Genomic DNA, 111990 nt, shown 5'->3' on the forward strand with positions numbered 1-111990 from the left:
GTGGGCGGCACTGAATCATAATCGTTTCTTTTTCTGCGTCCCAATACCAATATCCGCCCCATGACGGAAGTTTCACTTTTGCTCCCTGTTTCATAAGTTTTAATGCTTCTGAAAATTTCATATTTTTTCTTCCTCTCTTTCTTAAAAAAGTGTATAAAAATACCAGAGCATAAGCTCCGGCAAGTAAACCATCTAAATATTTCTAAAATACTCCTGCTCTGTTATACTGAGTTCAGGAGGTGATATGATGCTCGATAAAACATCAAAAAAAGTTCTACAGTACATTTTGAATTGTCCAAACTGTACTTTTTCTGTCAATAAAGAATTTCCGGATTTTTTATCTCGTGATGCAATGCTTGCGTGCATTGATTATCTCGAAGAAAAAGGCTATGTAACTACGCGCCGAGTTTCTGGAAATATACTGCTTTCTGCTACTCTTACTCACACCGGCAGACATCAGAAAGAGTTTAATTCTATTAGCATCAAACGATATCTGCTGGACAAATGGGTAGATATTTTAGCTCTTATTATCTCAATTCTGGCATTTTTAGGTGCCTACCGTCATGAAATCAGTGCAGTATTACAGCTATTAACGAAAGCACTGATAAAATAAGGGATATCCTTGAAATCAGCAAAAAATCAGACCATTTATCCCATACTTTTTCTTTTCTCATTGAAAATGCTCCTTTCTGAGTATAAAAATACCACCGGCCATTTCTGACTGGTGGTATTAGTCCATGTTTAATCTTGTCCCACAATTATCGCATCGGAAACATTTTGTTGTTTTGCAATCGCCTACAGGGATCATTACTCCCTTTTTGCAATGGTTGCACATTACTTCTTCACCATTTCTCATTTTTTTAATTCTTTGAAACAATTCCTCTACTTCGTTCATATAGCTACCTCCATTTATAATCCGGATAATCCCTCTTCACTGATTTAATTATATCACGCAGCTCTTCACCGGTCAATTTGTCAACACCTTTTCGGTGCTTTATTTCCTGTGCCCTACAAACGCATTCAGACCATTGGTTTCCGCCAATATCATATCTGTGATGCGTAACTTCATGTACAAGAGTTTTTGCCGTCTTTTGGACTGTAGCAGTTTTAGTTGCATAGATATAAATATTATCTTTGATTTGCATTCCAAATGTATTTTCGGGCGTGTCAACTTTGTAACACATTTTGATTTTCAGTTCTGGATGTTCTGAAATGTACTTTACAGTCTCTCGTCCAACATTAGACTTATTCAGATTGTTCATCAGCCTTCTTGTAGTAATAACATCTTTTTGTCCATTGTTAAACTCAGTAAAATGTTCTGAAAACCTCGATTTATGTGCTTGCCTTTCCTGTTCTGCTATTTTCTCCTGTGTTATTTGTTCTGCCTTTGCGTTTTCAGCTTTTGTCGGCATAAACCTGCCTCTCAGGCCATCCTGCATAATGCGTTGTTTCTGTTCCGGAAGCTTCATTTTCTCAGAAAAATCTTTATAAGTCTGCATCTGTCCCCGATACTTTGCTTTTGCGAGAATGATATCTTCCGGATCTGCGTCGCCTTCCTGAAGAAGTTTTATCTTCTGGCGCTGCGCACGCATATTGCGTTCCATCTTCCGTTGCTGTTGCAGTGCTTCATATGTGGTGTACTGCTTTCCGTTGTATTCTTTCGGTGTGTTCTCCTCTTTTAGCATCCGTGTAAGCTGTTCGTCTGTATAAGTTCTTATTGATCCCGGAGGAAATGGTTTATAGTCATGGTAACAGTTAATTCCCTTCAGTCCTGTTATTTCTCCGAGTCCACATACTGTGATTAACTGCTGCATCGTCCATACGCGTCCCTGCCACGGCTGATGTGTAGGTCTCGCTCCAACGTGATAACTGACTTCATACTGATCTGTATTGAGATCTGCAGCCACCTGTTCATTAATCTTTCCCTGCACCTGCCTGAATCCAGTGAGGACTGCCCTTCTGACTGCCACATTTACTCTATCCCGGTGTCCCGAATCATATTCTATGTACCGGATGCCCGATCTTGTCATCTCCGTAATCGTCCGGTTCAGAACTGCATTATAGTCAAACGCTCCAGACTGGATATCCATCACTGCATTGTCCAATGTGGATCTATAATAATCCAATAACGGAGATGACCTTATCTTTCCGGTTGCCGGATTCTTGATTGCAAAGCCCATAGAGCCGGTTATATTTTGATACTCACTCATCAGCTGCTGCTTTGTTGTTTCTATCAAGCTCTGCAAAAACGTGTTCTGGTCAAATGGTATCTGTTGAAAGTCCGCTATACGGTATGCCCGAGCATGTCCGTAATATTCTTTATACGTTTCGTCCGAAAAGATGCGGTCCATCTCTTTGTCTGATGCTTCCAACGCTTTCTGAATCCATGCTGTAACCTCCTCTTTCGCCATTCCAAGCTGTTGTAATCTGCTGATCTGCCAGTCTGCAGTAGCTGTAGACACTCCGTTTTCTTTTATTCGCCGAACAATGTCAGACATGATCCTCACTTCCAGCTCAGAAAAGATATTTTCCGTTTTGACTGTCAGCTTTTCAATTTCTCCCTGTGTCATTCAATCACCGTGTTATCTTCCACCTGTTGAACTGCTGCCTTTGCCTGTTCCTCGGTTTCCCCGTACCACTTCTTCCGATATTCCCAAAGCGGCATTACTCCCATGGAAACGTCCTGTCTGTCTGACTGTCGTTCAGATTCCACATCTGTCACAATAGAATCATCCCAGTCGAAGGAAGTCTGATATGTTCCAGACGGGCACAAATGGTAGATATCGCACCAGAATGCAATTGCATCTACTAAATCCTCCAGGGCATGTTGCAACGCCGTCTGGCAGCTCTGTACAAAAGAATAGGACCGTTGTTTGCTTGCCTTTATCTCTTCCGCAGTCTTATCCGTGTTATTCGGATCCGAAATCGTTCCATAAGCCAGATTGCATTCAAATTCAATCATCCTCATTAGATGGTTCCACCCATTGAAATACGATTCATCTCTGATGTCTGGCGAAAAGATATCCATGAGAGGCTTGTCAACAGCACCGGCATTATATTCAACTGCCCGGTACAGTCTCTTTTTGCCAGCTGGGTAGATCGGTTCGCCCGTGCTCTGATTTGTTCCCAGTAAGCTTCGTGCAATATGAACTGCAGATTCTTTGCTTCCATATTCCCAGTTGATTTGAGAATATCTTCTGTCAGCTTCCTGTATATGTTCCACAGCTCGTGAAAACACTGATGCTCCAAGCGGACTTTCTGAATCCTGGTTGTTTCCAAGTGGTACTCTGAAATATCCAAACGGTAGCTTTTCCACCCCGGAAAATGTTATTTCCTGTGCGAGATCCGACCATTTCGGCACCGAATTAACCGGTATCTCTGTTCCGATCATTCCATCTGTTCTGGAAACAAAAGCTTTATTACGAATATTTAGAAGTCCATCTTTTAATGTATGTACTTCTATTCTGCTGTATATTTCATTATTCCGACGGAACTGATCCAAAAACGCGCATCTTGTGATTGTTTCGGTATCAAATTCTAACGGAAAGAAATTGTCTGCCTGTATGTACTGGATAGAAATACCATTCATAGTTACGTAAGGCTTAAAGATCAGGCCGCCTTTTGCATCTGCATATTCAGCCTGAATCCTTAGTTTTTCAATTACTTTCTGATACACCCTATCAATGTATGAGGCTTTCGCGCTTCCGGATACCTCGCTTTTTACTTCCAGTACAGTCAATCGTGCAATCTCGCCTGCCACTGCTGCTGCAACTCCCGCGCTCTGTGTATTTTCGTTGAGCCATGGTGCTTTGTCTTTATATAGTGCAGACCACATTTCAATATGTTCTGCTGTTCTCCCACTCATTGCATAATCAATCTGCTCATCCTTGTCCAGGATTTTACGCAATGCCTGATACATATTTGTATAATTCATATTAATCACCCGTACCTGATGAGCTGACTGATCAGCCGCTCAAACGTATATTCATAACTATCTAGTGAGTCAATGTCACTGGTTCCATCATCGAGTCTTACATTCTTTGTCAGTTCTTTCGGATCCCAGACTGCTGTGCACAGTGCTGTTACAAGGCTATCGCACTCACCGTCCATATAAGCGAAACGGCCTTGTGCCATAAGGATTGAAGTTGCGTTAATACGATCGTTAATTTCCGTTTTTAACGCATTTTCCACTCTTATCCATCCAAGGCCATTTTTTCTAAGACTACTACGTATTCCTGCGATCAAAGTCTGCTCTGCACTATCTGCATAAACTACAGTCACATATCCGTACCGGCCTAGTATCTTCTGTACAAAATTACAGAACATCTTTCCCAACATATCCGGATCTATCTCCAAAGGATTGCCATTCTCATCTTTACAGTTGATCCACTCAGATGCCAAAGGCACAACCATCTGAAATCCCCTCGTAATTGCTGTGGCAGTAAAAGAATGTCCTGATCCAGAACCACCGAAGTCAATGCCGAGATTGATCTCCATGATATCTTTTGGTTTCTCTTTTAATGCAAAGCCAAATTTCTTGGTACTGATATCATCTGCAAATCTGCGAAAAATCAGACCATTTGCCACAACACGCATTCCTTTGATGTCGCGCATATACCAGATAGAGTTGACATCATATCTGCTTTCTATTTCTTTCAGACGTTCCGAGGTGATGTTAATGTTGTCATAGATAGTACAGTGCATGTAATTATAGCCGCCAGGGAAGTTCCCTTCTTCCTGCTGCCGCTGGTATCTGTCAATGTATTCTGAGTAAATAGCAGCTCTCGGATTATCCGGGTTAAGATCCCAGAATACTTTCAAGTGCTTAGCTGCCAGTTGTCGGTTAAATGCTTCTTTGATGGTATTGTCGTGGTGAAGATTGATCTCGGTAGCAATCCACATGCCATAAGAGTTACCACGGATTTTCTTGTAACTGTCCTCTTTAGCTCCTCCGGCAAAGATCACAATCTTCTGTTTGTTGTGCGTTGCTGGCCCTTTGATGAATAGTGCTTCATTGTCCTTGTATTTTCCCCAATGGCTCTGACCGCGGAATATCCATTCAAGTCCCATTCCATTGCAATCACCAATGTTCATTTTTGCGTTCGCCATCGTAGACCCTGTTGCAAGGTGGATCTTGTCTGGTGTAGTCTTTAACTCATGCGCAAAAGCAAATACATTATCAACTGTCTTACCAGCTCGAACTGCGCCTTCTGCCACGTTATAGGAACACTCCTTGCATCTGCGGATATATTCCTTATGTTTCTCAGAAAAGCGATATAAAATAGTTTTCTTTTTGGTAAATCTATTCGCTGCTGCCATAGATCTCGCCCTCTATGTCATCCAAATTTTCAATCTCCTGATTGTTTCCGGTAATTTTGTCCGTCTGTGCTCTCATCTGTGCAATCCGGGCGCGCTGTTCCTCTGTTCCCATGTCCATATGGTCAGATAGCCACTGTAAAGCTTTCATCCGATCGGCAAGTTTAATGCTTGATCCGTTCTTTCCATGCTTTACCTCAGCTATGATAGTTCCGTCCACTTCTGTCGAATCCTTGAAGTGGATTATATTTACAGTTTCCATGAGTGTCTTCTTTTTTCCTGTCTTTGGATCTTGTACCTGTACAGGTCCGTACATAGCCATCACGGGAACTTTCTCCGTTCCGAATTTCACGTAATCTGTAATATCGGAAAATGCAATATCCATGTATTTTTGGAAGATATCTGCTTCAGAAAGAAATTCTCTGTTAAGACGATTTTGCTTTAAGCGAATGATTTCTTCTTTTACCTTGTCATTTCTCAGCATCCTGCTGCCATTCTGCATTGCGTTTTCGTAGCTACATCCATATGCTTTTTGATATGCTTTTGTCGCGTTAAAACAGCGTGTGTAATATATGCAAAAAAGCCGCTGTTTATCGTTCAGATCCGGATTTTCTATCACGGACTCAACTTCGTCTTCAGCAGTCTTTTTCTTTTCAGATTTTTGTGTGCACACTTTTTCATTTTTTGTGTGCACACTTTTTTTGTCATCTTTCGACCATTTGTATCTGGTTTTCCAGGACTTTACTGTATTTATTGTTACACCGTATTTCTCGGCAATTTCTTTATATTTCATTCCCTTGCAGTAATCTACATATGCGAGATCACTATTGGGGGCTCTTACCTTTTCATTCAACCCTCACCACCTCTCATTCATTTCGTTTTTGATAATTGTTAAAATACAGTCCTGCCAGTACCATACACGACAGCCGATTGCTACCGTGACGAAAGGAGGTGCTAACACATACAGTGAGTCCATGCCTAAAGTATGTATGCGCTGGTGCTGTGCACGCTGTACGAAAATTGGCATTAGAAAAGCACCCCGAAGGGTGCCTCTCTTGTTTCAATATGTTTTTTACGCTTTCTGTGTTTTTGCTAAAATAGCCTCCTGTAATACCTGCGAAAAATTAATCTTTCTTTTTTCGGCAAAAGTATTTAACCATGCCGGAATAGTTACATTTTTTCTCACTGCTTTTTCACCATACTGCTCTGCATATTTGTCCATATCAAGCAATACGATATTTACCTGCCCGTTTTCACGTGGTTTTACATCTGCATATGCAGATGCTTTAGGAATCTCATTACCTTCTTCTAACTCGTCAAGTACCCATCCGCTTGCCGCATCAATGGCCATTTCAAAAGCCTCTTCAAGGTCATTCCCCTCCGTGACGCATCCGGGTAGATCTGGAAATTCTACAGTGTAGCCTCCTGATCCGTCTGAAAACGGATAAAAGACCGCCGGATAAATAAGTTTCATTGTTGCTCCTCCTCTTCTCATTTAGGATCATGTTAAGATATATTATTAGCGCGGCTGGATTTTATATTCCAGCCTGACGCTTAATTGATTTTACTGTATCCATATGTATATCACCGCCATGTTCGGGTATCGTTACCTTCCCTGGCTTAGTCGGATGTTTGTATTGATGGTGCGAACCCTTCTGAGCTACTTGATACCATCCATCCGCCAGTAAAATCTTTTCGAGTTCTCTGAACCGCATCTTAACAGTGCTCCTTTCTGTTGTTCTATGTTTATATTATAATACGCACTATGCGCACTGTCAAGTTTTTTATACGCATTATACACATTTTATAAAAAGGTGTCCGAATTGGACACCTGAATATTCAAAAGCGGAACTGCTGCCAGCTCCGCTTCTTTAAGGAGATACTATTATGAAAACCTGCATTCACGCGCTTCCCTCACGTGATCGGAACAGATGGGCTTGAACCACCGACACGAGTGCTGAAATGCCTCTGCTCTACGCTGCTGAGCTATGTTCCGGTATGCTTTTCGGACCAGCCTCTAGTCATCAGGATAAGCAATAACCTTTTCCCTCAGGGATAATTGGTACTCATATGGGAAAGTACGTATGGAACGCATTGGTTATCTCCAATTCGTTCAGGATATACTATAGCATCTTTCATCGTGACATGTGTGACATTCGTGACAAACTTTAATTTTTTTCGAAAAATCTTTGAAATTCTTTCTTCAAACCTGTCTCTGTTGTCTTCCGTCCCATCCGATCTGCTACCTGCTGCCACGTCATATCCTCGAAGATCTTATACTTGATGATACGCTGCATCCGGAAGGGGATTGATATCATCCATACTTCCACCTGCAGTTTCAGTTCTTCGGCTTTCGCTTTCTTCTTTCTCAGGATCTCTTTCTTTGCCCTGAGCCTGCTGTCATCTGCATAAGAGTATGTCGTTCCCTGTACCTTGAAATGCTGTGGGTTATAGGGAAATTCTGGATTACTTCCAGATACTGTCTCATTTGCAGTGATACTCTTTTTGTCTTCCAGCTTCCTGATCTCTGCCTCTGTCTCTTTGATCACCTCACATGCATCTATGTATTCTTCCAGAATTCTCTTATCCACGATGTCAGCCTCCCCGTTTCCATTCCTTTTTTGTTTTCTTATCTCTGATCCCTGTTATCTCCAGACCTAAAAGACCAGCAGTATTGTTCAGGACTGTAAAAGCATTATAAATATGCGTTGGCATGTGTCCTGCTGCCTTGATGGCCTTTCCCTGCGTTGGATCCGGATAACCTTCATGGTTCTTGTATGTCATCACTATTCACCTTCATCCTTTACACACATGTCCCAATACCTGCATGTCATACAGCAATGTCTGCATTGTTTCTTTCGTGACTTAAATATCCAGTGTATCAAACGTTTCATCCTGTTCCACCGCCTTCCGCGATTTTGATTGCCTCTTCTAATTTTATCACTTCTTCTACATGTTCTCCGTTTTGCGGATTAGAATAAAATTCTTTGCTTGTAGCGACCATAAAAGCGTTCTCTTTAAGTTGTTCTACAATCCTATCTGTATCGAATACTGTCGGCTGTTCGTCAATGACTTCGCAAAATAAACATGCTGGAAAACTCTCCCTTCCCATATTCAATGTTGCCTGAATAGATTCGATTAATAAATCAGCATCAATCAGTTTCATATTCCTCACACTCCTCCGCATATTCATAACGGTCCATCATGTCGCACCGGTTATCGCAACCTTCCTGTCTCTCACAGTGGATACAGCACTCTGTTTTTCCGTCCGGGCATTCGATTTTGCAATATCCCATATTCAGTCCTCCTTAAAACTAGGCCACACCGTCATATTATCTACTTCACAATCACAGTTATTGTAATTAATGTCTTTTGGCGCTTGTACTTTAGTGATTTCTTTAGCTTTTTCCTCAATGTCCGCTTCTCAGCATGCAAAATAACAGCTCTATCATCGATTTCTTCCGTAATCCATAATGACACGGCATCACGACTGCAAGTTTCCACTTCTTGTCTGTATTAATCGGAGTAGGTGATTCAAATTCATCTGCTGCCGTTGTATATTCCGGGACCGCGACCATCACTCCGACGTGTGTAGCTGATTCTGGAAAGTTCTCGTGTATATGTTTCCAGAACTTCCCGTTCCGCATGTCTTCCAGAAGTTCTTTATAGCACTGCATCGTAGTTACTATGTAATTCTTTTCACCAAGAAAATTCAGCCCGTTCCCACTATAGAAGTCTTCTTTACAGCTTTTAATTTCATAGCAAACGAAAATCCCCTTTTCTATTTCTGATACAGAACATTGATTTGCCGGAATGAACTGCATGTAATCTACTCTTTTGGGCTTTCCTTTTGCCGCCCATGGATCAATGCTCACTTCTTTCGCCCAGTATTTCCCCATGCCGGAGAAATACTGTCTTTCTAAAAGTTCGCATAACATCTTTGTCGTCTCTCTTCTATTCATATCTATTCTCACTTAAGGTCTGTGCATAAACGTGTCAAAATCCAGATTCTGTTCTCTGATTCTTCCCTTCTCTAACGGGTAGGTTTCGTTCATCATTGCTTTTACATCCTGTAGTTCTGCTATAAGAGCATCAATACTCTCTGTCCTTGAAAATGTCAAGATAACTTCTGCCTGAACCGGATCCCATTCATCTTCTACTGGAACTTTCTCGCCTATTTCATGTGGTGGCTGTGTAATGCAGCACAAAGCTCCGATGTTGTTGCTAAGAGCTCCCGTCATTCTGATATCGCCTGTTCCGAACTCCATTTTAGCTTTTCCTTTAATCATTCACTTCCACCTCGCTGTCTTCTGGCATTTGGAAAATGGTTTTCTCTTGAAGTTTCTTTTTCAGTTCATTGATAGCTACTTTTTCATAGTATGTGACTTTAATGCCGCCCATGCCCGCTGGCATCAGCCGAAGCATTTCATATTCTGCGTGGGCTTTCTGGAGCATATCCAGTACCTTTACAGCTTTTTGCTTGTTACTGTATTCTCCAAGCAGATAACTGCATCCAGTGATATATGATGTTATAACTGTTTTTACAAGTCCTTCTGCAATCTCAATGCCTGCCAAAGCATTAAGATTTGTCAATACTTCTTTATTCTGGCTTCTGATCAGCATCTTTCTTCCTCCTTGTCTTCTTTGGTTCCCACAGTTCGCATTTCAGGCATCTGGCTTTACTGACTACCAGCTGTCCGCGGATCATGGTTGCCTGTTTGCAGGTGGGTTTTGTGTATACTGCAAAGTTTCCGGTTCTTTTTGCATGTTTGCAGGTATCAAACTTTTCTTTTTCCACTTCTTCTTCCTCTCTTTCCCTTTTCGTATTTCGAACAGATTTCTTCCGGTTGTCCCATGTTCCGGGTGTGACCGGTCTTTGAGTAATAATCACATTCGTACGGCAGTTCTTTGTTGCGTGCCCGGTAGATACAAGTTTTACACTCCGTAACCTTCTTCTTGCGTGGTGTTCTCGGTGTTGGCGGGATATCCAGATTGTATTTCTTCTTCCATCTGGAAACCGTGGTGCTGATCACACCAAATGCCTGTGCTATTTCTTTTGCGGTCATTCCCTGCTGCAGGCACCGTTTCATCTTCTCTTCGTCGTATTTCCCAGTATCGTGGTTATAAGCCGGTTTCAGGTCATATCGCTTTAGCAAGCGGCGGATGGTTTCAAACGATGTATCTAGGCTGACCGCCATCTCTGTCTGCGTCATGCCCTGATCTATACATTTCTGCATAATTTCTTTTGTGATCGTGTCTTTGTACATAAGCTACCTCAGTCCTATTACACATGTGATCCAGAGCGTGCACCGCACGATTGTAGCCGCGATATCTTTTCGTCTTGCAGCTCCGCACGCGGCAAGGATTGCATATATAATTATCAACAGTAAGATAATTAGTTTTAGTGTCTCCAGTACTGTCGTTATCATCTCGTTCCGCTCCTTTCATCGTTCCGGAAGAACTGTTTCAGCATCACATCTTTCCAGTTCTTCCTGTGGTGATCACAGGTATCATCATCCTCTATCAGGATGCCTTTTCGGTCGCAGAGACCATCATCGTTATCCCTGCAGGTTTTACATGTTTTATTTTCCATTCTCTACCTCCTGACTATAAATAACTCTTTCCGAAGATCTCCCGGAACTGCTGCCGGGTATGTTCCTTTTCGAATTGTCTCTGTGCTGTTCTTTTCAGATACAGATCAGCTTCACGGTATCTGTGCACTGCTTCTGGTCCTTCACGGTGACATTCTGCACACAGATGTACTTTCATGCCATATTCTTCCGATTTTGTCCGGCTGCCAGTGCCGAAGAAGATATGATGATCTTCTATTCGTTGCCTGCTGCCGCAGAGATAACAGATACCGGGCTGATCTCCGGGAAGAATGCTTTTCATATGTTTCTTTCTTTTTTTCTTTGTTGTTGATTTCGGAAACAGCAAGCCTTCCTGATCCATTGTGTTTCCTTTCTTTGGGAGAGGTATACAGGTACCTCCCCCGGTGTGTTGTATATGGATTTTAGATTGCACCCGTTATTTTGATGTGTCCGATTCGGACACCTTTGCTCCTCTGCTGCATCCGTCAGTTTCTTTTAATGTTCCGTCCATCCCTATTCCTGACCTGCAATATGATAGATCTGTTACTGGGTGGGATGCCTTGTACTCGCACTCTTTACAGAGGACGATCTCCTGGTATTTGGTCATTATTTTACGCAGTTCGCTTTCTTCAAAATCGTTGATCTTATTGTACTGGTTCAGGATATTACAGAAATGTTGTCTCATCTCACATTCTTCCGCGCAGTAATCTTCCAGTTTCTCCTGATCTGTGATCTCTTTTGGCCTCTGACATATGTGATCGCAGATGTAACCCGCCATATTCTCAACAATTTCGTCCATTTTTGTTCTTCTCATTTCTTTTTTCTTTCTTCGGACACCACCGGGGAGCTGTTTTTATTGTTGGTCTGGTTTCTCGTTCATTTGTTCCAAAACATACAAAGCATCTTGCTTTGCTTCCGAAAGCTTTTGCTGGAAGTCTTTCGGAGACCGGATGCTCGCAGTAATATTCGCCCCGTCCGTACGAAGAATAAATTCCTCCTGATCTGTGATGCATTATCAGATACTCACATTCCGTACATTTAGTCTTCATTTCTGTACTCCTTTCAGAAACTCTACAAGTTCTGTTTCGCTATTCGGGTACTTGTTGTATTTTGAATGATACGTCCATTTCGGTATTCCATTATTTCTTTCCGGTTCAGGTCCGCCTACAAGATGCATGTAGTACGGTTCGTTCGGTGCCCACGGACTATTGTGAACCGGTTCCGGATCATATTCTTCTACGATCAGACGCGTGCCGTTTTCAAAATCATATTTGTAGTACCTCGCTCCGATATGTTCATCTGTGTACCACAGTCCCCATTCTTTATATTTTCTCAGCCATTCTTTTCGCTGATCATTATTTTTCATAACTGGCAATGGTGGCTGTATCGATATTTCAAAACTATCTGCTGATGCCATCTCGGTAATATCGCCGGCATGGTCAGACATTTTGTTATTCTCAACAATATGTTCCTCGATTTTGGTGGCTTCAACAAAATCGTCCTGCTGCAGATTGTCCGGTACTCCTGCTGCTGATTGATCTTCCGGATCATCAAATTCAGGAGAGAATGGATCGTACATGAATCTTGCCTGTTCAACCAGATATCTGTAACTTGTATTCAAAGTTCTTCCCTTGCATTCGAATTTTGCACCTGCTGACATTCCGCGGAATTCATAATTCATTACACTGCTTCCGCTCAGCGAACTAAACCCACAAGGAGCAAGTACTTTCTGTGCCATGACTGCTGATTCATGATTGTTTTTTGCCGGTCTGATTGCTCTCATCATACGGGCAAACTTATTAGGAAATTCATCATGAAACGTTGTGATTGCTTCTTTTATCGTCAGTTCTTCAGGTTCGTCCACTGCTGCCATTTTGACCGGTTTCTGTTTCTTTCCGTATTTCTCGATCAATTTCTTCGAGAAGTCTGTCCAGCTTATCAGTTCTTCCTGATCAGAGCCAGTATTGAAGATGATTCCTTCCTTGCTTCCCTGATAGTTCAGGTGTCCGTTTCGGACACGTACTGTTCCGTACAGGGCGCTGAGCATGTATGTAGTCATATTCAGGTCTGATTTCCTGACATAGGTCTCTATGTTCTTCCGTAAGGATTCGTAGAACCGGTCAATCTGGATATCTACCGGAATGACTGTGTTGACTTCTTCCGGTTTATGCGGATGCAGCACCTGCTCTATTGTTAATTGGCCAGGAATGTTTCTTTCCTGTTCCTGCTGTGCTTTCAGGAGTTTTGCATCGTTCAGAGCAAGCTGTCCGGCATTTTCTAACAGTTCGCAGGCTTGCGTCTGGTATTTCTCATTTAAGCCAGAAAGCTCTGCTGCCGTGGAAATATTCAGCTTGTTCTGCTTAAATGCGTTCATAAGGCTTTCAGACAGATTAGAGTTGATGCTGTGATACCTTCCGATCTGGGTAGACGAGACTCCTATCAGGTCAGATACAATCTCTCTTGTCTTGCCCTCAAGATCTGTTTTTTCGCGGAGTTCCTTGACCAGTTCTTCCATCTGCAGTGCTTCCGTCATTTTCTCCCAGTCGGATTTTTCACGGTAGGTATTGGACTGGATGATTATGATCTTCCGGATGATCTCGTCTTCTTCAGATGCTGTGCTCAGCTCGATCTTAGGCTTATACACGCACGGGATCTTCCGGAAGCGGTCCATCCCCTCCTCAATCAGCTCAAGACAGCATTTTCTTCTGGAATGTCCGGCCAAAATATAATCTTTGCCATCCCTTTCCTCGATCAGGAGTGGTTGCAGGATCCCCAGTGCCTTAATGGACTGTTTTAGCTTTTCGGTGTCTTCGGTGCTATAGAAGTTATCCTTTGACGGGATCAGATCTTCCGGATTACGGTATACCGTCTTCTGCTCTGGAATAGTCATTTCCTGTGAAGAACGTTCTGAGAGCATTCCCTTAAGGTCAAATTTCGCCATCCTGTGCACCTCCGATCATATCCAGATACTCAGTAACAAGTAACTCATAGTCTTCTGCTGCTGCCGATCGCGAGCTGTGGAGGGCAACCGGTGCACGCATGAAGGTGCTTCTTGCAACTACACCAGAGAAACGAATTATTGTTTTCATCGTCGGATAACGATCTCTGATGATCTCTGCTCCCTGGACGTGTGCCGGATTGCCTTTCTGATACTTGCTTATGAAGCAGCGTACGTTCTGCAAATCCGGATTCAGTTCTTCCTTAACTTCCTGAATCTGTTCTAGGAGCTCGTTCATGCCTTCCAGTGTGTTATCATCCACCTCAACCGGAATCAGCACATCATTAGCGGCTGTCAGTGCATTAATAACCGAAATGTTGATATCCGGAGCATTATCCACTACGCAAAAATCATACCTGTCTGCTACCTGCTGCAATGCCTTTCTTAATCTGTTCTGCTGCGGTCTCACGCGGTCCATGGTCACTTCCATGTTTGCGGTCAAGAGTCCGAGATTCGCCGTGATGATATCCAGTTCCTCATAATCTGTGTTGTGGATCAGACTCTGCATATCCGGATGCCGGTCTGTCATAATCCGATCAATGCCGTCCCCATCTGAGGTGCGGCGGTTTAATCCCCTGCTGCAGTCTCCCTGCTTGTCGTTATCCACCAGAAGCACCTTATATCCCCGTGTAGTAAGGATATAAGCGATGTTGATGCTTGATGTGGTCTTCGCCACACCGCCTTTTAAGTTGATAATTGCAATTGTTCTCATACATATTTCCCCTTTTTTCTTAGTTGTAGATACCGCGTCGTCTTCTTGCCGCTTTGTCAGCGCGAATCATCCACTCCGGTTTTCCTTCCTCTGGTTCGCTATCATACAATATTGCACCTCCTTCATCTCTGTAGTATCTATATCTCACTCCATTACGGACAGACATTCCCAGAAACTCCATTGTTGCCGGATTCTGGTCTGGTCTCAGGCTCCAGGCCTGTTCCGATAATTCTTTTGCATTCATCTTTCTTCATCATCTCCTGTAACCACATGGAACTATTGTGTTTTCCTGATATTGCTGATACTTTGTGTGGTTCTGAAAATTTATGGACGTTTCGGTATACCTGCTGCCATTCCTGTGCGTTTTTGATCAGATTCCCTTTTGCATCGCACCAACCATCCTCTACCATCTTTTCTAGCTTAGAAAGGTGGCTTGCTGCGTAAATATCCTGTGTATGCACGCAGACCTCGACCGGGAAGTTCATTCTGGATAACGCTTCATCTATGATCCGGAGTACAGTCTGGTGGTATGTGCCGGTATAATTGCCAAAATATTGCCTAGTCCATTCATCCCCGCTACGCAGAAACGTAGAGAGGACATATCCGCATTTTCTGTATGTTTTTCCCTGATATACACTGTCTGTTTCCAGATATACATCTACTTTCTGCATGCTTTATTCCTTCTTCTTGATTTTCACTAATGTGTAATGCCGGTACGCATAGCCGGTTACTGGGTTCTTCCCTGTCTCGATGCTTTCCGGATCCACGTAATAACCTTTTGGTGCTTTTGGCGGACGTGGTTTACCGTCGCGATCAACAAGGCTCCTTCTTTTAATTTCTTCTGTCTCAGGATCCTTGCGGATGAGGTTTCTGGACGGGTGGTATCTCTTAAGCTCTTCTGACTCCCACTTCTCCAGAGGTTTTGTGATATAGATGGCAAGCTGTCTGTATCCGCCTTCGCTGTAGAGTGTGCGGAAATTGACATGTCCGTGTCCCCACTGCTGTTCCCAAAGATCTGTAATTATCAGATCTGTAGCCGTTTTTTCATTGGCTTCACGGTTGATCAGGATGTGGATGTGTCGGCCACCTCTGGATCCGATTGCAAGACGGTATATGTATTTCAGGATCCATCCCTGTTTTTTATATTTTTCCCTGATCTTTCTCACCAGTTTACCGGCATGGTCCTTCATTTCTTCCCATGTGGGTTTATAATCTCTGGGATAAGTGAGGGTGATCCAGTAATCCCTTTCGCGGAAGTTCCACTTGATCAGCCTTCGAACATCACGTTCGCGTTTCCACTGGTTATGCTTCGCAATCTCTTCCGGAGTGGCTTTCCTTCTTTTCTGTCTGGTCTGTCCTCTTGCTCCATACTTTCCGGTATGCTTTTCTTCGATCTCTACTGTGTCCCCACAGTCCCATCTCTGTCTGATATATCCGCATAGTGTCTTATATCTCATATGCACCTCTGTCGTAACTCTAATACGCTTAATCGAGCCCCCAAGAGGTACTCGATACCTCCGTGGATCTCAAAAAAGGTCAAAAATATAGCAGGTGGTTTCTGCCTGCATCTTGACATTCAGGCGCTGTATGATATACTAACTATAGTTGTTATTTCATACAGCACCATTTAATTACCGAACCTTTACAGTTGCCGCTGTGGGGTTCTTTTTCTTTGTCTTCTTATCCTCCAGCCACAGGATTATTCCGCATACAATTCCCGCGATCGTAAAAATTCCGACCACGCATCCTGTTCTGGTATCCCACTGCCATATCGGGAGATTTCCTACAATAATCCCCGTGATCAAAGAAATGTTAAGTTCTCTCACCATCGTTTCTACCTCCTTCTATTGTGTAAGATCCTCCATAGTCTTCTTTCCGGAGTTCTGCTATCTCCGTGGCTCCTGATCGGGTGCCGTAGCAGGAGCCGATCGTTCCATCAGAGAATCTTATGATCCATATCTTTCTCATGCTGTTTCTCCTTGTGGTTCTGCTGGTTTCTGGGTTTCAATGAATCTTTCCAGATCGCTTCCCCGAATCTTTCTGGTCCCATTACCCTTTCCTAAAATCAGGTATGGAAGCTGTCCGGTATTCATTAACTCATAGACTGTAGATACATTGATGAGCAGAATTTGTGCTGCCTGCTTTGCCGTGTATAATGGTTTGTATGGTTCTACCATATCTCTCACCTCGCTTTTTGTCATATTTTGTCGTTCTTCTTTTCTTGCCACCGCGTCCTCTGATTGTTATCATTGAGGTGTAAGTAAGGTAAGTAGGAAAGGAGAAACGTTATGTTACGTATGGATATCTACATCAATGGTGAGCTTCTGGAGTTTCAAAAGCCTGTTGTTCTAACTCCATATCAGCTCTATCTTTTGTATTTGGGATTGCAGGGTAAGTAATTATCCTGCTTTCTTTTTGTCGTGCTCAAGGCTCTTTACCGCTTCCAGCATCATTCCAAACACGCGATCCTGACTTTTTTCATCCAGAAACGGTGCCATTTTGATGATGTTATCCAGTGTGTTGTCTGTGAGATTAATCTCTGGTACTTTTGTTGCTGTCATGGTGTCCACCTCTTTCCTGTTTTTTCGATTTCTGTCTATTCCAGTTGTGCATATTGTGTTTTATGTGATGTCCTCCTATACTGTAATTGCAGGCGCTGCCATGCCTAGCATTGTAAAAAAGGAGAAATGTGATATGTCACCTATCCCGCCGCCATTTCATAACGATTTTCCAAATGTAAACCCTGAAACATTACAAAAGCTCTCTCCTGAACATTAATTCTCAACACAATATTTGCTGGTATCTCTGCTATTTGTGCAATAATATCGTTGCTAAAATAGCCAGCAATATGCATATCTTTGCAATCGACGTTATCAGCAGGAGTGAATGCATATTATTAATTTCCTTGTGAATGCATTGCAACATTCCTGCTGCATAAGCTATAATTTCGTTTTTTTCTCCTTTGGTCATATTTTGATAATCTATATCTTCCAATTTCATTTAGTTCACCTCTTTCCTTTATTCTAAAAATGTAATTGGTTTCAATTGACTTCTGGTGTATTTTCACTTATCCTTTAAATGTAGTCTTGGAAAATTTCTCGATGCTCAAAGGAGGCTATCTATGAATTTATTGCTCTTCGTTCATATCCGTCACTTTATTACAAGGGCAAACATCACTCTTTTGCTTTCCATTATTGGCTCTCTTGGAACTTGTATTACCTTCTTATCTTCTTACAGAAATAAACGCAAAAACTTAAAAATTAAACTTTCCAATGCCGAATACAAAAAGGATCAAAAGCAACTATTATTAGATGTTTCTTTTGAAAATCGTTCACAACTTCCTATTGCCATAACTTCCGTAGATATATATTTAAACGGGCATCAAGTAACCGCCGAAAGTTATCCTTTGTGTGTAGAGGAATATGCTCACTATCACGGAAAAGAAGTTATTGACCGAAAATTCAAGTACAATCTTGATTTTCCTGTTTGTGTCCAGCCTCTATATGCAGTTGCCGGGCAAATGGTTCTTGATATTTCTCCAAAAGATTTTGAAAATCCGTCCACTCCTTTGACTTTTCAAGTTCATTCCACACGTGGGAAGGTACAGCAAATAGAATTGCCGTGTGGTCAGATAAAATATTCCTGATAGTTACATATCCTTCTATTGGTATCCTTTTGATCGGAGTTCTTAAATACATGCATTTCTCTTGCTGACTTTGAGTTTTCATTTCGGAGTCAGCTTTTTTATCGGACTTATGAATGCCTCTTCTAAAATTCGGCATCTCTTTCGCCTCCTATCCTGCTTTCTTTTCAATTGAAATTCCTTTCAAGAAATATTTGATTGCCATCTGCAAGTTCAAAAACATGCATATCACCAACACTATGTATAACGTATGTGTTAATGCTCCGATAAACATAATCAAAAATGATACTGTGCTTGAAACAGCACTTATCAGTGTTTCTTTTTGAATCATAATTTTAATCGTCTTTCTCACTCCTCTCTGTTATCTGTTCCGTGTTATAATGGTTTTTGCGGGTCACGAATCACCTCTGTGGAAGGAGGTGATAGTCATTAAGAAGAAATACGTTCATTCTGTCCAAGAGATGAAAGCTCTTGAGCGTAAGGGATATACTTTGTGGGCCATGGCTTACTTCGTAGACGGCGATGGCTCTGCCCTGTATATCATGGCTAAATAAATAGCCGGTAACTATTAATCACGTTCCAACGTGACCCGCGTTTTCCTCACCTCGTTTTCTGTTCCACAGTCTCTTTCATAGCGCTCATGCCTTCTGCTACTCCCAAAATTCTTTCCTGCTTAGTCTCTGGAAGTTTTGGAATAATCTGTGCGAGACGTGTCAAAATATCATTTTCTCTTTTTGTCATGACGTTCCCCTCTTTCTTATTTTTTTCGATTTCTGTCTATTTCGATTGTGCATATTGTGTTTTATGTGTTGCTCTCCTATACTGTATTTACAGGGTACTGGCATACCCGAGTATAGGCAGAAAGGAGCTTGCACATGTTAAGTACCGCCGCAATGTCTTTTATGAAGAACCTTGCCGATATATACAAACAGACCGGCGTCAATTCTTTCGCTTATCACGACTATATGGATTTTCCTGATTATTCCGTGATTATCGAAGAATTGATGAATGCAGGATATCTATTATGGAAGAACAACCATAAAGATGTCCTTGGCAACATAGTTATTAACTTTGATGCATTAAAGAAAGATAATTAACACTATTTTTTCGGTTCCAGCGGTTCTTTTTTCGGATTGGGCTGCTGGAACATATTTTTGATTTCTGTGCTTCTCCCCAGAAATTCCTCGATGCTCATTCCTTTTTCAAATGAAAATCCATTAACATCAATTTTCATATCCAAAGTTGGGCGAAGTTCTCCTTTTTCATCTAATGCCGAATATTTTAAATCTGATACGCCCTCACTAATGCATCTCCCATCCAAAAACACATATGTGCTTTTTCCTACTGCTGCAATTACTAATTTAGGTAATATTGTTTTCACTTCACTTTGCTCCTTTCTTAGGTTCATTGAGGTTATCTATTACCTCGCTTTCTATTGTGCTTTTTCTTAACTCAGTTTAATCATACAGCTTCTAAGTTGTTATGTCAATATGTTTTTTCACAACTCAGTTAATTTTTTTGATTGACTTTAGCTTGTGTATGATGTAATATATGAATCAGAAAAGAGGTGATTTAAATGAATGAGATAACCGGTAGAATCAGAGAAATTTTTAAAAATTCACATAAATCTCAAGCTGATTTAGCCAGATGCTTAGAAGTTACTCCCGCATATATATGGAAATTGTTAAACAAAGATGATGCAGTACCAAGCGAGCGTTTAATTAATGATATTTGTGAAAAATTTCATATAAGAAAAGAATGGCTACTAAACGGAACCGGTGATCCAGAGCAGCCGCTTGATCGTCAAGACGAAATCGCAAAACTTACGGCTGATTTATTTAAAGGTCAGAAAAATTCCTTTAAAGAAAGGCTGATACTTGCCCTTTCAAGACTAGATGAAAGTGAATGGGAAGTATTAGAAGAAATTGTAGAGGAAATTGTAAAAGAAAAGGACTGAGTTTCCTCAGTCCAGTAGATTCCTGATTATTTTGTAGATGAACGTAAGCGTTTCTTCATCTGTGATTTTATCAAGAAGTTTTATAATTTTTTCTTTCATATGTACGCACCTCCGTTCTGGGTTTTATCGAACGTATGTTTGTATTTAATATACACCAAACATTTGTTCGTTTCAAGTACTTTGAGCATTTTCTTCATTTTGTTCACTCCTTCGTATTGATTTGAGTTTTTGGTCTCACTATTTATACGGATGAGAAAAGAGAAAATCACTCTAACGGAGGCAATCGTCCGAGATCTCGGACACTTATTGGCTTTTGGTTGATTGGTTTGGTTTTGTTAAGGTTATTTGTATGGTGATTCATACAGATCTGATATTCTGGTGCGAAGTCCTTTTGCCAGCAGTTCCATTGTGTCCATGCGTGGCACGCTTCTTTCGTTCATGATATCAGATATTGTCGAGGCAGGAATCCCCGTCATTCTAGAGACCTGTCTGACAGATAGATTTCGTTTTGCCATTTCAATATCAAGTATAATCTTCATACAAATTATTATACGTAGCTCCAGTATTTCTATACTGGAAATAAAAACCATTCAGGAGGGTTAAGAAAATGAAAAGGAAATTAGTTGTATTAGTTATGTGTAGTTTAATGGCATTTGCCCCTGTTACAGCATCTGCTGCTGAATCTACTGTTGATAGTGATGCCAAAGAAGAACACTTTGAAGTAGATCTTAGCGCCGGCAATTACACTGCAGGGAAAGATATTCCTGCAGGAAAATATAATTTTACTGCCATATCTGGAAACGGCAATGTGTCATCCTCTAATTTATTTTCAGGAGGCTTGAATACAATAATGGGGTATCCTGTGAATGATAATTACACTGATGAAACTTACAATGGTGTATCTCTTGATAAAGGAATCGTCCTCTCTCTTTCTGGCAATGTGGTGATACATGCTGTTTCTGAAAATGCAGATACTACTAAAATTGAGGCTCGTGTTGTGCCAGATGATGCTCAGACAATAGATTTAAGTTCTGGTAATTACACTGCGGGTACAGATGTTCCTGTCGGTATTTACAATGTAATCGCCACTGGTAGTGCCGGAAATGTTTCCTCGGATAACGTATTTGATGGTGGAATAAATGAAATCATGGGGAATGATGGAAGTGATTATTCTATCAGTTCTTTCAGTAATTTGGTATTAGACGAAAATACCGTATTGTCAATTTCCGGAACTTCCGTTCAGCTCGTACCAGTTGGTGAATAAATAATTTTATAAATAAAATCGCCCCAGTGTTGGCGCACCAGGACGATTCTGATCTCCGAAGAGATACCGCATTTTGCAAGAATATTGTATCATCTTCGGAGCAGGCGCACAACCCAAACATTTGTGTGGCTGTTATTTTTGTACCCAAAATCAAAAGGAAGGTGATATTGTGGGAGAATTACGAACAAGAAAACGTGGAAAAAGCTGGGAATACAGCTTTGAAGGCGCGCGGATCAAGGGAAAACGCAAATCAATTTCCAAGGCAGGATTCCGGACGAAAGCAGAAGCGCTTGCTGCAGGTATTAAAGCAAAAGCCGAGTATGATCAGGCCGGTATTATATTCAAAGCATCGGAGATGTCTCTCTCTGATTATCTGGATTTCTGGCTGGATGGTAACGTCAAGACTAATATGACATACAACACATACGATGCTTATGCATCTGCCGTTAAGTTACATATTAAACCGGCATTAGGGAACTATAAGCTTTCTGCACTTTCTCCTGCTGCCATCCAGCAATGGATTGATTCGCTAAAAGCAAAAGGATTATCCGAGCAGAGCATTGCCAATTATCGTGGTGTGCTCTCCGGAGCATTGAAGTATGCAGTATATCCATGTCAGTATCTTCGCCAAAATCCCTGCTCTTACACTCGTGTCCCCAGTGTTCCGGTCACTCAGGATCAGCGAGAGCACAGGGAGTATGTATGCAGTAGTGAGGCATGGTCAGATATCGTCGACTATTTCAACGGTACCTGCTACTATCTGCCTCTTATGATCTGCTACCACACCGGTATGCGTATTGGAGAGTGTTTTGGGCTGGATCTGCAGCGTGATGTGGATTTCCGCCGGCACACAATTTCTGTCAATCGTCAGCTGCAGAAAGAGGACAAACAATGGATCTATAAGAATCCGAAATATGATTCTTTCCGGAAGCTAAAAATAGGTCCCACTCTCGAAGCATTGTTGAAGTCAGAGATTACCGTTATGAAAATGAATCGGTTAAGATATGGGGAATACTACACAAGAACTTATGTTGATAATTCTTTGCATCTGCACTGTGTTCCTGCAAATCAGGACGTTCCTCCAGACTACAGAGAAGTGTGGCCTCTGACAAAAGAGAATGGCGAAATGCTGACTACCGAAAGCATTAAGTACTGTACCAGAATTATCAAACACAAACTGGGGTATACCGCTTTTCATCCTCATAGTCTACGTCACACTCACGGAACGATCCTTGCAGAAAACGGAGCTTCCCCGAAGACCATTATGGAACGTCTCGGACACAAAAATATTAAAGTCACAATGGAACGTTATGTCTACAATACAGAAAAAATGCAGGATGAAGCTGTAGCACTTTTTGAGGCTGCCATAAAGTAAAATTGCCTACCATCTGAAAAAATGGTAGGCAAACGGTAGGCAAAACCGTATTTTTCACTTTAAGAAATGCCGGAAAGTCGCATAAATACTGGATTAATACTCTAAGGTTTCCATATACTTCATATATCTTACAACCATAAGTGCGATCTTGAAGGTGATCGCGTCTTCAAACACACGAAGATCCAGTCCTGTACTCTTCTGAAGCTTGTCCAGACGATAAACCAGTGTGTTTCTGTGTATATAAAGCTGTCTGGATGTCTCAGAAACATTCAGACTGTTCTCGAAGAACTTATCAATCGTGACAAGTGTCTCCTCGTCGAAATCATCCGGTGATTTATTCTCAAAGATTTCTTTGATAAACATTTTGCACAGCGGAATCGGCAGCTGATAGATCAGACGTCCGATACCAAGTGAGCTGTATGCAATGACATCCTTCTCACCAAAAAAGATCTTACCGACATCGAGTGCCATACGTGCTTCTTTATAAGAACGGGAAACTTCTTTCAGTTCGTTGACGATCGTACCATATGCAATATGTGTCTCTTCTGTCTGATTTAATCCAAGTGAATCAAGGATTGCATGTGCAAGCCTGTCCATCTCCGGATAGCCTTCACCTTCCTCGAGTTCTTTTACAATAATGATGCTCTTCTCATCTACTGCAGTAATAAAATCTTTGCTCTTACCGCCGAAAAAGCTCTTAACGCTTTCCATTGCACTGTGATCCTTCTCCTGCTGAAGTTCAAGAATCATAACTACACGACGGACATCCGCATCGATATGAAGTTTCTTCGCACGGTTATAAATATCAACCAGAAGCAGGTTATCAAGAAGAAGATTCTTGATAAAGCTGTCTTTGTCGAATCTTTCTTTATAGGCTACAATGAGGTTCTGAATCTGGAATGCAGCAAGTTTGCCAACCATGTAAGTATCCTCATCATCTCCATGCGCAACCAGCACATATTCCAGCTGATAATCATCGCAAACTTTAAAATACTGGAATCCCTTTACAAGCTGACTGTCTGCCTGGGATTCTACAAAAGCCTGTATATCTCCCGGCTGAATTGAAAAATCTGCAAACGTTGTTGCGAGTACCTTTCCCTCTGTGTCAATGATGCAAAATTCTGTTCTGGAAATTTCTTTAAGTCCTTCCAGCGTATTCTGAAGTACCTGATTTGATATCATCTGCTTACATCCCTTCTCGCTTACTGCGCGTTTTTCTCCTTTTTCCCCATAGGCTTGCTATACTAAATGTTATTTTAATACAAAATGACCAAAAATAAAAGACCAAAACTTAAATTTTTTACATTTTTTTGTGAATAATTCCTATTTTTCTATGAAACCTTCCCCATGAACCTCTCTTGCATCACCTACGATCACAAATGCATTCTCATCAATTTCGTCAATTTTTTCTTTTAAATGAACCAGCTCTTTCTTTCCGACTACGCAGAACAGCATCAGTTTATCCGTTCCGGAGTACATTCCCTTTGCTGAAATCCCTGTGATTCCACGATCAAGATCTTCCATGACCATCTTTGCCACTTCATCCGGCTTATCCGTAATAATGTAAACAGCTTTTGAGAATTTCAGTCCTTCAATAATTCCATCAGAAACTTTCGTCACAAGGAATACTGCAATAATTGCATACAGCGCACGCTCTACCCCAAATACATACATGCCGACTACAACTACTGCTCCATCTATAAACTGCATGATCTGCGCGATGGAATAATGATTCAGATATTTCTGGATGATAGCTGCCAGAAGATCCGTGCCCCCGGTCGTTCCGCCTCCGAGAAACACACATCCGATTCCGATCCCCTGCAGAAGTCCTCCATATAAGGCAACCAGAAGAAAATCGCCGGACAGCTTCCATGCCGGAAGGATTGCCAGCCAGATCGTCAGCGAAAGATCTCCCAGAAGTGCTTTTTTTACAAATTTGAAACCTTTTATTTTAGCGGCGAGAAGAAACAACGGAACGTTCAATACAAGGTTGGTGACCCAGAGCGGAATTCCATCTCCGTACAGCCCTTTTGTCCAGGCTTTGACAAGAATCGCAATACCGGAAAATCCTCCTGTAACCATTCCTGCTGCATCAAAACAGGATGTGATTGCAGTTGCCATAAGTCCGGTTCCGACAATGATCAGAATATATTCCAGATACCACACTTTTTTTCCAGCAATTTTCATAAGTACTCCTTTCTCTGTTGCTATATCTCAGTAAAGTAACCCTCAACCTAAAAGAACGGGATACAGCGAAATGCTGTTTCCCGTTCTTAGTGTGCCCTACTTGGAAGGCTTATTTGCAAATTTAATAAAATGATAGCTCTCAACAATCTCGAAATATTTGATAATTCTCGGATACAGAGGTTCGGCTGCTTCTCCGAATTCACTCTTCACCAGTGCTGCGATATCGGATACGGTACGCTTTCCATCGATCAGCGGCCAGATAAAAGTGCCCTGTGCGTCAAGATGGACTTTTGTGTACTGAGGTTTGTTGAATACCTTCTGTGCAATTTTATTGAACAGTCCCGTATTCTCCACATCCAGTATCACACGTCCTTTTATGTCCTTATGCCAGTGAAGTTCTTCGGATCTTACCGGAATTAGATCAAGATAATTGATATCCATATTTTGTTTTTTGCTTTTTTTATTCTGTTTTCTCATCAGGCTTTTTTCTTTTTCCATAAGGAGAATTTCAGCAGTGTCAGGATCATGATGATCATGAGAACAACACCACCGATGTTACCAAAGTTAACAACTCCGGATACATCCAGGCTGATACCTGCAACTGCAAGGATAGCAAGTGCGATACCTACAAGACCTTCGCCGGCGATCATACCTGCACAGTATAATGTACCGTCTGTAACCTGGTCGTTCTTTGTTTTTTCATCAACGTTCTTTCTGCCATCCATAAACATACGAACAACACCACCGATCATGATGGTTGCGTTCAGATAGATTGGAAGGTAAAGACCGATTGCAAAAGGCATTACCGGAATTCTTAAGATTTCCATACCAAGTGCAAGGAATACACCGATGAATACAAGTGCCCATGGAAGGTTTCCTCCCATGATACCCTCAACGATCATCTTCATAAGACCTGCCTGAGGAGCCGGAACTTCTGCTCCGCCATATCCCCATGCTGCATCCAGAAGATACAGAACACCACCGATTGCAAGACCGGAAGCAACAACACCGATCAGCTCACCGATCTGCTGTGTCTTAGGAGTTGCTCCAAGAAGGTATCCTGTCTTAAGGTCCTGAGAAGTATCACCAGCGATCGCTGCGATGACACAGATTACAGAACCGATTGCGATTGCTGCTTTCATACCATCGATTCCAGTCTGTCCGCTGCTCTTGATTACCATTGTGGAAATCAGAAGTGTAGCGATTGCCATACCTGAAACCGGGTTGTTGGAGCTACCGATCATACCTACCATACGGGAAGATACAGTTGCAAAGAAGAATCCGAAGATTACGATAAGAAGTGCTCCAAGCGGATTAACCGGAATAGCCGGCACTGCCCAGATAATAACTACCATTGCAACGATACCGATCAGAATGAAATTCATCGGAAGATCTCTGTCTGTTCTTGCAGTTCCTTTTACGGATCCGCCCTTCATGCTCTTCATGGAATCACGGAATGTGCTGATGATCAGTGGCATGGATTTGATCAGGGAAATGATACCACCTGTAGCGATGGCACCTGCTCCGATATATTTAACATATTTGCTCCAGATTGCTGCCGCACCGCCAGCCGCATACAGCTGTGAAATAGTCACACCCGGATCAGCCGGATACAGCCATGTGTCTGGTCCGAACAGGCAGATCATCGGAATGATAACAAGCCATCCGACAATGGAACCTACGAACATGAAAGATGCTACACGTGGTCCTACGATATAACCAACACCAAGAAGTGCCGGATATACTTCCATACCAATCTCACCCTTAAGGGATGTAAATGCTGCAGAAACGTCTGCCGGGATAACCTTCAGACCGTCAACAACAAATTTGAAGACTGCTGCAAGTCCCATACCGGAAAATACAGTAGAAGCGTTTGCGCCGCCCTCTTCACCTGCAAGAAGTACGTCTGCACATGCAGTTCCTTCCGGATAAAGAAGTGTCGCATGCTCTTTAACAATAAGAGCGTTACGAAGCGGTACCATGAAAAGTACACCAAGGACACCACCGCAAAGTGCGATCAGAGTGATCTCAACCAGACTCGGTTTATCACAGAGACCTTCTTCTGCCCATAAGAAAAGAGCAGGCATTGTAAAAATAGCACCTGCTGCAAGTGACTCACCGGCAGAACCGATTGTCTGCACCAGGTTGCTCTCCAGAATGGAGTTTTTCTTCATGATGACACGGATAACACCCATAGAAATAACTGCTGCCGGAATGGATGCGGAAACAGTCATACCGACACGAAGTCCGAGGTATGCGTTAGCTGCACCGAATACGATAGCAAGGATGACACCCATGAGCACAGATGTTACCGTCATTTCTGCGGTTACTTTTTCAGCAGGAATATACGGTTTGAACTCTTTGTTCTCGTTCATTGATTTCCTCTCCCTTGTTTTTTTGTTATGAACCTCTTATTATTATAACTGACTTTGTCAGTATTCGCAAGGACGATTTTATGAACTTTTTATACTTTTGTTCGTTTTATTTAACATTTTTTGGAAATATTGCGCATTTTTGTCTATCATTCATCAATCTCAAGCTGTTTTGTCAGATATTTCCCGACAATTCTCGAAAATTTCGTAATATCGCGGATATACGCAAAGTCTTTACCGAAAATCTTTTTCTCCGTATCCAGATCTTTTTCTTCCCCCGCAAAAACACCAAGAACGCTGACATCAAGATTTCGGAGACGCCGCACTTCCATCCCCGTGTCCATTACTGCTACTTTGCCACGATATGGCTGCGAATTTTTTGCATTCGGACGGTTTACGATCACATCATATGGTCTGCCATCACTTAAGATGATCATGATTTTCTTTTCTTCTTCCCGCTGGAGGAGATCATATCCGGCAGTCCGGATTGCAAGTCCGTCACGGTTATTGGAAGAAGTTACATAATTAAAGATGTTTTCATTTTCTGAACGCGGATCATCATATTTACGGAATCTGTGCAGTATCGTGTAATCCCAGAAAGTGCAGAAGCTCATCACTCTGTGCGGAATATCGACATTACTGAGGGCTTCGCTGATGATATAAGCCTGAATTGCCACTTCACCCTGACGGCTCATCTGCGAACCGCTTGCATCGATCAGCACATCCACAACAAAATCCGATGCATCTCCCTTCAGCTCCTGTTCAAAAATTCTTGCTTCTCTGCTTCGTCCCACCCTCCACAATCGAGACGGAACAACTTTTCCTCTGTCCGAAAAAACAGTCTGGCTCTCACTTCTGAGTACCAGTGATTTACGTAATGTCGCCGTCAGCTCTGATATATTCTGTTTCACAATCCTGTGCTTGTCATGATACAGCCAGATATTTTTGTTGCGGAGCCGTTTCGCATATTCATACTGATAATTTATTTTTGCAGGATTTTTCAGGATTCCCTCTGTGAAATACAGGCTGCAGTCACTGTGAATATCTCTGCACATCAGATAATTCATGCGTTTTTCTTCTGCTTCCGTCAGATACGTGATGCCATAGTTCAGTTCCACATATGTGTGTGCTTTTTCCTGCATCTCCGGTGTGACCACCGTTACCTTGCGTCTTTTCTCACGTTTTTCTTCCAATTCTTCGGTCACGGCAGCATTCTCAAGCCCGGCAACATTTGTTGTCAGCTTATCTACATATGTTTCCAGAGCTTCCTCATACATTTCCTCCGAAAGATAATCCTCCCAGGAAAATTCAGTCAGGTCTTCCAAGGTAACCGCAAGTACCTGTTCCAGAGTCCCATGAGCACGCTCAAAATTCGGATCGATCAGTGAATTATACAGCCGGTCAATGATCCGAATCAGTTCCATCGTATCCTTCGTATTTCCAGCTTCCCTCACCAGATCCATAAATGGCTGCATTTTCTGTTCGGTATGATACTCTCCTTCTGAAAGTCTGCGTCTTAGGACATTCACTTTAAGTCTGCCGGCAAGATCCGCCTGTGATGGCATCTTTTCGAATTCCTGATCCAGAATATCTTCAAAACACTGTCTCTGCATAGAGCGGATTCCCGGTCGTTCTTTACAGACTTTCTCACCGATTGCTTCCTCTATGCAAAGCTGTGCCACAAAAGTCAGCTCGTTTTCTCCTGCTTCCATAAATATCTTTTTGACAAGATAAAGCCCGAGCATATCCTTATCATAATATCTGGCAAGCGCTCCCTGTTTGATTCCATCATAGAGTGCAATTGCCTTTGATCTCAGAAAAAGTGACACGTCAGGCTTCATATCCAGTCCGTAATCACCGCTGACTGTCCACAAAAGATTTCGAATCCTGTTTTCCAGTTCCAGACGGTAATCATCAATTTCAACTGGTTCTGTATTATTCATAGACATCCTCTCTGGTCCATTCCAAAGGAATTCTGGTGTTTACGACATCTTCTACGATTTCTTTTTCAAAGATATCAAACGTTTTGTTGATCACTCCCATACGGATCGCTTTTGCCGGAGAAAGCCCCACTTCCACGATCTTCATTGCAGCAAGGAGTCCTCGAAGATCCAGTGCTTTCGTAGAGATTTCACTGTTTTGTGCTTTGAGCTGCAGATCAAGAAACACACCGATAAACTGATCGATTGCATGTTCTTTTGCCGTCGGAAACATCTGATGAAAAATAAACTGCAATGTCTCTTCTGTCTGTGCCGGCATATCAATTACCATAAATCTGGAAACCAGAGCTTCATTCAGCTCCTTTGTTCCGGCATATCCATAGTTCATCGTGCCGATAAAACGTGCCGCCGGATGCAGATCAATCTTATCATACCCGGGTACATCAATGGAACGGCGATGATCCAACGTTGCATGCAGTACTGAAACAGCATCATTCTTTGCCATATTGATCTCATCCAGCACTCCGAATCCGCCACATTCTGCACAACGATAAATACTTCCCTTACGAAGCTTAACCTGATCATCTTCAAAGGTATCGGTGCCGATCAGGTCACCGCTGTTTGTATTTACATGAAAAGATACATTATATGTCGGTCTGTTAAAAATATATGCCAGATTTTCTGCCAGAATATTTTTGCCGGTTGCCTTCGGACCTGCAAGAAGCAGATTCTGTCCCTGAAGCAGACCCGCAATCGCCATTTCCAGAATTTCTTTCCCATAAAAAGGGATGGCAGGCTTTGTGATCCTGCCTGCCGCTTCATCCGGAACCGGGTACATTTCCCGAAACTCCAGTACTTTTTTTATTAAACCGGAGGAGACATTCTGCTCCTCTAGAAATTTCAGTTCTTCCAATTCAATTCTCCCTGAAAATATAATCCCTTATTTTTAAACCTCAAAAATCAAATCTCCATAAGAAGGCATTGGCCACATGGACTTATCAACAAGCATTTCCAGCTCATCAACCGGAGTACGGAGTTCTGTCATTGCCTTGCAGACTATGTCTTTACAATATACTGCACGTTCTCTGCCTTCCGGAATCTTAGAAACTTTTGCAACAACATCTGAAAGATTCTTCATTGCACTGTTTGTCGTCTTCAGAAGTTCAGAACACTTTTTCAGAAGTTCGAGCTGCACGCTGACATCGATATCTCCGACTGCGCGGACAGTATTTACAGAGTCCGCAAGAACAGTTGTGTAACGGACAACAGCCGGAATGATCTGCTTCGTAGCAAGATCGATCATAGTCTTCGCTTCGATATTGACTGCTTTTGCATAGATTTCATACTGAATCTCTGCACGGGATTCCAGCTCAGTCTTTGTGAATACATGGAATTCTTCAAACAGTTTAACCGCCTTGTCTGTTGTTAGTGCCGGAATCGCATCCACCATAGACGGAAGATTCGGAAGGCCACGACGTTTTGCTTCTTCTGCCCATTCCGGTGCATAGCCGTTTCCATTAAAAACAATTCGCTGGTGATCAATTGCATATTCTTTGATCAGGTCATGAACTGCCATCTCGAAGTCATCTGCTTTTTCCAGACGGTCGCAGGCTTCTTTAAAAGCCTCGGCAGCGATCGTATTCAGTACGACATTACACTCAGAAATAGAATCTCTGGAACCGACCATACGGAATTCGAATTTGTTGCCGGTGAATGCAAACGGTGAAGTACGGTTACGGTCTGTCGCATCTTTCATGAAATCCGGAAGTGTCTTTACACCAGTCTCAAGAATCGTACCCTTTTTGCTGTGTGTCGCAGTTCCTGTGCTGATCAGCTGATCAAGAACATCCCCCAGCTGCTCACCGAGGAATACAGAAATAACAGCCGGCGGTGCTTCGTTACCACCAAGTCTCTGGTCGTTTCCTACATCTGCTGCGGACTCGCGAAGAAGATCTGCATGAGTATCTACAGCTTTCAGGATACAGGTCAGTACAAGGAGGAACTGAATATTTTCATGTGGTGTCTTTCCCGGATCCAGAAGATTGATTCCATCATCCGTTGTCAGAGACCAGTTGTTATGCTTACCGGAACCATTTACTCCTGCAAACGGTTTCTCGTGAAGCAGACAGCGCATACCATGACGACTTGCTACCTTCTTGAGAATACGCATCATGATCTGGTTGTGGTCTGCAGCGATATTTACCGGTGCATAGATCGGTGCCAGCTCATGCTGTGCCGGAGCAACTTCATTGTGCTGTGTCTTTGCCGTTACTCCCAGTTTCCAGCACTCTTCATTTACTTCTTTCATGTAGGCGGAAATTCTCTGACGGATCGTGCCAAGATAGTGGTCGTCCATCTCCTGTCCTTTCGGAGGCATTGCTCCAAAAAGAGTTCTGCCGGTATAGATCAGATCTTTTCTCTGAAGCCATTTTTCTTTATCTACAAGGAAGTATTCCTGTTCTGCACCTACAGACGGTGTTACTTTCTTAGATGTCGTATTTCCAAAAAGTCGGAGAAGTCGTAAAGACTGTGTATTAATAGCTTCCATAGAACGCAGAAGCGGTGTTTTCTGATCAAGTGCTTCTCCTGTATAAGAACAGAATGCGGTAGGAATGCAAAGCGTTCCGCCGGCCGCATCATGACGTACAAAAGCCGGTGACGTACAGTCCCACGCTGTATATCCTCTTGCCTCAAAAGTTGCTCGAAGCCCACCTGACGGGAATGAAGACGCATCGGATTCTCCCTTGATCAGTTCTTTACCTGAAAAGCTCATCAGAACCTTGCCGTTCTCTTTTGGTGCGGTGATAAACGCATCATGCTTTTCCGCAGTTACACCTGTCAGCGGCTGAAACCAGTGACTGTAATGAGTTGCACCCTTTTCAATTGCCCATTCTTTCATTTCATGAGCAACTACATCTGCCACTTCCAAAGAGAGTTCCTTTCCCTCTTCGATGGTTTTTTTCAGCTCTTTGTATACTTTTTTCGGAAGACGTTCTTCCATGACCGCGTCATTAAATACGTCACATCCGAAAATCTCTGTTACATTTACGTAATCTGACATTCTCTTTCTCCTTTTGGTTCTCGTTTGCATTATATGTCGTTTTTACTTTTTGCTGCTCTGAAGATAAAGATTCAGTGCCTTGTGTCTGTTTTCGATTTCTACATAACTGTGATTTCCGCCAAACTCTCCGTCCAGGGTCCACGGCACTTCCTCATCTGTTTCTATAGTAAGTTGTCTGGTTTTGAAGGAATAAATCATGTCCGTATTGTCTTCTGCCATCACAAGTGCTGTCATGATTTCCTGAAGCTGCAATGGATTCTTCGGATGAACAATCAGTGTCACCTCAAAAAATCCATCATTCATATCTACGTTCTTGCCCGTAAGATTCTTAAACCCTCCTACAGATCTGGAATTGGTGATCATTCCGACAATAAAATCATCTTCCACCTGAACTTCCTCAGAGCTCACTTTCATATGATAAGATTTGATATCAAAGAGGCGTTTTACCCCTTCCAGAACATAGGCAACATGTCCCAGAACGTTTTTCAGATCCTGGTCTGTCTCATAAGACACATCTGTAAATAAGCCAAATGCAGCTACATAAGCAAAAGTCTTCTGATTGAATCTTCCGATATCACAATGATACAATTCTTCCGCCATAATCATCTCTGCTACTCTGATCATATTTTTCGGCATAAAAAGACTGTTTGCAAAATCATTCGTACTTCCTGCCGGAATATATCCAATCGGAACACTGCTGTCCACCTCCATAATGCCGGTAACAACTTCATCCAGCGTACCGTCGCCACCGCTGCATACAATCAGATCAACGGAATCAGCATACTCCTTAGCTTTCTCATATGCATCTCTGGGAGCCTGCGTGGAACGGATAATAATCTCATAATTATGGCTGCTGAATATATCTACAATGTCCAGCAAATGCGTCTTGATCTTTCCTTTTCCTGCTTTTGGATTAAACACAAAAAGCATTTTTTTTGCCACGGTCTGATTTCCCCTTTCTTTTTTACTGACAGTGTATATCATACAACAAATCACGTCAAATTCCTAGATGCAAATTTTTTGTGTTAGTCCCCTCAAAAAATTTTGAAATCATTTCCCGTCAAAACAAAAATTTATCTACGTACAACAAAAAATCCTCTGAAATAAATCAGAGGACTTCATTCAATAGCGAGAGGGGGATTCGAACCCTCGACACCACGGGTATGAACCGTGTGCTCTAGCCAACTGAGCTATCTCGCCATATTCAGTTAGAGGCATAAAAAAGTAGCGAGAGGGGGATTCGAACCCTCGACACCACGGGTATGAACCGTGTGCTCTAGCCAACTGAGCTATCTCGCCATATTTAATGGGACCTATAGGGCTCGAACCTATGACCCTCTGCTTGTAAGGCAGATGCTCTCCCAGCTGAGCTAAGATCCCATTTGTATGCCTGTCATTATGCTTTCGCTTAACCGACTTCGTTAGTATACTATTTCCGAATCAATGTGTCAACACTTTTTTTATTTTTTTTAAATTTTATTTTTTTCATAAATTTCCGACAATTTTATCTTTCAGAATCGCAAGTATCTCCCTGGGAATATAAATGAGCAATCTCCAGGAACAATACCTTGACGGAAGCGGATAAATTTTCTGACATCCACATTTCTTTCCAATCGCAACACCGCGAAATACATGAAAGTTATTTGTCACGATTCCAATGCTGTAGTCCGTACTGCCGATCAGACGCAGACTGAAATCCAGATTTTCTTTTGTATTGGTTGACCGTTCTTCTTTAATGAGACGTTCCGGTGAAACACCATGCTCTGTAAGATATCTGTACATAGCCTCTGCTTCGCTGATCCGCTCCCCGTCGCCCCGTCCTCCGGAAAGCACAGCCTTCGTACCCGGATTTTCTTCCAGATACAGCAAAGCCCTTCTGACTCGTTCCAGAAGGGCTAATGTAAGCTTTGTGCCATTTACATGTGCTCCAAGCACAATTATATAATCCAGATCAGATCTGGTTTTCATTATCTGCCGCAGCAGTGTTTGTATTTCTTGCCGCTTCCACACGGGCATGGATCGTTACGGCCGATTTTGTGCGGTTTTACAACTGTACCGGACTTTTTCTGCTCTTTGTAAAGTTCTTTACGTTTTTCTTCAGTAAAGATGTCGTTCCACTGTGGCAGTTCATACAGCCAGTCAGCCTTTGCATCTACCATGTTCTTATAAAGAAGTTCTTTATCAAAAGCAAGTGTAACTTTGGTATTTTCATCCATGGTCTCGATCGGATTCGGGATCTTAAGGCTGTCGTTGATACCGTCAAGGAAACCAACCATAGTCATAACATCCTGTCCATATTTCTCAGCCAGTTCTTTAACTGTACCGCTTACCACTTCATCCGGATTGGAAAGAAGCTGCTCATAAATGCCTTTTTCGATATTAAAATAGTTTGCCCAGAATCTCTGGAGCTGATTGCGGTCTGCCTGCTGATTGTAGGCAATCTCACGCCACTGCTCTAAGATTGTTTTATCGCTCATTTGTTTATCCTCTTTTCAAAAATTTTGCCTGTGGTTCATTATATCATCTTTTTCACTAAAAGACAAATCATATTGTAATAATTTTTGTGAAAATTCTGTATAAATACTCATATAACGGTCATACTATAAGTGTTCCAATAAGATTTCTTTGAAGAACACTGCAAAAGATAACATAAGAAATACTTATTTATATCCTCCCCTTACGAAAGGTCTCAGGACTGACGCCCATGCCGCGGTTTTGGGGCTTTTCTTTTGTTCTTGTACGAAAAAACGTCTTTTTTTATTTCACGCCGAGTGCTTCCAGTTCTGCTGCTGCCTGCTTGAAACTCTTGAAACAGATTGTATGGATTCCTGCTTTCTGTGCTCCCTCACAGTTCACCGGACGGTCGTCAATAAACACACACTCCTCTGCTTTCAGTCCAAACCGGTCAAGCAGTGTCTGATAAATGTCAGCTTCCGGCTTTAACTGCTTCACATCACAGGAAAATACGGTACCGTCCATGTATTTGAGAAACGGCATTTCTTTTTTCGTACGATCCAGCATATATCTGCTATAATTAGACAGTACATATAACTGATAACCCTGGCTTTTCAGATATTTGGTCCAGGTTTCTGCATATGGCATTCTGCGCACGGTCTTTGGTGTATCTCTCATCACTGCCGCAATATCTTTGGCATACTCCGGTGCCAGTTCCTGACACTGGCGCACATAATTCTCCTCGTCATAAAGACCTCTGTCTCTTTCATCCCAGACCGGGCTCTGGAATGTTGCCCTCGCGATACGCTCACGCTTTTCTTCGTCAAAACCAAAGCTGTCGAGATAATCCTGCCAGTTAAATTCCACAAGCACAAGACCTACATCAAAAATCACATTTTTAATCATACTGCTTTTCTCCTGACCATCTTTCTTTTTATTTAGATATTTGAACAACATCAGAATCACATAACACATGACCGCAACAAACATCACCGTAAAAAGTGATGCCATAAATTCCTTCTGGGAAAAGTCGCCCTTCAGTGCAAAATACATCGGAAGGCAGAAAATTACCAGCAGAGCGATTGCTGCGATGATCGCCGCATATTTTTTCCAGTTTTTCATATTTACCTCTTTATTAAACAAATGCGCCGGAGAGTTCCCCGGCGCGTTCTATGTTGCTGATTACTTATTTCTGTAAATAATGTCGTTTCTTCCTGGTCCGTTGGAAATCATAGTGATCGGGAAGCCAATCTGTTTCTCAACGAATTCTACATATTTACGGCAGTTTTCCGGAAGATCTTCATAATTCTTGATTCCACGGATGTCTGTTTTCCATCCCGGCAATACTTCAAGAACAGGTTTTGCCTTCTCGAGAAGAGTTGTGGTCGGGAAATCTGTAGTAACCTTTCCGTCGATCTCGTAACCTGTGCATACCGGTATCTCATCCAGATAACCAAGCACATCAAGTACTGTAAAGGCAACATCGGTTGCTCCCTGCATACGGCATCCGTACTTTGAAGCAACACAGTCAAACCATCCCATACGTCTCGGACGTCCGGTTGTTGCGCCGTATTCTCCACCGTCTCCACCGCGTCTTCTAAGCTCATCAGCTTCTTCACCAAAGATTTCGGAAACAAAAGCACCTGCTCCTACTGCACTGGAGTAAGCTTTGCATACTGTGATGATTTTTTTGATTTCGTATGGTGGAACACCTGCTCCTATTGCACCGTAAGCTGCAAGTGTAGAGGAAGAGGTAACCATCGGATAAATTCCGTGATCCGGATCCTTCAGAGAACCAAGCTGTCCCTCAAGCAGGATCTCTTTACCTTCTTTTAATGCATTCCACAGGAAAAGGGAAACATCTCCTACATATGGAGCAACCATTTCTTTGTATTTCATGAGTTCTTCATAGATCTCGTTCGGATCAAGAAGTGGTTTGTGATACAGATGCTCCAGCATAATATTCTTTGTCTCGACAACATGTGCGATTTTTTCTTTGAGTGCATCATCATCGAACAGCTCATGTACCTGGAAACCGATCTTTGCATATTTGTCTGAATAGAACGGAGCGATACCGGATTTGGTAGATCCGAAGGATTTACCACCCAGACGTTCTTCTTCGTACTGGTCAAACAGAATGTGATATGGCATAACGATCTGTGCTCTGTCGGAGATCATGATCTTCGGAGCCGGAACGCCTCTTTCAACTACTTCATTATATTCTTTGAAGAATACCGGAATGTTCAGTGCAACACCGTTTCCGATCACACTTGTTGTATGGTTATAAAATACACCGGACGGAAGTGTATGCAGTGCAAATTTACCGTAGTCATTTACGATTGTATGACCTGCATTTGCTCCTCCCTGAAATCTTACAATGATATCTGCTTCCTGAGCAAGCATATCGGTAATTTTACCTTTACCTTCATCTCCCCAGTTTGCGCCAACTACTGCTTTGATCATAACACTTTATCCTCCTCGTGTTTTAGACGTTTATTTCCGCGGTCATGCCGAGCATTTCTTTATGTGCATCCAGAACCGGCTGTACAGTCTTTGTAATAAATGCAGTTGTCTGTTCTTTCGCTCTGCCAACATATCTGGACGGATCCATAGATTTCTGAAGCTCTTCGATTGTCAGGTTGAATGCAGGGTCTGCTGCAATTCTCTCAAGAAGGTCATTGTCTTTACCTTCTACCTTAACGGTACGTCCTGCTTCCATGGAAAGCTCACGGATACGCTCATGCAGTTCCTGACGGTCTCCGCCGGCTTTTACTGCATCCATCATGATGTTCTCGGTAGCCATAAACGGAAGTTCTGCCATCATGTGCTTCTCGATAACTTTCGGATAAACAACCAGTCCGTCTACAACGTTCAGGCACAGATCCAGAATACCATCAATTGCAAGGAATCCTTCCGGAATGCTGAGACGTTTGTTTGCAGAGTCATCCAGTGTTCTCTCAAACCACTGTGTAGCGGAAGTGATTGCCGGATTCAGTGCATCTACCATTACGTATCTGGACAGAGATGCGATACGCTCGCTTCTCATCGGGTTACGCTTGTATGCCATCGCAGAAGAACCAATCTGTGATTTTTCGAATGGCTCTTCCACTTCTTTCAAGTGCTGCAGAAGGCGGATATCATTTGACATCTTGTGTGCACTTGCTGCGATTCCTGCCAGAATATTCAAAACTCTTGTGTCAACTTTACGGGAATAGGTCTGTCCGGATACCGGATAGCAGTTCTTGAATCCCATCTTCTCTGCGATCATCGGATCAATCTTATCGATGGTCTCCTGATCTCCTTCAAACAGTTCAAGGAAGCTTGCCTGTGTACCGGTCGTTCCCTTGGAACCGAGAAGTTTCAGAGTGCTCATCACATATTCCAGATCCTCGAGATCCATCAGGAATTCCTGTGTCCAGAGTGTCGCACGTTTACCAACAGTCGTCGGCTGTGCTGGCTGGAAATGTGTAAATGCCAGTGTCGGCTGTTCTTTGTATTTATCTGCAAATTTTGACAGTTCTGCAATGACGTTTACCAGTTTTTTCTGAACCAGTTTTAAAGCTTCGGACATCACAATAATGTCGGTATTGTCGCCTACATAGCAGGAAGTTGCACCCAGATGGATGATTCCTTTTGCTTTCGGGCACTGTACACCGTACGCGTACACATGGGACATAACGTCATGGCGTACCTGACGTTCTCTTTCCTTTGCCACATCATAGTTGATATCATCTTTGTGAGCTTTCAGTTCATCGATCTGCTCCTGAGTGATGTTCAGGCCAAGCTCTTTTTCTGTCTCAGCCAGAGCGATCCACAATCTTCTCCATGTGCGAAACTTCATATCCGGAGAAAAAATGTACTGCATTTCCTTACTGGCATAACGCTCCGAAAGGGGACTTACGTATCTGTCTGTACTCATGTAATTTACTCCTATCATCTCACTCGATTAACCGCAGGAGAAGTATCGCTGCGGTTAATCAGATTTCCTATCATTACGCAGAAATTATATAACATCGCATCATTAAAAGCAATCCCTTTATTCCTCTCCCTGATGAAATTTGCCAAGGAATTCTTTGATTCGTGTATTATTTGAAGAAAATACCTCCTGCGGAGTACCTTCCACAGCGATCACGCCTTTATCCATAAAGATAACGCGGTCAGAAATATCTCGTGCAAAATTCATCTCATGAGTGACGATCACCATTGTAATGTGGAGATCTGCGAGGGAACGGATCACGCGCAGCACCTCACCGGTCAGTTCCGGATCGAGTGCAGATGTCGGCTCATCAAAAAACAAAATCTTAGGATTCAGTGCAAGCGCTCTTGCTATTGCCACTCGCTGGCACTGGCCGCCGGAAAGCTGATATGGATAAGCGTTTTCTTTATCGGATAATCCCATCTTTGCAAGAAGCTCTCTTGCTTCTTTGTAAACCTCATCTTTATTTCTTTTCTGCACATGTATCGGTGCATCAGTAATATTTTTCATTACTGTATAATGTGGGAACAGGTTAAAATTCTGAAACACCAGACCAAAACAGGACTGAATTTCTTTTAACTGTGCTTTGTTCGGCAGACAGACTTTTCCGTTTTCTGTCCAGGCTGTTTTCTTTCCCATGTAGCTGATCTCACCATCATCGAGCAGAGTCAGCAGTGTAGCGCAGCGAAGAAGTGTGGATTTACCGGAACCGGAGGAACCGATGATAGAAACGACCTCGCCTTCGTTTACATGAATTGACACGTCTTTCAAAACCTGAAGACCGTCAAATTCTTTTTTGATATGATTCATTTCCAGAAGACTTGTACTCAAAGCATTTCCTCCTAACGATAGTAATTCAGTTTCTTTTCAAACCATTCCATAACCCATGCAACTACAAAGTTGAAGATGTAGTAGAATACACCGGCGATCACAAACGGAATAACGGTGGTCTGTGCTGCCGCAATCTGTTTGGCAAGGGCAAACATTTCGATATAAGATACGGAATAAACAAGGGATGTGTCTTTTACAAGAGTAATAACCTCGTTTGTCACTGACGGAAGTACGATCTTAACCACCTGCGGAAGTACGATCTTGAAAAAAGTCTGGCTCTTGTTATAGCCAAGGAGCTGTGCGGCCTCATACTGACCTACCGGAATAGACTCGATTCCGGAACGGTAGATTTCTGCAAAGTATGCCGCATAGTTCAGAGAACATCCCAGAATGATCGCAGTAAACTTGTAGTTACCGATATTCATTCCCCAGAGGTAAAACGGTCCAAAATACCACAGCAGCAGCTGCAGCATCAAAGGTGTTCCACGCATAATAGAAATATAAGCTTTAATAATCCAACTCAGTGGCTTGAACTTGCTCACACGTCCGAAATATACCACCATACCAAGCGGCAGGGAAAATAACAGGGTCAGACAAAAGATCAGCAGTGTCTGCCCGAACCCTACGGTAAGCTGTTGTAACATTACCTGAAAACTCATGTACTCTCCTCCAAAAACCTACAAGAGGGATGCCACCCGGAACCCGGGAAGCACCCCATTCTGTATTCTTATTGTTATTGCAACTGTTCAGTACCTTCACGGTTACGAGCCAAAACGCCTCGCGGGATACTACCTACTGAATAGTCACTTTTTATTAATTATTTCTCTTCTGCTGTATCATCTTTTGATGTGTCATCAGATGCTTTCAACGTTACCATATCAGAAATCTCATATTTCTCTGCAAGCTCTGCAACTGTACCGTCATCTGCAAGTTTCTGAAGGTCTGCATTTACGATATTGCAAAGTTCATCGTTGCCTTTCTTGAAGCCGATTGCATACTGTTCGGTATTCAATGTCTCATCAAGAATCTTGAATCCCTCTCCACGGGAATTCAGCTGATATTTTGCAACTCCGATATCAATTGCCAGTGCATCCAGTGCTCCGGCCTGCAGTTCTGTAAATGCTGTGTTGTAATCAGCAAATTCATTCAGAGAACCAAAGGTATCAGCCAATTCTTTCTGTCCGCCTTCTTCTTCACTCTGAAGAAGATCCAGTGCTGCAGAAGCTGCCTGTACACCAACAGTCTTTCCTGCAAGATCTGTCAGTTTGTCGATTCCTGAATCCTCTGCAACAACGATTACCTGACTGTTGTCTACGTATGGATCTGAGAATGTATAATCATCTTCTCTTCCGTTCATGGTAAATCCATTCCAGATGCAGTCGATAGATCCAGAATTTAGTTCCATATCCTTAGAATCCCAGTTGATTGGTTTTTTCTCAAGTTCCCATCCTTCAAGATCACATACTGCCTGTGCCAGTTCAAGGTCAAATCCCGTATATTCCCCGTCATCGTCCATATAGCCATATGGCGGATATTCTGCATCAAATCCGACGATCAGTGTCTTGTCCTCGATTCCTGCCTGTACACTGACTGCGGATACCATTCCCATTGCCATTACTGCTGTCATCAAAACTGCAACTGTTTTTTTCTTCATATCTCTATCTCCTCTTAACATATTTTCATGTTTTAGCACATGGTCACTCTACCTCGTGAAAGTATTGATATCGTACCATACCGCCTGTGCCATGTCAATAGAATTTCATATTTTTAGACAGTAAAAAAGACAGCGGGATAAGCTGTCTTTTTTGGAGAAGGTATTTCTTCTTATGGGGTGTAGCAAAAACTATATAATGTATTGGGGGGTTTTTACGGTTATTATAGTACCACGCGTCCCCCGAAAAGTGTGCACAAACTTCACAAATTTCACCATTACTTTTTGTCTATTTTGTACACTTTCTTTTTAATCTTCTGCATTTTCCAATGTAAAAAGTGCCTCAAACTCATCACGCTGGATCTTTTCCTTCTCTAAAAGAAGTGCTGCACACTTATGCAGTACATCCATATGCTGGGAAACAATCTCTCTTGCTTTTGCATGGCATTCATCAATAATACCATGAACTTCCTGATCGATCTCTTTTGCAACTTCCTCGCTGTAGCTTCTTGTATGAGCCAGATCACGTCCGATAAATACTTCATCCCCGTCATCACCGTATGTGATCAGACCGAGTTTATCAGACATACCATACTGCATCACCATTGCACGCGCAGTACTTGTCGCACGCTTGATATCATTTGATGCACCGGTTGTGATATCGCCAAAGATGATCTCTTCAGCGACACGTCCTCCCAGAAGTGTCGTGATATCCTGAAGCATCTTGCCTTTTGTGTTGAATATTTCATCATTTTCCGGAAGCGGCATGGTATATCCGGCTGCTCCCATTCCTGTCGGGATAATGGAAATCGTATATACCGGATCCATATCCGGAAGTACATGAAACAGGATTGCATGACCAGCTTCATGATAAGCAGTGATCTTCTTTTCTTTTTCGGAGATGACTTTGCTGCGTTTCTCGGCTCCGATACCAACCTTGATAAAGGCATGCTTGATATCCGGCTGCGTAATATAGCTCCGTCCGGATCTTGCTGCCATGATTGCAGCTTCATTCAGAAGATTCTCAAGATCTGCTCCGGTAAATCCGGCTGTTGTCTGTGCGATCTGTGCAAGATTCACATCCTCGCCAAGTGGTTTGTCTTTCGCATGGACTTTAAGAATTTCTTCTCTGCCCTTTACATCCGGTCTGCCGACTGCAACCTTACGGTCAAAACGGCCAGGACGCAGGATTGCAGGATCAAGAATATCCACACGGTTAGTCGCTGCCATTACGATGATTCCTTCATTGACACCAAATCCATCCATCTCAACAAGGAGCTGGTTCAATGTCTGTTCTCTCTCATCGTGGCCACCGCCCATACCGGTACCACGCTGTCTTGCAACCGCATCGATCTCATCGATAAAAATGATACACGGTGCATGTTTCTTGCCTTCTTCAAAAAGATCGCGGACACGGGATGCACCTACACCGACAAACATTTCCACGAAATCAGAACCGGAAATGGAGAAGAATGGAACACCTGCCTCTCCGGCTACTGCTTTTGCAAGAAGTGTCTTGCCCGTTCCGGGAGGGCCTACAAGGATCACTCCCTTCGGGATTCTCGCACCCACATTTGTGTATTTCTGCGGTGCCTTAAGGAAATCCACCACTTCTACCAAATCTTCCTTTTCTTCCTGAAGTCCGGCAACATTCTGGAAGGTAACTTTCTTGTCATCCGGAAGCATCATTCTTGCACGGCTCTTACCGAAATTCATCATCTTGGCATTTCCACCGCCGCCTGACATCTGACGGTTCATCATAAGAAAAAGAAAAATTACAAGTGCACCGGTAAGAAGTGTCGGAAGAAGTGTCGTCATAAATACACTCTCCTGCGGAACATCTGCAATCTCAGGATGAATATCATAACTCTCCAGAGTATCTTCCGCATCCTTTACATCAGTTACATATACACGTTTCTGGCCTTCACCCTCGATATCCGCAACAACAGATCCTGTCGGAACCTCTCTGTTCTGGTATATCTTCGCGGATGTGACCTTTCCGTCCTTGGCAGCCTGTTTCATGCTCTCCATGGAATAGCTGCTCTGTGATGTCACCTGATTATTCAGATAAAAATAACCGGCTACAAGCATCACGATCAATACAAGATACAGGCCAATTCTGCCTGACTGTCTGTTCACCTGCTGTTTTCTCCTTTCAAATCTGGTCTGTCACTGTGAACGTATTCACTAGTCTTCCTGGTCTAATTCAACCACTCCGATAAACGGAAGGTTTCTGTATTTCTGTGCATAATCCAGGCCATATCCGACAACAAACTCATCCGGAATGTTGAAGCAGCAATAATCTACTTTAACGTCTTTGACTCTGCGTTCCGGTTTGTCCAGAAGTGTGCACAGATGGATGCTGTTTGGATTTCTGCCTTTCAGGATATCGATCAGATAGCTTAAAGTTCTTCCTGAGTCAATAATATCCTCCACGATCAGAACGTCCTTGCCGATCAGCGGCTGATCCAGATCCTTTACGATCTTTACGACGCCGCTTGATTTGGTATCATCACCATAACTGGAAACAGACATAAAATCAAGAGACACCGGAACGGTAATTCTCTTTGCCAGTTCACAGGTAAAAAATACGCCACCCTTCAGGACACAGATCATATGGATCTCTTTTCCTGCATAATCCTTGCTGATCTTTGCTGCAATCTGTCTGATTCTTGCATCCACTTCTTCTTCACTAAGTAAAACCCTGATTTTTTCGCTCATTCTATGCTTCCTCCTTGGTATGTAATTTCCAGCACCTTCTCTGTCTGAGAAGTAATCTTATACCGTTCGCTGATCCTGCCCCCTACGATCCAGAGTATTTCATCCTTTGCAGCCACAAGAGGGATTTCCTGCCGTATCTCGCCCGGAATCTTATCGTCGATCATACAGCGTGTCAGCTTTTTGCGTCCGCCCGACTGATTAACGATCATATAATCTCCGCTTCTTCGCGTCCGGACAGACAGTTCGCAATTTATTTTATCACAATCTAACCATTTCGTATACTTTTTTTCTAAAATCTTCTCTCCCGAATATGGAAAAATACAGGTTCTGAAAGTTTCATTCTCCCAGATTGTATCTCCTTCCATGTTCAGTACCTGTGCTTCTTCCGTTCTCTCCAAAATTTCTTCTGTTTTCTTTTGAAGTTTTACTCCTCCATAACATCGCAGAGCCTCCACACCATAAGGAAGACTGATTTTTCTTCCGCTCTGATTTTCATAAAGCTTCTGCACCTGTCGAATATGTCCCGCTGTAAGATCATTCCTGTGCCCGCTTAACCGCTCCAGAATTTCTCTTACCGCATAATTCTGGAGAATTGTTTCTTTTGTAAAAAACTCTTTGTCCAGAAGATACGTCCCGTCTTTTCCTGCACAGTTATCTGCCATTTCTTCCGCTTTTGTTTTAAAATACTCTTCTGCCTGCCGGAACAGCTCGGATGCTTCAGCCATATGTGAAACAGCTTTTGCATTTATTTCCTGCGTCATCAGCGGCAGAATATGATGCCGGATACGATTTCTCGTATAATCATCCTCAAAATTGCTGCTGTCCATTACTGACGGAATTCCTGTCTCTTTTATATAATCGACAATTTCATCCCGTTCTAAACAGATAACCGGACGGATAAATTCACCATTAACCGGTTTCAGAGCAGCCATTCCACGGATTCCGCTCCCTCTCGCAAGATGATGGAGCATTGTCTCGGCAACATCGTTTTTGTTATGTGCAAGTGCAATCCGTATGTCACCATCAGAAGATGTACATTTCTTTTTTTCCTCTTCGAATGCTGCCCTTCGGACCTTCCTGCCTGCTTCTTCGGTTCCCATCTTCCATTCTGCTGACAGACAGGGCACATCATAACTATATACGCAGCACGGGATTTTCCATTCTCTGCAGATCTTCTGCACCGTTTTCTGATCCCGCAGTGCTTCCTTTCCACGAATGCCGTGATTTACGTGCACTACACGCAGAAAAAAATTATATTCTTTCTGAATTCTCCGAAGGATATCCAGCATTACCATTGAATCGGGTCCACCAGAAACTCCTGCTATCACAGTGCATCCCTGCTTTATCATTTCTGTTTCTGCAATATACTGTTTTACTTTCTGTAGCACCTGTTCCTGCATTTACTCTTTTCTCCCGTGCTTTTATTTTCGAACTACACTGGCAACCAGAACCGTCATATCATCTCTTGCCCGGTAATCGCTGTATCCCAGCACACGTTCAAGTATCCCTCGGCTCACTTCGCGCGGTGTCTCATCCTGAATATCCATGATGATTTCTTTCATTGTTTCTTCTTCTCGCTCTGTCGGAAGAGCATCCAGTACCCCGTCCGTCATCATGATCAGATAATCTCCATGATAAAGTTTCCGCGAAGCCATATCAAAATCCATCCGCTGTACCAGTCCTGCCGCAAGGCTTTCTGATGAAATTGCCTCTACCCAGTGGTCACGTTTGATAAATGTGGATGCCGCTCCTGCTTTAAGGAACTCACAGATTCCCGTATAAAGATCGACTGCACAGATATCTACCGTAGAAAACATTCCCTCCTGCCCTTTCAACACAAGCGCCGAATTTACCATGCGGGCTGCCGCTTCCTGTGTAAAGCCGGATTCCAGAAACTGTTCCAGAAGCTCCACGACGATTTCACTTTCCCGGCAGGCATCCATGCCGGATCCCATCCCGTCAGAAAGGCACATCACAAACTTTCCGCCATCTTCCTGTCGGCAGATATAGTTGTCACCTGATACTTTTTCTTCTTCTCTTGTCAGTCTGGATATTCCATACAGCATCTGATAACTGACATCTTCCACAAAATGGACTGTGTGAAATTCACCATTTACAATACAACGGCTGCCGGCAGATGACGTCATCGGTGACTCACATATCTCAGAAAGCACCTGTGAAACATCCGTCACGGAAACACACTGACCGCTTCTGGCACGCATATTAAGAAAAATCTGCCGCCGTCCCTCTGCCTTATCCATCACCCATGCCTGTTTCAGGATCACGTGACGCCTGCGAAGCATCCTGCGCAGTTCTTCCTGAAATTCCGGCTCCGCAGGTGAAATATCATAAAGATCACTTGCCACCATCTCCATGATCCCGGCTATTTCTGTCAACTGCTGTGCGACGGCAAGTCTGCTCTCGATCATACGGTTTGTCCACACCAGATTCTGTTTTTCATTTCGAAAATTACGTCGTATTACATCCAGATACTGGTAGGTTTTCCCACATAGTTCCGACCACTGTGTACGGAGTTCGTCAAGTTTTTCTTCATTACCAGCTTCCATTGCCCGTACAATACTCTCCACACCTTTACACAATTCGGTCGAGCGGTTTCCCCAGCACAATTCCCGATGATAACAGTTCGCACATACCTGAGCGTTCGTCTCCACCAGAATATTATCGATCTGACCACTGCTTAAAAATTCTTTTTTATATGGCATTCCATAAAACGTATCTGCAAGCTTCTGAAACGAGGCTGCATAACGCTCCACCTTTTCTTTCTGGGGATGCTCTTCACACAAAGAAAACGCTTCTTCTTTTTTTGACATTCTCCCCGTCAAAATAGTTTTTGCCATGTCCCGCAATATCAAAAGTACACTGATCACGAGCATGGCAATTATCCATTCCTGCATATATTCCCCTCCCCTAATACTTTCCTAGAAAAATATTATAAGAAGGTTTCTTTAAAATATCTGTCAAACAAAGGCGGCTGTCAAGAAAAACTTTTCTGCAAAATCTGCTTTATTTCTTAGGTTACTTTTCTTCTTCAAAAACGATCTCGTTTCCCTTGACGAGACCAAGCTTATCTCTCGCAACTTCTGCGATGTATTCATCAGTCTGCATGTATTCCTTCTGCTCGTCGATTTCTTTCGTCCGGTCCTGCTCATCCTCAATGGATTGCTGCAGCGCTGCTGCCTTCGCATCATACACTGCAATACGGGCTTTCAGATTATTACTCTGCATCGTCAGCCCGACCAGAAGAATCAGAACAACGATAGCGATTGCAGCCATACCTAAATAGTTATTCGCTATTTTTTGATTGCTTCTTCTCTTTTTGGATTTTTTCAAAACGCCTGCCCCTTCTAAATTTCCTATTACGCTTCTTTAAATGCCTATGTATTAAAATACTACATCTTTTTACCGGAAATAGCAACCGATTTAACAAATAATTTGCAAAAAAAGCACCAATTAGCGCACCGGGCAATAAAAACAGTCGAAGTTCCCCGTAATTGCATCGAAACAACGCAAAAAACAGTAGAAATCCTGCTGCCAGCCAGTATAAAAAGTCTGTCACCGATCTGATTCCGCGTCTCCCGAAAAAGTGATATAAAAGGCCACAGAATATCCGATACGCGGCGCACAGCATCATGCCGCTCATAATCGCGCGAAGAAAAAGAGCAGTCTCAAATTTCATATAACTGCTCATTTCAACGGAACATCCTTTTCAAAATAGATTCGTCTTTTTTGTGTGCATTCCTGGTAAGGTACGAAAGACTGTCCACACGTCCCTCCACCTCGGCATCACCCTTTTCCAAGTTCAGTTTTCGTACGTGAAGCTGTTCGCCTTTCAGAAGTATTTTACCCGCTTCCGAAAGAAGAAGTACCTCATTTTCATTAAATGAATGAATTTCCTGTACTCCGGTGATCACTGCCTTCTTTCGGTTTTCCAGCAAAACGCGATGTACCCCGGCTGACTGTTTCTCTTCCATCATGATCATCCATTCAGAATTTCCTTACTGAAAATGTATGCACACTTCATGACAAATAGACGTCTTACGTATAAATCGTATCCTTTAGAGATAACGGAAAAGATTTTCTGCATCTTCTTTGCGCACGGTGTCTTTCACATCAAGAACTTCCACTTTTACATTTTTACTTCCAAACTGAATTTCAACTGTATCTCCTGCCTTCACCTGTACAGATGCCTTCGCCGGCTTATCATTGACCAGCACACGTCCTGCATCACAGGCTTCGTTGGCAACAGTTCTTCTCTTGATCAGTCTCGAAACCTTCAGATATTTATCAAGTCTCATGTCTGCCTCCCAAATATATTTATATATAAAAGAAAAAGGGGAACTGTACGTTCCCCCAAGATACATCTTTAATTATGCATTTACCATGTCTTTCAGAGCTTTACCAGCTTTGAATTTCGGTGCTTTAGAAGCAGCGATTGTCATAGTCTCGCCTGTCTGTGGGTTTCTTCCTTCTCTTGCAGCTCTTTCGCTTACTTCAAATGTGCCAAAGCCTACAAGCTGAATTTTTCCACCTTTTTTTAATTCATCTGCTACAACATCAGTAAAAGATTTTAATACAGCCTCTACGTCTTTCTTGGAAAGGTTTGTTTCTTTCGCCATAGCTGCTACTAATTCTGTTTTATTCATGGTGTTCCTCCTCTAAAAACCTCATTCTTATTTATTGCGTAATGCTACCCGGCATAAGCACGCTATCTACTATATATATACTCTTTTCGTCAAATTGTCAAGGCTTTTCCTATCACATCTGATTCTCATGTGCTCTTTTATTATTGTTGCTGTTGCTTTTTGCGGATTGTTCTTTTGCTTTCAGTGCTTCCCAGGAAAGGGAACACAGTTCGCTGTCCTCCGGTGCAAAAATCTTCGGATGCCGAAATTTCATCTTATCGGTGACTCCGGAAATAACATCCCCGACCGTAAAAAGCCCCTCTTCCTGAGCAATCAGGCTGTGAAGCGCAACCTGAAATAATACATCTCCAAGTTCCTCACAGAGATTGTCACTGTCTCCGGTTCTGTTCAGCCGGTCAATTCCATCCAGCACTTCCTGCGATTCTTCTACAAGATATTTCTTCAGGCTCTCATGCGTCTGTACGCTGTCCCACGGACATTTCTCACGTATCGTGCGGACGACTTCCATAAATCTGTCAAATTCCTGCATATACCTGTGTCCTGATTATTTCATGGAGTCAACCATGTCAAGAACTGCCTTACCCATAATTTCGGATTTTTTATCTGCATCAGCAAGAGAAGTTCCTTTAACACCATAGTAGAATTTTACCTTCGGCTCTGTTCCGGACGGACGAACGCATACCCATGCATCATCTGTCAGTTCATAATACAGAACATTGGAATTCGGAAGTCCTGTCGCTTTTACTTCACCTGTCGCAAGATCTTTGATGGTGTCTGCCTTGTAATCTCTTACAGCAACTACTTTGTGTCCTGCAAATTCTGCCGGCGGATTCTGACGCAGAGAATTCATGATCTCCTGAATCTTCTGAAGTCCTTCGATTCCCTTCATTGTTACAGACTGGATCGCATCTTTATAATAGCCAAACTGCTCATACATCTCGATCATTGCATCCCAAAGAGTCTTGCCCTGTGTTTTGTAGTATGCTGCTGCCTCGCAAAGTGCCATAGTCGCTACGATTGCGTCCTTGTCTCTTGCATATGTACCGATCAGGCAGCCATAGCTTTCCTCAAAGCCAAACAGGTAGGAACCTCTTCCACTCTTCTCAAAGCCGAGGATCTGCTGTCCGATAAACTTGAATCCGGTCAGTACTTCGATCAGTTTTACACCGTAGCCTTTTGCGATTGCATCGGCAAGGTTTGTAGTTACGATTGTCTTGATCAGCGCACCATCTTCCGGAAGGCTTCCGTTTACTGCCTTTCTCTGGCTGAGTTCATAGTTAGCAAGGAGACATCCTGACATGTTACCTGTCAGATCATGATATTCGCCATTTTTATCTTTGACACGTACACCAAGACGGTCTGCATCCGGGTCAGTTGCAAGAACGAGGTCTGCATCTACTTCTTTTGCAAGTTTCAGACCAAGCTCAAAAGCTTCTGCCGCTTCCGGATTCGGATAGCTGACAGTCGGGAAATCTCCGTCAGGAAGTTCCTGCTCTTTTACTACATAAACGTTCTCAAATCCGAGTTCTTTAAGGATTCTTCTTGCAGGGATATTTCCTGTTCCGTGAAGAGGTGTATAAACGATTTTGAGGTTCTTACCCTCTTTCTCGATTGCATCCATATGGATGACCTGTTTCTTAAGTTCTGACATGTAAGCATCGTCAACTTCTTTGCCGATTACCTGGAACAGACCTGCTTTTTCTGCTTCTGCCTTGTCCATGGTCTTAACGGTATTCCAGTCGGAGATAGACTTAACTTCTCCCATGATACCACTGTCATGCGGTGGTGTGATCTGTGCACCATCTTCCCAGTATACTTTATATCCGTTGTATTCCGGTGGGTTGTGGCTGGCTGTTACGTTGATACCTGCCACGCAGCCCAGATGACGTACTGCAAAAGAAAGTTCCGGTGTCGGTCTTAAAGATTCAAAGATATAAGCTTTGATTCCGTTTGCTGCCAGACAGAGTGCTGCTTCCTCGGCAAATTCCGGAGACATATGGCGGGAATCGTATGCGATTGCAACGCCCTGTGCTTTCTTGTCTACTTTTGCAATGTAGTTTGCAAGTCCCTGTGTAGCTCTTCTGACTACATAGATGTTCATGCGGTTGGTTCCTGCACCGATGATTCCACGCAGACCTGCGGTACCAAATTCCAGATCCATATAAAAACGTTCTTTTATTTCATTTTCGTCTTCTGAAATCCCTTTTAATTCCTCTTTTATTGCTTCATCGAAGTATGGGTTTGCAAGCCACTGTTCATAAATTTCTCTGTATTCCATACGGAAAATACCTCCCTGTACATTGTATTTCCGGTCATCTCTGACCGTTATTTATGATTTCTCATTATACACCTGTTGCCCTGAAAAAGGAAGTATAATTCACTTAAAACGGATAGCTTCCAAAGCATTTCCTGATAAAATATTCCCAGTTTTCTTTCTGTCTGACAAGATTCTGCAATTTCTCTGTATTTTTTCTGGAAACCAGTGTTTTTTTGTGTACATAATAATAGTTCGCAAGCTTCCAGTATTTCTCCGGATAGCTGAAACGAATGCGCAGATTTTCCCATTCAGATGTTGTGATCGGCTTCTTCTGGTGATAGGCACGCAGCATCTCCATTCCGATACGCACATCCCAGCTGTATTTTTCGAGAATTTTTCTCATAAAGCGATACAGATCCGAAATCTGCACATCAAATCCCCAATGTTCAAAGTTTGTAACGGCAGTCCCCGGTTTCAGCATCAGCACATTATGCTGATTATACTCTCCATGACAGACTTTTCCCTGTTCAATTGCTTCTTTTCGAAGGCCGGCATAATCCGATTCTCTCAATTCCATAAGCGCCCTCTCTCCTGCTGTCAGAAAGCTTTCCACCGTAGCCAGATACAATTTTTCAAAAGAACAGACTGCACCTTTTTTACGGATAAAGCTGCGTATTTTTTTTAATTCCTGATTATGTCTCTGATATTCGTCCTCAAGGGAAGGTTCTACATAAAATTCTACCACGGGCATCTGCATTTTCGCATGAATCTGCGCAAGCATACGAATACTGCGAAAAATATCTTCTCTGGAACGTGTATCACACTCCCGTCCCTCGTACCACTGCTGAATAGTATACGGAATTCCGTCACGATCCTTCGCAACAAGCGCACCTTCCTGATTTGAAATATAACAGTCTACCAAACATTCCTGTTCCGACAATTTTTCAAGAAGTTCCTGCTGCTTCTGAAGTTTTTTCTCTGTCCCGCCAAATTCCCTTATGATGACCAGACCTTTTTCCGTCCTGCAAAGAAGCGCACCTCTCGTACGCGCGGAAGACTCTGCATTCAGTCCGTACTGCTCCAGTATGCTCAGTCCATAATCATACAAATAAAAATCCCCCTCCTGATTTGATACCTTCGTAACTGTTCAGTACCCTCGCGGAATACTACCTACTGAATAGTTACATTTTTTCTATCTTATGTCCCGGTCAGAGAAGAAATGCAAAAAGGAATTTCCTGAGGCAAAAAGCCTCTCGGAAATCCCTTCGCTATTGTTTCTATAAAATTATCGTTCTTTCAGAAGTGCCAGAAGTTTTTCTCTGTCATTGTCCTGTGGATATTCCAGAACGTGATCCAGCATTTTTTTCAGAATCTCACCCAGTTCCGGCCCCGGCTTATAACCTGCACTTATCAGATCACGTCCGGTCACTGCCAGTGTTTTCAGAGAAACACACTGCTTCTGCTCCAGAACCCTGTGATAACATTCTGTCACCCCTTGCAGACGGGCCGCTTTTTCTTCACGGTGATACTCACTCTGCGCAAGCATATCCGCCTCCTGCACCTCAAGATACAATGGAAAAAGTTCCTCCCCGATCCGGTTTACCGCGTGCCTTACTGAACGCATTTCCGGCATCGGACGATCATCATGATACCTGATCAGTCTGGTTACTTTACTGATCGTATCGTTATCAAATTTCAGGCGGCGCAGGATGGTTTTGGCCATCTTTTCACCTTCCGTTGCGTGCATCTTGAAATGATCGCGTCCATTTTCATCCGTCTTTCGCATGACTGGTTTCGCAATATCATGAAGCAGCATCGTCAGGCGAAGTACCTTATCAGGACGGATCAGCATCATACTGTTCAGAATATGCTCGCCCACCGTATAACAGTGATGCGGTGTATTCTGTTCCGTCTCCATACACCGGTCAAACTCCGGCAGAAACTCTTTCGTGATTCCGGTCTCATATGCCACCCGCAGATAATCCGGATGAGGCGAAGCCAGAAGTTTCACAAGTTCAGTCTGGATTCTTTCTGCGCTGACACACTTCAGATTTGGTGCCAGTGCACGAATACCGCTCTTTGTTTCTTTTTCAATCGTAAATCCCAACTGTGCAGAAAAACGTACCGCACGGAGAATGCGAAGCGCATCTTCATGGAAGCGTTCCATCGGATCTCCGACGCAGCGGATGATCTTCGCCTGCATGTCTTCCATTCCGTGAAAAAGATCGACCAGACCTCTTACCGGATGATACGCCATCGCATTGATCGTAAAATCACGTCGTTTCAGGTCTTCTTCAAGGCTCGAAGTAAACATCACCTGCTTCGGATGGCGGCCGTCTTCATAGTCACCATCCACGCGGTAAGTCGTCACTTCATAGCCTTCTTTGTCCATCAGTACAGTTACGGTGCCATGCTGCAGCCCGGTATCCACTGTGCGGTGAAAAAGCTCTTTTACCTGCTCCGGCGATGCCGAAGTCGTAATATCCCAGTCATCTGGTGTACGTCCCAGGATAGAATCCCGCACACAGCCGCCGACCACATAGGCTTCATAACCGTTTTCCTCTAAAATGTGCAGTATTTTTTCCGCATTGGAAGGAATCGTTAATTTCATATTAGTATGCTCTTCCCCAGTAAACCATCTTCTTCGCCGGTTTTCCGCAGCATACGCAGACATCACTTAAATGTTCCTGCTCAAATGGCATACATCTGGATGTTGCCTGTACATCTTCTTTGATCTTGTCTTCGCATTCGCGATTTCCACACCACATAGCTTTGACAAATCCCGGTTTGTTATTGATGGTGTCTTTGAATTCTTCGTAATTTGTTGCAACATAAGTATGAGCGTCACGATGCGCACGTGCACGTTCCAGCATTTCTTTCTGCATGAGATCAAGAACTTCCTGAACTTTGGAAGCCAGCTCATCGAAGGACACCACATATTTTTCTCTTGTATCACGACGGCAGATTACAGCCTGTCCGTTCTCGATATCCTTCGGTCCACATTCGATACGAATCGGAATACCACGCATTTCCTGCTCTGCAAATTTGAATCCCGGACTTCTGTCGGTATCGTCCACTTTAACACGGATGCCTGCTGCTTTCAGTGCTGCAAACAGTTCGTCTGCTTTTTCCAGGACTCCTTCTTTACGCTGCTGGATTGGGATGATCACTGCCTGTGTCGGAGCAATTCTCGGAGGCAGGACAAGTCCGCTGTTGTCACCATGAACCATGATGATCGCACCGATCATACGTGTTGTCATTCCCCATGATGTCTGGTGTACATATTTCAGAGTGTTATCCTTATCTGTGTACTGAATACCAAATGCTTTTGCAAATCCGTCACCGAAGTTATGGCTGGTACCGGACTGAAGTGCCTTACCGTCATGCATCAGGGATTCGATCGTATACGTAGCTACCGCACCTGCAAATTTCTCTTTGTCTGTTTTCTGGCCTTTGATAACCGGAATTGCAAGAACTTCTTCACAGAAATCGGCATACAGATTCAGCATCTGGATTGTTCTCTCTTCCGCTTCTTCTGCCGTTGCATGAGCAGTATGTCCTTCCTGCCACAGGAACTCTCTGGAACGAAGGAACGGACGTGTTGTTTTTTCCCAGCGCACTACGGAACACCACTGATTGTATACTTTCGGCAGATCTCTGTGGGACTGGATATCTTTCTGATAGAAATCACAGAACAGAGTTTCAGAAGTCGGACGTACACAGAGACGTTCCTGAAGTTCATTCAGTCCACCATGCGTTACCCATGCTACTTCCGGTGCAAAACCTTCTACGTGGTCTTTTTCTTTCTGCAGAAGAGATTCCGGAATAAACATCGGCATGTATACATTCTGTACACCTGTCTCTTTGAATCTGCGGTCAAGTTCATGCTGGATGTTTTCCCAGATTGCATAACCTGCCGGTTTAATTGCCATGCATCCTTTTACACTTGTGTAGCCGCACAGCTCTGCTTTTTTTACAACATCCGTATACCACTGTGCAAAATCTTCCTCCATGGAAGTGATGGCTTCTACTAATTTCTTTGCCATAGTTCTTTCTCCTTTTCTGAATGGTTCTTTTGTCAGATCAGAGGCAATAAAAAAAGTCCTCTGATCCCGGTAAAGGGACCGAAGGACTTCGGCGGTACCACCCTAATTAGCAATTAAAATAACAATTACTCTCTCAATATCCTTTAACGCCGGATCTACGCTGTACTTCAGTTGTACAGAGCTCCGAGGCCGGTTCCATGATTCACGCACAGGATCCTTCCACCATGCAGATCCCTCTCTGAGATTGCTCCTCATGTACTATTCTCATCATCGCCGGGTATGTGTGCCGAAACCTTAAGCCTGGCACATTTGCTATATATTTTATGCGAAATATCCGTCGATGTCAAGGGGCTGATTCGCAGAATCCTGCCGAAATGTTTTCAGACAGTAATATCAATCTTTCTTCCGCTTCTTTTGTATTTGTAATAGCGCACACCTGCTGCGTCCATCATCCGCTTGGATGCGATCACAGACGGCGTATGTTCGTATTTGTCACAGTCATAGATCACAGTCTTGATTCCTGCCTGAATGATCGCTTTTGCACATTCGTTACATGGAAACAGGGAAACATAAAGCTTCGCACCTTCCAGACTTCCCCCACGATAATTCAGGATTGCATTGAGTTCACTGTGTGTCACATACAGATATTTGGTATCCAGTGGCTCGCCTTCTCTCGCCCATGGGAATTCATCATCAGAACATCCCTTCGGAAATCCGTTGTACCCCATGGAAAGGATCTTATTGTCCTCACTGACAATGCACGCTCCTACCTGTGAATTCGGATCTTTGGAGCGCATCCCGGAAAGCATTGCCACACCCATAAAGTATTCATCCCAGGAAATGTAATCCTGTCTTTTCTGTATATGTACTGCCATTACAAAATCCCCCTTACAGATACCGGCTTCCCACAAAATGCAGGAGGCCGGTATTTAAAATTCATATGTTTATTTAAATTTCCGGATATGCATCCGTAATGTCTGTATCTTCCTCGATCTGACTGATGCGACGGATATGACGCTCGTCCTCCGAGAACGGAGTGTTCAAGAATGTATCCACGATCTTAACTGCAAGCCCCGGTCCTACAACTCTTCCGCCCATTGCAAGAATATTGGCATTGTTGTGAAGACGTGTTGCCTCTGCACTGAAGCAGTCTGAACAGAGTGCTGCACGGATTCCTTTGAATTTATTGGCAGTGATAGAAATACCAATACCGGTTCCGCATACCAGGATCCCCTTTTCGCAGTCTCCATTCTGAATTGCAATTGCAACTCTCTTAGCATAGATCGGATAATCTGTGGAGTCTGTGCTGTCACATCCAAAGTCCTGATATTCTATATGGTTCTCCTCCAAATATTTGATAATTTCCTGTTTCAGTTCATAACCACCATGGTCACATCCTAATGCTATCATTTCTTTTCCTCCTGTGCATTTATAATTTTATGTCCTGCTGCCTTTAAAAGGCGGTTCATAATAGCCTGTCCCATTCTCGGCGTATAAAATGCCTCAGAATAGATCAGATCTACCCGGTCATCATCAAAGTTTCGAAGGACTTCATAAAGATGATGTGCGATCGTTTCTTCTTCTTCTCTGCTTCCAATACTGAATACATCAGCGTGTGCATAACGGTCTTTTGTTTCATTAGTTGCAATCACGCCGACTTTAAGACCTTTCTTCTCTGCATCTGCACTCAGTCGGTTAATGCAGTCTATTACCTGCTCCTCTGTCCCTTCCACTATGGAAAGATCAGCTTTCGGTGCATAATGACGGTATTTCATGCCCGGTGCCTTCGGATGTACACTGTTATCCGTGATCAGAAGCCCCCGGTCCATACGGACATCCCCCAGCGTTTCTTTCAGCATTTCCAGCGAAATATATCCAGGTCTTAAAACTACCGGAACATCCTCGGTGAAATCTACGATCGTAGACTCCAGACCGATTCCCACCTGTCCTCCGTCAATGATCATATCAATCGCATCACCGAGATCTTCTTCTACGTGCTCTGCCATCGTCGGACTCGGCCTTCCTGATGTATTGGCACTCGGTGCCGCAACAAAACCACCGGCTGCTTTGATAAGTTCCTGTGCGATCCGGTCACTTGGGAAACGGACAGCCACACTGTCCAGTCCTCCGGTCGTCTCCTTCGGTACAATGTCCGCCTTCGGAAGGATCATTGTCAGTGGACCCGGCCAGTATTTCTCCGCCAGAATCTTTGCACCTTGTGGAATCTCTGTCGTAATCTTTGCAAGCTGATCAATCTCTGCAATATGAACGATCAGCGGGTTATCTGACGGTCTTCCCTTCGCTGCATATATTTTCATGGAAGCCTGTGGATCCAGCGCGTTTCCGCCGAGCCCGTAAACCGTCTCCGTCGGAAATGCCACAAGTCCGCCTGCTTTCAGGATGTCTCCTGCTCTTTTTATGGCATCCATATCCAGATTTTCACTGGTCATTGCCACAATCTGCGCTCTCATATCTTATGCTTCCTCTCATTTATCTGTATTGTTTTTCATTATAGTCTAAATCCGTTAATTCTACAAGTCAGTTTATCTTTACGATATAGGTCGGATATTCCGAATCCTGAAATACCACTTCGCCCAGACCTTTCAGCAGGTCATTATTCAGATCGGCGCCGTACTTATTCCGCTCGCACGAACCGACAAAAATATAAGAAACATTGTACTCTTCCAGTAACTCTTTTACTCTTGTCTCATCTGTCGAAGTATATATTTCTTTTATTTCTTCTATTTTCGCATTCAGGTCTGCCAGATCGCCTCTCCACAGCCATTCATGTACATACCAGCCCATGATCGTCGGAAGTCCGGTCATTGCAGATACACGTTCATATTCGGAATAGCTGTCACCATTTGCTTCAAGAACAACAGGTGCATCCGAAATATTTTCTTTCAGCCAACGTATACCATTTACATCTTCCGGAAAATCTGTTTCAAGAAATGCCGTTGCATTCAGTCCCTTATACTGTGACGGTTTCCAGACTGTACCAAACCAGGAATGTACACTGTTTCCAAAGTAACCACAGGTCCACACGAATAAAAACAGTCCAATGAATGCCAGCACTTTCAGAATCTTGTTTTTGCCAATGACAAGCAGACGGAAGATGGCATATATCATCGTCATACCAAACATTATATATGCCTGATAAGTCAGTTTGAACATTGTATTTGCCCTGGCATTGCCATTCTCATAAATATCACGGACATATACCAGTTCAGGAATCAGGACAAGCCCAATCGCGCAAAGTCCCATAAGTACTGCGAAAAGATCCGGCAGCCTGATCGATGTAAGCAGATGATAAAGTGATTTCTGCTCTGCTCCTCGTAATTTCTCAATAAGCAGAGAAACTACAAACAGAATTGTCAAAATCCCCGGCAGTCCCCAGAGCACCAGAAGCTGATGTAGCAGAGAATGATGCTTCGCAAGTGCGATTCCCTGTACCATATTGCTGGTATCAAACTGCAACGTAAACGGCAGGATGATCACGGTTGCCAGTGTCAGGATTTCCACAGCCTGCGCCGCAGTTACTCCAAGTACCCATCTGATTTTTCCCTTCTGCCCGATGATATTCATAAACAGCGCCGCTCCGCAGGTTACCACAAAATAAATCACAAAATCCCAGTAGTTCGTCCAGTGGAACATTCCAAGGAGTGCACCTGCTGCCAGAAGCTGCGGCATCAGAAGCTGTTTTTTCCAGAATTCCCTCCTGCTCATGCTTTCTCCTGAAAGTTCCGTCGTCCTTACTTTCTTCATCCACGCATAGAGAAGTCCCAGAAGAAGTAACACAAACATGATATCGACCACATGTGCATGCAGATCTCCAAGTACGAAGGAATAGCATGGAAATTCATGGATTGTCTTATCCTCTACATCCGGGTTGAATCCGATATAACGTGTGGCATCCGGGAACCAGTAGCTGCTGACTTCCTCACCTTTTAATTTCTGGATAAACGGAATGATCTGTCCGTAAACCACATAATGCATATTGCCGGCTATGGAAACAGAGATTCCCGCCAGGATTCCGGTTACGGATGGCAGTGCCTTTTTCCATCCGGTTCTGATCCTTCCGAGACGGTCAGTTACCATCTGATGCACCAGCGAAAACGGCATTGCAAAAGCAAGACCAGCAACAAATGTCCTCATCAGATTGTAAGTGAGTTCTACTTTTGCGCCGGATAACTTTGTCAGAAATACAGCAAAATACTGTCCGCCATAATAGTAGTTGATTTTTCCCTGTGAATACCAGAGGTCTGTTGCCGGCAGTGTTTTGCTCCGCATCATGGCTTCCATGAAACCATAATCCATAAATTTTTCTGTACCATATGCTGCCGGATGAAATCCGGCAAAATACGTCCAGAGAAGAAATGCTGTAAAAAACAGAAGTTCTTCTGCATATACTAGATCAAGATGTGCAAACGGAATGCATTCAAATCCGGCTTTTTGTTCCCTGCAATATAAAATAAGCGAAGCTGCCGCACAGACCAGTGTCACCACGATGCAGGTCATCGTCGTAAATTTAATAATTTTTACCGCAACGAGAAACCATGTAAGAAAACCACTTACGGCAATCGCCGTTACTTTTGAAAACATCCAGCCTCTGTCCTGAAATCTTCGGAACAATCTACCGGTCAGCGGCATTGCCGCTGCCCCCAGTACCAGCGCAAGCAGATACCATGTCCAGAATGTCCACACATCTCCCTGCAGAAGAAATGCTGACAGTGTGACCAGCAACAGTGCCGGTATTATTTTAAAAATCTGTTTGGTTATCGTTTCAGGTTTCATAAATCCTTATTCTCCCATCTTCTGATTCGTAAACCAGCGTAAACGCACTGGCAATCGTATCTTCTCTGCAGGCTTCCTGCTCGTATTGCATTCCATCTTCATAAAGAATATATGTGATTTTTTCCTGTTTTACAAGCTTCTTTATTGCCGCCTCATCTGTTGAGCTGTAGATTTCTTTTGCTTTCGCCGCACGGTCATATGTATCATACCCTGCAGACCACGCATAATACGGCCAGCCCATATACATCATCACACCGGACATCGTCACTTCATTGATGCTGTACTCCGGTGTCAGGATCAGATCATTATGAGTCAGATGCTCTGCAAGCCACCCTGTCAGTTCACTCTTCTGATTCACAGTCACACGATGCCCGGAATCATTATCTTTTAAAATAACTATAAAATCATAGATTCCCGTAATGCTCAGCGAAACGGCAAGAAGTACCGCCACGATCTTGCAGCAAAGTTGTCTTTTAAACAAATTAAGAACTGCAAGACTCCAGAAAATTGCAAGGAACGCATACGCGATCATAATGTATTTGTGGTTTACTGCAATGTCCGGAGTCAGTGACATACAGAATGCAAAGATCAGTGGAAAGAAAAAACTTACCAGTGCAGCCCTCTGCCTGCGTTCTCTCAGAAAAAACGCGATCAGCACAGCTCCCACAAAAAAGACTCCGCTCATCTGTATAAGATACCAGAGTACTCCTGTAATACTTTTATTTTCTGACAGGAATCCCCAGTAAAAGGACGGACTTACCGCGTCGCCCCAGATAAAGATCTTTGTCTGAAGCACCGAAAAAATCACTGCTGTCACTGCCAGGATCAGATAATCCAGCTTCCCATCGGAAAATACAGCAAATCCCATCAGAATCAGAAGACCGCCGATCACTGCTGCTCCGTTCCAGAAAGAAGTAAGACCCAGAATCATACCGGCAAGCAGTGCAGTTTCTGAATGCACACATAGCCATGCTTTCTTTGTAAAAATGCGTTTTTTTATCCAACGGATACCAGTCTCCGAAGCGCTGCATCCGACTTCGAGCCAGTCCATAAATAACCAGAGCACGATTGCAACGATCAGAAGTCCGAATGCCAGATGGCGCTGATTCAGATATACATTAAAGTTCCAGAGACCCCAGTTTTCATTTGTCGTATAACCGATAAATGTCGTATTATCTCTCAGTGTTTCCCAGAGGTCTCCTGCATTCAGATGTTCTATAACAAAGCGAAAAAAACTTAAAGAACTTCTGAAAAAGAAGAAAAACACTGTCAGTACTCCTGCCGCAAAACTTCCGGCAAGTCGCTTCGCCATATGATACAGAAAAATCAAAAATCCCAGAAGTGCCAGAACACTTACCACATTGTACGCAAAATCCAGACGCAGTCCCAGAAATTCAAGATTTCCCACAAAAAACTGGAACATAAAGTGATACTTTACATCCTGCCCGCCAAAATGCGGATACTGTGTCGGAAAATTGTTTCCCATAGAAAAAGACCGCATCATCGCTGTATGCGGTGCATAATCCCCGTAAACTGTATAACCACTGTACAGCACTCCGTCTTTGATAAAAAAGACATAAAACATGATCCAGGTCAGAAAGACCAGTAAAGCACCGAAAAACACTGCTTCTTTTCGAAACAGCCTGCGCTCCGTAATCATCCCTGTTTCCAAAATCCCCTTAAAAGACCCCGCCTTATGGTATCTTTTCCAGTAAAGGATCACCACTATCAATACCGCCACAGCCATGACAACTGCATTTGCATAGATCAGCGGATGGACTGCACCGGCCTCGCTTGCTGCCCATGCAGTCATATAGGTTGCCCATCCCATTATAAGTACGCCTGTGCCAAAAGCTACTGCCAGAGTAAGCCAGATCTGATTATATCCTATTTTTTTTGAAAGCAGCAGTCCTGCCAGCTCTTTTCCGATGAGCATACACAGGATTAAATAAATAACACCTAACATCATACACCTCTTCTGTAAATCTCTGTATAAAATACTTTCCATTCATACAGCAACAGTATAGCAAAGGAATTTTCGTATGGCAAACAAACTTCCTTTATTTCGTAGAAGTTCACAATATCTACACGTTTTGCTCTTTACTGCACATTCAGATATGTACGGATTCCTTCCGTGACTGCACCGGCAACTTTTTGCTGATACTCCTTTGTCTGAAGCTTTTGTGCTTCCTCCGGATTGGTCAGAAAACCACATTCCACAATCACGAGCGGCCCGCTGCTTCTTTTCAACAGATAATAACTGGTATTTCCCTTCACTTCTCGCGGGCGGTCCACTTCCAGGTTCTGGTTCAAACTGTTCTGGACTGCCTCTGCAAGTTTTTTTCCTTCCACAGAACCTTCATAATAAAACACCTGCGGTCCATGCACCTCTGAATCCTGATAGCTGTTCTGGTGAATGCTGACAGAAAGCACCGGTGCATGTTCCTGAATCATTGTAACCCGACGCTGCATATCCTGTACTTTTTTATTCGCCGCCCCACTGTCATACAGGCCTTTGTCCTCTTCCCTTGTCATGATGACTGAATATCCGGATTTTTCAAGTGTATCCCGAAGGAACAGCGAAATTGAAAGATTGATACCTTTCTCTTCCAGTCCTCCCATGCCGATCATTCCCGGATCGCTTCCGCCATGTCCCGCATCAACAAGAATCAGCGGGTCGGCTTCCCCCTTCGTCGTTTCTGCCTGATTGACGGAAATAACAGCGGCCTGTCTGGATAACAGGTAAAAACATACCAGCAGCAGACAGGCCATTGTCAGTTCGATTCTGTATTTTTTCATGCAGTTACACCTCTGCATCTTTTATTTTTATGTATATGCACGGAGTTTTTCGCCTAACACCTTACTCGTATTTTACTATTTCTTTTTTCAGGCGTTTCATGATCCGCTTTTCCAGCCTCGAAATATATGACTGTGAGATTCCCAGAAGATCCGCAACCTCTTTCTGCGTTTTTTCCTTTCCTTCCGCATTATTCAGTCCAAATCGCAGACGGATGATTGTCTGTTCCCTCGGACTTAATTTATTGATTGCTTTTGCAAGCAGCGTAATCTCTACTTCGTCCTCCAGTCGTCTTGAAATCACATCTTCATCTGTTCCAAGAATGTCCGACAGAAGAAGTTCATTGCCATCCCAGTCTACATTCAGCGGTTCATCAATCGAAACCTCCATTCTTGTCTTACTGTTGCGTCGCAGGTACATAAGGATCTCGTTTTCTATACAACGTGAAGCATATGTCGCAAGTTTAATATTTTTGACCGGATTAAATGTATTGATTGCTTTGATAAGCCCGATCGTACCAATTGAGATCAAATCCTCAACTCCGACTCCCGTATTGTCAAATTTCTTCGCGATGTACACCACAAGCCTTAAGTTATGCTCGATCAGCAGGGATCTTGCCTCCTGTTCCTGTTCTGTTTTAAGCTTACTGATCACGTAAGCTTCTCTCTTGGGTTCCAGTGGTGCCGGTAAGACATCACTCCCTCCGATATAATACAGTCCCCTCGATCTTGAAAGAACTAATTTCTGAAAAACCTGAAACGGACTATAATCCATCCCTGCTGCCGATCTGCTCATATCCTGCCCCTCCTAATGCAATAATCTGGAATTCAGTAATACTTCGTATTCTTTTCCCAAAGCAAAAGGTTCCGGTGACAGTGCGACAACCGGCTCTTTTATATGAACCGTATTCCCTTGGATCTGAATACAAAGTTCCTCCAGTGTCACAGCCAGAAGCAGCCGCTCTCCCCGTCCCACGGTCCGGCAGGACAGATAGTGTGGCTTAAGCCCGGCTATCTCCGTACTTTTTATTTTCTCAGGCTTTTCCTGCAGGCCTGCAAGTCTTTCTGTCAGATCTTCCGAAAAAAGTATCTTCATACATTTCCACGATGCGACAGACACCGGTGTTCCACTTATCGGATCCAGGAGATGATTTCCTGTATCAAGAAATCCTTCTGTACTCATCTCCTTTCCCTGATATTTAAGTACTACCGGATAAGAGCCGCTTCGTATATGTTCTGCGCTGTCCAGAATTCGAATCAGAAGACTGATTCCCAGATAGGTTCCAAACGCACACAATACAAAAATCACTCCGGTCGTTCGGATATTTCCCATCACTTCCGTCCAGATCCCACCGCTCAAGAATGCAAGCACATAAAATATCAGAACCGCCATTGCAAGTCTTTTCCAGGACCGGATCCTGTATGCAAGTATCAACATTCCTGCCGCACAGAAAATCTCTACAATGCCCCACATTCGTGGAATCTGTTCTGCCGGTATACAGAGACTGATACTTGAAAAAAGCGCTCCGCCTGCCGCTGCCATAAGACAACGGCATCTGTTCCTGCCTTCTCTTATAAAAAATCCGGTCAGTCGCAGAAGAATATAATCCATCAGAAAGTTTGCCGCAAATACAGCATCTATGTATACATTCTGATACATAAAAAAAGCCCCCTGCAGCCTATAAATCCTTCACTTTGGTAAGTGAACTCATTATAGGTGACAGGGGGTGCGGATTTTGTCAAAACCGCGTGTCGTATGGCAAGAATTTCTCGTGTCCGTTCGACAGATTATTTATTCTCTTCCTGTACCTCGATCTTACGGATCGTTTTGTTTTTGATTTCTTCTTTGATCGCGCTCATGAAATCTCCGAGGTCTTTCATTCCTTCATCACCGAGGTAACGGCTTCTTACGGAAACTTTGCCCTCTTCCTCTTCTTTTGCACCGACAACCAACATGTACGGTACTCTCTCAAGACGTGCTTCACGGATTTTGTAACCCATTTTTTCGGAACGTCTGTCAACAGAGCAGCGGATTCCTTCTTCTTTCATCTGTGCCTCTACCTTGTCAGCATAAGCATTGAACTTTTCGGAGATTGGAATCACACGTACCTGTTCCGGGCAGAGCCATGTCGGGAACATACCTGCATATTTTTCGATCAGCCATGCCAGAGTTCTCTCATAGCATCCCATAGACGTACGGTGAATGATGCACGGACGTTTCTTATCCCCGTTTTCATCGATATAATACATATCAAACTGTTCAGCAAGAAGGGCATCCCACTGAATTGTGATCATGGTATCTTCTTTGCCATATACGTTCTTTGCGTTGATGTCGACCTTTGGTCCGTAGAATGCTGCTTCTCCGATATCCTCTGTGAACGGAATGTTCAGTTCTTCGAGCATCTGACGGATATCTTCTTCTGTCTCATTCCATACATCCGGTTCACCGATGTATTTTTCTCTGTTGTTCGGATCCCATTTAGAAAGATGGTAAGTTACATCTTCTTCTACACCAAGAACCTGCAGGCAGTACTGGGCAAGTGCGATACAGTCTTTGAATTCTTTGACCATCTGGTCTGGTCTTACGATCAGATGTCCTTCGGAAATTGTAAACTGACGAACTCGTGTCAGACCATGCATCTCACCGGAATCCTCATTACGGAACAGTGTGGATGTCTCACCATAACGCAGCGGCAGGTCACGGTAACTGTGCTGTTCTGCTTTGTATACATAATACTGGAACGGACATGTCATAGGACGAAGTGCAAATACCTCTTTGTCTGTCTCTTCATCACCCAGAACAAACATGCCGTCTTTGTAATGATCCCAGTGTCCGGAAATCTTGTACAGATCACTCTTTGCCATAAGAGGTGTCTTTGTTCTTACATAACCACGTTTTGTCTCTTCATCTTCGATCCATCTCTGCAGTTCCTGCATCATGATAACACCGTTTGGCATGATCAGAGGAAGGCCCTGTCCGATAACATCTACAGTTGTAAAGATTTTCATCTCACGGCCAAGTTTGTTATGGTCACGTTTCTTGGCTTCTTCCATCTGCTCCAGATGTTCTTTCAGTTCATCTTTTGTAGCATATGCTGTTCCATAAATACGAGTCAGCATTGCATTCTTTTCGCTGCCTCTCCAGTAAGCACTGGAAGAAGAAAGAAGTTTAAATGCTTTTACACCTTTTACACTCATCAGGTGTGGTCCGGCACAGAGATCTGTCCAGTCTCCCTGTGAATAGAAGGAAATTTCTTCTCCTTCCGGAAGATCTTCGATCAGTTCTACTTTATAAGGTTCGTTTTTCTCTTTGAAGTATGCGATCGCGTCTTCTCTTGATTTTGTGAAGCGCTCGATCTTCGCACCTTTTTTGATGATTTTTTTCATTTCTTTCTCAATTGCGTCCAGATCCTCACGTGAGAACGGTACGTGATCGAAATCATAATAAAATCCTGTATCAATAGACGGTCCGATAGCAACCTTTGCTTCCGGATATAAGTTCTGTACAGCCTGCGCAAGAACATGAGATGCTGTGTGACGAAGAACAGCAAGCCCTTTTTCATCTTTTGCTGTGAGAATGTTCAGTTCACAGTCACTGTCAAGTACTGTACGAAGATCTACAACTTCTCCGTTTACTTCTCCGGCACATGCAACACGTGCAAGACCTTCGCTGATGTCATAAGCAATGTCGATTACGGATTTTGCTTCTGAATACTCTTTTTTTGATCCGTCTTTTAATGTGATGATCATAGTTTTGAACTCCTTTTGTGTTTGAATAAATTTGTAAGTTTTTCCACAGGGACGAATGGATTTCTTTATTTTATCAACGTTTTTGTGTAATAGGAACATTACGGAGTAATTTTCTATTACACAAAAAAGTCCCTTACAATACACTTTATGCACTGTAAGGGACGAATAATCTACTCGCGGTTCCACCCTGCTTGCTGCGTCTGTCATAAGGCAGATCCAGCCACTCTTATAAGATGATAACGGAATCACCGGACCGTATTAGGGCCACTCGGAGATGGTCTTCGACTGCTTCCTGTTAAAATACTCTCAGCATGCGTATCTCTCTCTGGAACATTCCACAGTTTACTCTTCTCTTCAACGTGTTTCTTTATTCTGTTACCCATTATATCCACATGCTTTCCATTTGTCAATGGGTGATTTCACTTTTTGGTCAGACCAATATTACATAATCTGACTATAGCTCACCTGCGATTATTTAAAGTACTCTACACCGGATTCAAAAATCTTGATATCCTGCTCTCCGTAAATGTTGACAGCCACTCCATCGCCACGACGCTCGCTGTGTGCCATCTTACCGAGGATACGTCCGTCAGGACTTGTGATACCTTCGATGTTCATGTAGGAACCATTGACATTCCATTCTTCGTCTGCACTTAAGTTTCCATTCGGAGTTACATACTGAGTTGCAACCTGTCCGTTGGCAAAGAGTTTTGCAAGCCATTCATCGTTGGCAACAAAACGTCCCTCTCCGTGGGATGCCGGGTTACAGTATACACCGCCGAGCTGTGCTTTCTGAAGCCATGGAGACTTGTTGCTTACAACCTTGGTGTAAACCATCTTTGAGATATGACGTCCGATGGTGTTGAAGGTCAGTGTCGGAGAATCCTCTTTCTGTCCGCAGATCTCACCATACGGTACAAGGCCAAGTTTGATGAGTGCCTGGAAACCATTACAGATACCAAGTGCAAGGCCGTCTCTCTCATTAATCAGTTTCATAACGGCTTCTTTGATCTTTGCATTCTGGAATGCAGTTGCAAAGAATTTTGCAGAACCATCCGGTTCATCACCAGCGGAGAATCCTCCTGGGAACATAATGATCTGTGCCTGATCAATTGCTTTCTCAAAGAGTTCTACAGAATCATGGATATCTTCTGCTGTCAGGTTCTTGAATACTTTGACATCCACTTCTGCGCCGGCTCTCTCAAATGCACGTGTGCTGTCGTATTCGCAGTTAGTTCCTGGGAATACCGGAATAAATACACGCGGTTTTGCAACTTTGTGTTTGCATACATAAATGTTTTCTGCATGGTACAGCTCATCTTTTGCCGGTTTTTCATTTTCTTCACCGGAAACTGTCTTGAAGACTCTTTCCAGAGTTCCTTTCCATGCTTCTTCGGCTTCTTTTTCTGTAATCACGGTATTGCCGTAGGAGAATTTACCGTCATCTGTAACTTCACCGATCAGTGTATAGGTAATGGAAAGTTCTCCAACTTTGTCTGCCGGAACTTCCATGATGATATCGCCAAATCCTGGTGCAAAGAAGTCTCTTGGATCCAGATTATGTTCGATCTTCACTCCGAGTGCGTTACCGAATGCCATCTTGGAAACAGCTGCTGCAATACCATGGCGATCCAGTGCATAGGCAGAAACAACTTTGCCGTTCTGGATATCGTTATGGAGTTTTTCGTACTGATCCATGATTCCTGCGTAATCCGGAAGATCGTACTGATCACGCGGTGCACGGAGCCATACAAGTTTGTTTCCTGCTTTTTTGAGTTCAGGAGTGATCACATCCTGGATCTTAGCTACATCAACTGCAAAGGAAACAAGTGTCGGAGGTACATCAATCTCGTTAAAGGTACCGGACATACTGTCTTTACCACCGATGGACGGAAGGCCAAATCCCATCTGTGCCGCATAAGCACCAAGGAGTGCAGAGAATGGCTGACTCCATCTCTTTGGATCTTCGGTCATACGACGGAAGTATTCCTGGAATGTGAAGCGGATCTTCTTGTAATCACCACCTGTAGCCACGATTCTTGCTACAGATTCTGTTACTGCATAAGCAGCTCCGTGATATGGACTCCAGGATGAGAGATATGGGTCAAAGCCGTAGCTCATCATGGTAACTGTATCAGTCTTTCCGTTCTGTACCGGAACTTTAGCAACCATACTCTGAGTCTCTGTAAGCTGATACTGACCGCCGTATGGCATAAATACGCTTCCTGCACCGATAGAACCGTCGAACATTTCGACAAGACCTTTCTGGGAGCATACATTGAGGTCAGCAAGTGTCTCCAGCCATTTTGCCTTAACATTGGCAACGTCTGGTCTTTCTTCGAAGAGGTTTCCTTCCTTGTTCGGAATCTCAACCTCTACTGTTGTTTCCTGATGTGCTCCATTAGTGTCAAGGAATGCACGGGAAATATTTACGATTTCTTTGCCTCTCCATGTAAGAACAAGGCGTGGCTCCTCGGTAACGACTGCAACCGGGATTGCTTCGAGGTTTTCTTCGTTTGCAAAGCCAAGGAATTTGTCAACATCTTTTGGATCTACGACAACTGCCATACGTTCCTGAGATTCAGAGATTGCAATCTCTGTACCATCAAGACCGGCATATTTTTTCGGAACTTTATCAAGATCTACACGAAGACCTGCTGCCAGTTCTCCGATGGCAACGGATACACCGCCGGCACCAAAGTCGTTACATTTCTTAATGATATGACTGACTTCTTCACGTCTGAACATACGCTGGATCTTACGTTCTGTCGGTGCATTACCTTTCTGTACTTCTGCACCGCAGACTTCGATAGATGCCTCTGTATGTACTTTTGAGGAACCGGTTGCACCACCAATACCATCACGGCCTGTACGTCCGCCGAGCAGGATAATAATATCTCCCGGATCGGAATTTTCACGGATAACAGCACGTCTCGGAGCTGCACCCATAACAGCACCGATCTCCATACGTTTTGCAACATAATCCGGATGATAGACTTCTTTTACATAACCGGTAGCAAGACCGATCTGGTTACCATAAGAGCTATAGCCATGAGCTGCACCTCTGACCAGTTTTTTCTGCGGAAGTTTTCCTTTAAGAGTTTCTTTTACGGATACTGTCGGATCAGCTGCACCGGTCACACGCATTGCCTGATATACATAAGTACGTCCGGAAAGCGGGTCACGAATAGCACCACCAAGGCAGGTTGCGGCACCACCGAATGGTTCGATCTCGGTCGGATGGTTGTGTGTCTCATTCTTGAAGTTGATCAGCCACTCTTCTTCTTTGCCGTCCACATCAACCGGAACAACGATACTGCAGGCATTGATCTCATCAGATTCTTCCTGATCTGCAAGTTTCCCTTCAGATTTCAGTTTTTTCATTGCCATCAGGGCAAGATCCATCAGGCAGACAAATTTGTCATCACGATCTTTGTAAAGGACTTCTCTGTCTGCAAGATATTTTTCATAAGTCTTTACGATTGGTTCTTTGTAGTCGCCCTCATCAAACTTCACATCGGTAAGCTCTGTGGAGAATGTGGTATGGCGGCAGTGATCGGACCAGTATGTATCAAGTACACGGATCTCTGTCATAGACGGATCACGTTTTTCTTCGTTTTTAAAGTAATTCTGGATGTGCTGGAAATCCTTGAAAGTCATTGCAAGATTCAGAGAATCATACAGTGCTTTGAGTTCTTCTTCCGGCATATCTTTAAATCCGTCAAAGATCTTGACATCTTCCGGCTCCGGGAATACAGTAACCAGTGTCTCCGGTTTCTCGAGGCCTGTCTCACGGGAATCTACCGGGTTGATGCAGTGATGTTTGATGGCATCAAATTCTTCGGCTGTTATATGTCCTTCTATTACATAAGTAGTTGCAGAGCGGATGATCGGCTGTGCATCCCCTTCCAGGAACTGTACACACTGGACTGCAGAGTCAGCTCTCTGATCAAACTGGCCCGGAAGATATTCTACAGAGAAAATCTTTGCTTCTTCGGATGCCTCGAATTTCTCAAGATAAAGATCATCTACCGGCGGCTCTGCAAACACGGTTCTGCATGCTTTTTCAAAAACTTCATCTGAAATATTTTCTACGTCATAGCGAATCAGCACTCTGACATTTGATACGGATTTGATTCCGAGATAGCTGCTGATCTCGTGTTTTAATTCTTTTGCCTGTACTGCATAGGCTGGTTTCTTTTCTACATAAACGCGTCTTACGTTACTCATAAGTAAGAAACTCCTTTCAGATATGTGTTTGTCTTATAGTTATATATTATTTGTGACGCAGACACACTTGTGCTGCTTCAAAATATATAGTATCATAACAAATATCATTAGTAAAATTAATATATCTTATATTTTTTATTACTCAATCTTATCAATCAGGAGGTTCCTATGGACATCAATCTTGAACTCTACAAAGTTTTTTATTATGTTGCCACTTCTTTAAGTTTTTCGGAGGCATCCCGTCAACTTTTTATTTCTCAGTCTGCCGTGAGCCAGTCGATCAAAACACTTGAAAAAAAACTGAATCACACACTTTTTATCCGAAGCACAAAAAAAGTCCTCCTCACACCGGAAGGAGAACTTCTTCTGCAGCATGTCAAACCGGCTTTGCAGATGCTCGTCGAGGGAGAATCCCTGCTTTCCGGTGACAATATGCTGAAGGGACAGCTCCGTATCGGTGCCAGTGACACGATCTGCCGTTATTATCTGATCAGTTACCTTCAGCAGTTTCATCAGGCATTCCCTGATGTCCGAATCAAAGTTACCAACAGCACTTCGATCGGCTGTGTGGAACTTCTGGAAAAAGGCCAGGTCGACCTGATCGTCTGCAATTTTCCGAATTCACGTCTCGGCAATCATATACAGATCCGTGTCTTAAAAGAATTTCAGGATATTTTTGTAGGAAATCCTGAATATTTTCCTTTAAATGACATGCCCCGTGAGATGAATACTCTGCTTGAGTATCCGATCCTGATGCTGTCCGGCAAAAGTACGACCAGCGAATACCTTCATCAGGCATTTGCCTCTCAGGGGTTAAACCTGCTGCCGGAAGTCGAACTCAACAGCAACGACCTTCTGATGGATCTCGCCCGCATCGGACTCGGCATTGCCTTTATTCCGGATTATATGCTCTCGCCCGATGATTCCCTAAAACCGATTCCGCTTGCCTGTGGACTCTCACCCAGACAGCTTGTGATTGTCCACCATGACAATCAGCCGCTTTCACAGGCAGCAGAAAGATTTCTTGAAATATTGTAAACTTCCGGATGATTGCAGAATAATTTTTTATAATGTAAAAGGCCCGGCAGCCGACGAAGTTTATCTGAAATTCAGATTTTCTCCGCCTCTGTCGGGCATTTATTTACTCTGGCATTACTTCGACTGCCTTCGCGATATATTCGTTGTTGATCTGATCAAATGCTCCGCTGTCAGCCTTGGAAGCATAATCCATATCAATCGGCATCTTGCCTACAACCGGTACCTTCAGCTCTGCTGCAATCTCATCGATGTGACTTTCACCAAAGATCTTGATCGATTTACCGCAGTCCGGACATTTTACATAGCTGTAGTTCTCAACAATTCCAAGCACCGGAATCTTCATCATTTCAGCCATGTTGTATGCTTTCTTTACGATCATCTTTACAAGATCCTGTGGGGAACTTACGATCACGATTCCGTCGATCGGAAGTGACTGAAATACTGTAAGCGGTACATCACCTGTTCCCGGAGGCATATCTACAAAGAGATAGTCAATCTTGTCCCATACAACATCGGTCCAGAACTGTTTGACCATGTTTGCAAGGACCGGTCCTCTCCAGATGACCGGAGTGTCTTCTGTAGGAAGAAGCAGGTTGATAGACATTACCTTAATACCGTTGGCAGTCTCCATCGGATAGATACCGTTGTCATCCGCCTGAGCCGCACCTGTAAGACCATACATCTTCGGGATGGACGGCCCGGTGATGTCTGCATCCAGAATACCTACTTTATAACCTTTTGCTGCCATTGCGTTTGCAAGGGAACCTGTCACGAAGGATTTACCTACGCCTCCCTTACCGCTGACAACACCGATCACATGTTTTATATCAGAAAAAATATTTGCCGGTGCAAGAAAATTCTGTGGCTCGCTCTTGCCTTTGCTTGCACATCCTTCGCAGCTTGATTTGCTGCATGAGCTGTTACTGCATTCTTTTGCCATTTTATTGTTACTCCTTTATTTCATAAATCTGTCGATTGCCCGTTCCAGTTCTTTGATTGCATCTCTGTCACCATGCTCCACTGCATCCACAATACAATGCTCAATATGATCCTGAAGGATGATCTTGCCGGTATTGTTGATTGCTGACTTCACAGCGGAAAGCTGGATCAGCACTTCCGAACAGTCCCTGCCGTCCTCTACCATCCGCTTAATAGACTCCAGATGTCCGATTGCTCTGGATAATCTGTTCAGAACTGCTTTCGTCTGTTCATGGCTGTGATGATGACCATGTGGACCGTGAGAATGCTCGATCACTGTCCCGTCCTCACGAACATGTACATGGGTTTCTTTTGTCTCACTCATGTTTTCTCCTTTTGCCTGATTTTCAGGCATTCCGGTATTTTATTGCGTAAATATTATTATACCATAAATACTAAATCTCTGTAAAGGAGCATCGTTGTTTTATCTGAGAAGTCACAATATCAAATACAATCGTACCGTCCGGCAGAACAGTCTTGTCATAACTCACATCTTTTCCCTGAAATTTGTGTCTGACATACTCTTCCGGATCTGCAATCTCTACCTCTTCGACAAACACATCTCGCATCTGATTTCTGGGACACTTATTAAAAATCTCCCAGATCACTTCATATTCTTTCATAGTTTTCCACTCTTTCCGGATTTCAGACATCCAGCATCCACTTTCCTTCGATTTCTTCTGCAAATTCATGTTCCACCAATGCAAGGCAGTCCTTTTCTTCCTGCAAAACCGCCCAGGAAAGACCGCAGCTTGCCGAGATCTCGCGTGGTACCGGAATCAGTCTTCCGGGAATCTCATGTTCTTTGCAGAAACGCTCCACCGCGATTGCACCACTCGTATTAAAAAAGGTCAGAAGATATCTCGGTACTTTCTTTATCATGGTTTTACGACTTTGGATGCTTTCGCCATCGTTTCTACGATATCATACATATTGGTCACTTCGCCTACTTTGAGTTTCTCAGTCAGTCCGTAATAATTAAGACAGGTGCCGCAGGTCTTGATCGTCACGCCCTGTGCCTCCAGACTCTTTAAATCATCGAGCGAATCGGAGTCTTCTGTCGTAAGCGTCGCACCGCCATTATAAAACAGCATGGTTTTCGGAAGCTCATCAAGCTGTGTCACTGCAAAAAGGAATCCTTTCATCAGGACCTGACCGAGTTCATCATTGCCTCTTCCCATAGTCGCGGTATCCACAGCGATCACAAAATCACCCTTTACATCCGGAATGCAATTTATTTCTTCCGTTGTCTCGACTGAAGGCTTTCTGTCTTTTACACGAAGGGTCACATGAAATTCTCTGTCACTTGTTTTCTCTGCAAGAACCTCCGCTCCGGCATTTTTACCCATTCTTGTAAGATTCTGAACTGCAGTTTCATTATCTACAAGAACTGTAATCTCTGCATCTCCCTGCACACTGTCCAGAACCTTTTTTGTCTTTACAACCGGAATCGGGCACTGCTCGCCCATTGCATTTACTGTATATTTCTGTTCATCCATTTTATTACCTCCTGATGTCTGCTATTTTCTGAAATTAACCTCATTGTAGCAGACCTCTCTGACTTTTGCAACGCAGGTTACTGTTCACTCCGTTCACAGCAACTTGGTCAAAATCCATTCCAAATCACCTGCGGTGATGGGATTTTGCCCCGTATGTCTCGGGATTTTGCCATTGTTCATGGCAAAACACCTCGCGGAATACTACCTGTGAACAGTAACCAACGCAGGCTCCTTTTTAAAAATTTTGTCGAAAAGAATTGAACTTCTTCGAAGAATAGAGTATCATTATTATAATTTTATGAAAACGCTTAGAAATCAAAGGAGAGAAATCATGCAGCTTTTAAAGGACCGTATACTGAAAGATGGAATCGTAAAACCAGGAAATATTTTGAAGGTAGACAGTTTTTTGAATCATCAGATGGATATTACTCTCATCAACGAGATCGGCAAAGAGTTTAAAAGACGTTTCGCAGATTGTCCGATTACTAAAATCCTCACTATTGAGGCATCCGGCATCGGTATTGCCTGTATTACCGCACAATATTTTGATGTACCTGTCATTTTTGCAAAAAAAGCCCAGAGCCTGAATCTTGATGGTGAAATGTACTGTTCCAAAGTGGAATCTTTCACACATAAAAAAGTTTATGACGTTATCCTTTCCAAGAAGTTCCTCGGACCGGAAGACCATGTACTTTTGATCGATGACTTCCTTGCAAACGGATGTGCATTACTCGGACTCATCGATATTGTTAAAGAATCCGGTGCAACTCTTGAAGGTGCCGGCATTGTCATTGAGAAAGGTTTCCAGAACGGCGGGCAGAAAATCCGTGACATGGGTGTACGTCTGGAATCCCTCGCAATCGTAGATTCCATGACAGATGACTCCTTAACTTTCCGTGACTAATCTTAACTACGTAAAAGGAACCCCTGCTAGCTGACAGAGGTTCCTTTTTTGTTTGTCTTTTATATAATTCAATTATTTATTCTTTGTGGAACGTTTTAAAGTTATGCGTTCCTTTGGAGTTGGTGTCACCTTTTCCGTCGGTGTTGGAGTTGCAGTCTCCTCAGATTCTTCGGTAACCTCCGGAGTTATGGTTGCTTCCGGGCTTTCTGTTACCTCTGGCGTAGCAGTAACATCCGGTTCCTCAGTAATCTCCGGTGTCACAGTCGGCTCTGGTGTCGGTGTAGTTTCCGGTTTTACCTCATCTTCTGTATAATATCCGCTATCAATCAGAATCTCGTAATTATCTATATTGATAAGCTGTGGTTCGCACAGATAAGAAGCAATGATCTTTGTACCATTGTCATACTGTTCATAATCATTAACTTCCGGATCGTCTTCTCCATGCAGATATACATTTACCATATCTTCTGCCTGATCTGCCAGTACTCTGCGATCCATAAAGACGCTGCATGCAATTTCACTCTCTGCGATGTCCCTTACTGCATCCGCATCACATCCGACTCCTGTAATCATCGGCCAGTTTTCTCCCGGTGTCAGTCCGTTATTCTGAAGTGCATTCACCGCTCCTTCTGCCGCACCGTCAAAGCCTGTACAGATGATATCCGGTGCCTCTCCGTCCTGATAAGCTTCCTCCAGAATATCTTCTGCACGTGACTGTGCCTTGTCCATGCTCCATCTTAAGATACCGGTCTCTTCAAATGTAATCTGTCCGGATTTGCATACCAGTGTACCGTCATCCAGATACGGCTGCAGTTTTTCCATCAGTCCATTATAGAAAAACAGTGCCTGTGTATCATCCAGAGAGCCCATAAGAAACTCGATTGTCTTTGATTCTTTTGCCTCCTGAAGTTTCTCCAGTTCTTCCTTATCAATGATTTCCTGTCCGATCAGCTGTCCGATCTGACGTCCGCCAAAAGTCACATAATATTTTACTCCATCCGTATTCATAATCAGATCATCATATGCAATTACTGGAATTTCAGCCTCTTTTGCAGCTTTAAGTTCCTCACTTAAGCCATATGGATCTACCGGTGCGATCACCATTGCAGATACGCCTTCCTCTGTCATGTCACTGACCTGAGATGCCTGCTCATCTGCGTCATCCTGTGCATACATGATTACCGGCGCATAACCATCATCCGTAAACTTCGCCTCGAGTTCTTTGGCATCTCTGGTCCATTCATCTTCATTCGGAAGCAGAATCGCAATTTTCTCAGCGTCTGATGCGTCTGTTTCTTCCTCCTGTCCTTCCGCCTCTGTCGGCACCGATGTATCTGTGGCAGTCTCCTCTTTGACTGAAGAATCTTTATCAGAGGAAGTTGCTTTGTCTGAGGAATCTTGATCGGATTTTTTTTCTGTTTCAGTATCAGTCTCTACGTCTTCTCCTGCACCTTCTTTTTCGGTCTGCGCACTTTCACTGGCTGCCTCTGTTGCCTTGTTTTTGCCACAACCGGTGAACATGGTTCCGGTCAGCAATACTCCGAGTATGATACAAACTGCTCTTTTTTTCATGCTGATTTCCTTTCTGTCCTTTATACACCTTTGTACTCTTTTGCAAGAGTCTTGAGATAGTCACGGTATGCTGCTGCCGTCTTTTTGGGTTTCAGGATATGTACATCTTTCCCCATTGCCGTCAGCCAGCCAAAAAACTGCGGACCGCTGATCTGCGGTGCAGTAATCTGAATTTCATCATTTTCTTTTGCTTTGTATTCTGCCACTGTTCCAAAGAATGCCCGCATCTCTTTTTCTTTTGATTTCCGGCACACTAATTTCATTGGCTTCTCTGCTTCCTGAATTTCAGATTTACAAAAGCTCATAAAACCGGTCTCTGTTTCGCCAGAAGCTTTTGAATGGGCAGCTTTCGTCGTTTTATCTGCTGCCGGCTTTTCCTGAAGTGGCGGAACATTTCCATTTTTCAGATAATATCCGCCCGGTCTGCCTCTTTTGAACTCTATATCCAGCCCAAACTCTCGCAGGGCCTCCAGATCATCGTAAATACTTTTTCGTTCTGCTGTAATGTCATACTCTGCAAGTCTGTCAAGAATCTCCTGCATCGTCACGATCTGATCCCGGGATGTGCCTGCCAGAAGATGTTCAAGGATCAGTATTTTTGCTTTCTGATTGTGTGATTTTGCCATTTGTATCCCCTTATCTGTTTTGTATAAATCGATGAAAGATATAATCGTTTGCTTCTTTTTCCTGACGGTCATCAAGCCCTGTAAGTGTCGTCTGATCTCCATATTTGCGCTGAAGGGCTTTCAGGATCAGCCAGTCCGCAAGCTGTGGGTTCTTCGGCAGTAACGGTCCGTGAAGGTAAGTGCCTATTACATTTTTATAAACAACACCTTCATATCCGGTTCTGCCATCATTTCCCTTTCCATACAGGACTTTGCCCAGCGGCTTGTTGTCTTTAATGCAGGTCCTTCCGCCGTGATTCTCGAATCCCACTACCGGCATTTCAAAAAGATCGCTCTTCAGGACAATGTTGCTGATCAGACGGCCTTCTTCCTGTTCTGTATACATATCTACCAGACTCAGGCCATCGATCATACCCTGATCTGTCTTGTAGTAACTTCCAAGCAGCTGATATCCACCGCATATCGCAATAACAACGCCGTTATCCTCCACATATGCCTTAAAATCCTTCTGGATTTCTTTTAATTTCTCACAGACGATCATTTGCTCTCTGTCTGAACCACCGCCCAGAAGCACGATATCCAGTTTGGAAAAATCAATGGTATCGCCCATCTCAAATGCGATCGTCTCAGCTTCAATGCCGCGCCACTGGCATCTCTTCATCAGGCACTGGATGTTGCCTCTGTCACCATAAAGATTAAGAAGCTCCGGGTATAAATGTCCTATTGTTAATTTCATCAGTGTTCTCCCTCCAGCTTCTTAAGTATGTTTCTTGTGCTGAAAAGTGCCGTATAGTTTACCAGAACATATAAGTTTCCAGTTCCGTCTGCTACCCGGTCACGGATTGCCTTCTCTACATCAGATTCCAGAATAGATGGAATATCCACATATTTCAATCGCAGGCGCATATCCTGACAGCGGATACCGCTGACGGTGATCGAACGAATACTTTCTTCTCCGAGGCGGTCAAAATCCACATCCCAGAGCCAGGAAATATCGATGCCGTCCTGTGCATTGTCGTTGATTGCAATGATCACGTCTTTCGGATTGGTATCCTGCATAACAGCAGAAATATTCTGGTTAAAACCAGCCGGATTCTTCGCAAGATTCAGAGTCACTCCTGCACCTTTGATGCGGAACTGCTCCATTCTGCCGTTCTCCGGATTAAAGTTTTTGAGCATATCCATAAAATGTTCTGATTTAAAACCTGCGGTGCGGATGCCTGCATAAGCTGCCAGAATATTATATACATTATAGAATCCACGATAATTTGCAACAATTCGATTTCCCTCTACAGAGAAACTGAGCTGATCGCTGACTTTTACATCTTCTGCATCATAATCCGGAACCGGTCGTTTAAAGCCGCATTTCGGACACTGATAATCTCCAAGTTGGCTGTAATGATAAAAGCTGTACTGCAGACGCTCTCCGCATTTCTTGCAAAAACGTCCTTCACGGATCTCATTTGTCTCATTTTTCATGACCGGACGGCTGATTCCATAATAAACGCATGGGTTGCCACTGTCCATTGCCATATATGCTGACAATGCATCATCACCGTTTACGATCAGTTTCATATCAGGGACGGTACGGATCATCTCTTCCAGAATATTCATCGTAATGTCGATCTCACCGTAACGGTCAAGCTGATCACGGAAAAGATTGGTCATCACCATGTAATTCGGTTTCATACGCGGAAAAATATGCCTGGTGGATGCTTCATCTACCTCGATACAGGCATAATCTGCATCAATATGACCGTTTAATCCTGCGCCAAGTGCAAACGCTGCAACAACACCGTTCAGCATATTGGAACCTGTATGATTGCAGACCACCTTCTGTCCCTCTGCTTCCAGAGCTGCACAGAGCATATTGTTTGTCGTTGTCTTACCATTCGTTCCACAGACTACGAATATACCCTTTCTGACTTCTTCTGACAACTCCGTAAGGATCTGCGGATATATCTTCAATGCAATCTTACCTGCCCATGTCACACCCTGACGTCCCATCATTTTGCAACCTGCACCTGCAGCTTTCGCTGCCCAGATTGCGAGTAGCTTTCTTATCTTCATCTTAATTAACCCTTTATTTTCTTCATACTGTTTTGTAACTGATTGTACGCTAAAATGCAGAAATTATCAACCTTAAGGATAAAGTTACAAAAAAAAGGCAGCTTTTTGATGCAAAAAAGGGATGCCTCCGCAGAGACATCCCTTTTAATCATCGCAAAGATTATACTAATTCAATAAGTACTTCCATTGCTGCATCACCTTTACGCGGTCCGATCTTAACGATTCTTGTGTAACCACCGTTACGGCCAGCATATTTCGGTGCGATTTCTTCGAACATTTTCTTTGTCATGTCGACATCTTTGGTATTTTTCTTTCTGCCGGCACCTTTTGCAGGTACTTCTTTAACAGAGTAGAAAACTTTAGCCATCTGACGACGAGCGTGCAGTCTGGACGGAGCATCTTTAGTGATTTCCTTCTGAACTTCATCGTATACGGTAACTTTCTTGCCGTCTACAACTTCTTTCACTCTCTTACCATCAGCATCTTTACGTGCAACTTTTGCAGTTACAGTAACTGTCTCAAAGTTGTCTTTTTCACGTACTGCCATAGCGATAAGACTTTCGGCGATCTTGCGAATTTCTTTTGCCTTTGCTTCAGTAGTAACAATTTTTCCGTGATACAGAAGATTTGTCACCTGGTTTCTTAACAGAGCTTTTCTCTGATCAGATGTTCTGCTTAATTTTCTATATTTTGCCATTTTATTTTCCTCCATCTGCGGGACATCAGAACATGCTTGTTCGGTCTTACTGTCCTGATGCTTAGGCATCCCCGCTACTATTAATCTAACGGTGGATTATTCTTCAGTTGGCTGAAGCTGTAATCCCAGTTCTTTCAGTTTTGCAAGTACTTCTTCCAGTGACTTACGACCAAGGTTACGAACCTTCATCATATCATCAGAAGTTTTGTTGCACAGTTCTTCAACAGTATTGATACCGGCTCTCTTCAGGCAGTTGTAAGAACGAACGGAAAGTTCAAGTTCATCAATGCTCATTTCGAGAACTTTTTCTTTTTCATTGTCTTCTTTTTCGATCATGACTTCTGCGGTCTTAGCGTTTTCGGAAAGATCAATGAAAAGACTGAGGTGTTCGCTCAGAACTTTTGCAGCAAGGCTGACAGCCTCATCCGGATCCAATGTTCCATTGGTATATACATCCAGTGTAAGTTTATCGAAATCAGTTACCTGACCAACACGGGTGTTCTCTACAACCATATTGACTCTGTCAACCGGTGTATAGATAGCATCAACTGCGAGCACACCGATTGGCATATCTTCAGATTTGCCTTTGTCAGCACTTACATAGCCACGTCCACGTGTAATTGTAAGTTCCATAGCCAGTCTGCAGTCTTTGCCACCGTTGAGGGTTGCAATGACCTGATCCGGATTCATGATTTCGATATCCTGATCTGCCTGAATATCAGCAGCAGTTACAACGCCCTTGCCTTCACACTCAATGTATGCAGTCTTCGGTTCATTGTCAGCGCTGTTATTTTTGATGGCCAGGCTCTTAAGATTCATAATGATCTCAGAAACGTCTTCTTTTACGCCCGGAATAGAGCTGAATTCATGAAGAACGCCATCAATCTTAACTTGGCTAACTGCTGCTCCCGGGAGGGATGACAGCATAATTCTTCTGAGAGAATTACCAAGTGTAGTACCGTAACCTCTTTCGAGCGGCTCTACTACGAATCTGCCAAATTTTTTATCTTCGGATATTTCCGTAATTTCGATTTTTGGTTTATTAAAATCAAACACTATAAGTCCCTCCTTCTGGGTTTGTCAACATTTGAGGGTATTTAACGAGCTAGTATGCATTATTTGGAGTACAACTCGACGATAAGCATCTCGTTTACCGGAACATCAATTGCTTCTCTTCTTGGAAGTTCTTTTACAGTTCCGCTTAAAGCTTCCTGATTTACATCAAGCCATTCCGGAACAAGTCTTCCGCCTGTTACTTCCAGAATACCTTTGTATCTTTCAGAACCTTTGCATTTTTCTTTGATTTCAATTGTATCACCAGCTTTTACAAGGTAAGACGGAATGTTAACACATTTGCCGTTTACAAGTACATGCTTGTGATCAACGATCTGACGTGCTTCACGTCTTGTTCTTGCAAGACCCATACGGAATACAACGTTGTCAAGTCTGCTTTCAAGAAGAACCATAAGGTTTTCACCAGTCTGTCCCGGCATTCTGTCAGCTTTGTTGTAGTAGTTGTGGAAAGGTTTTTCCAGAACTCCGTAGATGAATTTTGCTTTCTGTTTTTCTCTTAACTGTAAACCGTACTCAGACATTTTTCTGTTTGCACGTTTTAACTGTCTTGTGGATTTTTTATCAATTCCTAAGTAAATCGGATCCAGGCCGAGGGATCTGCATCTTTTCAGAACAGGAACTCTATTTACTGCCATTTCAAGCTACCTCCTAAATTAGACTCTTCTGCGTTTTGGTGGACGGCATCCGTTATGCGGAACCGGTGTTACGTCACGGATACTTGTTACTTCAAGACCACATGCCTGAAGGGCACGGATTGCAGCTTCACGTCCGGAACCTGGTCCTTTAACCATAACATCAACAGTTTTTAAACCATGAATTAAAGCAGCTTTTGTTGCAGTCTCTGCTGCCATCTGTGCTGCATAAGGAGTAGATTTCCTTGAACCTCTAAATCCAAGACCACCAGCACTTGCCCATGAAAGAGCGTTTCCTTCGTTGTCTGTCAGAGTAACAATTGTATTGTTAAAAGAAGACTGGATATGTGCCTGTCCGTGTTCAACGTTTTTCTTTACACGACGTTTTGTAGTCGCTTTTCTGGTTGCTTTTGCCATTTTAAAACTAACCTACACTTTCCTTTGATTATAAATTAATAAGCTTCTTGTCTAAGGAAGTTCGATTCACTCAATTCAGCCTTCGTTATCACCCGGCTTCATTAAGTTTCTTCGAACAAAGTTCACACCAGCCTCAAGCTGCGATTATCAGCTTGCTTTCGCTAAGTGTTCTACTTTTTATTTTTTCTTATTAGCAACGGTTCTCTTAGGACCTTTGCGTGTTCTTGCGTTTGTTTTGGTCTTCTGGCCACGAACCGGAAGTCCTTTACGATGACGGATACCTCTGTAGCATCCGATTTCCTGCAGTCTCTTAATATTCAGAGCGATTTCACGACGAAGATCACCTTCTACCATCATTGTCTCATCAATGACAGCACTGATTTTCTTTACATCATCGTCTGTCAGGTCTCTGACACGAATGTCAGGATTTACACCTGCCTGAGCAAGGATTTTATCTGCGCTTGCTCTACCAATACCATAGATATAGGTAAGGCCGATTTCGATACGTTTTTCTCTTGGTAAGTCTACACCAGCTATACGAGCCATGTACTGTTTCCTCCATTTTCTTTTTGAAAGTATTCTGAACGGTACCACTTGCAGTCTCGCAAGGTGAAATGGGGCACTTCTTCAAAACCTTTCTGATTTTCTAGTTTCCTAATTGGGGTGCCTCGGTAAAACACCCAGTCGTCTTTGGCGAAAGAACGACCTTTCCGAAATTGTGTCCTCACGGACGCTGTTGCCTCTCGGTATTAGGCAATACATGCTTCTTTAATAAGATATTAAAACAGTTCGAACAACCCTTCCGGGTGTATCAAACTGCAGCCGCACGTTTCACAAACTGTCGGATTAACCCTGACGCTGTTTGTGTTTTGGATTTTCACAGATTACTCTGATAGATCCTTTTCTTTTGATGATCTTGCATTTTTCGCAGATCGGCTTTACAGATGATCTTACTTTCACTGGAAATCCTCCTTTTCCGTAATATAGGCTTGAATCTGCAGTTCATACACGCCTCAGCGCGTACATATGATATATTAACATTCGAAATTACAAATTGCAAGTATTATTTTACATTTTCTTTAATTTTTTTATTTCAGTTTTTCTTTAATTCTTTTCCATTCAGCCTCACTTCCACCAGCTTCTCTCCCTTATAAGACAGTTTCAGAGAAAAGAAAGGCTCTTCATCTTTAAGAAGCTTCAGAAAAATCTTATCACCCTCCCACAGACTCAGATCCATAAGATGCGATTTCGGAACCCACTCCATAATGCCTTCCTCACAGTCATGAAATTCTCCTTCAAACTCATCCGCAGTGTAGAGACACATATATTCTGTCCCGAAACCTTCCTGTGAAAATGTAACGATCCCACGAAATCTCCACGAAAGAAGTGTAAGCCCTGTCTCTTCCTTCACTTCCCGAAGAAGACAGTCCTCCGGACTCTCTCCCGTCTCGAAATGTCCCCCGACACCGATCCACTTGCCCGCATTCACATCATGCTTCTTTTTGATCCGGTGCATCATCAGATACGAATCATTTCTTTCTATATAACAAAGCGTTGTCATCGGACTTCGCATGAAAATTCCCCTTTCCTTCCGGCTCAACCTGCATATATCAGTAACCCAGAATACAGCCTATAGTCAACACCCTTCATGCTACCACAACCCAGAACTTCTCTTATTATTTCTTAACGAAAAAACTCCCCCTGCACCAAACGTGGCCAACAGGGGGAGTGTGAGGGGGACAGCGGCCTTCGTAACTCTGAGCCTGTCCCCCTCACGGTCTTACTTATCTCTCCAGATAATCCTTCCCTTGGAAAGGTCATATGGAGAAAGTTCAATTGTTACTTTATCTCCAGGAAGAATACGGATAAAGTTCATACGCAGCTTTCCGCTGATATGAGCCAGCACTACATGCTTGTTTTCAAGTTCAACTTTGAACATCGCATTAGGCAGCTTCTCTAATACAGTACCTTCCACTTCAATTACGTCTGCTTTTGACATTATAAACCTCCTGTGTCACCTGTCATTTTGTAAGAGTCAGAATTTCCGGTTCTCCATCCGTGATCAGAATGGTATTTTCATAATGTGCAGAAAGAGATCCGTCCATTGTTACAACTGTCCACTCATCATCCTCCCACGCAACATCTGCGCGTCCCAGATTGATCATTGGTTCAATTGCAAGTGTCATACCCGGCATCAGTTTGATGCCTCTTCGCTTCTGCGGGAAGTTCGGTATCTGCGGATCTTCATGGAGATGAGTTCCGATTCCATGACCAACCAGGTCACGAACGATACCATAGTTGAATTTCGCTGCATAAGCACCGATTGCCTTGGAAATATCATTCAGATGATTTCCTGCTTTTGCAAATTTTATACCCTCAAAGAAGCTCTGCTTTGTCACTTCCATGAGCTGTCTTGCTTCCGGTGAAACCTCACCTACTGCATAAGTACGGGCAGCATCTGAATGGTAACCCTTGTAGATCAGTCCGGCATCGATCTTGACAAGATCGCCTTCCTGAATGATTTTGTGTCTGGACGGGATCCCATGTACTACTTCATCATTCAGACTGATACAGAATGATGCTGGAAAGCCCTGATAATTTTTAAAGTTCGGAATACAACCCATGGAACGGATCATATCCTCACCGATGCGATCCAGTTCTTTTGTGCTGATTCCCGGCTTAATGTGAGAAGCCAGTTCATCATGAACCTGTTCCAGTAAATGACCGGCATGTCTCATAAGCTCAATTTCATGTTCTGACTTAATTGAAACTGACATCATTATTCTCCCAAGATTTCAACGATTGCCTTAAACACTTCATCCAGTGCGCAGGTTCCGTCTACAGTCTTTAAAACACCCTGCTTTGTGTAGTAATCGATCAGCGGCTGTGTCTGCTCATGATACACTTTCAGACGTTTGGAAACAGTTTCCGGCTTGTCATCATCACGAAGTACCAGTGTTTCTCCACAAGTATCGCAAACATTTTCTGTCTTTGGTGCAGCATACACGATATGATAAGTTGCTCCGCATTTCAGGCAGGCTCTTCTGCCGGACATACGGTTTACAATGTTTTCATCCGGTACATCAACATCAATGGCATAATCAATTTTGCTTCCCAGTTTCTCAAGCGCTGCTGTAAGGCATTCTGCCTGAGGAATGGTTCTCGGAAATCCATCCAGTACATATCCGTTCTTTGCATCATCCTGCTGAATTCTGTCTACTACAAGATCACAGGTTAATTCATCTGGTACCAAAAGACCCTGATCCATATAAGTTTTTGCTTTTGTACCTAATTCTGTACCATTTTTGATGTTTGCACGGAAAATGTCTCCTGTTGAAATATGCGGAATACCATATTTCTCGGCAATCTTCTTCGCCTGAGTTCCTTTTCCTGCTCCCGGTGCACCCAACATAATAATACGCATAAAAAATACCCTCCTTTTTCTTTATGAAGCAAAAAACAAAAAAGGCTGTGATGCTTTCACACCACAGCCTTCGTTTTAGCTGTTCAGAAAGCCTTTGTAATTGCGGACAAGCAACTGAGACTCGATCTGGTTCAAGGTTTCAAGAACAACACCAACAACGATGATGATAGATGTACCACCGAAAGAAACATGTGCTCCGAATACGCCATTGAAGAAGAACGGAATTACTGCCACAATAATCAGGCCTACCGCACCTATAAATATAATATAATTAAGCATATTAGTCAAATAATCTGATGTAGGTTTTCCTGGACGGATACCCGGAATAAAACCACCCTGCTTTTTGATGTTATCAGCAACTTCCAGCGGGTTAAATGTGATGGATGTGTAGAAATATGCAAAGAACACACAAAGTACTACATATACCAGCAGACCCCAGCTGTACTGTGGCTGAGACGGGTTACACCAGTTACTTGAAGAGAGACCTCTCAGAATTTCACTTCCAATGCCTGTTCCATTTGCCTTTCCTGCAAACTGTGCAATAACACCAGGGAAGGACATAATAGAAGAAGCAAAAATGATCGGAATAACACCTGCGGTGTTAACTTTCAGAGGAATATTGGTGGCCTGACCACCCATCATCTTCCTACCAACCATCTTCTTGGAATACTGAACAGGAATTCTCCTCTCTGCTCCATTAAGAATAAGGACAAATACAACTACTACCATAATGATTGCAAAAATGATCAGTCCTGCAAGCATTCCTTTTGCAATTGTTTTTCCCTTAATAAAGTTCTCATAAAGAGTTGTCATATCACTTGGGATTCGAGATACGATATTTACTGCAAGTACAATAGAAATACCATTTCCAACACCTTTTTCAGTGATACGCTCACCGATCCACATCAGCATCGCGGAACCGGCTGTCAGACTGACAATTACTACAATTCCCTTTAAAAAGTTCATATCTTTAACGATATTTCCACGGGAAAAACCGATTGTCATGGCAGCTGACTCAAAAAGAGCAAGACCAACTGTGACATAACGGGTAATTGCAGTCATCTTTTTTCTTCCTTCTTCACCATCTCTGTGCATTTCCTCCAGAGCAGGAATTGCAATAGTGAGCAGCTGAATGATAATGGAAGATGTAATGTACGGTGTAATATTCAGCGCAAATACAGACATACTCTCAAAAGAGCCGCCGGTGAAAGCATCAAAGAAATTGAATGCATCACCGGTATTACTCTTGAACCACTGTTTAAAAACGCTGCTGTCTACACCTGGGATGGGCAGCTGTGAACCGATTCGGATGATAAAGATCATCACTAACAGATATAACAGCTTACGACGCATCTCTTTTACTCTAAAAGCGCTTTTAAGAGTCTCAAACATTAGATCACCTCTACTGTACCACCTGCAGCTTCGATTTTTGCTTTTGCGGTTTCGCTGACAGCGTTTACCTTAACAGTAAGTTTCTTTGTCAGTTCACCATTTCCAAGAATTTTAACACCGTCTCCGGCTTTGGAAATTGCTTTGCTAGCCAGTAAAGTATCTACTGTAACTTCTGTACCGTCTTCAAAACGATTAAGAACGTCTACATTGATTGCAATGATTTCTTTAGAATTTCTGTTCTTGAAACCTCTCTTCGGAAGACGTCTGTATAAAGGCATCTGTCCACCTTCGAATCCCGGTTTCTTGTGTCCGGAACGAGCTAACTGTCCTTTATGTCCTTTTCCGGCTGTTTTGCCGTTTCCGGAACCATGTCCACGGCCTCTTCTGAAGTTATCACTGTGTTTAGAACCTTCTGCTGGTCTTAAGTTTGATAATTCCATCTTTGGCACCTCCTTTTATTATTCGATCTCTGGAAATTATTATGCTTCTTCTACTTTTACAAGATGCTGAACCTGCTGGATCATTCCTCTTGTAGCAGCATTGTCAGGCATTTCAACTGTTTTGTGCATTTTTGTAAGTCCCATAGCTGTTACAGTTTTTTTGTGCTTCGGAACTGCACCGATTGGAGACTTAACAAGTGTAACTTTTAATGTGTTTGCCATTATTTTGTCCTCCTTATGCCAGAATCTCTTCTACAGATTTTCCGCGAAGTTTTGCAACTTCTTCCGGAGTTTTCAGTTTGCTTAATCCTTCGATGGTAGCCATAACAACGTTCTGTTTGTTTCTGGATCCCATACATTTTGTACGGATGTTTTTGATTCCTGCAAGCTCAATGACTGCACGGGCCGGACCACCAGCGATAACACCAGTACCTTCCGGAGCACGTTTCAGAAGCATTTCAGCACTTCCGAATTTACCTACATAGTCATGAGTGATGGAATTGTTTTCATCTCTTGCAACTGTAACCAGTTTTTTCATGGCATCTTCTTTTCCTTTGCGGATTGCTTCCGGAATTTCTGCTGCCTTTCCTAAACCTGCACCAACATGTCCGTTGCCGTCACCTACTACAACTAAAGCTGTGAAACGGAAGTTACGACCACCTTTAACAACCTTGGTAACACGTTTGATTGACACTACTTTATCTTCTAACTCTAACTGACTAGCATCAATAAGATTATGTTTCATGTGTCTTTTCCTCCCTTTTAGAATTTCAGCCCAGCTTCTCTTGCTGCGTCTGCCAGTGCCTTAACTTTACCGTGATAGATATAGCCTCCTCTGTCGAAGACAACGCTTTCGATACCAGCTTCAACTGCTTTCTTTCCGATTACAGTTCCGAGGTATGCTGCAGCTTTTACATCATCAGTATTTTCAAGTTCAGCTTTTACATCTTTCTGAAGAGTAGAAGCTGATACTAAAGTTTTTCCTACAGTGTCATCAATGATCTGTGCATACATATGCTTGTTGGAACGGAATACTGCCAGTCTAGGAGTAGTAGCTGTTCCATTGAGATGATGACGGATTCTTCTATGTTTTTTCTCGCGAATTTCCGCTCTGGATGCTTTGTTAATCATATTCTCACTCTCCTTATTTATTTCTTACCAGTTTTACCAACTTTACGTCTGATAACTTCATCAGCATATTTGATACCTTTGCCCTTGTATGGCTCCGGTCTTCTCTTATCTCTGATTTCAGCTGCGTACTGGCCAACTTTTTCTTTGCTGATACCGGAAACAATGATCTTGTTTCCATCAACTTTGGATTCCAGACCTTCTGGATCTTCCATCTCTACCGGGTGAGAATATCCCAGAGAAAGAACAAGTTTCTTGCCCTGTTTCTGTGCTCTATAACCTACACCGTTAACCTCAAGCTCTTTTGTGTAGCCTTCGCTTACACCAACAACCATGTTGTGGATAAGGCTTCTGGTCAGACCGTGTAATGCTTTCATTTTCTTAAGATCGTTTGGTCTTGTAACTACTACATGACCATCTTCAACTTTGATTTCCATTTCTGTCGGAAGCGCTCTTTCAAGTGTTCCTTTTGGGCCCTTAACGGTTACTACGTTACCTGCAGCTACGCTTACTTCAACGCCTGCCGGAATAGCTACCGGAAGTCTGCCGATTCGTGACATAATATTGTCCTCCTTACTTAGATTGTCGGAGAGAAATAAATCCCCTCTGTTTTCAGTCATTTCTTCATCTATCAATGAATAAGGAAGTTCCGTTTACTAAATTCAGACTGCGCTTACGCTTGTCTTCATTAAGTTCCTCGGAACGACCTTCTCACTAAATTCATGCAGCGCCATCAGGCGCAGCATTCATTAAGTGTTCTAGGTCTACCAAACAAACGCAAGTACTTCGCCACCAACCTGAAGTTTACGAGCTTCTTTGTCAGTGATAACACCTTTGTTTGTAGAAAGGATTGCGATACCAAGTCCGCCAAGTACTTTCGGAAGTTCATCCTTACCAGCGTAGATACGAAGTCCTGGTTTGGAGATTCTCTTAAGTCCTGTGATGATCTTGTCGTTCTTTGTTTCACCGTATTTCAGGGTGATGTGGATGGTCTTGAATGCGCCATCTTCAACTAAGTCGTATTTTGCAATATATCCTTCGTCTACGAGGATGTTTGCGATTGCGATTTTCATTTTGGATGCCGGAACATCTACTGTGTCATGTTTTGCAGTGTTAGCGTTACGGATTCTTGTAAGCATATCTGCGATTGGATCACTCATTGTCATGTTAGTTTCCTCCTAATTTTCTCTCTTTTCAGACTTTACATGATTTATACTGTAACATTAATCTTATCAAATTTGCACCTCTTCCCTCAGCTAAACTCAACCTTCGTTCACACTCGGTTTCGTTAAGATTCGGGAAGGGCCTCACACTAAATTCATGCTGCGCTTAACAGCTTGCATTCATTAAGTGTTTCCGGCCTACCAGGAAGCTTTTTTAACACCCGGAATCTGACCTTTGTAAGCCAGTTCACGGAAGCAGATACGGCAGATGCCGTATTTTCTCAGGTATGCATGTGGACGTCCACAGATTCTGCAGCGGCTGTATTCTCTTGTGGAGAATTTCTGTTTGCGCTGCTGTTTGATTTTCATTGCTGTTTTAGCCATTCGAATTCTCCTCCTTATTTAGCAAAAGGCATATTGAACTGAGTTAACAGCTCACGAGCCTCTTCGTCTGTCTTAGCAGTTGTAACGAAGATGATATCCATACCTCTTACTTTGTCTACCTTATCATACTCAACTTCAGGGAAGATCAGCTGTTCTTTGATTCCCAGTGCGTAGTTTCCTCTGCCATCGAAAGCATTTGGATTTACACCACGGAAGTCACGTACACGAGGAAGAGCAAGGTTGATAAGACGATCAGCGAACTCATACATCTTCTCACCTCTTAAGGTAACCTTACAACCGATTGGCATACCCTCTCTGATTTTGAAGTTAGCCACAGATTTTTTAGCTTTTGTTGCGATTACTTTCTGTCCTGTAATCAGTTCCATATCAGCAATTGCAGCATCAAGAAGCTTTGCATTTTCTTTGGCTTCACCAACACCCATGTTTACTACGATCTTTTCGAGTTTTGGCACTTCCATAACATTTTTGTATCCGAATTTTTTGGTCATGGCATCCATGATCTCATTTTTGTAAAGGTCTTTTAATCTACTCACCTGTCATGCCTCCTCTCTTAATTAATCGATAACTTTACCTGTCGCTTTAGCAACACGAACTTTTTTGTCTCCATCCATCTGGAATCCAACTCTTGTTGCTTTTCCGTCTACAACGAGCATTACGTTGGAAACGTGAAGAGCAGCTTCTTTTGTGGAGATTCCGCCAGCCTGGTTTGCTGCTGATGGTTTGTTGTGCTTTGTAACCATGTTGACATTCTCAACGATTACGGTGTTGTCTTTTACGTTAACGGCAAGAACTTTTCCTTCTTTGCCTTTATCTTTTCCAGCGATTACTTTAACAGTATCGCCTTTTTTAATTTTCATAGCTGACATTAGGCACCCTCCTATAATACTTCCGGAGCTAAGGAAACAATCTTCATGAATTTCTTCTCACGAAGTTCTCTGGCAACTGGTCCAAAGATACGTGTTCCTTTCGGAGTTAAATCGTCTTTAATGATTACGGCTGCATTTTCATCGAAACGGATGTAAGATCCGTCTTTACGACGAGCGCCTTTTTTTGTACGAACAACAACAGCTTTAACTACATCGCCTTTTTTAACAACACCGCCTGGTGTTGCATCTTTAACAGTAGCAACGATAGTATCACCGATGTTAGCATATCTTCTTGTAGAGCCACCCATAACACGAATACAAAGGATTTCTTTTGCACCAGTGTTGTCGGCAACTTTCAGTCTTGTTTCCTGCTGAATCATACTGGTTTCCTCCTTATTTCACTTTCTCTACAACTTCAACCAGTCTCCATCTTTTGTCCTTGGACAGCGGTCTGGTTTCCATAACTTTAACGGTATCACCGATATTGCACTCATTGTTTTCATCATGAGCTTTAAGTTTATATGTTCTCTTTACGATTTTTTTGTAAAGAGGATGTTTTACATGGTCTTCGATAGCAACTACAATGGTCTTGTCCATCTTATTGCTGACAACCTTACCCACACGGGTCTTTCTCAGATTTCTTTCCACGATTATTTCCTCCTATATTCACTATTTCGCAGCGTTAGCCTGCTCAGTGATTACTGTCTGGATTCTGGCAATATTCTTGCGAACCTCTTTGATTCTGCTTGTATTGTCCAACTGATTGGTTGCATTCTGAAATCTCAGATTGAAAAGTTCTTTCTTAGCAGCTACTAATTCTTCATTTAATTCTGCAGCTGATTTTGCTTTTAAATCTTCTACGAATTTATTAATTTTCACTGTTATCACCGCCTTCTAAGTCTGCACGAGAAACGATTTTACATTTACATGGTAACTTGTGCATTGCAAGACGTAATGCTTCACGAGCGATTTCTTCAGAAACGCCTGCGATTTCGAACATTACACGTCCTGGCTTAACAACTGCTACCCAGTATTCAAGGGCTCCTTTACCAGAACCCATACGTGTTTCTGCTGGTTTCGCTGTTACTGGTTTATCCGGGAAAATCTTAATCCAAACCTGACCACCACGTTTGATGTAACGTGTCATGGCGATACGGGCTGCTTCGATCTGGTTAGATCTGATCCAGCAAGGCTCGGTTGCAACAAGACCGAATTCACCATAATTGATTTTATTACCTCTAAGGGCTTTACCTCTCATGGAGCCACGGAACTGTTTACGACGTTTTACTCTTTTTGGCATTAACATTATTTATCGCTCCCTTCCTTATTTCCTTTAGTAGGAAGTACTTCACCGTTGTATACCCAAGCTTTTACACCAACTTTTCCGTAAGTTGTGTCAGCTTCTGCAAATCCATAATCAATGTCAGCACGAAGTGTCTGAAGCGGAATAGTTCCTTCGCTGTAGAACTCTGTACGAGCCATATCAGCTCCACCAAGACGTCCGGATACGGATGTTTTGATTCCCTTTGCTCCTGCTTTCATTGTTCTCTGCATTGTAGATTTCATAGCACGTCTGAAAGAGATACGGTTCTCAAGCTGCAGTGCAATGTTTTCAGCAACGAGCTGAGCATCTTTGTCCGGTCTCTTAACTTCTTTGATATCTACAATGAGTTTCTTATCTGTGTATTTCTGTAATTCAGCTTTAACTTTTTCGATCTCAGAACCGCCCTTACCGATTACGATACCCGGTTTAGCAGTGTAGATGATGATCTTAACTCTGTCAGATGCTCTTTCGATTTCGATTTTGGAAACACCTGCGCTGTAAAGTTTTTTCTTTAAAAATGTTCTGATATTGTAGTCTTCTACAAGATAGTCTGCAAAATCAGCTTCTGCATACCATCTGGAATCCCAATCCTTGATAACACCGACTCTAAGGCCATGTGGGTTAACTTTCTGTCCCATGCTTTTCCTCCTTATCTTTCATCCAGCACGATGGTGATATGGCTTGTTCTCTTTTCGATTCTGTAAGCTCTACCCTGTGCTCTTGGCTGAATACGTTTCATTGTAGGTCCTTTGTTTGCATAGCACGCTGCAACGTAGAGGTTATCTGCGCTCATTCCGTTATTGTTTTCTGCGTTTGCGATTGCTGACTCAAGCAGCTTCTTCAGAACGCTGGAAGCGTATCTTGGATTGTATGTCAGGATACCAAGTGCTGTCTGCACATCTTTGCCACGGATTGCATCTAATACATAGCAGGCTTTCTGAACAGAAATTCTTGCATAAGATAATTTTGCAGACGGTCTTGTCTCTCTATTACTCTCATTTCTGGCTCTCTTAATCTGGCTTCTATGTCCCTTTGCCATTTTTAAGTGCCTCCTTTCGATTTATTCAATATCTGGAATCCGCCATGTTGTCCCACCGGGACAACAGGCAGTTTATTTTAGTTAATGATTAATTCTAGCGAACGCCGGATTTCTTTTCGTCTTTTCCGTGTCCTCTGTATGTTCTGGTTGCAACGAACTCACCAAGTTTATGACCAACCATATCTTCTGTGATGTATACCGGAACATGTTTTCTTCCGTCATGGACTGCAATTGTATGTCCTACGAAGGACGGGAAGATAGTGGAACGACGTGACCATGTTTTGATCACAGATTTATCATTTGCAGCATTCAGAGCGTCAACCTTTTTAAGCAGGCTTGCGTCTGCGAAAGGTCCTTTTTTCAATGAACGAGACATTCTGTACCCTCCTTATTATTTTGATAAAGCTTTTCCATCGCGTCTTCTTACGATGAGCTTGTTGGACTGTTTGTTTTTCTTTCTGGTCTTCAGACCAAGAGCAGGTTTGCCCCATGGTGTACACGGACCTGGACGACCGATTCCGGTCTTTCCTTCACCACCACCATGCGGATGGTCATTCGGGTTCATTACAGAACCACGAACTGTAGGTCTGATTCCCATGTGACGTTTACGTCCAGCTTTACCAACATTGATAAGGTTGTGGTCACCGTTTCCAACAACACCGATGGAAGCACGGCATACCAGCGGAACCATTCTCATTTCTCCAGACGGTAATCTTAATGTTGCATATTTGCCTTCTTTAGCCATCAGCTGTGCACCGTTACCAGCGGAACGAACCATCTGACCGCCTTTTCCAGGATGAAGCTCAATGTTGTGAACCATAGTACCAACTGGGATAAGTTCCAGCGGCAGGCAGTTACCAACACGGATTTCAGCTTCCGGACCGTTCATGACCTTCTGGCCGACTTTCAGTCCTTCTGGAGCAAGGATGTATGCTTTCTCGCCATCTGCATAGCAGATAAGAGCGATATTTGCTGTTCTGTTCGGATCATACTCAATTGTTTTTACTGTAGCAGCGATACCATCTTTTCTTCTCTTGAAGTCGATGATTCTGTATTTTCTTCTGCTTCCGCCTCCGCGGTGTCTTACAGTGATTTTACCCTGATTGTTACGTCCAGAGTTTTTCTTCAGAGATACGACTAATGATTTCTCAGGGGTACTTGTTGTGATCTCAGAGAAATCAGATCCAGTCATATGTCTTCTGGAAGGTGTATATGGGTTATAGGTTTTGATTCCCATGATGTTTCTCCTTTCGAATATTAGTTATCATGCTTTCCAGCATATATCTTACAGAAAGCAGGGAATTATAATCCCTCGAAGATCTCGATATCTTTGCTTTCTTCTGTCAGAGCTACAATCGCTTTTTTAGTTTTAGCTGTTTTACCAACTGTCACACCGCGACGTTTTTTCTTACCATCCATGTTCATGGTGTTAACGCTCTTTACTTTTGTTCCTTCGAACATTTTCTCTACAGCCTCTTTGATCTGAGACTTGTTTGCTTCCGGATGAACCAGGAAAGTGTATTTTTTCTCACCCATGGCGTTCATGGATTTCTCTGTGATTACAGGCTTGAGAATTACATCATAATATTTAATATCTGCCATTATGCGTATACCTCCTCAATGGATGCAACTGCGTCTTTAGTAACCACTACAGTATTGTATTTCATAACATCATATACGTTGATAGTGTTTACAGTTGCAGTCTGTACATCTGCAATGTTTCTTGCAGAAAGAACTACGTTCTGATCATCACCAGCAGTTACGATAAGAGCTTTTTCTGCTTTAAGGTTTGTAAGAACCTTCTGCATTTCTTTTGTCTTAGCTTCTGCAAGTGTAAGGCTGTCTACAACAACCAGTTTATTGTCCTGAACCTTAGAAGTCAGAGCGGATTTCAGAGCTGCTCTTCTTTCTTTTTTGTTCATTTTTACTTCATAATCTCTCGGTACCGGAGCGAATACTACACCGCCACCAGTCCACTGTGGTGCACGGATGGAACCCTGTCTAGCATGACCTGTTCCTTTCTGTCTCCACGGTTTTCTTCCGCCGCCGCTTACTTCAGAACGTGTTTTTGCTTTCTGAGTACCCTGGCGATTATTTGCAAGCTGACGAACAACAGCAAGATGAACAAGATGCTCGTTGATTTCTACACCGAACACTGCATCGTTCAGTTCCATTGTTCCAACTTCATTGCCTTCCATATTATAAACTGTTACGTTTGCCATTCTGATGCTCCTCCTTTCTCATTATAAAGACTTTACTGTCTCTTTGATGGTCACCAGAGATTTCTTAGGTCCTGGAACAGCACCTTTCACTAACAGTAAATTGTTTTCTGTGTCTACGCGAACGATCTCAAGGTTCTGTACTGTAACCTGTACATTTCCCATGTGACCCGGCATGTGTTTTCCCTTGAATACTTTACTCGGATCGGAGCAAGCACCATTGGAACCAGCATGACGATGATATTTGGAGCCGTGAGCCATAGGTCCTCTGGACTGTCCATGTCTCTTGATAGCGCCCTGGAAGCCTTTACCTTTGGAGATTGCAGTTGCATCGATGTGATCGCCGTCTGCAAAGATGTCAGCCTTAATTTCCTGTCCTACAGTGTATTCTGCAGCATTTTCAAATCTGAATTCTTTAACGAATCTCTGTACTGCTACACCAGCTTTGTCAAAGTGACCTTTTTCCGGTTTGTTAACCAGTTTTTCTCTGATCTCGCCGTAGCCAACCTGAACTGCAGCGTATCCGTCGTTTTCCTCTGTCTTAACCTGAGTTACAACGCATGGACCAGCCTGTAAAACGGTTACCGGAATTAACTGGCCATCTTCATTGAAGATCTGAGTCATTCCGACTTTAGTAGCTAAAATAGCTTTCTTCATTTCTTTCTTCCTCCTTATAGCGGATTACCATAAAGGCAATCATATAGTTTTTTGAAACGCCCAAAGGGCATTTAAAACGAGTTTAAAAAAATTATTTGGTTTTCATCTTGATATCAATGTGAACACCTGCCGGCATTTCCAGTCTGGAAAGTGCATCAACTGTTTTCTGGGTTGGTGTCATGATATCGATGAGTCTCTTATGAGTTCTCTGTTCGAACTGTTCTCTGGAATCTTTGTATTTGTGAACAGCTCTTAAGATTGTAACAACTTCCTTCTTAGTAGGAAGCGGAACCGGTCCGCTAACAGTTGCTCCGTTCTTTTTAACAGTCTCGATGATTTTTGCTGCTGATGCATCTACTAACTGATGATCGTAAGCTTTTAAAGTGATTCTCATTACCTGATTTGCCATAAAAAAAGTCTCCTCCTATTCGTACTCAATTATGCAGTACGACAAGCGGCGACTGTACACATCTCCGTGTGTGTCTTTCGACTTCTTTACACACGTCCATCCCGTAGATGGTTTCTGAACTTGTACAGTGACTTGTCGTCAGTTTCCTAACTTGACATTCGCTCCACGGAAAACCCGTCATTTTCTGACGGCAACCTCACGCTTCATAGCTATCATGTCACAGCAAGGATTATTATACACAAGACATATCACTTATGCAAGCCCTTTTTTTATTTTATTTTGTATTTTTATAAATACAATTTAAGCGGTGTAAGATATCGTCTCACACCGCTTTCTTCTATATTATATAGTAGCTTTATTCTTCTTCCTCTTCTGCATTGCCGCCAATAATATCAGAGTAATCAAATAATGTAACCTTTGTAATGGAGTCTCTGACTACATCCGGCGCATCACCTTCTTTTCTGGCTCTGTTGGCAAACTGGGAAGCTGTTCTTCGTGGAATAGCAAGTTTTTTGATTTCAACAGGCTGTTCCTCTTCGATTTCTTCCTCTGGAAATTCTTCTTCTGAAACACTTGGTTCTGCAGGTTCTCCTAATATTTTAGAATAACTTTCAGATACTTCTGTTTCTTCTTCAGCTGTTGCTGCTGCAATTTCCTTTTTAAGAAGCTCATGCGCTTCGCTTGTTGCAACCTGTACATTTCCTACCGGCTGAACAGTTTCTTCTGGTTCGTCATCAAGATCATCTTCATCAATCTCATCTACAAAGCCACCGGTACGGATTTTCTTCTTTTTCTTTTCTTCTTTTTTGGATTTCTTTTTCTTTTCTTTTGTATCCTGCAGAAGTTCTTTATCTTCCTGTTTCATACGTTTCGCACGGGCTTTTTCTTCAGCTTTCAGCTCGCGGGCTGATTTCACATGTCGTGTATCCCCCTGAAGATCTTCATATTCATCATCTTCCGGATCTTTTTTCCAGAGCTCTGCGATAACATATAATATAATAAGAAAGAGAATCACAAGTCCAAGAACGATCAGTCCCTCAACGCTCTCCGTTGCCACCAGCAGATATCCAACTAAAGGGATCGTGATCACAATCTTCGGCACCCAGTTCTTAACGGAAACCGTAATGCTCTCCTGTGCAGAAGTTGTTGTATCAATCACGGTACCTGTATTATTTTCTCTGTTTACGCTTACAAGATTGTATTTGTATGTTTTGCCGTCTTCCTGCACAAGGATTGGAGAACCGGCGGTCACTTCCTCGGTTCTTACCGGAATCGCATACGTTACAGATCCAAGCGGCAGGTTTGTCGCCTTATCTGTCGAATCCATGATCACGGTACGCACTCCAAAGAATGGCGGAAGAGCCATTCCAAGGATACATACGATCGTACATATAACTGCAAAGTGTACAATAAACTTCAAAAATTTTGACATTGGTATCTCCTCGCTTTGGTTCACCTTTATGAAAAGCATTGCACAGGAATTGGTCTCCTTCCGGCAATGCTCTTTATCTGTGATTCGATAATTACTGATTACTTAAATAATTTTCGATGCTTTCCATTGCCGCTTCTTCATCTTCCCCATTTGCAGAAAGCATAATTTCTTCTCCGGCATCCAGTCCTAAAGTCATCATCCCCATAATGCTCTTAGCGTTGACCTTTTTTCTGCCAATCTCAACATAAATCTCACTGTTGAACTGACTCGCTACCTGTACAAGCTGAGCAACCGGACGAGCTTCCAGTCCTGTCGATAAATGAATTGTGATCGGTTTTTTAATCATAATACTTCCTCCTCGTTTGTCCGCAGTTCTTCCGCTATCTCACTGAGTTTGCGAAGCCGGTGATTCACGCCTGACTTTCCGACCTGTGGACTTAACATCATTCCTAATTCTTTTAGTGTAGCTTCCGGATACTGTAATCTCAGCTCTGCAATTTCCGTAAGGCCTTCATTTAAATTATGAAGCCCTGTTTTTTCTTTGATCAGTCTGATATCTTCGATCTGTTTGACTGCCGCACTAACTGTTTTATTGATATTTGCTGTTTCACAGTTTACTTTCCGGTTGACAGAATTACGCATTTCCTTAAGAATACGAATATTCTCAAGATTCATTAATGCAACATTTGCTTCCATGATTGCCAGCATATCCACGATCTGTGCGCCTTCCTTCACATAGACCACATATGACTTCTTGCGCAGCACGATCTTTGCATCAATCTGAAATGTATGGATGATATCCCGTAAGTTCTCTGCCTTAACTTCATCCTGACATACAATTTCAAAATGATAGCCTTTCTCTGGGTCACTGATCGAACCGGATGCCAGAAAGGCACCCCGTACGAATGCACGTTTACAGCAATTCTGCTGCGTGATCAGTCCATTCTCCAGAAACAAAGTTCCCCTGTCAGCCTCATTCACCGAAAGTTTCGTCCCCTGAAGTACATTCTGTACCTGTAAAAGATCTGTAATCTCTACATGATATACATTTCCTTTTTTGAGCATACTGCTCTCGCGAATGGCTATTTCTGTATCTATATTAAATGTTTTTTGCAATAAAGTAAAGTACTTTCTCACCACGGCATTATTTTCTGTCTGAAATCGCAGACTTCCATCTTTCGTAATGCGGCCGCACGCACTGAGAAGTGCTGCTGTTTCCGCAATCCGGCAATGTCTCGCCGTACTTGTCTGTCTGGAAAGTTCTTCTTTCACCATCCCTGAAAAAGACAATTTCCATTCTCCTTTTGCGCTGCTTTATTTTTTCAGCAGAGCATCCTTTCCTATATCACGATGCTCCAGCCTGATTCCGTATTCTCTTGTTTCGATCAGCTTGTCATACAAAACCCGCGCCAGTGTTACAGAACGGTGTTTGCCCCCCGTACATCCGATTGCGATGACAAGACTTGTCTTGCCTTCTTTTGCATAATTCGGAATCAGGAATTTTATCATATCGTCAAGCTTTGCTGCAAACTGCCTTGCAATTTCATTATCCATTACATAATTGAACACGCCTTCATCCTGTCCCGTCAGCGGCCGAAGTTCGTCCACATAATATGGATTCGGCAGAAAGCGTACATCGAAGACAAGATCCGCATCTTCCGGTATGCCGTATTTAAATCCAAAGGACAAAACTGAGATCATCATATTGCTGAACTTACCATTCTCTACAAAAATATTGTTCAGCTCTTTTTTGAGCTCCCTTGTCAGAAGATGTGTTGTATCAATAATATAATCTGCTCTTTTTCTTAAGAATTCTGTTTTCTGGCGTTCCAGCCTTATACCGTCATCCACTCTTCCGGTAAGTGCAAGTGGATGGCTGCGTCTGGACTCTTTATAACGCTTCACAAGAACTTTGTCTTCTGCATCCAGAAAAAGGATTTCGAAAGTATTTCCTTCTGCTTTAAGTTTATCAAGCACCACTTCAAGTTCTTCCAGTGCCTTGCCGCTTCGTGCGTCAATTCCAATGGCTGCATTCTGCACATCTTCTTCCTGCGAACCGCTCATCAGCGAAACGAATTTCCCAACCAGTGCGATTGGAAGATTATCCACGCAGAAATAACGGGCATCTTCCAACATTTTCAGCGCCGTTGATTTACCTGCTCCGGAAAGTCCGGTCACTATTACAAGTCGCATATCTTATCTCCCGTCAAATTCGCCTAGAAATTTTACCTCCGGTTCAAGTTTTACGCCAAATTTCTCGTATACTATATCCGTCACATTTTTCATAAGCGTCACCACATCTTCCGCGGTTGCACCTCCGGCATTGATCACGAAACCGCAGTGCTTTTCAGACACCTGCGCACCGCCGACACGATAGCCGCGAAGATCACTGTCCATGATCAGTTTTCCGGCAAAGTAACCTTCCGGACGCTTAAATGTACTTCCTGCACTCGGATACTCTAGCGGCTGTTTCTTAATTCGCTGCGCGCTTAACTTTCTGCCAAGTGCGGTAATTTCTTCAATATTTCCTTCCTTAAGTGAAATTACTGCTTCCAGTACAATATACCCGGCAGTCTTTATGATACTGGTCCGATATCCAAGTTCCAGCTTATCTGCCGGTATCGTAAGAATCTCACCATCCTGATTCATCACAGTAACTTCTTTAAGGACATCTTTCATTTCACCACCATAGGCACCGGCGTTCATGGTCACAGCTCCGCCAAGCGTTCCCGGAATTCCTCCCGCAAACTCAAAACCGGTCAGAGATGACTTCCTTGCAGTTGCAGCAATTGTAGAAAGAAGTGAACCTGCCGCCGCCCGTATCTCTGTACCCTTCACTGTGATTTCTCCCAGATTACGGTCAAGCTGAATGATCACGCCACGATAGCCATGATCACTGACCAGCAGGTTGCTGCCGTTTCCAAGAATAAAATACGGGAGCTCTGCCTGACGGCACTGCCTGATCACCCATGCGATCTGCTCATAGGATTCCGGCATCACAAACACTTCTGCCGGTCCGCCGATCCGAAATGTCGTGTGATCACACATCGGTTCTTCAAAGCGAACACACTCGTCTCCGAGCTGTTGACAAAATCTCTGTTTTATTTTTTCATTCACAAATTGTGTCCTCTATCTTTCTTTTTTATTTTTTCCGTAAGAAGATCTTTCACCACTTCACTGGCAATCAACATGCCCGCCACACCCGGAATAAAAGAAATACTTCCCGGCTGTATATGCTCATGGTTTTCTTTCTGCCTTCCGATGCGCCGCTCCCTGTATGCCTTTTCTCTGGAACACAGCACCTTAACCTTACGGATATTTTTTTTGCGAAGTTCTGCACGAATAGCTTTTGCCAGAGGATCGTTACTGACTCTGGAAATATCTGCTATCTCAAGTCGTGCAGGGTTGATTTTATTATCTGTTGCAAGACAGGAGATCACCGGGACTTGGCAGTTTCCCGCCCGCTCTATCAAGAGCACTTTGGATGCCGATACATCCATGGCATCCACAATATAGTCAAAGGACTGCAGGTCAAACATTCCTGCAGTTTCTTCATTATAATATGTTTCATATGTGTGAACAAGAATATTCTCATCAATATCCCTGATATGTTCCTTGGCTGTCTGGACTTTCTTGCGTCCTACGGTAGACTGTCCCGCATATAGCTGTCTGTTGATATCAGACTGTACGATATCTTTATGGTCTACCAGTGTAAGGCTGCCTACTCCACAGCGTGCCAGAGCTTCCACTACATAAGAACCCGCACCGCCAATTCCAAAAACTGCAATTTTTGCGCTGCCAAGGCGGTTCACAGCTCTGGTTCCCATCAGAATCTCCATGCGAGAAAATGCATCATACATGTGCAAACCTCCCTATGACTTTCATATTATTTAAACTTTCTCTATCCCCACTCCGTTTAATTATACTATTCACGCAATCGAATGTACAGTTTTTCATATTTTTTTTAGAATTTGCGTATGATTTTCTGCAATTTCCATATAATATCCATCAATTCCCTCTGAAATAACATCTTGCCGAAAGGGGTGCGGTTATGTGGCAGCAGATTTTTCTGATTTTCGCGGGCTTAAGTTCCGGTATCATCATTGCCGGTGGTGTCGTCGGTCTGATGATCGGTCTTTCTATCGTTCCACGCTACGCCGGAATCACGCACACCGCGGATCACATGCTGTTATACGAAGACCTGACCTTCCTCGGAGTTGCGCTCGGAAATCTTTTCTGTCTGTTTAAGCCTTCCCTTCCACTGGGGAATCTTTTTCTTATCTTATATGGTGTCTTTTCCGGTATTTTCCTGGGAAGCTGGATTCTTGCCCTTGCGGAAGTTGCCGATGTCTTCCCCGTTTTCTGCCGGAGGATTCACCTCACCCGCGGGCTTCCCGTCATTATCATTGCCATTGCCGCCGGAAAATTTACAGGATGCTTCCTTTTTTACTTTCTCAGATGGCAATAAGCCTTCTCATTATATGCATAAAACACAAAAAAGTCAAAAGAAATCCTGTCTTTTCTCAAATATTTTCATATATCCCAAAAATTTATCAGGAAAGGAATGATTTTATGAAACAACATGCAAACGGAAACAAAACCTATAAAGAAAATCAAAAAAATTACGTAAAATATGTAAACAGCATCACTCCCACACACAGTCTGCCTCTCAACATGATAAAAGCATTTCTGACCGGAGGACTGATCTGTGCGTTCGGGCAGCTTATTCTCAATACCGCCATGACAATCGGCGCAGACCGCGAAACCGCCGGCAACTGGTGCTCTTTACTCCTGATCCTGATCAGTGTCATCTTAACAGGATTAAATCTTTATTCCAAAATCGGCAAATTTGGGGGTGCCGGAGGACTTGTTCCCATTACCGGTTTCGCCAACTCTGTTGCTGCTTCCGCAATCGAATACCGTGCAGAAGGACAGGTCTTCGGCATCGGCTGTAAAATCTTTACGATTGCCGGTCCTGTCATTCTATATGGAATCTTAAGTTCCTGGATCCTCGGAGTCATCTATTTTATTTTTCAACTTGTGGAGGTGATGTAATGTCTGTCGGAAAGCAAACAGGAAAAGCAAGTATTTCTTTTACCGATCCGGTCTATATTCAGAGTACAGCCTCTGTCGTCGGGCCAAAAGAAGGAGACGGTCCGCTAAAAGAATATTTTGATATGATCTGTGAAGATTCCATGTTCGGCGAAAAGACATGGGAAAGCGCAGAAAGCACCATGCAAAAAGAAGCCGCCACACTCGCAATCGGGAAAGCCGGGCTTACACCCCACGATATACGCATGGTATTTGCAGGTGATCTTCTCGCCCAGACAATTGCCTCCTCTTTCGGCATTGCAGAAATGGGCATCCCATTCTACGGGCTGTACGGTGCCTGTTCAACCATGGGTGAATCCTTATCCCTCGGTGCGATTGCTGTATCTGCCGGATACGGAGCGCATATCCTGTGCGCTACTTCCAGCCACTTCGCAACTGCCGAAAAAGAATTCCGTTTTCCTCTCGGTTACGGTTCCCAGCGTCCGCTTTCTGCCACCTGGACCGTGACCGGAAGCGGTGCCTGTGTCATCGGCGCAAAAGTCCCCTCTGCCAGTTCTTTCCCCGGAGCATCACCTCTTGTTCATGCAAACGGCTGTGCCGCTATCACCGGCATCACAACCGGAAAGGTGATTGATTTCGGTTTTCGCGATTCGCTCAACATGGGAGGCTGCATGGCGCCTGCGGCATGTGATACCATTTTTCGAAATCTCGAAGATTTTTCACGTTCCCCTGAAGACTACGATGCTATCATCACCGGTGACCTCGGCATGATCGGTCAGCACATTCTTCTTGATCTCCTTGCCGAAAAGGGAACAGATATCTCATCCGTACATCAGGACTGTGGCCTTCTGATCTATGACAATCAGGTACAGGATACTCATTCCGGAGGAAGCGGCTGTGGATGTGCAGCATCTGTTCTCACCGCATGGCTTCTGCCACGTATCGCCAGCGGAGAACTGAAACGGGTTTTATTTGTCCCGACCGGTGCCATGCTCTCAAAAGTAAGTTTTAATGAGGGTGCCCCTGTCTCCGGCATTGCGCACGGAATTATCCTCGAACACATTCCCACTCCATGCAAAGGAGGTAAAAGCTGATGGACTATTTTAATGCATTCTGGACCGGTGGTCTCATCTGTGCCCTTGTTCAGATTCTTCTGGATAAAACAAAACTGCTGCCCGGCCGCGTCATGGTTCTTCTCGTATGCAGTGGTGCCCTTTTAAGTTTTCTCGGGTTCTATCAGCCATTTGCAGATTTTGCCGGCGCCGGCGCCACGGTTCCGCTGCTCGGATTCGGACATACTTTATGGAAAGGTATGGCAAAAGCAATCTCCGAAGATGGATTTCTCGGACTGTTCACCGGTGGTTTTACTGCCTGCGCCCTCGGTGTCTCCGCAGCCCTGATCTTTTCATATTTATCCAGTATGATTTTCCGCCCACAGATGAAAGAATGAGGTGAATTTCATGAGTGATACCCTGTATATACAAACAGACATGAATATTCTTATAAAACATCCTCATGTCTATCTGCAGGACATTGCAAGACTTTCCTGCAGCAATTCCAAAGTCCTCAACCGCCTCCGGGTACTTCCCGTTGCCAACTTAAATCCGGATACTCCCGGGCGCTATACAATGTCTGTGATGGATCTTGTCGATCTGATTCAGAAAAAAGAACCGGATCTTGATATCACTCCTCTTGGAGAACTATCTTTTATCCTAACCTACCAGCCACCGGGAAAACCTCAGATGATTTTTGAAATCCTGAAAGTGGTTTTTATATCACTTGCATCCTTCTTCGGTGCTGCTTTTTCAATCATGACATTCAACACCGATGCCGATGTCGGAACACTTTTTAAGCAGATCTATCAGCAGGTAACCGGAAATGTCTCCAACGGATTTACAATACTGGAAATTTCCTATTCCATTGGGCTTGCTGCCGGTGTTCTTTTCTTCTTTAATCACTTCGGGAGAAAGAAGTTTTCTGCTGATCCCACGCCGATGCAGGTGCAGATGCGGCAGTATGAAGACAATGTAAATACCACACTCCTTGAAGAAAGCAGCAGGAAGGCATCTTCTTCCTGACCGGCATTTTGTAATTCCTTTGTATGATTCAAAATAATTTTGTTGCCTTCTCGCTTTTTTTCGTTTATAATGTACCATATTATCATTTTACAACGTTAAAGGAGCGAAAATATGAAAAAGTTATGGAACAAATGGACCGAAATTGCTCTGGTCAAAAGAATCCTTGTCGGACTTGTACTCGGAGCGATCCTTGGTCTCACAATCCCGGGAGCTACCGGTATCTCCATCCTCGGAGATGTCTTTGTAAGCGCTTTGAAAGCAATTGCACCTCTGCTGGTATTCTTTCTGGTTATCAGTTCTCTGTGTAACGCAGGAAACTCCCACGGCGGTGTTATCAAGACAGTTATCATACTTTACATGTTCAGCACCGTACTTGCCGCTGTCATCGCTGTATTTGCCAGCATGGCAATCCCGGTAAAACTTACACTGGCCACTGCCGCAGCTACAGACACAGCCGCACCACAGGGCATCGCTGAAGTGTTAAACAACCTTCTTTTAAATGTGGTTGCCAACCCGGTATCTTCCCTTGTAAATGCCAACTACGTCGGCATCCTTACGTGGGCGATTCTTCTCGGACTTGCATTCCGTGCAGCAAATGACATGACCAAAAATGTACTGAATGATATCGCAAACGGAACATCTACTGTTGTTTCCTGGATCATCAACATGGCTCCGTTCGGTATCTTCGGTCTTGTATTCAACACTGTATCCACAAACGGTCTGGAGATCTTCACTACTTACGGAAAATTGCTTGCTTTGCTGGTAGGATGTATGCTCTTTATCTACTTTGTGACTAACCCGCTTCTGGTTTACTGGTGTATCCGCCAGAATCCATACCCGCTGATCGTCCACTGTCTGAAGAGAAGTGCGCTGACCGCATTCTTCACCAGAAGTTCTGCTGCCAACATTCCTGTCAATATGAAGGTCTGTGAAGAGATGGGACTTGACCGTGATACTTATTCTGTAACGATTCCGCTTGGTGCTACAATCAACATGGATGGTGCAGCAATCACGATCACCGTCATGACCATGGCAACAGCCTTTACACTTGGTATCCACGTAGATATCCCGACCGCAATCATCTTAAGCCTTCTTGCAGCACTGTCTGCATGTGGTGCATCCGGTGTTGCCGGCGGATCTCTGCTTCTGATCCCGATGGCATGCTCCCTGTTTGGTATTTCTGATGACATTTCCATGCAGGTCGTTGCAGTAGGATTCATCATCGGTGTTATTCAGGACTCTGTAGAAACAGCCCTGAACTCTTCTTCTGACCTTCTTCTGTCAGCATCTGCTGAATTCAGACAGTGGCGTCTGGAAGGAAAAGAGATCAAATTCAAATAATCGTACGCAGACGGTTCAGAATTTTCTTCTCCATCCGCGAGATCTGAACCTGTGATACGCCGAATTCATCTGCTGTTTCCATCTGAGTCATCTCCCGGAAATAGCGCATGTAAAGAAGCTTTCTTTCCTCCGCGTTCAGACTTTTGAGAAGCTCTTCAAGAAAGATCTTGTTCAGAAGTCTGTCGTGGAGGTTTTCTTTTTCCGGGATCTTATCCAGAAGTCTCAGTTCATTTCCCTCCCCCTGATAAATAATCTGATAAATAGATTCCACATCATTTGCCGCATCCATTGTCATTGCCAGTTCTTCCGGCAGCATCTGCACACTCTCTGCCAGTTCCTTAAGCGTTGGTTCCCTCCCCAGTGTTTTTTCCAGCTCTTCTCTTTTTCGCCCGATGCGATACTGATTCTCTTTAATAGATCTGCTGACCTTCAGGATCCCGTCATCCCGCAGGAAACGTTTGATCTCTCCGATGATCATTGGCACGGCATATGTGGAAAATTTCACATCATAAGATGTATCAAATTTGTCCACTGCTTTCAGGAGTCCTATACTTCCAATCTGAAAGAGATCTTCCATATCCACACCACGTCCCACAAAGCGCTTGGCTGCACAGTAGATCAGTCCGGTATTTTCATGAAACAGGCGGTCTCTCGCCTCTTTATCCCCCTGGTGCGCACGCCTGATCAGGGCAAGAGTGTCCTCCGACATTTATCCCTGCCTGCCAATGGTCTTCTTCATATGAACAGTAGTCCCCTTGCCTGGCTGTGATTCTACACGTATCTCATCCATAAATGCCTCCATAAAGGTAAATCCCATCCCTGAACGCTCATGATCCGGCTTCGAGGTATACATCGGTTCCATTGCCTTCTCAATGTCCGCGATTCCGATTCCATAATCTGTAATATGCACATACAGTTCATTTCCATGATATTGTAATTTCATTTCGATCTTATTGATTTTGCCTTCATATCCATGAATGATACAGTTGGTCACAGCCTCCGAGACTGCAGTCTTCAGATCTGCCACTTCTTCCAGCGTCGGATTAAGCTGCGTACAGAAAGAAGCCGCGGTCACTCTTGCCAGTCCTTCATTTGCCGGAATGCTGTCAAATACCAGAATCATTTCGTTTGTATTTTCCTTCATGCTTCTTCCTCCTCTGCTGTCTGAATTTCTATATAGCGATGCAATCCGGACAAATGTAAAAGCCGGTCTATGTGGCGGCTTACACCAGCTGCCCGTATGCTCTCTTTGCGCATTCCCATTGCCCGGTATCGTCCCATCAAAAGCCCCACCCCGGAACTGTCCATAAATTCCGTATGTGTAAAATCAAAAATAATTGTGCGTATATAATTCTGATTTATAATATGATCCGTCTCCCGGCGTACGAGGTCCGTTACCGGATGATCCACATCCTGCGGAAGAACCACAGTAAGTACTGTCCCCTCAAGTTTATACATTTCCTGCATTTTCTCTCCCCCTAACCTGTTTTAAAAAAGAATCCACAGACACACCACTGGCATCTCCCCACTATCGCATCCTCGCGGAGCGTTTTTATGTAATAGGAACATTACGGAGTAATTTCCTATTACATAAATACAAAAAGGAGACATGCCATATGGCACATCCCCTTATCTGAGGTTCTTCTTATTGTCAAATTTTATTCGTAATATTCGTCTCCGTAATCTCCGCTGTCATCACTGTAGTCGCTTCTGTCGTCCGAGCTGTAATCACTTCCGTCATCATAACTTGTATTATCATAACTTCCGTCATCACTACTTCCATCCCCGCTGTCAGAAGATGTCTGTGCCGGTTCTGTGTCACCAACACCGGCCACACCGGTTGCATTCTTGATTGTTGTATAAATCGACTTCTGAGCATCTGTAAGGACATCTACATGTACCTTCTGTATCTCTACAGCTGCATCATCGATATCCTGCTGCTGATAATAGCTGAGTGCCATCAGAAGTGCCTGATAGCTCTCGCTCTTTGCCTGCTCAGTTGTCAGCTCCTGTGTCACTGATTCTACCGTATCGCCGGATTCCTTCGCTTCGCCCTGTGCTTTATTGAGCTCTGCGCCCTGACTTGCAAGAGATTCACTGTACTGCACGATCTGCTGATTAGCCTCCTGATAGATTCCCTGACGTATCGCCGGAACCGCAAGGAGCCAGAATGCCGCGGCACCTGCAAGAATCCCTGTAACCAGTATAAAAAACGCTGAAATACGTGAATGTTCTTTGTATATCGTCTGTGGAGCCATACGATCCACATTTAAAAGATCTGTATCTTCATCTGCCTTTATCTTGCCGGAACGGAATAAACCTTTTTTATTTTTCTTCTCGAGTTTTGTGGTCACTCCGGTCTGCTCGTCTACTTCACGTAAGAATCGAAGTGTTGTTGTATTTGTCTTATCGATTCTGGCAGCTTTTTTGAGGATTCTTCGCGCGCGGTTCCATTCTTCGTTTTTGATCTGGATAAGTGCCAGAAGATGATATCCCTTGATCAGCTTTGAGTTCTGTGCAAGGATCTTACGCAGCTGGATCGCAGCCATATCCTCATGCCCTTCCCTGCACAGAAGCAGTGCATGATTGTATTTCTTGATCGTTTCATTGATCGCTGCAAGCTTATTCGGGTTTGCCTGCAGTTTATTAATATACTCGGATGCCTGATTTCTTGTCGGCTGAAGGTTTTTGCTGATCACCCATTCGCTGAGCGCAGAAACTACCTCTCCCGTCTCAAAATAAACCAGTCCCAGAAGATTACGCGCCTGGATATTTCGTTTGTCATACATAAGGCTCTGTTTCAGACAGGCGATCGCACCGGAAAGGTCACGAATACTTGCCTTTTCCAGCCCCTGATTATAGAAAACTTTGGACAGGTAATCTACTTTTTTCTGAATCAGTACATTATATCCACAGTTCGGGCAGTAATCGAGATCCCGGTCTGTGAGAAATGCACCGCAGTTCATACAGTTCATGTAGTTCTCCTTATATTTACTTTATCCGTCGGTTACTCTTGGCTTCTCTTAAGACTTCCTGAAGTACATCCAGAATATCTGTCAGCTCTCTGTCATAAATCGCACCTTCAGCGTCTGTAACATCCAGACATGGTTCAAATTTTTTCAGTTCTTCTTCGTAATCGATCATATCGTTCTCCTTTATTTTCCGATTCCCTTCAGGATAGCCGTCTTGATCTCGCCTACCAGATAAAGAGAACCAACACAGAACAGCATTCCATCCTCGCCCTTCTGCTCAAGTGCCTTCTTAAATGCCATCTCCACATTTTCACACGCTTCTGCGCTCGGACATCCCTGCTCTTTAAATATCTCTGCAAGGTGTTCTGCCGGAACCTTACGGTATCCGCCCACCTGCGTTACGATCACATGACGGAAACTGATCTTGTCAAGAATCGTCCGGATCATATCTGTATAATCCTTATCATCCACTGCTGAAAAAAGAAGTGTCAGCGGGTAGTCTTTCTGAAAATAAGCGGCAGTTTCAACAAATTTTTCGACACCGTCCTCATTGTGTGCTCCGTCCACGATCACACCCGGAAGAACAGTTTCCATCCGTCCCTGCCAGCGTGTCTCACGGATGCCACGGCGTACCGCATCTTCAGATGCAGCAATATGATTCTTCATAACCTCGATTGTTTTCAGCGCAAGCATACTGTTCATAACCTGATACTTTGCTATAAACGGTATGGAAAATGCTGTATTTCCATAATACTCATTCTTAAACAAAAAATCAATGCCCGACATTGTGTTTCGGAGGATCTTCGCATCCTCTCTCTTCACTTCATAGCACGGACTGCCAAGTTCCTCTGCTCTCTCACTGATGACTTGTGCTGCCTCCGGATCGTTGCCGTCATAGATTACCGGTACTCCCGGCACAATGATGCCAGCCTTTTCGCCTGCAATCGCAGTAATCGTGTTTCCCAGATACTGCATATGGTCAAAACTGATCGATGTGATCACACATGCCAGCGGATGTTCTACCGCAGTCGTTGCGTCCAGTTTTCCACCGAGTCCTGTCTCAAGGACCACGTAATCCACACCTGCGTCGGCAAATATCACCATTCCCATCAGAAACAGGAATTCAAAATACGTCGGATGATAACTGCCCTCTGCAACAAGTTCATCTGCGAGCTTTTTTACTTTTTCAAAGGCATGCAGAAAAGTATCATCTTCAATATTTTTTTCATTGATCTGAAATCGCTCATTGATCGTAACAAGATGCGGAGAAGTAAATAACCCGCAGGAATATCCTGCCTCACGAAGGATTGATGTCAGAAACGCACAGGTACTGCCTTTTCCGTTTGTTCCGGCTACGTGAATAACATTAAAACGCTCCTCGGGACTGCCGAGACGTCTCAGGCATTCTTTTGTATGCTCCAGTTTGTTTTTGGTTGTAAATTTCGGAGTTTCTTCAATATAAGCAACAGCTTCTTCGTAATTCATAAAAAAATTCACCACTTTATCTAATGTATTCGCAGCGTTCCGGTCTAAAAAAATCAGAACGCTACGATATCATTATATATGAGTGGTGAAAGATGTCCAGTACTAATCGTAATCTTTTATTCGTCAGGATTCATTTTCTTCCGTCAGAAGTTTCCATTTATTTTCAGAATACAGCATATATGCCGATCGATCGTAGCTCTTGCTCAGTGCTTTTTTCGTCGAGCTGTTGCTTCGCTGTGAAACGGAAACTCTGTCAAAATCGTTTAATTCCGTTCCTGAGATCATCAGCGTCGTAGGATTAACATATACGGTATCTACCCATTCTCCATTCAGTTTTACCTGACTGGACGGCGTGAAATTCGTACCCTTCAGCCGATAAGTGAAGTCCGTGTCCGAAACAAGTTCCATGGAATCCAGCGATACATCATAAAGGCCCATATGCATTTTGGTCCGCTCGAAAGTCTCTCCGTTTTCTTTATAAGAATAACGATCTCCATACAGCAGATCATACTGCAGTGTTTCCAGATCCACCTGATAGTTTCTGGTGTTTCTTCTGGCCTGATGATAACGGAAGATTGTTCCTTCATGGATTCCGGCACGGTCCATTACCTCAGCCGCCATCTGATAAGCTGCCAGATTGACGTCTTTCTTTTCCATGCCAAAATTGTCCCACATAACATACTGTGTCTGGAACAGGTATTTATTTTTCAGGTCTTCAACTGTCAGTCCCATAGTCGGAAGGTGGTCACCGTACATAACAAGGATCACGTCTTCCGGATAATCTGCAAGTGCATCTGTCAGTTCTTTTACAAAATTATCCATCTCATGGATTTCGTTACAGTAATATTCCCACTGATTATTCTGTGCTTCGGTAGCTGAACCGGTAACGGTGATCTCCGGATCATCGATCAACTGTTCTTCTGGATAAGCACCATGTCCCTGCGTGGAAATCGTATAAATATAATCCAATCCCTCCGTAGAATCCAGGCACTTGATGATCTCATCTGTGAGGACTTCATCCTTTGTCCAGCCAAGCGGGTTCTTATCGTCTTCCTCCGGCATATATTCTGC

The 111990-nt window shown here is 43.3% G+C and carries 142 protein-coding genes, 4 tRNA genes and 1 other annotated feature (2 of these 147 cut by a window edge); of the genes, 14 read left to right on the top strand and 132 right to left on the bottom strand.

All coding sequences use genetic code 11. The annotated features are described in order from the left end of the window. On the bottom strand, positions 1–121 hold the start of the coding sequence (locus BQ7344_RS04895) for a DUF2829 domain-containing protein (protein ID WP_072521664.1). Its footprint begins 395 nt before the window's first position; only the first 121 of its 516 coding nucleotides appear in the window; its start codon is at positions 119–121; its stop codon lies beyond the left edge, outside the window. A 123-nt stretch (positions 122–244) separates the two neighbouring features. On the opposite strand from BQ7344_RS04895, the gene BQ7344_RS04900 reads away from it, so the two are divergent. After that, a complete protein-coding gene (locus tag BQ7344_RS04900; protein ID WP_143143537.1) occupies positions 245–613 on the top strand; it encodes a hypothetical protein in 369 nt (122 codons plus the stop codon). A 117-nt stretch (positions 614–730) separates the two neighbouring features. Here BQ7344_RS04900 and BQ7344_RS16140 read toward each other — a convergent pair whose 3' ends face one another. From BQ7344_RS16140 to BQ7344_RS05025, 30 genes are all read right to left on the bottom strand, one after another. Then, on the bottom strand, positions 731–895 hold the full coding sequence (locus BQ7344_RS16140) for a hypothetical protein (RefSeq protein WP_159431355.1): 165 nt from the start codon (positions 893–895) through the stop codon (positions 731–733). 4 nt (positions 896–899) lie between these two features. Continuing rightward, entirely contained in the window at positions 900–2570 is a 1671-nt protein-coding gene (locus BQ7344_RS04905; protein WP_072521666.1) for a phage minor capsid protein, read from the bottom strand. Next, on the bottom strand, positions 2567–3934 hold the full coding sequence (locus BQ7344_RS04910; RefSeq protein ID WP_072521667.1) for a phage portal protein: 1368 nt from the start codon (positions 3932–3934) through the stop codon (positions 2567–2569). The genes BQ7344_RS04905 and BQ7344_RS04910 overlap by 4 nt, the downstream gene beginning before the upstream one ends. Positions 3935–3939: 5 nt before the next feature. After that, a complete protein-coding gene (locus tag BQ7344_RS04915) occupies positions 3940–5319 on the bottom strand; it encodes a terminase (RefSeq protein WP_072521668.1) in 1380 nt (459 codons plus the stop codon). After that, positions 5303–6169, bottom strand: coding sequence for a terminase small subunit (locus BQ7344_RS04920; protein WP_235816043.1), 867 nt, complete (start codon positions 6167–6169; stop codon positions 5303–5305). Before BQ7344_RS04920 ends, BQ7344_RS04915 begins: the two co-directional genes overlap by 17 nt. Positions 6170–6388: 219 nt before the next feature. After that, complete coding sequence (locus BQ7344_RS04925) at positions 6389–6790, bottom strand: type II toxin-antitoxin system HicB family antitoxin (RefSeq protein ID WP_072521669.1); 402 nt, start codon at positions 6788–6790, stop codon at positions 6389–6391. A 61-nt stretch (positions 6791–6851) separates the two neighbouring features. Next, positions 6852–7031 carry a type II toxin-antitoxin system HicA family toxin gene (locus BQ7344_RS04930; RefSeq protein ID WP_072521670.1) on the bottom strand — a complete coding sequence of 60 codons (180 nt, stop codon included), beginning with the start codon at positions 7029–7031 and terminating at the stop codon, positions 6852–6854. Between the two features lie 207 nt (positions 7032–7238). Next, positions 7239–7312, bottom strand: a tRNA-OTHER gene (locus tag BQ7344_RS04935). A 172-nt stretch (positions 7313–7484) separates the two neighbouring features. Further along, positions 7485–7907, bottom strand: coding sequence for an RNA polymerase subunit sigma-70 (locus tag BQ7344_RS04940; protein ID WP_072521671.1), 423 nt, complete (start codon positions 7905–7907; stop codon positions 7485–7487). A gap of 4 nt (positions 7908–7911) precedes the next feature. Next, positions 7912–8100 (bottom strand): hypothetical protein, encoded by a 189-nt coding sequence (locus BQ7344_RS04945; protein WP_072521672.1) that lies wholly within the window; start codon positions 8098–8100, stop codon positions 7912–7914. A gap of 106 nt (positions 8101–8206) precedes the next feature. Next, positions 8207–8482 (bottom strand): hypothetical protein, encoded by a 276-nt coding sequence (locus BQ7344_RS04950; protein ID WP_072521673.1) that lies wholly within the window; start codon positions 8480–8482, stop codon positions 8207–8209. Next, positions 8469–8612: a hypothetical protein gene (locus BQ7344_RS16145; RefSeq protein WP_159431356.1), complete on the bottom strand. Its 144-nt coding sequence runs from the start codon at positions 8610–8612 to the stop codon at positions 8469–8471. The genes BQ7344_RS04950 and BQ7344_RS16145 overlap by 14 nt, the downstream gene beginning before the upstream one ends. 114 nt (positions 8613–8726) lie before the next feature. Next, a complete protein-coding gene (locus tag BQ7344_RS04955; protein WP_235816044.1) occupies positions 8727–9215 on the bottom strand; it encodes a hypothetical protein in 489 nt (162 codons plus the stop codon). Between the two features lie 75 nt (positions 9216–9290). Then, positions 9291–9605, bottom strand: coding sequence for a hypothetical protein (locus BQ7344_RS04960; RefSeq protein WP_072521675.1), 315 nt, complete (start codon positions 9603–9605; stop codon positions 9291–9293). Then, a complete protein-coding gene (locus BQ7344_RS04965) occupies positions 9598–9939 on the bottom strand; it encodes a hypothetical protein (protein ID WP_072521676.1) in 342 nt (113 codons plus the stop codon). The genes BQ7344_RS04960 and BQ7344_RS04965 overlap by 8 nt, the downstream gene beginning before the upstream one ends. Then, positions 9917–10114, bottom strand: a complete 198-nt coding sequence (locus BQ7344_RS04970; protein ID WP_072521677.1) for a hypothetical protein — start codon at positions 10112–10114, stop codon at positions 9917–9919. Before BQ7344_RS04970 ends, BQ7344_RS04965 begins: the two co-directional genes overlap by 23 nt. Beyond that, positions 10095–10583 (bottom strand): helix-turn-helix domain-containing protein, encoded by a 489-nt coding sequence (locus BQ7344_RS04975; protein ID WP_072521678.1) that lies wholly within the window; start codon positions 10581–10583, stop codon positions 10095–10097. The genes BQ7344_RS04970 and BQ7344_RS04975 overlap by 20 nt, the downstream gene beginning before the upstream one ends. Positions 10584–10741: 158 nt before the next feature. Further along, positions 10742–10909: a hypothetical protein gene (locus BQ7344_RS16150; protein ID WP_159431357.1), complete on the bottom strand. Its 168-nt coding sequence runs from the start codon at positions 10907–10909 to the stop codon at positions 10742–10744. Between the two features lie 14 nt (positions 10910–10923). After that, positions 10924–11208 (bottom strand): hypothetical protein, encoded by a 285-nt coding sequence (locus tag BQ7344_RS04980; protein WP_235816045.1) that lies wholly within the window; start codon positions 11206–11208, stop codon positions 10924–10926. 135 nt (positions 11209–11343) lie between these two features. Beyond that, positions 11344–11721 (bottom strand): hypothetical protein, encoded by a 378-nt coding sequence (locus BQ7344_RS16275; RefSeq protein WP_200793034.1) that lies wholly within the window; start codon positions 11719–11721, stop codon positions 11344–11346. Beyond that, a complete protein-coding gene (locus BQ7344_RS04990) occupies positions 11690–11956 on the bottom strand; it encodes a hypothetical protein (protein ID WP_072521681.1) in 267 nt (88 codons plus the stop codon). Before BQ7344_RS04990 ends, BQ7344_RS16275 begins: the two co-directional genes overlap by 32 nt. Then, complete coding sequence (locus BQ7344_RS04995; protein WP_072521682.1) at positions 11953–13848, bottom strand: ParB/RepB/Spo0J family partition protein; 1896 nt, start codon at positions 13846–13848, stop codon at positions 11953–11955. The genes BQ7344_RS04990 and BQ7344_RS04995 overlap by 4 nt, the downstream gene beginning before the upstream one ends. After that, entirely contained in the window at positions 13835–14617 is a 783-nt protein-coding gene (locus BQ7344_RS05000; protein WP_072521683.1) for a ParA family protein, read from the bottom strand. Before BQ7344_RS05000 ends, BQ7344_RS04995 begins: the two co-directional genes overlap by 14 nt. A 152-nt stretch (positions 14618–14769) precedes the next feature. Beyond that, positions 14770–15288: a hypothetical protein gene (locus tag BQ7344_RS05005; RefSeq protein WP_072521684.1), complete on the bottom strand. Its 519-nt coding sequence runs from the start codon at positions 15286–15288 to the stop codon at positions 14770–14772. Between the two features lie 3 nt (positions 15289–15291). Beyond that, positions 15292–16074: a rolling circle replication-associated protein gene (locus BQ7344_RS05010; RefSeq protein ID WP_072521685.1), complete on the bottom strand. Its 783-nt coding sequence runs from the start codon at positions 16072–16074 to the stop codon at positions 15292–15294. Between the two features lie 174 nt (positions 16075–16248). Further along, entirely contained in the window at positions 16249–16446 is a 198-nt protein-coding gene (locus BQ7344_RS05015; RefSeq protein ID WP_072521686.1) for a hypothetical protein, read from the bottom strand. Next, positions 16430–16585 carry a hypothetical protein gene (locus tag BQ7344_RS16155; protein WP_159431358.1) on the bottom strand — a complete coding sequence of 52 codons (156 nt, stop codon included), beginning with the start codon at positions 16583–16585 and terminating at the stop codon, positions 16430–16432. Before BQ7344_RS16155 ends, BQ7344_RS05015 begins: the two co-directional genes overlap by 17 nt. Further along, positions 16582–16818 carry a helix-turn-helix domain-containing protein gene (locus BQ7344_RS05020; protein WP_330392812.1) on the bottom strand — a complete coding sequence of 79 codons (237 nt, stop codon included), beginning with the start codon at positions 16816–16818 and terminating at the stop codon, positions 16582–16584. Before BQ7344_RS05020 ends, BQ7344_RS16155 begins: the two co-directional genes overlap by 4 nt. Positions 16819–17016: 198 nt before the next feature. Next, a complete protein-coding gene (locus BQ7344_RS16280; protein ID WP_195578213.1) occupies positions 17017–17178 on the bottom strand; it encodes a hypothetical protein in 162 nt (53 codons plus the stop codon). 247 nt (positions 17179–17425) lie between these two features. After that, entirely contained in the window at positions 17426–17617 is a 192-nt protein-coding gene (locus BQ7344_RS05025; protein WP_072521687.1) for a hypothetical protein, read from the bottom strand. A gap of 121 nt (positions 17618–17738) precedes the next feature. On the opposite strand from BQ7344_RS05025, the gene BQ7344_RS15950 reads away from it, so the two are divergent. Continuing rightward, positions 17739–18263: a hypothetical protein gene (locus tag BQ7344_RS15950; RefSeq protein ID WP_143143538.1), complete on the top strand. Its 525-nt coding sequence runs from the start codon at positions 17739–17741 to the stop codon at positions 18261–18263. Between the two features lie 148 nt (positions 18264–18411). On the opposite strand, the gene BQ7344_RS05035 is transcribed toward BQ7344_RS15950, so the two are convergent. Then, on the bottom strand, positions 18412–18591 hold the full coding sequence (locus BQ7344_RS05035) for a hypothetical protein (protein ID WP_072521689.1): 180 nt from the start codon (positions 18589–18591) through the stop codon (positions 18412–18414). A 269-nt stretch (positions 18592–18860) separates the two neighbouring features. Further along, positions 18861–19001, bottom strand: a complete 141-nt coding sequence (locus BQ7344_RS16160) for a hypothetical protein (protein ID WP_159431359.1) — start codon at positions 18999–19001, stop codon at positions 18861–18863. Between the two features lie 134 nt (positions 19002–19135). Between BQ7344_RS16160 and BQ7344_RS05040 the strand changes: the two genes are divergently transcribed. Then, positions 19136–19357, top strand: coding sequence for a hypothetical protein (locus BQ7344_RS05040; RefSeq protein ID WP_072521690.1), 222 nt, complete (start codon positions 19136–19138; stop codon positions 19355–19357). A 2-nt stretch (positions 19358–19359) separates the two neighbouring features. Here BQ7344_RS05040 and BQ7344_RS05045 read toward each other — a convergent pair whose 3' ends face one another. After that, positions 19360–19641: a hypothetical protein gene (locus BQ7344_RS05045; protein WP_072521691.1), complete on the bottom strand. Its 282-nt coding sequence runs from the start codon at positions 19639–19641 to the stop codon at positions 19360–19362. A 195-nt stretch (positions 19642–19836) separates the two neighbouring features. Between BQ7344_RS05045 and BQ7344_RS05050 the strand changes: the two genes are divergently transcribed. Beyond that, positions 19837–20217, top strand: coding sequence for a helix-turn-helix domain-containing protein (locus BQ7344_RS05050; RefSeq protein WP_072521692.1), 381 nt, complete (start codon positions 19837–19839; stop codon positions 20215–20217). 341 nt (positions 20218–20558) lie between these two features. Here BQ7344_RS05050 and BQ7344_RS05055 read toward each other — a convergent pair whose 3' ends face one another. Next, positions 20559–20756, bottom strand: coding sequence for a helix-turn-helix domain-containing protein (locus BQ7344_RS05055; RefSeq protein ID WP_072521693.1), 198 nt, complete (start codon positions 20754–20756; stop codon positions 20559–20561). Positions 20757–20824: 68 nt separating this feature from the next. Between BQ7344_RS05055 and BQ7344_RS05060 the strand changes: the two genes are divergently transcribed. Together BQ7344_RS05060 and BQ7344_RS05065 are read left to right on the top strand one after the other, a co-directional pair. Beyond that, a complete protein-coding gene (locus BQ7344_RS05060) occupies positions 20825–21481 on the top strand; it encodes a hypothetical protein (protein ID WP_072521694.1) in 657 nt (218 codons plus the stop codon). Positions 21482–21650: 169 nt separating this feature from the next. Next, positions 21651–22856: a tyrosine-type recombinase/integrase gene (locus tag BQ7344_RS05065; RefSeq protein WP_072521695.1), complete on the top strand. Its 1206-nt coding sequence runs from the start codon at positions 21651–21653 to the stop codon at positions 22854–22856. 93 nt (positions 22857–22949) lie between these two features. Here the strand turns inward: BQ7344_RS05065 and BQ7344_RS05070 are convergent, their stop codons facing one another. The 43 genes from BQ7344_RS05070 to BQ7344_RS05280 form a co-directional block, all read right to left on the bottom strand. Continuing rightward, entirely contained in the window at positions 22950–24038 is a 1089-nt protein-coding gene (locus BQ7344_RS05070) for a PucR family transcriptional regulator (RefSeq protein ID WP_072521696.1), read from the bottom strand. Between the two features lie 141 nt (positions 24039–24179). Then, positions 24180–25043: a YitT family protein gene (locus BQ7344_RS05075; protein WP_072521697.1), complete on the bottom strand. Its 864-nt coding sequence runs from the start codon at positions 25041–25043 to the stop codon at positions 24180–24182. A gap of 96 nt (positions 25044–25139) precedes the next feature. After that, positions 25140–25541: a PqqD family protein gene (locus BQ7344_RS05080; RefSeq protein WP_015542331.1), complete on the bottom strand. Its 402-nt coding sequence runs from the start codon at positions 25539–25541 to the stop codon at positions 25140–25142. Beyond that, the gene (locus BQ7344_RS05085; protein WP_072521698.1) at positions 25520–27418 is read right to left on the bottom strand and encodes an OPT family oligopeptide transporter; all 1899 of its coding nucleotides are present in this window, start codon (positions 27416–27418) and stop codon (positions 25520–25522) included. Before BQ7344_RS05085 ends, BQ7344_RS05080 begins: the two co-directional genes overlap by 22 nt. Before the next feature lie 146 nt (positions 27419–27564). Beyond that, complete coding sequence (locus tag BQ7344_RS05090) at positions 27565–29358, bottom strand: cobaltochelatase CobT-related protein (protein ID WP_072521699.1); 1794 nt, start codon at positions 29356–29358, stop codon at positions 27565–27567. After that, complete coding sequence (locus BQ7344_RS05095; protein ID WP_072521700.1) at positions 29351–30268, bottom strand: AAA family ATPase; 918 nt, start codon at positions 30266–30268, stop codon at positions 29351–29353. Before BQ7344_RS05095 ends, BQ7344_RS05090 begins: the two co-directional genes overlap by 8 nt. Before the next feature lie 33 nt (positions 30269–30301). Further along, on the bottom strand, positions 30302–32416 hold the full coding sequence (locus BQ7344_RS05100) for a glutamine synthetase III family protein (protein WP_072521701.1): 2115 nt from the start codon (positions 32414–32416) through the stop codon (positions 30302–30304). A gap of 42 nt (positions 32417–32458) precedes the next feature. After that, positions 32459–33358 carry a diacylglycerol/lipid kinase family protein gene (locus BQ7344_RS05105; protein ID WP_072523360.1) on the bottom strand — a complete coding sequence of 300 codons (900 nt, stop codon included), beginning with the start codon at positions 33356–33358 and terminating at the stop codon, positions 32459–32461. 184 nt (positions 33359–33542) lie between these two features. Beyond that, positions 33543–33616, bottom strand: a tRNA-Met gene (locus tag BQ7344_RS05110). A 25-nt stretch (positions 33617–33641) separates the two neighbouring features. After that, a tRNA-Met gene (locus BQ7344_RS05115) sits at positions 33642–33715 on the bottom strand. An 8-nt stretch (positions 33716–33723) separates the two neighbouring features. After that, positions 33724–33796, bottom strand: a tRNA-Val gene (locus BQ7344_RS05120). 105 nt (positions 33797–33901) lie between these two features. Continuing rightward, on the bottom strand, positions 33902–34384 hold the full coding sequence (locus BQ7344_RS05125; protein WP_072521702.1) for a YdcF family protein: 483 nt from the start codon (positions 34382–34384) through the stop codon (positions 33902–33904). Continuing rightward, complete coding sequence (locus BQ7344_RS05130; RefSeq protein WP_072521703.1) at positions 34384–34893, bottom strand: SEC-C metal-binding domain-containing protein; 510 nt, start codon at positions 34891–34893, stop codon at positions 34384–34386. Before BQ7344_RS05130 ends, BQ7344_RS05125 begins: the two co-directional genes overlap by 1 nt. Before the next feature lie 280 nt (positions 34894–35173). After that, complete coding sequence (locus tag BQ7344_RS05135) at positions 35174–35992, bottom strand: HAD family hydrolase (RefSeq protein ID WP_083585490.1); 819 nt, start codon at positions 35990–35992, stop codon at positions 35174–35176. 60 nt (positions 35993–36052) lie between these two features. After that, entirely contained in the window at positions 36053–37333 is a 1281-nt protein-coding gene (locus tag BQ7344_RS05140) for an adenylosuccinate synthase (protein ID WP_072521704.1), read from the bottom strand. Between the two features lie 22 nt (positions 37334–37355). Continuing rightward, complete coding sequence (gene purB, locus BQ7344_RS05145) at positions 37356–38789, bottom strand: adenylosuccinate lyase (RefSeq protein ID WP_015542322.1); 1434 nt, start codon at positions 38787–38789, stop codon at positions 37356–37358. Between the two features lie 117 nt (positions 38790–38906). Then, a complete protein-coding gene (locus BQ7344_RS05150) occupies positions 38907–39656 on the bottom strand; it encodes an amino acid ABC transporter ATP-binding protein (protein ID WP_072523362.1) in 750 nt (249 codons plus the stop codon). 32 nt (positions 39657–39688) lie between these two features. Then, a complete protein-coding gene (locus BQ7344_RS05155) occupies positions 39689–40336 on the bottom strand; it encodes an amino acid ABC transporter permease (RefSeq protein WP_072521705.1) in 648 nt (215 codons plus the stop codon). A gap of 158 nt (positions 40337–40494) precedes the next feature. Then, entirely contained in the window at positions 40495–41331 is an 837-nt protein-coding gene (locus tag BQ7344_RS05160) for an amino acid ABC transporter substrate-binding protein (RefSeq protein ID WP_072521706.1), read from the bottom strand. Between the two features lie 306 nt (positions 41332–41637). Beyond that, positions 41638–43419: an ATP-dependent zinc metalloprotease FtsH gene (ftsH, locus tag BQ7344_RS05165; RefSeq protein ID WP_072523363.1), complete on the bottom strand. Its 1782-nt coding sequence runs from the start codon at positions 43417–43419 to the stop codon at positions 41638–41640. A 96-nt stretch (positions 43420–43515) separates the two neighbouring features. Continuing rightward, complete coding sequence (hpt, locus tag BQ7344_RS05170) at positions 43516–44049, bottom strand: hypoxanthine phosphoribosyltransferase (protein WP_072521707.1); 534 nt, start codon at positions 44047–44049, stop codon at positions 43516–43518. After that, on the bottom strand, positions 44046–45449 hold the full coding sequence (tilS, locus tag BQ7344_RS05175; protein WP_072521708.1) for a tRNA lysidine(34) synthetase TilS: 1404 nt from the start codon (positions 45447–45449) through the stop codon (positions 44046–44048). The genes hpt and tilS overlap by 4 nt, the downstream gene beginning before the upstream one ends. A 21-nt stretch (positions 45450–45470) precedes the next feature. Beyond that, entirely contained in the window at positions 45471–46964 is a 1494-nt protein-coding gene (locus BQ7344_RS05180) for a SpoIIE family protein phosphatase (RefSeq protein ID WP_072521709.1), read from the bottom strand. A gap of 121 nt (positions 46965–47085) precedes the next feature. After that, the gene (locus tag BQ7344_RS05185) at positions 47086–47400 is read right to left on the bottom strand and encodes an FtsB family cell division protein (RefSeq protein ID WP_235816046.1); all 315 of its coding nucleotides are present in this window, start codon (positions 47398–47400) and stop codon (positions 47086–47088) included. Then, positions 47354–47758, bottom strand: a complete 405-nt coding sequence (gene yabQ, locus BQ7344_RS16915) for a spore cortex biosynthesis protein YabQ (RefSeq protein WP_072521711.1) — start codon at positions 47756–47758, stop codon at positions 47354–47356. The genes BQ7344_RS05185 and yabQ overlap by 47 nt, the downstream gene beginning before the upstream one ends. Before the next feature lies 1 nt (position 47759). Beyond that, positions 47760–48050, bottom strand: a complete 291-nt coding sequence (yabP, locus tag BQ7344_RS05195; protein ID WP_083585492.1) for a sporulation protein YabP — start codon at positions 48048–48050, stop codon at positions 47760–47762. Between the two features lie 75 nt (positions 48051–48125). Further along, a complete protein-coding gene (locus BQ7344_RS05200; RefSeq protein WP_015542300.1) occupies positions 48126–48365 on the bottom strand; it encodes an RNA-binding S4 domain-containing protein in 240 nt (79 codons plus the stop codon). 72 nt (positions 48366–48437) lie between these two features. Further along, complete coding sequence (locus BQ7344_RS05205) at positions 48438–48713, bottom strand: HU family DNA-binding protein (RefSeq protein ID WP_015542299.1); 276 nt, start codon at positions 48711–48713, stop codon at positions 48438–48440. 112 nt (positions 48714–48825) lie between these two features. Next, positions 48826–49242, bottom strand: coding sequence for a MazG nucleotide pyrophosphohydrolase domain-containing protein (locus BQ7344_RS05210; protein WP_072521712.1), 417 nt, complete (start codon positions 49240–49242; stop codon positions 48826–48828). A gap of 15 nt (positions 49243–49257) precedes the next feature. Then, the gene (locus BQ7344_RS05215; RefSeq protein WP_072521713.1) at positions 49258–50991 is read right to left on the bottom strand and encodes a phospho-sugar mutase; all 1734 of its coding nucleotides are present in this window, start codon (positions 50989–50991) and stop codon (positions 49258–49260) included. 103 nt (positions 50992–51094) lie between these two features. Then, on the bottom strand, positions 51095–52078 hold the full coding sequence (locus BQ7344_RS05220) for a protein kinase family protein (protein ID WP_072521714.1): 984 nt from the start codon (positions 52076–52078) through the stop codon (positions 51095–51097). Between the two features lie 177 nt (positions 52079–52255). Next, positions 52256–53581 (bottom strand): CCA tRNA nucleotidyltransferase, encoded by a 1326-nt coding sequence (locus BQ7344_RS05225; RefSeq protein ID WP_072521715.1) that lies wholly within the window; start codon positions 53579–53581, stop codon positions 52256–52258. Position 53582: 1 nt separating this feature from the next. Further along, positions 53583–55016 (bottom strand): proline--tRNA ligase, encoded by a 1434-nt coding sequence (gene proS / locus BQ7344_RS05230; RefSeq protein WP_072521716.1) that lies wholly within the window; start codon positions 55014–55016, stop codon positions 53583–53585. A 70-nt stretch (positions 55017–55086) separates the two neighbouring features. Further along, positions 55087–55296: a binding site (T-box leader), on the bottom strand. A 100-nt stretch (positions 55297–55396) separates the two neighbouring features. Further along, complete coding sequence (locus BQ7344_RS05235) at positions 55397–55891, bottom strand: deoxycytidylate deaminase (RefSeq protein ID WP_015542294.1); 495 nt, start codon at positions 55889–55891, stop codon at positions 55397–55399. Positions 55892–55964: 73 nt separating this feature from the next. Beyond that, positions 55965–56426, bottom strand: a complete 462-nt coding sequence (gene rpiB / locus BQ7344_RS05240; RefSeq protein WP_072521717.1) for a ribose 5-phosphate isomerase B — start codon at positions 56424–56426, stop codon at positions 55965–55967. Then, positions 56423–57487: an L-threonylcarbamoyladenylate synthase gene (locus tag BQ7344_RS05245; protein WP_072521718.1), complete on the bottom strand. Its 1065-nt coding sequence runs from the start codon at positions 57485–57487 to the stop codon at positions 56423–56425. Before BQ7344_RS05245 ends, rpiB begins: the two co-directional genes overlap by 4 nt. Positions 57488–57554: 67 nt before the next feature. Further along, complete coding sequence (locus BQ7344_RS05250; RefSeq protein WP_072521719.1) at positions 57555–59810, bottom strand: DUF2298 domain-containing protein; 2256 nt, start codon at positions 59808–59810, stop codon at positions 57555–57557. Next, positions 59800–61779: a hypothetical protein gene (locus BQ7344_RS05255; protein ID WP_235816047.1), complete on the bottom strand. Its 1980-nt coding sequence runs from the start codon at positions 61777–61779 to the stop codon at positions 59800–59802. The genes BQ7344_RS05250 and BQ7344_RS05255 overlap by 11 nt, the downstream gene beginning before the upstream one ends. 131 nt (positions 61780–61910) lie before the next feature. Further along, on the bottom strand, positions 61911–62609 hold the full coding sequence (locus BQ7344_RS05260; RefSeq protein WP_072521721.1) for an N-acetylmuramoyl-L-alanine amidase: 699 nt from the start codon (positions 62607–62609) through the stop codon (positions 61911–61913). Positions 62610–62670: 61 nt separating this feature from the next. After that, a complete protein-coding gene (gene sigE / locus BQ7344_RS05265) occupies positions 62671–63381 on the bottom strand; it encodes an RNA polymerase sporulation sigma factor SigE (RefSeq protein ID WP_353652691.1) in 711 nt (236 codons plus the stop codon). Between the two features lie 33 nt (positions 63382–63414). After that, positions 63415–64266, bottom strand: a complete 852-nt coding sequence (locus BQ7344_RS05270; RefSeq protein WP_072521723.1) for a sigma-E processing peptidase SpoIIGA — start codon at positions 64264–64266, stop codon at positions 63415–63417. Between the two features lie 128 nt (positions 64267–64394). Next, a complete protein-coding gene (thrS, locus tag BQ7344_RS05275) occupies positions 64395–66356 on the bottom strand; it encodes a threonine--tRNA ligase (RefSeq protein WP_072521724.1) in 1962 nt (653 codons plus the stop codon). Positions 66357–66827: 471 nt separating this feature from the next. After that, entirely contained in the window at positions 66828–70586 is a 3759-nt protein-coding gene (locus tag BQ7344_RS05280) for a phosphoribosylformylglycinamidine synthase (protein WP_072521725.1), read from the bottom strand. 168 nt (positions 70587–70754) lie between these two features. On the opposite strand from BQ7344_RS05280, the gene BQ7344_RS05285 reads away from it, so the two are divergent. Further along, the gene (locus BQ7344_RS05285) at positions 70755–71624 is read left to right on the top strand and encodes a LysR family transcriptional regulator (RefSeq protein WP_072521726.1); all 870 of its coding nucleotides are present in this window, start codon (positions 70755–70757) and stop codon (positions 71622–71624) included. A 103-nt stretch (positions 71625–71727) separates the two neighbouring features. On the opposite strand, the gene BQ7344_RS05290 is transcribed toward BQ7344_RS05285, so the two are convergent. The 5 genes from BQ7344_RS05290 to yedF all read right to left on the bottom strand — a co-directional run bounded on the left by BQ7344_RS05290 (position 71728) and on the right by yedF (position 74101). Beyond that, entirely contained in the window at positions 71728–72564 is an 837-nt protein-coding gene (locus BQ7344_RS05290; RefSeq protein ID WP_072521727.1) for an Mrp/NBP35 family ATP-binding protein, read from the bottom strand. 15 nt (positions 72565–72579) lie between these two features. Beyond that, positions 72580–72927 (bottom strand): metal-sensing transcriptional repressor, encoded by a 348-nt coding sequence (locus BQ7344_RS05295; protein WP_015542282.1) that lies wholly within the window; start codon positions 72925–72927, stop codon positions 72580–72582. Positions 72928–72997: 70 nt separating this feature from the next. Continuing rightward, a complete protein-coding gene (locus BQ7344_RS05300) occupies positions 72998–73225 on the bottom strand; it encodes a hypothetical protein (protein ID WP_072523365.1) in 228 nt (75 codons plus the stop codon). 22 nt (positions 73226–73247) lie between these two features. Continuing rightward, a complete protein-coding gene (locus tag BQ7344_RS05305) occupies positions 73248–73484 on the bottom strand; it encodes a putative Se/S carrier protein (protein ID WP_072521728.1) in 237 nt (78 codons plus the stop codon). After that, entirely contained in the window at positions 73481–74101 is a 621-nt protein-coding gene (gene yedF / locus BQ7344_RS05310) for a sulfurtransferase-like selenium metabolism protein YedF (protein WP_072521729.1), read from the bottom strand. Before yedF ends, BQ7344_RS05305 begins: the two co-directional genes overlap by 4 nt. A gap of 331 nt (positions 74102–74432) precedes the next feature. On the opposite strand from yedF, the gene BQ7344_RS05315 reads away from it, so the two are divergent. Then, complete coding sequence (locus BQ7344_RS05315) at positions 74433–75005, top strand: xanthine phosphoribosyltransferase (RefSeq protein WP_072521730.1); 573 nt, start codon at positions 74433–74435, stop codon at positions 75003–75005. 72 nt (positions 75006–75077) lie between these two features. Here BQ7344_RS05315 and BQ7344_RS05320 read toward each other — a convergent pair whose 3' ends face one another. The 42 genes from BQ7344_RS05320 to BQ7344_RS05525 form a co-directional block, all read right to left on the bottom strand. After that, the gene (locus BQ7344_RS05320; RefSeq protein WP_072521731.1) at positions 75078–76577 is read right to left on the bottom strand and encodes a substrate-binding domain-containing protein; all 1500 of its coding nucleotides are present in this window, start codon (positions 76575–76577) and stop codon (positions 75078–75080) included. Between the two features lie 20 nt (positions 76578–76597). Continuing rightward, complete coding sequence (locus tag BQ7344_RS05325; protein WP_072521732.1) at positions 76598–77203, bottom strand: hypothetical protein; 606 nt, start codon at positions 77201–77203, stop codon at positions 76598–76600. Between the two features lie 10 nt (positions 77204–77213). Beyond that, positions 77214–77939 (bottom strand): type 1 glutamine amidotransferase, encoded by a 726-nt coding sequence (locus BQ7344_RS05330; RefSeq protein WP_072521733.1) that lies wholly within the window; start codon positions 77937–77939, stop codon positions 77214–77216. After that, positions 77939–79273 carry a MurT ligase domain-containing protein gene (locus BQ7344_RS05335; protein ID WP_072521734.1) on the bottom strand — a complete coding sequence of 445 codons (1335 nt, stop codon included), beginning with the start codon at positions 79271–79273 and terminating at the stop codon, positions 77939–77941. Before BQ7344_RS05335 ends, BQ7344_RS05330 begins: the two co-directional genes overlap by 1 nt. Before the next feature lie 160 nt (positions 79274–79433). Then, positions 79434–79970: a bL17 family ribosomal protein gene (locus BQ7344_RS05340; RefSeq protein WP_072521735.1), complete on the bottom strand. Its 537-nt coding sequence runs from the start codon at positions 79968–79970 to the stop codon at positions 79434–79436. Positions 79971–80066: 96 nt separating this feature from the next. Continuing rightward, positions 80067–81026, bottom strand: a complete 960-nt coding sequence (locus BQ7344_RS05345; RefSeq protein ID WP_072521736.1) for a DNA-directed RNA polymerase subunit alpha — start codon at positions 81024–81026, stop codon at positions 80067–80069. A 59-nt stretch (positions 81027–81085) separates the two neighbouring features. Further along, the gene (gene rpsD, locus BQ7344_RS05350; RefSeq protein ID WP_072521737.1) at positions 81086–81679 is read right to left on the bottom strand and encodes a 30S ribosomal protein S4; all 594 of its coding nucleotides are present in this window, start codon (positions 81677–81679) and stop codon (positions 81086–81088) included. Between the two features lie 18 nt (positions 81680–81697). Then, on the bottom strand, positions 81698–82093 hold the full coding sequence (gene rpsK / locus BQ7344_RS05355) for a 30S ribosomal protein S11 (RefSeq protein WP_072521738.1): 396 nt from the start codon (positions 82091–82093) through the stop codon (positions 81698–81700). 177 nt (positions 82094–82270) lie between these two features. After that, positions 82271–82639: a 30S ribosomal protein S13 gene (rpsM, locus tag BQ7344_RS05360; protein ID WP_015542265.1), complete on the bottom strand. Its 369-nt coding sequence runs from the start codon at positions 82637–82639 to the stop codon at positions 82271–82273. 300 nt (positions 82640–82939) lie between these two features. Further along, the gene (gene rpmJ / locus BQ7344_RS05365) at positions 82940–83053 is read right to left on the bottom strand and encodes a 50S ribosomal protein L36 (RefSeq protein ID WP_003497809.1); all 114 of its coding nucleotides are present in this window, start codon (positions 83051–83053) and stop codon (positions 82940–82942) included. A gap of 133 nt (positions 83054–83186) precedes the next feature. Further along, on the bottom strand, positions 83187–83666 hold the full coding sequence (locus tag BQ7344_RS05370; protein ID WP_072521739.1) for an NUDIX hydrolase: 480 nt from the start codon (positions 83664–83666) through the stop codon (positions 83187–83189). Between the two features lie 207 nt (positions 83667–83873). Continuing rightward, complete coding sequence (gene infA, locus BQ7344_RS05375; RefSeq protein ID WP_005428560.1) at positions 83874–84092, bottom strand: translation initiation factor IF-1; 219 nt, start codon at positions 84090–84092, stop codon at positions 83874–83876. Between the two features lie 22 nt (positions 84093–84114). Next, positions 84115–84870, bottom strand: coding sequence for a type I methionyl aminopeptidase (gene map, locus BQ7344_RS05380; RefSeq protein WP_072521740.1), 756 nt, complete (start codon positions 84868–84870; stop codon positions 84115–84117). 2 nt (positions 84871–84872) lie between these two features. Then, entirely contained in the window at positions 84873–85517 is a 645-nt protein-coding gene (locus BQ7344_RS05385) for an adenylate kinase (protein ID WP_072521741.1), read from the bottom strand. 75 nt (positions 85518–85592) lie between these two features. Next, entirely contained in the window at positions 85593–86909 is a 1317-nt protein-coding gene (gene secY / locus BQ7344_RS05390) for a preprotein translocase subunit SecY (RefSeq protein WP_072521742.1), read from the bottom strand. Further along, positions 86909–87349 carry a 50S ribosomal protein L15 gene (gene rplO / locus BQ7344_RS05395; RefSeq protein WP_072521743.1) on the bottom strand — a complete coding sequence of 147 codons (441 nt, stop codon included), beginning with the start codon at positions 87347–87349 and terminating at the stop codon, positions 86909–86911. Before rplO ends, secY begins: the two co-directional genes overlap by 1 nt. Before the next feature lie 39 nt (positions 87350–87388). After that, positions 87389–87571, bottom strand: a complete 183-nt coding sequence (gene rpmD, locus BQ7344_RS05400) for a 50S ribosomal protein L30 (protein WP_015542260.1) — start codon at positions 87569–87571, stop codon at positions 87389–87391. Between the two features lie 13 nt (positions 87572–87584). Beyond that, the gene (gene rpsE / locus BQ7344_RS05405; RefSeq protein WP_015542259.1) at positions 87585–88094 is read right to left on the bottom strand and encodes a 30S ribosomal protein S5; all 510 of its coding nucleotides are present in this window, start codon (positions 88092–88094) and stop codon (positions 87585–87587) included. A 17-nt stretch (positions 88095–88111) separates the two neighbouring features. Next, positions 88112–88480, bottom strand: a complete 369-nt coding sequence (gene rplR / locus BQ7344_RS05410) for a 50S ribosomal protein L18 (protein WP_015542258.1) — start codon at positions 88478–88480, stop codon at positions 88112–88114. 17 nt (positions 88481–88497) lie between these two features. Continuing rightward, positions 88498–89037: a 50S ribosomal protein L6 gene (gene rplF, locus BQ7344_RS05415; protein ID WP_015542257.1), complete on the bottom strand. Its 540-nt coding sequence runs from the start codon at positions 89035–89037 to the stop codon at positions 88498–88500. A 204-nt stretch (positions 89038–89241) separates the two neighbouring features. Continuing rightward, on the bottom strand, positions 89242–89643 hold the full coding sequence (rpsH, locus tag BQ7344_RS05420) for a 30S ribosomal protein S8 (protein ID WP_072521744.1): 402 nt from the start codon (positions 89641–89643) through the stop codon (positions 89242–89244). Between the two features lie 195 nt (positions 89644–89838). Next, on the bottom strand, positions 89839–90024 hold the full coding sequence (locus BQ7344_RS05425) for a type Z 30S ribosomal protein S14 (protein ID WP_005424988.1): 186 nt from the start codon (positions 90022–90024) through the stop codon (positions 89839–89841). A 14-nt stretch (positions 90025–90038) separates the two neighbouring features. Continuing rightward, on the bottom strand, positions 90039–90578 hold the full coding sequence (gene rplE, locus BQ7344_RS05430) for a 50S ribosomal protein L5 (RefSeq protein ID WP_072521745.1): 540 nt from the start codon (positions 90576–90578) through the stop codon (positions 90039–90041). Positions 90579–90599: 21 nt separating this feature from the next. Beyond that, complete coding sequence (gene rplX, locus BQ7344_RS05435; RefSeq protein ID WP_072521746.1) at positions 90600–90911, bottom strand: 50S ribosomal protein L24; 312 nt, start codon at positions 90909–90911, stop codon at positions 90600–90602. Positions 90912–90922: 11 nt separating this feature from the next. After that, positions 90923–91291, bottom strand: coding sequence for a 50S ribosomal protein L14 (gene rplN, locus BQ7344_RS05440; RefSeq protein ID WP_005424985.1), 369 nt, complete (start codon positions 91289–91291; stop codon positions 90923–90925). Positions 91292–91304: 13 nt separating this feature from the next. Beyond that, on the bottom strand, positions 91305–91559 hold the full coding sequence (gene rpsQ / locus BQ7344_RS05445) for a 30S ribosomal protein S17 (RefSeq protein WP_072521747.1): 255 nt from the start codon (positions 91557–91559) through the stop codon (positions 91305–91307). A gap of 21 nt (positions 91560–91580) precedes the next feature. After that, complete coding sequence (rpmC, locus tag BQ7344_RS05450) at positions 91581–91790, bottom strand: 50S ribosomal protein L29 (RefSeq protein ID WP_022067328.1); 210 nt, start codon at positions 91788–91790, stop codon at positions 91581–91583. Next, the gene (gene rplP / locus BQ7344_RS05455; protein ID WP_072521748.1) at positions 91780–92217 is read right to left on the bottom strand and encodes a 50S ribosomal protein L16; all 438 of its coding nucleotides are present in this window, start codon (positions 92215–92217) and stop codon (positions 91780–91782) included. Before rplP ends, rpmC begins: the two co-directional genes overlap by 11 nt. After that, positions 92217–92873 (bottom strand): 30S ribosomal protein S3, encoded by a 657-nt coding sequence (gene rpsC, locus BQ7344_RS05460; protein WP_072521749.1) that lies wholly within the window; start codon positions 92871–92873, stop codon positions 92217–92219. The genes rplP and rpsC overlap by 1 nt, the downstream gene beginning before the upstream one ends. 11 nt (positions 92874–92884) lie before the next feature. Continuing rightward, positions 92885–93274, bottom strand: coding sequence for a 50S ribosomal protein L22 (gene rplV / locus BQ7344_RS05465; protein WP_005424978.1), 390 nt, complete (start codon positions 93272–93274; stop codon positions 92885–92887). Positions 93275–93368: 94 nt separating this feature from the next. Beyond that, positions 93369–93650 (bottom strand): 30S ribosomal protein S19, encoded by a 282-nt coding sequence (rpsS, locus tag BQ7344_RS05470; protein WP_015542253.1) that lies wholly within the window; start codon positions 93648–93650, stop codon positions 93369–93371. 15 nt (positions 93651–93665) lie between these two features. Next, positions 93666–94511 carry a 50S ribosomal protein L2 gene (gene rplB / locus BQ7344_RS05475; RefSeq protein WP_072521750.1) on the bottom strand — a complete coding sequence of 282 codons (846 nt, stop codon included), beginning with the start codon at positions 94509–94511 and terminating at the stop codon, positions 93666–93668. Between the two features lie 65 nt (positions 94512–94576). Further along, positions 94577–94876, bottom strand: coding sequence for a 50S ribosomal protein L23 (gene rplW / locus BQ7344_RS05480; protein WP_005424975.1), 300 nt, complete (start codon positions 94874–94876; stop codon positions 94577–94579). Continuing rightward, entirely contained in the window at positions 94876–95496 is a 621-nt protein-coding gene (gene rplD, locus BQ7344_RS05485; RefSeq protein WP_072521751.1) for a 50S ribosomal protein L4, read from the bottom strand. The genes rplW and rplD overlap by 1 nt, the downstream gene beginning before the upstream one ends. 21 nt (positions 95497–95517) lie before the next feature. Further along, positions 95518–96150 carry a 50S ribosomal protein L3 gene (gene rplC / locus BQ7344_RS05490; RefSeq protein WP_072521752.1) on the bottom strand — a complete coding sequence of 211 codons (633 nt, stop codon included), beginning with the start codon at positions 96148–96150 and terminating at the stop codon, positions 95518–95520. Positions 96151–96241: 91 nt separating this feature from the next. After that, positions 96242–96559, bottom strand: coding sequence for a 30S ribosomal protein S10 (rpsJ, locus tag BQ7344_RS05495; RefSeq protein WP_015542248.1), 318 nt, complete (start codon positions 96557–96559; stop codon positions 96242–96244). A 355-nt stretch (positions 96560–96914) separates the two neighbouring features. Continuing rightward, positions 96915–97991 (bottom strand): hypothetical protein, encoded by a 1077-nt coding sequence (locus BQ7344_RS05500; RefSeq protein WP_072521753.1) that lies wholly within the window; start codon positions 97989–97991, stop codon positions 96915–96917. Positions 97992–98082: 91 nt separating this feature from the next. Then, entirely contained in the window at positions 98083–98337 is a 255-nt protein-coding gene (locus BQ7344_RS05505) for an HPr family phosphocarrier protein (RefSeq protein ID WP_072521754.1), read from the bottom strand. After that, positions 98334–99281 (bottom strand): DNA-binding protein WhiA, encoded by a 948-nt coding sequence (whiA, locus tag BQ7344_RS05510; RefSeq protein ID WP_072521755.1) that lies wholly within the window; start codon positions 99279–99281, stop codon positions 98334–98336. The genes BQ7344_RS05505 and whiA overlap by 4 nt, the downstream gene beginning before the upstream one ends. A 24-nt stretch (positions 99282–99305) precedes the next feature. Next, positions 99306–100184, bottom strand: coding sequence for an RNase adapter RapZ (gene rapZ / locus BQ7344_RS05515; RefSeq protein WP_072521756.1), 879 nt, complete (start codon positions 100182–100184; stop codon positions 99306–99308). A 3-nt stretch (positions 100185–100187) separates the two neighbouring features. Continuing rightward, entirely contained in the window at positions 100188–101108 is a 921-nt protein-coding gene (murB, locus tag BQ7344_RS05520; protein ID WP_072521757.1) for a UDP-N-acetylmuramate dehydrogenase, read from the bottom strand. Next, positions 101105–101851: a tRNA threonylcarbamoyladenosine dehydratase gene (locus tag BQ7344_RS05525; protein WP_072521758.1), complete on the bottom strand. Its 747-nt coding sequence runs from the start codon at positions 101849–101851 to the stop codon at positions 101105–101107. The genes murB and BQ7344_RS05525 overlap by 4 nt, the downstream gene beginning before the upstream one ends. Before the next feature lie 191 nt (positions 101852–102042). Between BQ7344_RS05525 and BQ7344_RS05530 the strand changes: the two genes are divergently transcribed. The 6 genes from BQ7344_RS05530 (at position 102043) to sstT (ending at position 106462) form a co-directional block, all read left to right on the top strand. Continuing rightward, a complete protein-coding gene (locus BQ7344_RS05530; RefSeq protein WP_072521759.1) occupies positions 102043–102459 on the top strand; it encodes a stage V sporulation protein AB in 417 nt (138 codons plus the stop codon). A 104-nt stretch (positions 102460–102563) separates the two neighbouring features. Further along, entirely contained in the window at positions 102564–103046 is a 483-nt protein-coding gene (locus tag BQ7344_RS05535) for a SpoVA/SpoVAEb family sporulation membrane protein (protein ID WP_072523366.1), read from the top strand. Continuing rightward, on the top strand, positions 103046–104137 hold the full coding sequence (locus tag BQ7344_RS05540; protein WP_072521760.1) for a stage V sporulation protein AD: 1092 nt from the start codon (positions 103046–103048) through the stop codon (positions 104135–104137). Before BQ7344_RS05535 ends, BQ7344_RS05540 begins: the two co-directional genes overlap by 1 nt. Next, positions 104137–104493: a SpoVA/SpoVAEb family sporulation membrane protein gene (locus BQ7344_RS05545; protein WP_072521761.1), complete on the top strand. Its 357-nt coding sequence runs from the start codon at positions 104137–104139 to the stop codon at positions 104491–104493. Before BQ7344_RS05540 ends, BQ7344_RS05545 begins: the two co-directional genes overlap by 1 nt. 10 nt (positions 104494–104503) lie before the next feature. After that, positions 104504–105121 (top strand): stage V sporulation protein AA, encoded by a 618-nt coding sequence (locus tag BQ7344_RS05550; RefSeq protein WP_072521762.1) that lies wholly within the window; start codon positions 104504–104506, stop codon positions 105119–105121. A gap of 111 nt (positions 105122–105232) precedes the next feature. Beyond that, complete coding sequence (gene sstT, locus BQ7344_RS05555; protein WP_072521763.1) at positions 105233–106462, top strand: serine/threonine transporter SstT; 1230 nt, start codon at positions 105233–105235, stop codon at positions 106460–106462. On the opposite strand, the gene BQ7344_RS05560 is transcribed toward sstT, so the two are convergent. The 7 genes from BQ7344_RS05560 to BQ7344_RS05585 all read right to left on the bottom strand — a co-directional run. Continuing rightward, positions 106455–107171 (bottom strand): SigB/SigF/SigG family RNA polymerase sigma factor, encoded by a 717-nt coding sequence (locus BQ7344_RS05560; RefSeq protein ID WP_072521764.1) that lies wholly within the window; start codon positions 107169–107171, stop codon positions 106455–106457. The two genes, sstT and BQ7344_RS05560, sit on opposite strands and share 8 nt — an antisense overlap. Further along, positions 107172–107606 carry an anti-sigma F factor gene (spoIIAB, locus tag BQ7344_RS05565; protein ID WP_072521765.1) on the bottom strand — a complete coding sequence of 145 codons (435 nt, stop codon included), beginning with the start codon at positions 107604–107606 and terminating at the stop codon, positions 107172–107174. Next, positions 107603–107929: an anti-sigma factor antagonist gene (locus tag BQ7344_RS05570; RefSeq protein ID WP_072521766.1), complete on the bottom strand. Its 327-nt coding sequence runs from the start codon at positions 107927–107929 to the stop codon at positions 107603–107605. The genes spoIIAB and BQ7344_RS05570 overlap by 4 nt, the downstream gene beginning before the upstream one ends. A 191-nt stretch (positions 107930–108120) precedes the next feature. Further along, positions 108121–109437, bottom strand: a complete 1317-nt coding sequence (locus tag BQ7344_RS05575) for a tetratricopeptide repeat protein (protein WP_072521767.1) — start codon at positions 109435–109437, stop codon at positions 108121–108123. A gap of 16 nt (positions 109438–109453) precedes the next feature. Continuing rightward, positions 109454–109606: a hypothetical protein gene (locus tag BQ7344_RS16285; RefSeq protein WP_015542233.1), complete on the bottom strand. Its 153-nt coding sequence runs from the start codon at positions 109604–109606 to the stop codon at positions 109454–109456. Between the two features lie 11 nt (positions 109607–109617). Next, positions 109618–110919, bottom strand: a complete 1302-nt coding sequence (locus BQ7344_RS05580; RefSeq protein ID WP_072521768.1) for a bifunctional folylpolyglutamate synthase/dihydrofolate synthase — start codon at positions 110917–110919, stop codon at positions 109618–109620. A 123-nt stretch (positions 110920–111042) separates the two neighbouring features. Then, positions 111043–111990, bottom strand: partial view of a sulfatase-like hydrolase/transferase gene (locus BQ7344_RS05585; protein ID WP_072521769.1) — the end only. The gene runs 1080 nt beyond the window's last position; the window shows 948 of its 2028 coding nt (coding positions 1081–2028); its start codon lies off the right edge, out of view — the gene reads right to left on this strand; it ends in the stop codon at positions 111043–111045.

It is taken from the genome of Blautia sp. Marseille-P3087 (assembly GCF_900120195.1).
GTDB lineage: Bacteria > Bacillota > Clostridia > Lachnospirales > Lachnospiraceae > Blautia_A.

Coding starts and splice junctions, on each gene's coding strand:
- BQ7344_RS04900 (WP_143143537.1), top strand. CDS start 245: ATGATGCTCGATAAAACATCAAAAAAAGTTCTACAGTACATTTTGAAT.
- BQ7344_RS16140 (WP_159431355.1), bottom strand. CDS start 895: ATGAACGAAGTAGAGGAATTGTTTCAAAGAATTAAAAAAATGAGAAAT.
- BQ7344_RS04905 (WP_072521666.1), bottom strand. CDS start 2,570: ATGACACAGGGAGAAATTGAAAAGCTGACAGTCAAAACGGAAAATATC.
- BQ7344_RS04910 (WP_072521667.1), bottom strand. CDS start 3,934: ATGAATTATACAAATATGTATCAGGCATTGCGTAAAATCCTGGACAAG.
- BQ7344_RS04915 (WP_072521668.1), bottom strand. CDS start 5,319: ATGGCAGCAGCGAATAGATTTACCAAAAAGAAAACTATTTTATATCGC.
- BQ7344_RS04925 (WP_072521669.1), bottom strand. CDS start 6,790: ATGAAACTTATTTATCCGGCGGTCTTTTATCCGTTTTCAGACGGATCA.
- BQ7344_RS04930 (WP_072521670.1), bottom strand. CDS start 7,031: ATGCGGTTCAGAGAACTCGAAAAGATTTTACTGGCGGATGGATGGTAT.
- BQ7344_RS04945 (WP_072521672.1), bottom strand. CDS start 8,100: ATGACATACAAGAACCATGAAGGTTATCCGGATCCAACGCAGGGAAAG.
- BQ7344_RS04950 (WP_072521673.1), bottom strand. CDS start 8,482: ATGAAACTGATTGATGCTGATTTATTAATCGAATCTATTCAGGCAACA.
- BQ7344_RS16145 (WP_159431356.1), bottom strand. CDS start 8,612: ATGGGATATTGCAAAATCGAATGCCCGGACGGAAAAACAGAGTGCTGT.
- BQ7344_RS04955 (WP_235816044.1), bottom strand. CDS start 9,215: ATGGGGAAATACTGGGCGAAAGAAGTGAGCATTGATCCATGGGCGGCA.
- BQ7344_RS04960 (WP_072521675.1), bottom strand. CDS start 9,605: ATGATTAAAGGAAAAGCTAAAATGGAGTTCGGAACAGGCGATATCAGA.
- BQ7344_RS04965 (WP_072521676.1), bottom strand. CDS start 9,939: ATGCTGATCAGAAGCCAGAATAAAGAAGTATTGACAAATCTTAATGCT.
- BQ7344_RS04975 (WP_072521678.1), bottom strand. CDS start 10,583: ATGTACAAAGACACGATCACAAAAGAAATTATGCAGAAATGTATAGAT.
- BQ7344_RS16150 (WP_159431357.1), bottom strand. CDS start 10,909: ATGGAAAATAAAACATGTAAAACCTGCAGGGATAACGATGATGGTCTC.
- BQ7344_RS04980 (WP_235816045.1), bottom strand. CDS start 11,208: ATGAAAAGCATTCTTCCCGGAGATCAGCCCGGTATCTGTTATCTCTGC.
- BQ7344_RS16275 (WP_200793034.1), bottom strand. CDS start 11,721: ATGAGAAGAACAAAAATGGACGAAATTGTTGAGAATATGGCGGGTTAC.
- BQ7344_RS04990 (WP_072521681.1), bottom strand. CDS start 11,956: ATGAAGACTAAATGTACGGAATGTGAGTATCTGATAATGCATCACAGA.
- BQ7344_RS04995 (WP_072521682.1), bottom strand. CDS start 13,848: ATGGCGAAATTTGACCTTAAGGGAATGCTCTCAGAACGTTCTTCACAG.
- BQ7344_RS05000 (WP_072521683.1), bottom strand. CDS start 14,617: ATGAGAACAATTGCAATTATCAACTTAAAAGGCGGTGTGGCGAAGACC.
- BQ7344_RS05005 (WP_072521684.1), bottom strand. CDS start 15,288: ATGCAGAAAGTAGATGTATATCTGGAAACAGACAGTGTATATCAGGGA.
- BQ7344_RS05010 (WP_072521685.1), bottom strand. CDS start 16,074: ATGAGATATAAGACACTATGCGGATATATCAGACAGAGATGGGACTGT.
- BQ7344_RS05015 (WP_072521686.1), bottom strand. CDS start 16,446: ATGGTGAGAGAACTTAACATTTCTTTGATCACGGGGATTATTGTAGGA.
- BQ7344_RS16155 (WP_159431358.1), bottom strand. CDS start 16,585: ATGAGAAAGATATGGATCATAAGATTCTCTGATGGAACGATCGGCTCC.
- BQ7344_RS05020 (WP_330392812.1), bottom strand. CDS start 16,818: ATGACAAAAAGCGAGGTGAGAGATATGGTAGAACCATACAAACCATTA.
- BQ7344_RS16280 (WP_195578213.1), bottom strand. CDS start 17,178: ATGACAGCAACAAAAGTACCAGAGATTAATCTCACAGACAACACACTG.
- BQ7344_RS05025 (WP_072521687.1), bottom strand. CDS start 17,617: ATGAAATTGGAAGATATAGATTATCAAAATATGACCAAAGGAGAAAAA.
- BQ7344_RS15950 (WP_143143538.1), top strand. CDS start 17,739: ATGAATTTATTGCTCTTCGTTCATATCCGTCACTTTATTACAAGGGCA.
- BQ7344_RS05035 (WP_072521689.1), bottom strand. CDS start 18,591: ATGATTCAAAAAGAAACACTGATAAGTGCTGTTTCAAGCACAGTATCA.
- BQ7344_RS16160 (WP_159431359.1), bottom strand. CDS start 19,001: ATGACAAAAAGAGAAAATGATATTTTGACACGTCTCGCACAGATTATT.
- BQ7344_RS05040 (WP_072521690.1), top strand. CDS start 19,136: ATGTTAAGTACCGCCGCAATGTCTTTTATGAAGAACCTTGCCGATATA.
- BQ7344_RS05050 (WP_072521692.1), top strand. CDS start 19,837: ATGAATGAGATAACCGGTAGAATCAGAGAAATTTTTAAAAATTCACAT.
- BQ7344_RS05055 (WP_072521693.1), bottom strand. CDS start 20,756: ATGAAGATTATACTTGATATTGAAATGGCAAAACGAAATCTATCTGTC.
- BQ7344_RS05060 (WP_072521694.1), top strand. CDS start 20,825: ATGAAAAGGAAATTAGTTGTATTAGTTATGTGTAGTTTAATGGCATTT.
- BQ7344_RS05070 (WP_072521696.1), bottom strand. CDS start 24,038: ATGATATCAAATCAGGTACTTCAGAATACGCTGGAAGGACTTAAAGAA.
- BQ7344_RS05075 (WP_072521697.1), bottom strand. CDS start 25,043: ATGAAAATTGCTGGAAAAAAAGTGTGGTATCTGGAATATATTCTGATC.
- BQ7344_RS05080 (WP_015542331.1), bottom strand. CDS start 25,541: ATGGAAAAAGAAAAAAGCCTGATGAGAAAACAGAATAAAAAAAGCAAA.
- BQ7344_RS05085 (WP_072521698.1), bottom strand. CDS start 27,418: ATGAACGAGAACAAAGAGTTCAAACCGTATATTCCTGCTGAAAAAGTA.
- BQ7344_RS05090 (WP_072521699.1), bottom strand. CDS start 29,358: ATGAATAATACAGAACCAGTTGAAATTGATGATTACCGTCTGGAACTG.
- BQ7344_RS05100 (WP_072521701.1), bottom strand. CDS start 32,416: ATGTCAGATTACGTAAATGTAACAGAGATTTTCGGATGTGACGTATTT.
- BQ7344_RS05125 (WP_072521702.1), bottom strand. CDS start 34,384: ATGAAAACCAGATCTGATCTGGATTATATAATTGTGCTTGGAGCACAT.
- BQ7344_RS05130 (WP_072521703.1), bottom strand. CDS start 34,893: ATGAGCGATAAAACAATCTTAGAGCAGTGGCGTGAGATTGCCTACAAT.
- BQ7344_RS05135 (WP_083585490.1), bottom strand. CDS start 35,992: ATGAAAAACTGGAAAAAATATGCGGCGATCATCGCAGCAATCGCTCTG.
- BQ7344_RS05140 (WP_072521704.1), bottom strand. CDS start 37,333: ATGATCAAAGCAGTAGTTGGCGCAAACTGGGGAGATGAAGGTAAAGGT.
- purB (WP_015542322.1), bottom strand. CDS start 38,789: ATGAGTACAGACAGATACGTAAGTCCCCTTTCGGAGCGTTATGCCAGT.
- BQ7344_RS05150 (WP_072523362.1), bottom strand. CDS start 39,656: ATGAATCATATCAAAAAAGAATTTGACGGTCTTCAGGTTTTGAAAGAC.
- BQ7344_RS05155 (WP_072521705.1), bottom strand. CDS start 40,336: ATGAGTTTTCAGGTAATGTTACAACAGCTTACCGTAGGGTTCGGGCAG.
- BQ7344_RS05160 (WP_072521706.1), bottom strand. CDS start 41,331: ATGAAGAAAAAAACAGTTGCAGTTTTGATGACAGCAGTAATGGCAATG.
- ftsH (WP_072523363.1), bottom strand. CDS start 43,419: ATGCTTGTAGCCGGTTATTTTTATCTGAATAATCAGGTGACATCACAG.
- hpt (WP_072521707.1), bottom strand. CDS start 44,049: ATGAGCGAAAAAATCAGGGTTTTACTTAGTGAAGAAGAAGTGGATGCA.
- tilS (WP_072521708.1), bottom strand. CDS start 45,449: ATGCAGGAACAGGTGCTACAGAAAGTAAAACAGTATATTGCAGAAACA.
- BQ7344_RS05180 (WP_072521709.1), bottom strand. CDS start 46,964: ATGCAGGAATGGATAATTGCCATGCTCGTGATCAGTGTACTTTTGATA.
- yabQ (WP_072521711.1), bottom strand. CDS start 47,758: ATGAGCAGTTATATGAAATTTGAGACTGCTCTTTTTCTTCGCGCGATT.
- yabP (WP_083585492.1), bottom strand. CDS start 48,050: ATGATCATGATGGAAGAGAAACAGTCAGCCGGGGTACATCGCGTTTTG.
- BQ7344_RS05200 (WP_015542300.1), bottom strand. CDS start 48,365: ATGAGACTTGATAAATATCTGAAGGTTTCGAGACTGATCAAGAGAAGA.
- BQ7344_RS05205 (WP_015542299.1), bottom strand. CDS start 48,713: ATGAATAAAACAGAATTAGTAGCAGCTATGGCGAAAGAAACAAACCTT.
- BQ7344_RS05210 (WP_072521712.1), bottom strand. CDS start 49,242: ATGCAGGAATTTGACAGATTTATGGAAGTCGTCCGCACGATACGTGAG.
- BQ7344_RS05215 (WP_072521713.1), bottom strand. CDS start 50,991: ATGGAATACAGAGAAATTTATGAACAGTGGCTTGCAAACCCATACTTC.
- BQ7344_RS05225 (WP_072521715.1), bottom strand. CDS start 53,581: ATGAAATTAACGATTCCTTCCAATGCGGAAAAAATACTGCACATTTTA.
- proS (WP_072521716.1), bottom strand. CDS start 55,016: ATGGCAAAGAAATTAGTAGAAGCCATCACTTCCATGGAGGAAGATTTT.
- BQ7344_RS05235 (WP_015542294.1), bottom strand. CDS start 55,891: ATGGCAGTACATATACAGAAAAGACAGGATTACATTTCCTGGGATGAA.
- rpiB (WP_072521717.1), bottom strand. CDS start 56,426: ATGATAGCATTAGGATGTGACCATGGTGGTTATGAACTGAAACAGGAA.
- BQ7344_RS05245 (WP_072521718.1), bottom strand. CDS start 57,487: ATGAGAGCGCAGATTGTGGCAATGACCAGTGAAAATCTGGATATGGAT.
- BQ7344_RS05250 (WP_072521719.1), bottom strand. CDS start 59,810: ATGAAACCTGAAACGATAACCAAACAGATTTTTAAAATAATACCGGCA.
- BQ7344_RS05255 (WP_235816047.1), bottom strand. CDS start 61,779: ATGATGTTAGGTGTTATTTATTTAATCCTGTGTATGCTCATCGGAAAA.
- BQ7344_RS05260 (WP_072521721.1), bottom strand. CDS start 62,609: ATGAAAAAATACAGAATCGAACTGACAATGGCCTGTCTGCTGCTGGTA.
- sigE (WP_353652691.1), bottom strand. CDS start 63,381: ATGGATTATAGTCCGTTTCAGGTTTTTCAGAAATTAGTTCTTTCAAGA.
- BQ7344_RS05270 (WP_072521723.1), bottom strand. CDS start 64,266: ATGTATCAGAATGTATACATAGATGCTGTATTTGCGGCAAACTTTCTG.
- thrS (WP_072521724.1), bottom strand. CDS start 66,356: ATGATCATCACATTAAAAGACGGATCAAAAAAAGAGTATTCAGAAGCA.
- BQ7344_RS05280 (WP_072521725.1), bottom strand. CDS start 70,586: ATGAGTAACGTAAGACGCGTTTATGTAGAAAAGAAACCAGCCTATGCA.
- BQ7344_RS05285 (WP_072521726.1), top strand. CDS start 70,755: ATGGACATCAATCTTGAACTCTACAAAGTTTTTTATTATGTTGCCACT.
- BQ7344_RS05290 (WP_072521727.1), bottom strand. CDS start 72,564: ATGGCAAAAGAATGCAGTAACAGCTCATGCAGCAAATCAAGCTGCGAA.
- BQ7344_RS05295 (WP_015542282.1), bottom strand. CDS start 72,927: ATGAGTGAGACAAAAGAAACCCATGTACATGTTCGTGAGGACGGGACA.
- BQ7344_RS05300 (WP_072523365.1), bottom strand. CDS start 73,225: ATGAAAGAATATGAAGTGATCTGGGAGATTTTTAATAAGTGTCCCAGA.
- BQ7344_RS05305 (WP_072521728.1), bottom strand. CDS start 73,484: ATGATAAAGAAAGTACCGAGATATCTTCTGACCTTTTTTAATACGAGT.
- yedF (WP_072521729.1), bottom strand. CDS start 74,101: ATGGATGAACAGAAATATACAGTAAATGCAATGGGCGAGCAGTGCCCG.
- BQ7344_RS05315 (WP_072521730.1), top strand. CDS start 74,433: ATGCAGCTTTTAAAGGACCGTATACTGAAAGATGGAATCGTAAAACCA.
- BQ7344_RS05320 (WP_072521731.1), bottom strand. CDS start 76,577: ATGAAAAAAAGAGCAGTTTGTATCATACTCGGAGTATTGCTGACCGGA.
- BQ7344_RS05325 (WP_072521732.1), bottom strand. CDS start 77,203: ATGGCAAAATCACACAATCAGAAAGCAAAAATACTGATCCTTGAACAT.
- BQ7344_RS05330 (WP_072521733.1), bottom strand. CDS start 77,939: ATGAAATTAACAATAGGACATTTATACCCGGAGCTTCTTAATCTTTAT.
- BQ7344_RS05335 (WP_072521734.1), bottom strand. CDS start 79,273: ATGAAGATAAGAAAGCTACTCGCAATCTGGGCAGCGAAAGCTGCAGGT.
- BQ7344_RS05340 (WP_072521735.1), bottom strand. CDS start 79,970: ATGGCAAAATATAGAAAATTAAGCAGAACATCTGATCAGAGAAAAGCT.
- rpsD (WP_072521737.1), bottom strand. CDS start 81,679: ATGGCAGTAAATAGAGTTCCTGTTCTGAAAAGATGCAGATCCCTCGGC.
- rpsK (WP_072521738.1), bottom strand. CDS start 82,093: ATGGCAAAAGCAACCAGAAAAGCGACTACAAAACGTCGTGTAAAGAAA.
- rpsM (WP_015542265.1), bottom strand. CDS start 82,639: ATGGCTCGTATAGCTGGTGTAGACTTACCAAGAGAAAAACGTATCGAA.
- BQ7344_RS05370 (WP_072521739.1), bottom strand. CDS start 83,666: ATGCGAAGTCCGATGACAACGCTTTGTTATATAGAAAGAAATGATTCG.
- infA (WP_005428560.1), bottom strand. CDS start 84,092: ATGTCAAAAGCAGACGTAATTGAAGTGGAAGGTACTGTATTAGAGAAG.
- map (WP_072521740.1), bottom strand. CDS start 84,870: ATGTCAGTTTCAATTAAGTCAGAACATGAAATTGAGCTTATGAGACAT.
- BQ7344_RS05385 (WP_072521741.1), bottom strand. CDS start 85,517: ATGCGTATTATTATGTTGGGTGCACCGGGAGCAGGAAAAGGAACTCAG.
- secY (WP_072521742.1), bottom strand. CDS start 86,909: ATGTTTGAGACTCTTAAAAGCGCTTTTAGAGTAAAAGAGATGCGTCGT.
- rplO (WP_072521743.1), bottom strand. CDS start 87,349: ATGGAATTATCAAACTTAAGACCAGCAGAAGGTTCTAAACACAGTGAT.
- rpmD (WP_015542260.1), bottom strand. CDS start 87,571: ATGGCAAACACATTAAAAGTTACACTTGTTAAGTCTCCAATCGGTGCA.
- rpsE (WP_015542259.1), bottom strand. CDS start 88,094: ATGAAACATAATCTTATTGATGCTAGTCAGTTAGAGTTAGAAGATAAA.
- rplR (WP_015542258.1), bottom strand. CDS start 88,480: ATGATTAACAAAGCATCCAGAGCGGAAATTCGCGAGAAAAAACATAGA.
- rplF (WP_015542257.1), bottom strand. CDS start 89,037: ATGTCACGAATCGGCAGACTTCCGGTAGCTATTCCGGCAGGCGTTGAA.
- rpsH (WP_072521744.1), bottom strand. CDS start 89,643: ATGACAATGAGTGATCCAATCGCAGATATGCTTACAAGAATCCGTAAC.
- BQ7344_RS05425 (WP_005424988.1), bottom strand. CDS start 90,024: ATGGCTAAAACAGCAATGAAAATCAAACAGCAGCGCAAACAGAAATTC.
- rplX (WP_072521746.1), bottom strand. CDS start 90,911: ATGTCAGCTATGAAAATTAAAAAAGGCGATACTGTTAAAGTAATCGCT.
- rplN (WP_005424985.1), bottom strand. CDS start 91,291: ATGATTCAGCAGGAAACAAGACTGAAAGTTGCCGACAACACTGGTGCA.
- rplP (WP_072521748.1), bottom strand. CDS start 92,217: ATGTTAATGCCAAAAAGAGTAAAACGTCGTAAACAGTTCCGTGGCTCC.
- rpsC (WP_072521749.1), bottom strand. CDS start 92,873: ATGGGACAGAAAGTTAACCCACATGGCCTTAGAGTCGGTGTTATCAAG.
- rplV (WP_005424978.1), bottom strand. CDS start 93,274: ATGGCAAAGGGACATAGAAGCCAGATTAAGAGAGCCAGAAATGAGAGT.
- rpsS (WP_015542253.1), bottom strand. CDS start 93,650: ATGTCTCGTTCATTGAAAAAAGGACCTTTCGCAGACGCAAGCCTGCTT.
- rplB (WP_072521750.1), bottom strand. CDS start 94,511: ATGGGAATCAAAACCTATAACCCATATACACCTTCCAGAAGACATATG.
- rplW (WP_005424975.1), bottom strand. CDS start 94,876: ATGGCAGATATTAAATATTATGATGTAATTCTCAAGCCTGTAATCACA.
- rplD (WP_072521751.1), bottom strand. CDS start 95,496: ATGGCAAACGTAACAGTTTATAATATGGAAGGCAATGAAGTTGGAACA.
- rplC (WP_072521752.1), bottom strand. CDS start 96,150: ATGAAGAAAGCTATTTTAGCTACTAAAGTCGGAATGACTCAGATCTTC.
- rpsJ (WP_015542248.1), bottom strand. CDS start 96,559: ATGGCAAATCAGGTAATGAGAATCACTTTAAAAGCTTACGATCATCAG.
- BQ7344_RS05500 (WP_072521753.1), bottom strand. CDS start 97,991: ATGTCAAAATTTTTGAAGTTTATTGTACACTTTGCAGTTATATGTACG.
- BQ7344_RS05505 (WP_072521754.1), bottom strand. CDS start 98,337: ATGATTAAAAAACCGATCACAATTCATTTATCGACAGGACTGGAAGCT.
- rapZ (WP_072521756.1), bottom strand. CDS start 100,184: ATGCGACTTGTAATAGTGACCGGACTTTCCGGAGCAGGTAAATCAACG.
- BQ7344_RS05525 (WP_072521758.1), bottom strand. CDS start 101,851: ATGTATGATGCATTTTCTCGCATGGAGATTCTGATGGGAACCAGAGCT.
- BQ7344_RS05530 (WP_072521759.1), top strand. CDS start 102,043: ATGTGGCAGCAGATTTTTCTGATTTTCGCGGGCTTAAGTTCCGGTATC.
- BQ7344_RS05535 (WP_072523366.1), top strand. CDS start 102,564: ATGAAACAACATGCAAACGGAAACAAAACCTATAAAGAAAATCAAAAA.
- BQ7344_RS05540 (WP_072521760.1), top strand. CDS start 103,046: ATGTCTGTCGGAAAGCAAACAGGAAAAGCAAGTATTTCTTTTACCGAT.
- BQ7344_RS05545 (WP_072521761.1), top strand. CDS start 104,137: ATGGACTATTTTAATGCATTCTGGACCGGTGGTCTCATCTGTGCCCTT.
- BQ7344_RS05550 (WP_072521762.1), top strand. CDS start 104,504: ATGAGTGATACCCTGTATATACAAACAGACATGAATATTCTTATAAAA.
- sstT (WP_072521763.1), top strand. CDS start 105,233: ATGAAAAAGTTATGGAACAAATGGACCGAAATTGCTCTGGTCAAAAGA.
- BQ7344_RS05560 (WP_072521764.1), bottom strand. CDS start 107,171: ATGTCGGAGGACACTCTTGCCCTGATCAGGCGTGCGCACCAGGGGGAT.
- spoIIAB (WP_072521765.1), bottom strand. CDS start 107,606: ATGAAGGAAAATACAAACGAAATGATTCTGGTATTTGACAGCATTCCG.
- BQ7344_RS05570 (WP_072521766.1), bottom strand. CDS start 107,929: ATGCAGGAAATGTATAAACTTGAGGGGACAGTACTTACTGTGGTTCTT.
- BQ7344_RS05575 (WP_072521767.1), bottom strand. CDS start 109,437: ATGAACTGTATGAACTGCGGTGCATTTCTCACAGACCGGGATCTCGAT.
- BQ7344_RS16285 (WP_015542233.1), bottom strand. CDS start 109,606: ATGATCGATTACGAAGAAGAACTGAAAAAATTTGAACCATGTCTGGAT.
- BQ7344_RS05580 (WP_072521768.1), bottom strand. CDS start 110,919: ATGAATTACGAAGAAGCTGTTGCTTATATTGAAGAAACTCCGAAATTT.